The sequence below is a fragment of the Deinococcus maricopensis DSM 21211 genome, from assembly GCF_000186385.1.
Classification (GTDB): domain Bacteria; phylum Deinococcota; class Deinococci; order Deinococcales; family Deinococcaceae; genus Deinococcus_B; species Deinococcus_B maricopensis.
The window spans coordinates 1,448,822-1,558,046 of record NC_014958.1; the positions used below are offsets into that span (position 1 = coordinate 1,448,822).

Annotated in this window: 112 protein-coding genes and 1 pseudogene (2 of these 113 cut by a window edge); 49 read left to right on the forward strand and 64 right to left on the reverse strand. The window is 69.9% G+C overall.

Annotated features, from left to right (window positions below; all coding sequences use genetic code 11):
- A protein-coding gene (locus DEIMA_RS06795) for a hypothetical protein (protein ID WP_013556492.1) crosses the window boundary here: on the forward strand, positions 1–18 show its end. Its footprint begins 573 nt before the window's first position; the window shows 18 of its 591 coding nt (coding positions 574–591); the start codon falls outside the window, past its left edge; its stop codon occupies positions 16–18.
- 102 nt (positions 19–120) lie between these two features.
- A complete protein-coding gene (locus tag DEIMA_RS06800) occupies positions 121–495 on the forward strand; it encodes a hypothetical protein (RefSeq protein WP_013556493.1) in 375 nt (124 codons plus the stop codon).
- An 11-nt stretch (positions 496–506) separates the two neighbouring features.
- Here DEIMA_RS06800 and DEIMA_RS06805 read toward each other — a convergent pair whose 3' ends face one another.
- A complete protein-coding gene (locus DEIMA_RS06805; protein WP_013556494.1) occupies positions 507–941 on the reverse strand; it encodes a cobalamin B12-binding domain-containing protein in 435 nt (144 codons plus the stop codon).
- A gap of 96 nt (positions 942–1,037) precedes the next feature.
- Between DEIMA_RS06805 and DEIMA_RS06810 the strand changes: the two genes are divergently transcribed.
- The 3 genes from DEIMA_RS06810 to DEIMA_RS06820 all read left to right on the forward strand — a co-directional run bounded on the left by DEIMA_RS06810 (position 1,038) and on the right by DEIMA_RS06820 (position 4,162).
- The gene (locus tag DEIMA_RS06810; protein WP_013556495.1) at positions 1,038–2,297 is read left to right on the forward strand and encodes a D-alanyl-D-alanine carboxypeptidase/D-alanyl-D-alanine-endopeptidase; all 1,260 of its coding nucleotides are present in this window, start codon (positions 1,038–1,040) and stop codon (positions 2,295–2,297) included.
- A 61-nt stretch (positions 2,298–2,358) separates the two neighbouring features.
- Positions 2,359–3,348 carry a tryptophan--tRNA ligase gene (gene trpS, locus DEIMA_RS06815; protein WP_013556496.1) on the forward strand — a complete coding sequence of 330 codons (990 nt, stop codon included), beginning with the start codon at positions 2,359–2,361 and terminating at the stop codon, positions 3,346–3,348.
- Positions 3,349–3,382: 34 nt separating this feature from the next.
- A complete protein-coding gene (locus tag DEIMA_RS06820; RefSeq protein WP_013556497.1) occupies positions 3,383–4,162 on the forward strand; it encodes a hypothetical protein in 780 nt (259 codons plus the stop codon).
- 238 nt (positions 4,163–4,400) lie between these two features.
- Here DEIMA_RS06820 and DEIMA_RS06825 read toward each other — a convergent pair whose 3' ends face one another.
- On the reverse strand, positions 4,401–5,024 hold the full coding sequence (locus tag DEIMA_RS06825) for a CBS and ACT domain-containing protein (RefSeq protein WP_013556498.1): 624 nt from the start codon (positions 5,022–5,024) through the stop codon (positions 4,401–4,403).
- 156 nt (positions 5,025–5,180) lie between these two features.
- Here DEIMA_RS06825 and DEIMA_RS06830 point away from each other — a divergent pair, with 156 nt between their 5' ends.
- Both DEIMA_RS06830 and DEIMA_RS06835 read left to right on the forward strand, forming a co-directional pair.
- The gene (locus DEIMA_RS06830; RefSeq protein WP_013556499.1) at positions 5,181–5,672 is read left to right on the forward strand and encodes an OmpH family outer membrane protein; all 492 of its coding nucleotides are present in this window, start codon (positions 5,181–5,183) and stop codon (positions 5,670–5,672) included.
- A gap of 79 nt (positions 5,673–5,751) precedes the next feature.
- Positions 5,752–6,240: an OmpH family outer membrane protein gene (locus tag DEIMA_RS06835; protein ID WP_013556500.1), complete on the forward strand. Its 489-nt coding sequence runs from the start codon at positions 5,752–5,754 to the stop codon at positions 6,238–6,240.
- Between the two features lie 80 nt (positions 6,241–6,320).
- On the opposite strand, the gene DEIMA_RS06840 is transcribed toward DEIMA_RS06835, so the two are convergent.
- Positions 6,321–7,124, reverse strand: a complete 804-nt coding sequence (locus DEIMA_RS06840) for a [LysW]-aminoadipate kinase (protein WP_013556501.1) — start codon at positions 7,122–7,124, stop codon at positions 6,321–6,323.
- Between the two features lie 50 nt (positions 7,125–7,174).
- The gene (locus DEIMA_RS06845) at positions 7,175–8,257 is read right to left on the reverse strand and encodes an SGNH/GDSL hydrolase family protein (protein WP_013556502.1); all 1,083 of its coding nucleotides are present in this window, start codon (positions 8,255–8,257) and stop codon (positions 7,175–7,177) included.
- A 197-nt stretch (positions 8,258–8,454) separates the two neighbouring features.
- Here DEIMA_RS06845 and DEIMA_RS06850 point away from each other — a divergent pair, with 197 nt between their 5' ends.
- The gene (locus DEIMA_RS06850; protein WP_043817171.1) at positions 8,455–8,901 is read left to right on the forward strand and encodes a response regulator; all 447 of its coding nucleotides are present in this window, start codon (positions 8,455–8,457) and stop codon (positions 8,899–8,901) included.
- A 395-nt stretch (positions 8,902–9,296) separates the two neighbouring features.
- Here the strand turns inward: DEIMA_RS06850 and argC are convergent, their stop codons facing one another.
- The 10 genes from argC to lysS form a co-directional block, all read right to left on the reverse strand.
- On the reverse strand, positions 9,297–10,340 hold the full coding sequence (gene argC, locus DEIMA_RS06855; protein ID WP_013556504.1) for an N-acetyl-gamma-glutamyl-phosphate reductase: 1,044 nt from the start codon (positions 10,338–10,340) through the stop codon (positions 9,297–9,299).
- Entirely contained in the window at positions 10,337–11,185 is an 849-nt protein-coding gene (lysX, locus tag DEIMA_RS06860; RefSeq protein ID WP_013556505.1) for a lysine biosynthesis protein LysX, read from the reverse strand. The genes argC and lysX overlap by 4 nt, the downstream gene beginning before the upstream one ends.
- A 106-nt stretch (positions 11,186–11,291) precedes the next feature.
- Positions 11,292–11,465, reverse strand: coding sequence for a lysine biosynthesis protein LysW (lysW, locus tag DEIMA_RS06865; RefSeq protein WP_013556506.1), 174 nt, complete (start codon positions 11,463–11,465; stop codon positions 11,292–11,294).
- A gap of 47 nt (positions 11,466–11,512) precedes the next feature.
- Positions 11,513–11,806 carry a zinc-ribbon domain-containing protein gene (locus DEIMA_RS06870; protein ID WP_013556507.1) on the reverse strand — a complete coding sequence of 98 codons (294 nt, stop codon included), beginning with the start codon at positions 11,804–11,806 and terminating at the stop codon, positions 11,513–11,515.
- Between the two features lie 28 nt (positions 11,807–11,834).
- Positions 11,835–12,362, reverse strand: a complete 528-nt coding sequence (locus DEIMA_RS06875; protein WP_013556508.1) for a LeuD/DmdB family oxidoreductase small subunit — start codon at positions 12,360–12,362, stop codon at positions 11,835–11,837.
- Positions 12,362–12,658: a hypothetical protein gene (locus DEIMA_RS06880; RefSeq protein WP_013556509.1), complete on the reverse strand. Its 297-nt coding sequence runs from the start codon at positions 12,656–12,658 to the stop codon at positions 12,362–12,364. Before DEIMA_RS06880 ends, DEIMA_RS06875 begins: the two co-directional genes overlap by 1 nt.
- Positions 12,658–13,905: a 3-isopropylmalate dehydratase large subunit gene (locus DEIMA_RS06885; protein WP_013556510.1), complete on the reverse strand. Its 1,248-nt coding sequence runs from the start codon at positions 13,903–13,905 to the stop codon at positions 12,658–12,660. The genes DEIMA_RS06880 and DEIMA_RS06885 overlap by 1 nt, the downstream gene beginning before the upstream one ends.
- Positions 13,902–15,125: a benzoate/H(+) symporter BenE family transporter gene (locus tag DEIMA_RS06890; RefSeq protein ID WP_013556511.1), complete on the reverse strand. Its 1,224-nt coding sequence runs from the start codon at positions 15,123–15,125 to the stop codon at positions 13,902–13,904. Before DEIMA_RS06890 ends, DEIMA_RS06885 begins: the two co-directional genes overlap by 4 nt.
- Positions 15,122–16,006 carry a PhzF family phenazine biosynthesis protein gene (locus DEIMA_RS06895; protein ID WP_013556512.1) on the reverse strand — a complete coding sequence of 295 codons (885 nt, stop codon included), beginning with the start codon at positions 16,004–16,006 and terminating at the stop codon, positions 15,122–15,124. Before DEIMA_RS06895 ends, DEIMA_RS06890 begins: the two co-directional genes overlap by 4 nt.
- Before the next feature lie 14 nt (positions 16,007–16,020).
- Positions 16,021–17,172 carry a homocitrate synthase gene (gene lysS / locus DEIMA_RS06900; RefSeq protein WP_013556513.1) on the reverse strand — a complete coding sequence of 384 codons (1,152 nt, stop codon included), beginning with the start codon at positions 17,170–17,172 and terminating at the stop codon, positions 16,021–16,023.
- 184 nt (positions 17,173–17,356) lie between these two features.
- On the opposite strand from lysS, the gene DEIMA_RS06905 reads away from it, so the two are divergent.
- Together DEIMA_RS06905 and DEIMA_RS16860 are read left to right on the forward strand one after the other, a co-directional pair.
- Positions 17,357–18,343, forward strand: coding sequence for an aldo/keto reductase (locus DEIMA_RS06905; RefSeq protein ID WP_013556514.1), 987 nt, complete (start codon positions 17,357–17,359; stop codon positions 18,341–18,343).
- Between the two features lie 65 nt (positions 18,344–18,408).
- A complete protein-coding gene (locus tag DEIMA_RS16860; RefSeq protein WP_013556515.1) occupies positions 18,409–20,256 on the forward strand; it encodes a diguanylate cyclase in 1,848 nt (615 codons plus the stop codon).
- 66 nt (positions 20,257–20,322) lie between these two features.
- Here the strand turns inward: DEIMA_RS16860 and DEIMA_RS06915 are convergent, their stop codons facing one another.
- Complete coding sequence (locus tag DEIMA_RS06915) at positions 20,323–20,670, reverse strand: hypothetical protein (protein WP_013556516.1); 348 nt, start codon at positions 20,668–20,670, stop codon at positions 20,323–20,325.
- Positions 20,671–20,779: 109 nt separating this feature from the next.
- Between DEIMA_RS06915 and DEIMA_RS06920 the strand changes: the two genes are divergently transcribed.
- A complete protein-coding gene (locus tag DEIMA_RS06920; protein ID WP_052303291.1) occupies positions 20,780–21,916 on the forward strand; it encodes an MFS transporter in 1,137 nt (378 codons plus the stop codon).
- 14 nt (positions 21,917–21,930) lie between these two features.
- Here the strand turns inward: DEIMA_RS06920 and DEIMA_RS06925 are convergent, their stop codons facing one another.
- Entirely contained in the window at positions 21,931–22,452 is a 522-nt protein-coding gene (locus tag DEIMA_RS06925; protein WP_013556518.1) for a DinB family protein, read from the reverse strand.
- Positions 22,453–22,509: 57 nt separating this feature from the next.
- Between DEIMA_RS06925 and DEIMA_RS06930 the strand changes: the two genes are divergently transcribed.
- The 4 genes from DEIMA_RS06930 to DEIMA_RS06945 all read left to right on the forward strand — a co-directional run bounded on the left by DEIMA_RS06930 (position 22,510) and on the right by DEIMA_RS06945 (position 27,759).
- On the forward strand, positions 22,510–23,178 hold the full coding sequence (locus DEIMA_RS06930; RefSeq protein ID WP_013556519.1) for a GntR family transcriptional regulator: 669 nt from the start codon (positions 22,510–22,512) through the stop codon (positions 23,176–23,178).
- A complete protein-coding gene (locus tag DEIMA_RS06935) occupies positions 23,171–24,103 on the forward strand; it encodes a proline dehydrogenase family protein (RefSeq protein WP_013556520.1) in 933 nt (310 codons plus the stop codon). Before DEIMA_RS06930 ends, DEIMA_RS06935 begins: the two co-directional genes overlap by 8 nt.
- A gap of 11 nt (positions 24,104–24,114) precedes the next feature.
- On the forward strand, positions 24,115–25,674 hold the full coding sequence (gene pruA, locus DEIMA_RS06940) for an L-glutamate gamma-semialdehyde dehydrogenase (RefSeq protein ID WP_013556521.1): 1,560 nt from the start codon (positions 24,115–24,117) through the stop codon (positions 25,672–25,674).
- A gap of 354 nt (positions 25,675–26,028) precedes the next feature.
- Positions 26,029–27,759 (forward strand): S8 family serine peptidase, encoded by a 1,731-nt coding sequence (locus tag DEIMA_RS06945; RefSeq protein WP_013556522.1) that lies wholly within the window; start codon positions 26,029–26,031, stop codon positions 27,757–27,759.
- Positions 27,760–27,887: 128 nt separating this feature from the next.
- On the opposite strand, the gene hisIE is transcribed toward DEIMA_RS06945, so the two are convergent.
- Together hisIE and hisF are read right to left on the reverse strand one after the other, a co-directional pair.
- A complete protein-coding gene (hisIE, locus tag DEIMA_RS06950; protein ID WP_013556523.1) occupies positions 27,888–28,565 on the reverse strand; it encodes a bifunctional phosphoribosyl-AMP cyclohydrolase/phosphoribosyl-ATP diphosphatase HisIE in 678 nt (225 codons plus the stop codon).
- Entirely contained in the window at positions 28,562–29,344 is a 783-nt protein-coding gene (gene hisF / locus DEIMA_RS06955) for an imidazole glycerol phosphate synthase subunit HisF (RefSeq protein ID WP_013556524.1), read from the reverse strand. Before hisF ends, hisIE begins: the two co-directional genes overlap by 4 nt.
- A 63-nt stretch (positions 29,345–29,407) precedes the next feature.
- On the opposite strand from hisF, the gene pstS reads away from it, so the two are divergent.
- Positions 29,408–30,409, forward strand: coding sequence for a phosphate ABC transporter substrate-binding protein PstS (gene pstS, locus DEIMA_RS06960; RefSeq protein WP_013556525.1), 1,002 nt, complete (start codon positions 29,408–29,410; stop codon positions 30,407–30,409).
- Between the two features lie 3 nt (positions 30,410–30,412).
- Here pstS and DEIMA_RS06965 read toward each other — a convergent pair whose 3' ends face one another.
- The 3 genes from DEIMA_RS06965 to DEIMA_RS06975 are packed head-to-tail and all read right to left on the reverse strand — an operon-like array spanning position 30,413 to position 32,129.
- Entirely contained in the window at positions 30,413–31,072 is a 660-nt protein-coding gene (locus tag DEIMA_RS06965) for an LrgB family protein (RefSeq protein WP_013556526.1), read from the reverse strand.
- Positions 31,069–31,446, reverse strand: coding sequence for a CidA/LrgA family protein (locus DEIMA_RS06970; protein ID WP_013556527.1), 378 nt, complete (start codon positions 31,444–31,446; stop codon positions 31,069–31,071). The genes DEIMA_RS06965 and DEIMA_RS06970 overlap by 4 nt, the downstream gene beginning before the upstream one ends.
- Positions 31,443–32,129 carry a 5'-methylthioadenosine/adenosylhomocysteine nucleosidase gene (locus DEIMA_RS06975; RefSeq protein WP_013556528.1) on the reverse strand — a complete coding sequence of 229 codons (687 nt, stop codon included), beginning with the start codon at positions 32,127–32,129 and terminating at the stop codon, positions 31,443–31,445. The genes DEIMA_RS06970 and DEIMA_RS06975 overlap by 4 nt, the downstream gene beginning before the upstream one ends.
- Before the next feature lie 83 nt (positions 32,130–32,212).
- On the opposite strand from DEIMA_RS06975, the gene DEIMA_RS06980 reads away from it, so the two are divergent.
- Entirely contained in the window at positions 32,213–33,367 is a 1,155-nt protein-coding gene (locus DEIMA_RS06980) for a MalY/PatB family protein (RefSeq protein ID WP_013556529.1), read from the forward strand.
- A 27-nt stretch (positions 33,368–33,394) separates the two neighbouring features.
- On the opposite strand, the gene DEIMA_RS06985 is transcribed toward DEIMA_RS06980, so the two are convergent.
- Positions 33,395–34,579 (reverse strand): acyltransferase family protein, encoded by a 1,185-nt coding sequence (locus tag DEIMA_RS06985; protein ID WP_013556530.1) that lies wholly within the window; start codon positions 34,577–34,579, stop codon positions 33,395–33,397.
- 133 nt (positions 34,580–34,712) lie between these two features.
- On the reverse strand, positions 34,713–35,420 hold the full coding sequence (locus tag DEIMA_RS06990; RefSeq protein WP_013556531.1) for a phosphatase PAP2 family protein: 708 nt from the start codon (positions 35,418–35,420) through the stop codon (positions 34,713–34,715).
- 178 nt (positions 35,421–35,598) lie between these two features.
- Between DEIMA_RS06990 and DEIMA_RS06995 the strand changes: the two genes are divergently transcribed.
- On the forward strand, positions 35,599–35,907 hold the full coding sequence (locus DEIMA_RS06995; RefSeq protein ID WP_013556532.1) for a hypothetical protein: 309 nt from the start codon (positions 35,599–35,601) through the stop codon (positions 35,905–35,907).
- Between the two features lie 66 nt (positions 35,908–35,973).
- On the opposite strand, the gene cysK is transcribed toward DEIMA_RS06995, so the two are convergent.
- Positions 35,974–36,924 (reverse strand): cysteine synthase A, encoded by a 951-nt coding sequence (gene cysK, locus DEIMA_RS07000; protein WP_013556533.1) that lies wholly within the window; start codon positions 36,922–36,924, stop codon positions 35,974–35,976.
- A gap of 97 nt (positions 36,925–37,021) precedes the next feature.
- On the opposite strand from cysK, the gene DEIMA_RS07005 reads away from it, so the two are divergent.
- Complete coding sequence (locus DEIMA_RS07005; RefSeq protein ID WP_013556534.1) at positions 37,022–37,894, forward strand: metallophosphoesterase family protein; 873 nt, start codon at positions 37,022–37,024, stop codon at positions 37,892–37,894.
- 132 nt (positions 37,895–38,026) lie between these two features.
- Here the strand turns inward: DEIMA_RS07005 and galK are convergent, their stop codons facing one another.
- The 4 genes from galK to DEIMA_RS07025 form a co-directional block, all read right to left on the reverse strand.
- Positions 38,027–39,064, reverse strand: a complete 1,038-nt coding sequence (galK, locus tag DEIMA_RS07010; protein WP_013556535.1) for a galactokinase — start codon at positions 39,062–39,064, stop codon at positions 38,027–38,029.
- Positions 39,051–40,148, reverse strand: a complete 1,098-nt coding sequence (gene galT / locus DEIMA_RS07015) for a galactose-1-phosphate uridylyltransferase (protein ID WP_013556536.1) — start codon at positions 40,146–40,148, stop codon at positions 39,051–39,053. Before galT ends, galK begins: the two co-directional genes overlap by 14 nt.
- 360 nt (positions 40,149–40,508) lie before the next feature.
- Positions 40,509–42,227 (reverse strand): fasciclin domain-containing protein, encoded by a 1,719-nt coding sequence (locus DEIMA_RS07020; RefSeq protein WP_013556537.1) that lies wholly within the window; start codon positions 42,225–42,227, stop codon positions 40,509–40,511.
- A gap of 182 nt (positions 42,228–42,409) precedes the next feature.
- Positions 42,410–45,706 (reverse strand): FtsK/SpoIIIE family DNA translocase, encoded by a 3,297-nt coding sequence (locus DEIMA_RS07025; protein WP_013556538.1) that lies wholly within the window; start codon positions 45,704–45,706, stop codon positions 42,410–42,412.
- Between the two features lie 116 nt (positions 45,707–45,822).
- Between DEIMA_RS07025 and DEIMA_RS07030 the strand changes: the two genes are divergently transcribed.
- Positions 45,823–46,215: a M67 family metallopeptidase gene (locus tag DEIMA_RS07030; RefSeq protein ID WP_013556539.1), complete on the forward strand. Its 393-nt coding sequence runs from the start codon at positions 45,823–45,825 to the stop codon at positions 46,213–46,215.
- A gap of 9 nt (positions 46,216–46,224) precedes the next feature.
- Here DEIMA_RS07030 and DEIMA_RS07035 read toward each other — a convergent pair whose 3' ends face one another.
- On the reverse strand, positions 46,225–47,082 hold the full coding sequence (locus DEIMA_RS07035) for a C40 family peptidase (protein ID WP_013556540.1): 858 nt from the start codon (positions 47,080–47,082) through the stop codon (positions 46,225–46,227).
- Between the two features lie 300 nt (positions 47,083–47,382).
- Between DEIMA_RS07035 and DEIMA_RS07040 the strand changes: the two genes are divergently transcribed.
- Positions 47,383–48,846 carry a S8 family peptidase gene (locus DEIMA_RS07040; protein WP_013556541.1) on the forward strand — a complete coding sequence of 488 codons (1,464 nt, stop codon included), beginning with the start codon at positions 47,383–47,385 and terminating at the stop codon, positions 48,844–48,846.
- A 164-nt stretch (positions 48,847–49,010) separates the two neighbouring features.
- Here the strand turns inward: DEIMA_RS07040 and DEIMA_RS07045 are convergent, their stop codons facing one another.
- Together DEIMA_RS07045 and clpB are read right to left on the reverse strand one after the other, a co-directional pair.
- Positions 49,011–49,487 (reverse strand): hypothetical protein, encoded by a 477-nt coding sequence (locus tag DEIMA_RS07045; protein ID WP_013556542.1) that lies wholly within the window; start codon positions 49,485–49,487, stop codon positions 49,011–49,013.
- An 89-nt stretch (positions 49,488–49,576) separates the two neighbouring features.
- Positions 49,577–52,138 carry an ATP-dependent chaperone ClpB gene (gene clpB, locus DEIMA_RS07050; protein WP_013556543.1) on the reverse strand — a complete coding sequence of 854 codons (2,562 nt, stop codon included), beginning with the start codon at positions 52,136–52,138 and terminating at the stop codon, positions 49,577–49,579.
- A 202-nt stretch (positions 52,139–52,340) separates the two neighbouring features.
- Here clpB and DEIMA_RS07055 point away from each other — a divergent pair, with 202 nt between their 5' ends.
- On the forward strand, positions 52,341–52,811 hold the full coding sequence (locus tag DEIMA_RS07055) for an MgtC/SapB family protein (RefSeq protein WP_013556544.1): 471 nt from the start codon (positions 52,341–52,343) through the stop codon (positions 52,809–52,811).
- Between the two features lie 40 nt (positions 52,812–52,851).
- Positions 52,852–53,598 carry an MBL fold metallo-hydrolase gene (locus DEIMA_RS07060; protein ID WP_013556545.1) on the forward strand — a complete coding sequence of 249 codons (747 nt, stop codon included), beginning with the start codon at positions 52,852–52,854 and terminating at the stop codon, positions 53,596–53,598.
- A gap of 69 nt (positions 53,599–53,667) precedes the next feature.
- Here the strand turns inward: DEIMA_RS07060 and glpX are convergent, their stop codons facing one another.
- Together glpX and arsB are read right to left on the reverse strand one after the other, a co-directional pair.
- Complete coding sequence (glpX, locus tag DEIMA_RS07065; protein WP_013556546.1) at positions 53,668–54,678, reverse strand: class II fructose-bisphosphatase; 1,011 nt, start codon at positions 54,676–54,678, stop codon at positions 53,668–53,670.
- An 85-nt stretch (positions 54,679–54,763) separates the two neighbouring features.
- Positions 54,764–56,029, reverse strand: coding sequence for an arsenical efflux pump membrane protein ArsB (gene arsB, locus DEIMA_RS07070; protein WP_013556547.1), 1,266 nt, complete (start codon positions 56,027–56,029; stop codon positions 54,764–54,766).
- Between the two features lie 896 nt (positions 56,030–56,925).
- On the opposite strand from arsB, the gene pgm reads away from it, so the two are divergent.
- Together pgm and DEIMA_RS07080 are read left to right on the forward strand one after the other, a co-directional pair.
- Positions 56,926–58,566, forward strand: coding sequence for a phosphoglucomutase (alpha-D-glucose-1,6-bisphosphate-dependent) (gene pgm, locus DEIMA_RS07075; RefSeq protein ID WP_013556549.1), 1,641 nt, complete (start codon positions 56,926–56,928; stop codon positions 58,564–58,566).
- Entirely contained in the window at positions 58,563–58,964 is a 402-nt protein-coding gene (locus DEIMA_RS07080) for a hypothetical protein (RefSeq protein WP_013556550.1), read from the forward strand. The genes pgm and DEIMA_RS07080 overlap by 4 nt, the downstream gene beginning before the upstream one ends.
- 93 nt (positions 58,965–59,057) lie before the next feature.
- Here the strand turns inward: DEIMA_RS07080 and DEIMA_RS07085 are convergent, their stop codons facing one another.
- Positions 59,058–59,603 (reverse strand): HD-GYP domain-containing protein, encoded by a 546-nt coding sequence (locus DEIMA_RS07085; RefSeq protein WP_013556551.1) that lies wholly within the window; start codon positions 59,601–59,603, stop codon positions 59,058–59,060.
- Between the two features lie 71 nt (positions 59,604–59,674).
- Positions 59,675–60,145 carry a metallophosphoesterase family protein gene (locus tag DEIMA_RS07090; RefSeq protein WP_013556552.1) on the reverse strand — a complete coding sequence of 157 codons (471 nt, stop codon included), beginning with the start codon at positions 60,143–60,145 and terminating at the stop codon, positions 59,675–59,677.
- A 416-nt stretch (positions 60,146–60,561) separates the two neighbouring features.
- Here DEIMA_RS07090 and DEIMA_RS07100 point away from each other — a divergent pair, with 416 nt between their 5' ends.
- Positions 60,562–61,125 carry a P-loop NTPase family protein gene (locus DEIMA_RS07100; RefSeq protein WP_013556553.1) on the forward strand — a complete coding sequence of 188 codons (564 nt, stop codon included), beginning with the start codon at positions 60,562–60,564 and terminating at the stop codon, positions 61,123–61,125.
- Here DEIMA_RS07100 and DEIMA_RS07105 read toward each other — a convergent pair.
- Positions 61,112–62,923, reverse strand: a complete 1,812-nt coding sequence (locus DEIMA_RS07105) for an alpha-amylase family glycosyl hydrolase (RefSeq protein WP_013556554.1) — start codon at positions 62,921–62,923, stop codon at positions 61,112–61,114. The two genes, DEIMA_RS07100 and DEIMA_RS07105, sit on opposite strands and share 14 nt — an antisense overlap.
- A gap of 265 nt (positions 62,924–63,188) precedes the next feature.
- On the opposite strand from DEIMA_RS07105, the gene DEIMA_RS18845 reads away from it, so the two are divergent.
- The 3 genes from DEIMA_RS18845 to DEIMA_RS07115 all read left to right on the forward strand — a co-directional run bounded on the left by DEIMA_RS18845 (position 63,189) and on the right by DEIMA_RS07115 (position 64,477).
- Positions 63,189–63,314 (forward strand): hypothetical protein, encoded by a 126-nt coding sequence (locus tag DEIMA_RS18845; RefSeq protein WP_013556555.1) that lies wholly within the window; start codon positions 63,189–63,191, stop codon positions 63,312–63,314.
- 9 nt (positions 63,315–63,323) lie between these two features.
- The gene (locus tag DEIMA_RS07110; RefSeq protein WP_013556556.1) at positions 63,324–63,548 is read left to right on the forward strand and encodes a hypothetical protein; all 225 of its coding nucleotides are present in this window, start codon (positions 63,324–63,326) and stop codon (positions 63,546–63,548) included.
- Between the two features lie 503 nt (positions 63,549–64,051).
- Positions 64,052–64,477 carry a hypothetical protein gene (locus DEIMA_RS07115; RefSeq protein WP_013556557.1) on the forward strand — a complete coding sequence of 142 codons (426 nt, stop codon included), beginning with the start codon at positions 64,052–64,054 and terminating at the stop codon, positions 64,475–64,477.
- A gap of 14 nt (positions 64,478–64,491) precedes the next feature.
- Here the strand turns inward: DEIMA_RS07115 and DEIMA_RS17535 are convergent.
- From DEIMA_RS17535 to DEIMA_RS07135, 4 genes and pseudogenes are all read right to left on the reverse strand, one after another.
- Positions 64,492–65,284 (reverse strand): annotated as a pseudogene (locus tag DEIMA_RS17535) (IS5 family transposase).
- 198 nt (positions 65,285–65,482) lie between these two features.
- Complete coding sequence (locus DEIMA_RS07125) at positions 65,483–66,856, reverse strand: sugar ABC transporter permease (protein WP_013556558.1); 1,374 nt, start codon at positions 66,854–66,856, stop codon at positions 65,483–65,485.
- Complete coding sequence (locus DEIMA_RS07130; RefSeq protein ID WP_013556559.1) at positions 66,853–68,271, reverse strand: ABC transporter permease subunit; 1,419 nt, start codon at positions 68,269–68,271, stop codon at positions 66,853–66,855. The genes DEIMA_RS07125 and DEIMA_RS07130 overlap by 4 nt, the downstream gene beginning before the upstream one ends.
- Positions 68,272–68,423: 152 nt before the next feature.
- Positions 68,424–69,611 (reverse strand): sugar ABC transporter substrate-binding protein, encoded by a 1,188-nt coding sequence (locus tag DEIMA_RS07135; RefSeq protein WP_013556560.1) that lies wholly within the window; start codon positions 69,609–69,611, stop codon positions 68,424–68,426.
- Between the two features lie 308 nt (positions 69,612–69,919).
- Between DEIMA_RS07135 and DEIMA_RS07140 the strand changes: the two genes are divergently transcribed.
- Entirely contained in the window at positions 69,920–71,164 is a 1,245-nt protein-coding gene (locus DEIMA_RS07140; RefSeq protein WP_013556561.1) for an MFS transporter, read from the forward strand.
- A 46-nt stretch (positions 71,165–71,210) separates the two neighbouring features.
- On the opposite strand, the gene DEIMA_RS07145 is transcribed toward DEIMA_RS07140, so the two are convergent.
- The 3 genes from DEIMA_RS07145 to DEIMA_RS07155 form a co-directional block, all read right to left on the reverse strand.
- On the reverse strand, positions 71,211–72,185 hold the full coding sequence (locus DEIMA_RS07145; RefSeq protein ID WP_013556562.1) for an aldo/keto reductase: 975 nt from the start codon (positions 72,183–72,185) through the stop codon (positions 71,211–71,213).
- Positions 72,186–72,282: 97 nt separating this feature from the next.
- Entirely contained in the window at positions 72,283–72,618 is a 336-nt protein-coding gene (locus DEIMA_RS07150) for a metal-sulfur cluster assembly factor (RefSeq protein WP_013556563.1), read from the reverse strand.
- Positions 72,615–72,926, reverse strand: a complete 312-nt coding sequence (locus DEIMA_RS07155; protein WP_245528357.1) for a rhodanese-like domain-containing protein — start codon at positions 72,924–72,926, stop codon at positions 72,615–72,617. Before DEIMA_RS07155 ends, DEIMA_RS07150 begins: the two co-directional genes overlap by 4 nt.
- A 59-nt stretch (positions 72,927–72,985) precedes the next feature.
- On the opposite strand from DEIMA_RS07155, the gene DEIMA_RS07160 reads away from it, so the two are divergent.
- Together DEIMA_RS07160 and DEIMA_RS07165 are read left to right on the forward strand one after the other, a co-directional pair.
- Entirely contained in the window at positions 72,986–73,285 is a 300-nt protein-coding gene (locus DEIMA_RS07160; protein ID WP_013556565.1) for a rhodanese-like domain-containing protein, read from the forward strand.
- A 104-nt stretch (positions 73,286–73,389) separates the two neighbouring features.
- On the forward strand, positions 73,390–73,953 hold the full coding sequence (locus DEIMA_RS07165) for a GNAT family N-acetyltransferase (protein ID WP_013556566.1): 564 nt from the start codon (positions 73,390–73,392) through the stop codon (positions 73,951–73,953).
- Between the two features lie 3 nt (positions 73,954–73,956).
- On the opposite strand, the gene DEIMA_RS07170 is transcribed toward DEIMA_RS07165, so the two are convergent.
- On the reverse strand, positions 73,957–75,378 hold the full coding sequence (locus DEIMA_RS07170) for an alpha/beta fold hydrolase (protein ID WP_169311929.1): 1,422 nt from the start codon (positions 75,376–75,378) through the stop codon (positions 73,957–73,959).
- A gap of 148 nt (positions 75,379–75,526) precedes the next feature.
- On the opposite strand from DEIMA_RS07170, the gene DEIMA_RS07175 reads away from it, so the two are divergent.
- The 4 genes from DEIMA_RS07175 to DEIMA_RS07190 all read left to right on the forward strand — a co-directional run bounded on the left by DEIMA_RS07175 (position 75,527) and on the right by DEIMA_RS07190 (position 79,817).
- Positions 75,527–78,058, forward strand: a complete 2,532-nt coding sequence (locus DEIMA_RS07175) for a U32 family peptidase (protein ID WP_013556568.1) — start codon at positions 75,527–75,529, stop codon at positions 78,056–78,058.
- A gap of 74 nt (positions 78,059–78,132) precedes the next feature.
- Entirely contained in the window at positions 78,133–78,336 is a 204-nt protein-coding gene (locus tag DEIMA_RS07180) for a hypothetical protein (protein WP_013556569.1), read from the forward strand.
- Positions 78,337–78,393: 57 nt separating this feature from the next.
- On the forward strand, positions 78,394–79,137 hold the full coding sequence (locus DEIMA_RS07185) for a ZIP family metal transporter (RefSeq protein ID WP_013556570.1): 744 nt from the start codon (positions 78,394–78,396) through the stop codon (positions 79,135–79,137).
- Between the two features lie 164 nt (positions 79,138–79,301).
- On the forward strand, positions 79,302–79,817 hold the full coding sequence (locus DEIMA_RS07190; RefSeq protein ID WP_013556571.1) for a DUF402 domain-containing protein: 516 nt from the start codon (positions 79,302–79,304) through the stop codon (positions 79,815–79,817).
- 12 nt (positions 79,818–79,829) lie between these two features.
- Here DEIMA_RS07190 and DEIMA_RS07195 read toward each other — a convergent pair whose 3' ends face one another.
- Both DEIMA_RS07195 and DEIMA_RS18850 read right to left on the reverse strand, forming a co-directional pair.
- A complete protein-coding gene (locus DEIMA_RS07195; protein ID WP_013556572.1) occupies positions 79,830–80,477 on the reverse strand; it encodes a response regulator in 648 nt (215 codons plus the stop codon).
- A complete protein-coding gene (locus DEIMA_RS18850) occupies positions 80,474–82,078 on the reverse strand; it encodes an ATP-binding protein (protein ID WP_013556573.1) in 1,605 nt (534 codons plus the stop codon). The genes DEIMA_RS07195 and DEIMA_RS18850 overlap by 4 nt, the downstream gene beginning before the upstream one ends.
- Before the next feature lie 284 nt (positions 82,079–82,362).
- Here DEIMA_RS18850 and DEIMA_RS07205 point away from each other — a divergent pair, with 284 nt between their 5' ends.
- Complete coding sequence (locus DEIMA_RS07205) at positions 82,363–83,676, forward strand: dicarboxylate/amino acid:cation symporter (RefSeq protein WP_013556574.1); 1,314 nt, start codon at positions 82,363–82,365, stop codon at positions 83,674–83,676.
- A gap of 127 nt (positions 83,677–83,803) precedes the next feature.
- Positions 83,804–83,953, forward strand: coding sequence for a hypothetical protein (locus DEIMA_RS18225; RefSeq protein WP_013556575.1), 150 nt, complete (start codon positions 83,804–83,806; stop codon positions 83,951–83,953).
- A 47-nt stretch (positions 83,954–84,000) separates the two neighbouring features.
- Here DEIMA_RS18225 and DEIMA_RS07210 read toward each other — a convergent pair whose 3' ends face one another.
- Positions 84,001–84,510: a PaaI family thioesterase gene (locus tag DEIMA_RS07210; protein ID WP_013556576.1), complete on the reverse strand. Its 510-nt coding sequence runs from the start codon at positions 84,508–84,510 to the stop codon at positions 84,001–84,003.
- Between the two features lie 111 nt (positions 84,511–84,621).
- Between DEIMA_RS07210 and DEIMA_RS07215 the strand changes: the two genes are divergently transcribed.
- Positions 84,622–85,401, forward strand: a complete 780-nt coding sequence (locus DEIMA_RS07215) for an ABC transporter ATP-binding protein (RefSeq protein ID WP_013556577.1) — start codon at positions 84,622–84,624, stop codon at positions 85,399–85,401.
- On the forward strand, positions 85,398–87,062 hold the full coding sequence (locus DEIMA_RS07220) for a putative ABC transporter permease subunit (protein ID WP_013556578.1): 1,665 nt from the start codon (positions 85,398–85,400) through the stop codon (positions 87,060–87,062). Before DEIMA_RS07215 ends, DEIMA_RS07220 begins: the two co-directional genes overlap by 4 nt.
- 3 nt (positions 87,063–87,065) lie before the next feature.
- Here the strand turns inward: DEIMA_RS07220 and DEIMA_RS07225 are convergent, their stop codons facing one another.
- Positions 87,066–88,493: an MFS transporter gene (locus DEIMA_RS07225; protein WP_013556579.1), complete on the reverse strand. Its 1,428-nt coding sequence runs from the start codon at positions 88,491–88,493 to the stop codon at positions 87,066–87,068.
- 141 nt (positions 88,494–88,634) lie between these two features.
- Here DEIMA_RS07225 and DEIMA_RS07230 point away from each other — a divergent pair, with 141 nt between their 5' ends.
- Complete coding sequence (locus tag DEIMA_RS07230) at positions 88,635–89,534, forward strand: LysR family transcriptional regulator (protein WP_013556580.1); 900 nt, start codon at positions 88,635–88,637, stop codon at positions 89,532–89,534.
- Between the two features lie 35 nt (positions 89,535–89,569).
- On the opposite strand, the gene DEIMA_RS07235 is transcribed toward DEIMA_RS07230, so the two are convergent.
- Complete coding sequence (locus DEIMA_RS07235) at positions 89,570–89,929, reverse strand: cyclic-phosphate processing receiver domain-containing protein (RefSeq protein ID WP_013556581.1); 360 nt, start codon at positions 89,927–89,929, stop codon at positions 89,570–89,572.
- Positions 89,930–90,006: 77 nt separating this feature from the next.
- Between DEIMA_RS07235 and DEIMA_RS07240 the strand changes: the two genes are divergently transcribed.
- A complete protein-coding gene (locus DEIMA_RS07240; protein ID WP_013556582.1) occupies positions 90,007–90,426 on the forward strand; it encodes a hypothetical protein in 420 nt (139 codons plus the stop codon).
- A gap of 45 nt (positions 90,427–90,471) precedes the next feature.
- Here DEIMA_RS07240 and DEIMA_RS07245 read toward each other — a convergent pair whose 3' ends face one another.
- A complete protein-coding gene (locus DEIMA_RS07245) occupies positions 90,472–91,605 on the reverse strand; it encodes a type IV pilus twitching motility protein PilT (protein WP_013556583.1) in 1,134 nt (377 codons plus the stop codon).
- Positions 91,606–91,824: 219 nt separating this feature from the next.
- Between DEIMA_RS07245 and DEIMA_RS07250 the strand changes: the two genes are divergently transcribed.
- A complete protein-coding gene (locus DEIMA_RS07250) occupies positions 91,825–92,106 on the forward strand; it encodes a hypothetical protein (RefSeq protein ID WP_013556584.1) in 282 nt (93 codons plus the stop codon).
- Between the two features lie 30 nt (positions 92,107–92,136).
- Here DEIMA_RS07250 and DEIMA_RS07255 read toward each other — a convergent pair whose 3' ends face one another.
- On the reverse strand, positions 92,137–92,523 hold the full coding sequence (locus DEIMA_RS07255) for a hypothetical protein (RefSeq protein ID WP_013556585.1): 387 nt from the start codon (positions 92,521–92,523) through the stop codon (positions 92,137–92,139).
- A 79-nt stretch (positions 92,524–92,602) separates the two neighbouring features.
- Complete coding sequence (locus DEIMA_RS07260) at positions 92,603–93,121, reverse strand: DinB family protein (RefSeq protein ID WP_013556586.1); 519 nt, start codon at positions 93,119–93,121, stop codon at positions 92,603–92,605.
- 88 nt (positions 93,122–93,209) lie between these two features.
- Between DEIMA_RS07260 and DEIMA_RS07265 the strand changes: the two genes are divergently transcribed.
- Entirely contained in the window at positions 93,210–93,401 is a 192-nt protein-coding gene (locus DEIMA_RS07265) for a hypothetical protein (RefSeq protein ID WP_013556587.1), read from the forward strand.
- Between the two features lie 12 nt (positions 93,402–93,413).
- On the opposite strand, the gene ruvA is transcribed toward DEIMA_RS07265, so the two are convergent.
- Positions 93,414–94,007 (reverse strand): Holliday junction branch migration protein RuvA, encoded by a 594-nt coding sequence (ruvA, locus tag DEIMA_RS07270; protein WP_043816544.1) that lies wholly within the window; start codon positions 94,005–94,007, stop codon positions 93,414–93,416.
- 84 nt (positions 94,008–94,091) lie between these two features.
- Complete coding sequence (locus tag DEIMA_RS16865) at positions 94,092–96,089, reverse strand: ATP-binding protein (protein WP_013556589.1); 1,998 nt, start codon at positions 96,087–96,089, stop codon at positions 94,092–94,094.
- 232 nt (positions 96,090–96,321) lie between these two features.
- Here DEIMA_RS16865 and lepB point away from each other — a divergent pair, with 232 nt between their 5' ends.
- The 3 genes from lepB (at position 96,322) to DEIMA_RS17840 (ending at position 97,896) form a co-directional block, all read left to right on the forward strand.
- A complete protein-coding gene (lepB, locus tag DEIMA_RS07280; protein WP_013556590.1) occupies positions 96,322–96,921 on the forward strand; it encodes a signal peptidase I in 600 nt (199 codons plus the stop codon).
- 67 nt (positions 96,922–96,988) lie between these two features.
- Positions 96,989–97,501 carry a hypothetical protein gene (locus DEIMA_RS07285; protein WP_013556591.1) on the forward strand — a complete coding sequence of 171 codons (513 nt, stop codon included), beginning with the start codon at positions 96,989–96,991 and terminating at the stop codon, positions 97,499–97,501.
- Between the two features lie 188 nt (positions 97,502–97,689).
- Complete coding sequence (locus tag DEIMA_RS17840; protein WP_013556592.1) at positions 97,690–97,896, forward strand: hypothetical protein; 207 nt, start codon at positions 97,690–97,692, stop codon at positions 97,894–97,896.
- Positions 97,897–97,962: 66 nt separating this feature from the next.
- Here the strand turns inward: DEIMA_RS17840 and DEIMA_RS07290 are convergent, their stop codons facing one another.
- From DEIMA_RS07290 to msrB, 3 genes are all read right to left on the reverse strand, one after another.
- A complete protein-coding gene (locus DEIMA_RS07290) occupies positions 97,963–98,433 on the reverse strand; it encodes a helix-turn-helix transcriptional regulator (protein WP_013556593.1) in 471 nt (156 codons plus the stop codon).
- 154 nt (positions 98,434–98,587) lie between these two features.
- A complete protein-coding gene (polA, locus tag DEIMA_RS07295) occupies positions 98,588–101,161 on the reverse strand; it encodes a DNA polymerase I (protein WP_013556594.1) in 2,574 nt (857 codons plus the stop codon).
- A gap of 96 nt (positions 101,162–101,257) precedes the next feature.
- Positions 101,258–101,710 (reverse strand): peptide-methionine (R)-S-oxide reductase MsrB, encoded by a 453-nt coding sequence (gene msrB, locus DEIMA_RS07300; RefSeq protein WP_013556595.1) that lies wholly within the window; start codon positions 101,708–101,710, stop codon positions 101,258–101,260.
- 238 nt (positions 101,711–101,948) lie between these two features.
- On the opposite strand from msrB, the gene DEIMA_RS07305 reads away from it, so the two are divergent.
- Positions 101,949–102,410 (forward strand): PA2169 family four-helix-bundle protein, encoded by a 462-nt coding sequence (locus DEIMA_RS07305; protein WP_013556596.1) that lies wholly within the window; start codon positions 101,949–101,951, stop codon positions 102,408–102,410.
- A 54-nt stretch (positions 102,411–102,464) separates the two neighbouring features.
- Here DEIMA_RS07305 and DEIMA_RS07310 read toward each other — a convergent pair whose 3' ends face one another.
- From DEIMA_RS07310 to DEIMA_RS07330, 5 genes are all read right to left on the reverse strand, one after another.
- Positions 102,465–104,039 carry a HAMP domain-containing protein gene (locus DEIMA_RS07310; protein WP_013556597.1) on the reverse strand — a complete coding sequence of 525 codons (1,575 nt, stop codon included), beginning with the start codon at positions 104,037–104,039 and terminating at the stop codon, positions 102,465–102,467.
- Positions 104,036–104,461 carry a DUF8082 domain-containing protein gene (locus tag DEIMA_RS07315; RefSeq protein WP_013556598.1) on the reverse strand — a complete coding sequence of 142 codons (426 nt, stop codon included), beginning with the start codon at positions 104,459–104,461 and terminating at the stop codon, positions 104,036–104,038. The genes DEIMA_RS07310 and DEIMA_RS07315 overlap by 4 nt, the downstream gene beginning before the upstream one ends.
- Positions 104,458–105,270 carry a hypothetical protein gene (locus DEIMA_RS07320; protein ID WP_013556599.1) on the reverse strand — a complete coding sequence of 271 codons (813 nt, stop codon included), beginning with the start codon at positions 105,268–105,270 and terminating at the stop codon, positions 104,458–104,460. Before DEIMA_RS07320 ends, DEIMA_RS07315 begins: the two co-directional genes overlap by 4 nt.
- 319 nt (positions 105,271–105,589) lie before the next feature.
- Positions 105,590–106,213: a monothiol bacilliredoxin AbxC gene (gene abxC, locus DEIMA_RS07325; protein ID WP_013556600.1), complete on the reverse strand. Its 624-nt coding sequence runs from the start codon at positions 106,211–106,213 to the stop codon at positions 105,590–105,592.
- A gap of 52 nt (positions 106,214–106,265) precedes the next feature.
- Positions 106,266–107,231, reverse strand: a complete 966-nt coding sequence (locus tag DEIMA_RS07330) for a class I SAM-dependent rRNA methyltransferase (RefSeq protein ID WP_013556601.1) — start codon at positions 107,229–107,231, stop codon at positions 106,266–106,268.
- Positions 107,232–107,374: 143 nt separating this feature from the next.
- On the opposite strand from DEIMA_RS07330, the gene DEIMA_RS07335 reads away from it, so the two are divergent.
- Positions 107,375–107,818, forward strand: coding sequence for a hypothetical protein (locus DEIMA_RS07335; RefSeq protein WP_013556602.1), 444 nt, complete (start codon positions 107,375–107,377; stop codon positions 107,816–107,818).
- 39 nt (positions 107,819–107,857) lie between these two features.
- Here DEIMA_RS07335 and DEIMA_RS07340 read toward each other — a convergent pair whose 3' ends face one another.
- Positions 107,858–109,027 carry an acetyl-CoA C-acetyltransferase gene (locus DEIMA_RS07340; RefSeq protein ID WP_013556603.1) on the reverse strand — a complete coding sequence of 390 codons (1,170 nt, stop codon included), beginning with the start codon at positions 109,025–109,027 and terminating at the stop codon, positions 107,858–107,860.
- A 68-nt stretch (positions 109,028–109,095) separates the two neighbouring features.
- A protein-coding gene (locus DEIMA_RS07345; RefSeq protein ID WP_013556604.1) for a response regulator crosses the window boundary here: on the reverse strand, positions 109,096–109,225 show its 3' end. The gene runs 548 nt beyond the window's last position; only the last 130 of its 678 coding nucleotides appear in the window; its start codon lies off the right edge, out of view; it ends in the stop codon at positions 109,096–109,098.

Here is a 109,225-nt window from a genome sequence, read left to right on the forward strand (position 1 = left end):
GAACGCACCGTCCACTGACCCCGACGTCATGCGGCGGGCCGCCCCACCTCGGGGCGGCCCGCCGCAGTGTGCACCCGGCATGACGGTCTGCGCGGACGCGTGCGCTACGCTAACTGGCGTATGGCCCGACGTCCAGCCCGCCGCGAAGCCCCCCGACCGATCCGCGCGACCAGCATGTGGCGCGTGGACCAGGTGTTCCTCACGAACCGTGGCGCGCGCATCGAAGTGACTGCCAGCCTCGTGAACGACGACGGTGGCCTGCGGAACCTGAGCGTCGTCGCACCCACCAGCGATCCGCACGAGGCCGTGCAGCACGCCGCGCACTTCATCGCCGGAAAAGGCAACGTATACCGCGCGTTCGGCGCGCGCATCCGCTGGGCGCGCGAGCAGGCCGTCAGCGAACAGCACAACCTCGTGCGCGACGCCGCCCTCGAGGAAGCGTTCCTGGACGCCTTCGAGGACACCCTCGCGGAAATCCGCGACCGCATGCGCTGACGCGCGCCGCCTCAGTGCAGCCCGAGCTTCTCGCGGCGCGCCCGCACGGCGCCCTGCAGGTATGTCACGGCGTCCTCGGTGCTCGCGCCGGGCGTAAACACGCGCCCCACACCGAGCTCCTCCAGTTTCGGGAGGTCCTGGTCGGGGATGATGCCGCCGCCGAACACGATGATGTCCTCCGCGCCGCGCTCGCGGAGCAGGCCGACCACCTCGCGGAAGTAATGCATGTGCGCGCCGCTCAGGACGCTGAGGCCGATGGCGTCCACGTCCTCCTGGAGGGCGGCGTTCACGATCATCTCGCCGGTCTGGCGCAGGCCGGTGTAGATGACTTCCATGCCCGCGTCGCGCAGGGCGCGCGCGACGACTTTCGCGCCTCGGTCGTGGCCGTCCATGCCGGGCTTGGCGATCAGGACGCGGATGTGCGCTTCGGAGGACGTGCTGCTCATATACACCAGTCTAACGTGCGTTCGTTCGCGCGCGTGAATCCCGCCCCAGCAGCCCCACACCCACGCCCGCCACGCACGCCGTACCCTGAGCAGCGCATGCGCCCACCTCGCCCCGCCTCCATTGCGCTCGCCACCCTGCTGTTCCTCTGGCCCGCCGCCGCCGCACCCGGCGCGCCCACGCCCGCCTCGCTCGACACGCGCGCCCTGAACGCCGCCCTCGACCGCGCCAACGCCCACGCCGGCGCCCTCGTCCTCGATGCGGACACGGGAGAAACCCTGTACGAACGCGCGCCCGACGACGCCTTCACGCCCGCCAGCGTCCGCAAGCTCTTCAGCATGAGCGCCGTGCTGTACACCCTCGGCGCCGGGTACTGGTTCAGCACCGACGTGACCGGCCCCACCCCGGACGCGAACGGCCACGTCCCGCGCCTCACCCTGAGCGGCATCGGCGACCCCAGCCTCACCCCCGCCACCCTCGACGACCTCGCGCGGCAACTCCGGGCGCGCGGCGTCCGTACCGTCGGCGCCGTCACCGTCAACGACGCGGCCTTCACGCGCGGCGGCTGGACCCCCCCGGACGGCACCAGCGTCGCCCCCGTCACGCTCGAACGCGACGACAACGAAGGCTTCATGCCCACCACCGACGACGCCGCCCTCGCCGCCGGCCGCGCCTTCCGCCGCGCCCTGCAGGCCGCAGGCGTCCGCGTTACCGGCACGGTCGCGCGTGGCGCCGCCCGCCTCGGTCACGGCCTCGCCACCACCCGCAGCGCCCCCCTGCGCACCCTCGTCGCGCGCACCCTGCGCCCCAGCGACAACATCTACGCCGAGCAGCTCCTCGCGCGCCTCGGCATGAACGTCAACGCCAGCGCCCCCAGCAGCGCCCAGCGCGCCCTCGACTGGGAACGGCGTTTCCTGACCCGCGCGGGCGTGAACCTCACCGGCGTGCGCTTCGTGGACGCCAGCGGCCTCTCCGACGCGGACCGCGCCACCCCCCGCGCCGTCACGCAACTCCTGCAGTACACCTACGCCACCGCGCCCGGCGGCACCCCCGCCGGACGCCCCGCGTACCTGCGCGGCACGAACCCCTTCATCGAGGCGCTCCCCCGCGCCGGCACCGGCACCGCCACCCCCGAAGCGCAGGCGCGCGGCGGCACCCTCGCCACCCGCCTGCGCGGCCTGGACGTCCGCGCGAAAACCGGCACGCTCATCGGCGCGAGCGCTCTGGCGGGGTACGTCCGCACGCCGTCCGGCCGCATCCTCACCTTCGCGGTCATGATGGACCGCTCCCCAGGCCCCGCCCGCGACCTGCGGGACGTGCAGGACGCCTTCGTGCGCGCCCTCGCCAACACCCCCTGAAGCGCGCCCCGCCCGGCGACGGCGCGGCCAGCGCCGTCCTCACCGCGCTAGACTGGCGGTTATGCCGCGCGTGTTTAGTGGAATACAGCCGACCGGAGAACTGAGCATCGGGAACTACTTCGGGGCGATGCAGAACTACGTGAAGCTCGGCGAGCAGTACGGACGGGAAGCGATCTACTGCATCGTGGACCTGCATGCCTTCACGAACCCCGCCGCGTACGACAAGGACCTGCTCACGCAGCGCACCTTCGACGCGGCCCTCACCAACATGGCCGTCGGCCTCGACCCCGAAAAGGTCATCTTCTTCGTGCAATCGCACGTGCGCGAACACACCGAGCTCTCCTGGATCTTCACGACGCAGACGCCCCTGGGCGACCTCGAACGCATGACGCAGTTCAAGGACAAGGCCGGCGTGCTCGAAAGCATCCCCGCCGGGCTGCTCATGTACCCCGTGCTCATGGCCGCTGACATCCTGCTGTACAAGGCCGACACCATCCCCGTCGGCGAGGACCAGACGCAACACATTGAACTCACCCGCGAGATCGCGCGGCGTTTTAACCACACGTACGGCGACACCTTCCCCGAGCCGAAAGCCGTCTACGCACGCGACGCCCTGCGCGTGCCCGGCGTGGACGGCGCCGGCAAGATGAGCAAAAGCAAAGGCAACACCATCGCCATCCTCGAACCCCTCGACAGCATCTGGGCGAAACTCCGCCCCGCACCCACCGACCCCGCCCGCGTCCGCCGCACCGACCCCGGCAACCCCGACAAATGCCTGATCGGCGACTATCACAAACTCTTCAGCGACCTCGACACCCTCGACATGATCCGCACGGGCTGCACCACCGCCGGCATCGGCTGCGTCGACTGCAAGAAAGCCCTGATGCCCGGCATTGAACGCACGCTGGTGCCGTTCCAGGACCGCGCGGCCGAACTGCGCGCGCACCCCGACACCGTGCGCGACGCCCTCGCCCACGGCGCGCAGCAGGCCCGCGCCATCGCGCAGCCCATCATGCAGGAAGTCCGCGAGAAAACCGGCCTTTTCTTCTGACCTCACTCCCCCGCCGAACTGGACGCCCGCTGCCGTGACCCCTCCCGCCTCCCCCCCCGAAGTGTTCGTTGTGACGCTCCCCGCCTTCCAGGGGAGCCTCGCGGACCTCGCGCTCACCCTGCGCGCCGGGCGACTCCAGCCGACGGACGTGCCGCTGCTGGACCTCACGCGCCGCGTCCTCGCGTGGGCGAGCGCCTGGCAGGCCGCGCACCCCGAAGCGCACGCGGACCTGCTCCCCACCCTCGCGCAGGTCATCGCCCTTAAGGCGCGCCTGCTGCTCCCCCAGCCCGAACCGGACGCCCCCGCCGACGACTGGGCCGACGACGACCCACTGGACGACGTCACTGCCGGCGTGGAGGCCCTCGCGGACCTCGAAGCGCTCGTGCAGTTCCTCGCCGCGCGCCGCCGCGAACGCGAAGGCCTGATTCCCGCCCGCCCCCTCGACCTCGGCCTGCCCCGCCGGGAACGCCGCGCGAGCGGCCAGCGCGGCCTCGAGAAACTCCTGAAGGCCGCGCGCAGCGCCGTGCGCGACGTGCACGTGCCCCTGCTCAGCCGCGAACGCCTCACGCTCGCCGGCGCCCTCGGCGCCCTGCGGTCCTTCGCGGCACGCCTCACGCACTTCCAGTTCCACACGGTGCCCGTGCAGGACTGGGGCGAACGCACAACGTACTTCAGCGCCCTGCTCGAAGGCGTGAAGGGCGGCGAACTCGACGCGCAGCAGGAGGACGCGTACAGCACCATTCACGTGCAGCGCCTGCCTGGCCTGCGAAACACCGACGCGGACGACGCGCCCGAGCACGCCCGGTCCGCCTGACCTGCGCGGGCTGTCGGGCCCGACCCTGACGCTCACCCGCTCCCGGGTGCCCCAGCGGAGGCGAAAGTCACCCTGAGCTGCCCGGCGTGTAGGCCCCCGTGTCCTCCCTGGCGGTTCGGTAGGGCCTGGGCGGGCCGTCGTGGCGGTCGGCGCAGCGGAGGGGAGGGCAGAAGCCAGCCCGCGTGCACAACGGCAGAGGCGGCCCGCGCGTGCAGGCCGCCTCTGCCGTCGTGTGGGCTTACTCGACGACGTCCACGCCGGCGGTGCGCACGCGGTCCGCGGCGGTCTGCGCGCCCTCGCCGGTGAGGCGCATCACGAAGCGGCGGCGGCCCTCCGTGGACCCGAACGTGGCGACGCTGATGATGTTGCTGGGCTGCGCGGCCTGCGTGGCGCGCGCGAGGCTGCCGGGCACGTCCGGCATGTCGAGCGTGAGGCGCGTGCCGCCCTCGCGCAGACCCATGATGTCGATGAACGCGCGCAGCACGTCCGTGATCGTGATGATGCCCGTCATGCGGCCCGTCGTGTCGAGAACCGGGAGGCCGCCGACGTTGTGCTCCTGCATGCGCAGCGCGGCGTCCTCCATGTACTCACCTTCGTCGGCGGTGACGACCGGGCGGCTCATCATCTCGCCGACGGTGAGCTTGCTCAGCATGTAGTTGAGTTCCCAGACGCTCAGCGTCGTGGCTTTGCTGGGCATGGCGTCCTTGAGGTCCTTGCGGGTCACGATGCCCGCGAGTTTCGAACCGTCCATGACGGGGAGGCGGCGGAAACCGCGTTCCTTGAGGATGCGCAGGGCGTCCAGAACGGGCGTTTCGGGCGTGACGGTCATGGGACGCGTCGTCATCCAGTCGCGAACGAGCATGAATGCATTCTACGGTGCGACTCACCCGCGCGCGCGCGCGAACGGGAACGATGAGCACACAACCTGCACGACGGGCGAGGGGCGCTGACGCGCACCTGACGCCGGGCGCGTGCCGTTATCATCACGCTCAGGAAGGTGCGTGTTAGCGTTGCACCCATGAACGTGAAGCAGATGCTCCCCGTCGCGGTGGTTGCCGCATTCGCTGTCGGTACGCTCGCTCCGCACGCGCAGACCGCCCCGCAGAAGGTCGGGTTCGTGAACGTGCAGACCGTCCTGGAAGCGCACGCCGGCAACGCCGCCATCAACGACCTGCGCAAGAAGGCCGACACGGAACTCAAGCCGCTCGAAACGCAGCTGAACACCATCCAGCAGAAGGGCGCGAACGCCACGGCCGCCGAGAAGCAGCAGTTCAACACGCTGCTCGACACGTACAACGCCAAGGCGAAGACGTACCAAGACCAGATCAACGCGAAGGTCGCGCCCATCGAGAAGGACGTGGATGCCGCCGTGGCGACCGCCGCGAAGGCCAACGGCTTCGCCATCGTGATGGATCAGGCGACCGCCGCGCAGAGCGGTCTGGTCGTGTACGCCGACAACGGCGCGGACCTCACGACCGCCGTCGTGAACCAGGTCAAAGCCAAGAAGTAACCCCCCACCCTCGGGGCAATCCGGCGTGGCCCCCGCTCGTGCGGGGGCTTCGTCCACTCACGCCCGCTGAAGGAGTCCCATGAACGCAAAAACTGCTCTGCTCGCCCTGGGCGCCACCGCGGCGCTCGCCGCGCCCGCTTCCGCTCAGGCGGCCAGCACGAAAATCGGCATCGTGAATGTCGACACCGTCATTGCCGCGCTGCCCGGCGCGTCGAACTATGCGTCGCTGCGCAAGAAGGCCGACGCGGACCTCGCCGCGCAGGCCAAGAAGATCAGTGACCTGCAGGCGAAGGTCGCCAGCGGCAAGGCCACCAGCGCGGACCAAACGACACTGAAGAACGCCATCACGGCCTACAACACCAGCAACGCGAACTACCAGAAACAGATTCAGTCGCAGTTCTCGCCGCTCGCGAAAAAGGTGGACGCGGCCATCTCGGCCGTCGCGAAAGCGAATGGGTACGCGATGATCTTCGATTACGCCGTCGCGCAGCGCTCCGGCCTGGTCATCTACGCGAACACCGCCAGCACCGACATCACGTCGCTGGTCGTGAAACAGGTCAAGAAGTAAGGCGACCGAGCCCGCTGCTCGCAGCGCGAACGAGGCCTGGGAACTCCCCGGGCCTCGTTCGTACGTGTATGCTTCGGCGGTTACTCGACGACGGTGCCCTGTCCGGCGAGGGCGGCGCTGATCGGCTGGCCTGCGCGCGCGTCACCGAAGATGACGCGCCGCACACCACCAGCGACCGCTTCGGCGGCGCCGAGCACCTTTTTCTTCATGCGGTCCTGCGCGAACTCCAGGTAGGCTTCCACGTCGTGCGCGGGGATGCGGGGGATCAGGCTGCGTTCGTCCGGGTAGGCGCGGAGCAGGCCGGGGACATTGCTGAGGAGCAGCAGCGCGTCGGCGTGCAGGGCGGTGGCGAGCGCGGCAGCGGCGCGGTCGCCGTCGACGTTGATGGCGACGCCCTCGTAGCTGGCGGCGGGCGGCGTGAGCACGGGGAGGTAGCCGCTGTCCAGCAGGAGTTCGATCAGGTGCGTGTTGACGCGTTCGACGGTGCCGGTGTGGTCGCCGCGCAGAACCTTGACCTTGCCGTTCTCGACGGCGCGGACGCTGTCCTTGTGGCGACCTTCGAAGATGCGACCGTCGAGGCCGCTGAGGCCGACGGCGTTCACGCCGTGGCGTTGCAGGCGCTCGACGATGCCTTTGTTCATCTTGCCGCAGTAGACCATCTCGAAGATTTCGAGGGTCTGGCGGTCAGTGAAGCGGCTGGTGTAGCCGCTGGGGCTGGTGACGAAGCGGGGCGGGTGGCCGAGGGCTTCGGCGATGCGGTTGGTTTCGCCGCTGCCCCCGTGGACGAGCACGAAGCGTTCGCCGGCCTGGACGCGGGCGGCGAGGTCGGCGCAGACGGCGTCGTAGTCGATGCCGGCACTCCCGCCGACTTTTACAACGATCATACCCGCATGCTAACGAATGATAAACAAAAGTGTCAAACGGTTATCAAGTGTTAGGTAGTGGGAATGTCCGTCCCAAACTCCGCATTGATGAACCGCGCCAGCGCCAACGCCAGGCGCTCATGCGCCCGCCCCGACGGGTGAATACCGTCCATGCTGTAATCCAACCCGAACGGCGCCGCCGCCGACGGCACCACCGGCGACCCATTCATCGACCGCATGAACGGCGCCACATCGAACACCGCCACGTTCCGCCGACCCCGCGCCACCCGCTCAATCGCCGCGTTATACCCGTCCACCGCCGCCCGCGCCCGCGCCATCTGCGCCGCACTCAACGCGAATGGCCCCCGGCACGACACCGGCTTGTCCATCCCCTGCGCCCGGAACGCCAGCACACTGATCGTCAGGTCATCCCGACCATCGCACGACGCGTCCACCAACCGCGCCAGCCGCAACCACGGCACCGAAAAGAACCCCGGCACCGCCGTTATGTCCGGCACCGTCAACACCACCACCCGCGCGCCCGTACGCCCCAGCACGTCCAGCACCCGCCGGAACTCCACCTCGAACGCCGCCGGCGACGTCGCCCGCTCCGGCGCGCCGTACAGCGTCGCCGGCAACACGTCATTCGCGCCCACCCACAACGTCACGAACCGCGGCCGCGCCCGCACCGCCTGATCCAGCTGCGACCCACGGTTCCCCAGAATCAACCGGTACTCCCCCTCGTGATACAGCAGCGTGTACTCCGGCTGATCCTCCCGCGCGCGCGGCAACGTCAACGGCGTCGTGAACCGCAAATCCCGCACGCGCGCCCCCGGCACCGCGAAATTCTGCACCGCCCCGTTCGGATCGGCGCGCCCACAACTCGCCACCTGCACCTCAGCCGTCACCGGCGGCGGGCAGCCCGGCCCGCGCACGTACGGCATCGGCATCGCCACGCCCGCCCGCTCCGCCAGCAGCACCGGGAACGCCTCCGCCTGCGACTCGGCCGTCAGCCCCCCCGCCTGCATCCCCGCCGTCAGGCTATCCCCGACCGCCACGTACCGCGAGAACACCGTCTCCGGCACCTCCTCCCGGGGCGTCAGCAGCGAGCAGGACGACAACAACACCGTAAGCGACAACAGCAGCGAACGCATACGTGAGTCTCCGCCGCCGCCCCACACGCGTCCAGAGGCCCTCACTTCACCCGGCCCTCACCGCAGACGTTCGTTGCGTCACATTCTCAAGAACCCTCAAGTTCCCTTATGGACACCGTAAGCGCCACCACGGCGCGTTCATCATGTGCACCTGTCACACTGTGCCACAGGCCCAGGAGAAGGACCGGGCGACCACCATGACCCTCAACCACGAACCCATCGAAATCCTGCTGGTCGAGGACAACGAGCCCGACATCCTGCTCACGCAGGAAGCGTTCGAGGAAGCGCGCGTCCCCAACCGCCTGCACATCGCCCGCGACGGTGTCGAAGCCATGCAGTTCCTCCGGCGGGAAGCGGCCTTCGCAAACAAACCCCGCCCGGACGTCATCCTGCTCGACATCAACATGCCCCGCAAGAACGGCCTCGAAGTGCTCGAAGAACTCAAAGGCGACCCGGAACTCAAGACCATCCCAGTGGTCGTCCTCACGACCAGCCAGGCGGACGAGGACATCCTCCGCTCCTACCAGAGCCACGCCAGCAGCTACATCGTGAAACCCGTCGAGTTCGACAACTTCTACCAGGCCATCCAGGCCCTCGGACGGTACATGCTCAGCATCGTCCGCCTGCCCCCGCGCGCCCCCTGACCCCACAGGAGAGTACGCGGGGAGCTCGTCATGAGCAGATGAGCTCCCCGCGCGGCGCTTCAGACCGCCGGAAACGGCCACGCCCCGGCAGGCGGCGCCGGCCCCCAGGGGGACGCGGTGTGCACCGCCACGTCCATGAGCCGCCCACCCCGCCCGCGTCCAGGCGCTTCGCCGGAGCCGCCACCGGGGCCACGCCCCGCAGCCGCGCCGGACGGAACTCCACGTGCCAGGGCACCTCTGCAGCGTAAACCGCGCCCCCAGCACGTGCCGCGTCACCCCCGAACGTCAGGGCGTCCAACAGGTCCTCCGCCTCCACCCCTCAGCAAGCCCGCCGTCATCCCCGGCGAACAGGCAGGCGGCGGCCAGCCTCTGGCCGCCGCCCGCGCGTGGTGCCCTCAGGCGGGGTGCAGGCCCATGAACTCCAGGCCGAGCGTCTCCTCCCAGCCCTGCGCGATGTTCAGCGACTGCATGGCGTGCCCCGCCGTGCCCTTCACGAGGTTGTCGATGGCGCTCATAACCACCACGCGCCCCGTGTCCACGTCCATCTCGAAGCCGATGTCGCAGAAGTTCGTGCCGTCCAGCAGCTTCGGGTCCGGGTAGCGGTGAATGCCGCGCGCCGCCTTCACAATGCGGATGAACGGCTCCTCGCCGTACACTTCGCGGTACGCGCCCCACACGTCCCGCTCGCTGTACCCGTCCGGCACCCACACGCTCGCAGTCGTCAGGATGCCGCGCACGCGCGGCGTGCTGATCGCCGTCAGGTGCAGCGGGAAACGCCCCGGCAGCTCCTGCGCCGCTTCCGCCGCATGCCGGTGCCCGACCGGCTTATACACCCGCAGGCTGCCCTCGCGCTCCGGGTGGTGCGACGCCTCCGTCGCGCTCGCGCCCGCCGCCGACGACCCCACCAGGCCCGTCGCGACGATGTCGCGCCCCTCAATGACGCCCAGCTTGATCAGCGGGTACAACGCCAGAATCACGGACGTCGCGAAGCACCCCGCGCACGCGATGCGCGTCGCGCCCCGCAGGTCCGCGCGGCGCAACTCCGGGTTGCCGTACACCCACCTGCCCAGCTGCTCCGGCGCGGGGTGATCCTCGCCGTAGTACTTGCGGTACGCTTCCCCGTCACGCAGGCGGAAGTCCGCGGACAGGTCAACGATGATCCGCGCCTTGCCCTCAAACTCCGCGATGCGTTTCGCGGCGCTCCCGTGGGGCAGAGCCAGCACCAGCACGTCCACCGCCTCCAGGTCCGCGGCCTTGCGGAACTTCAGGCTGGTGCGGCCCCGTAGGTTCGGGTGCACCATGTGCACCGGCACGCCCGCGCTCCGCTCGGACGTCACCTGCGTCACGTCCAGGTGCGGGTGGCCCATCGCGAGGCGCAGGAACTCCCCGCCCGCATACCCGGACCCCCCTACGATGCCCACCGTCAGACGCTCACTCATGCGCGCACCTCCAGCTGACGAATGGCGAACTCGCCCATCAGGCGCGGGATGTTCACGCCGGTCGTCGCCACGCTGTTCTTGAACTCCATGGTGTGGTTGATCTCGATGACCAGCAGGCCCCGCTCCGGGTCCTCCACCAGGTCAATCGCGACGATCTGCCCCTCCACCGCCTGCGCCGCGCGCACCGCGAGGTCCGCGATCTCCGGCGTCACCTCGCACCGGCTGGCCTTCGCGCCGCGCGCCGTGTTCGTGATCCAGTGCTCCGACGTGCGGTAGATCGCGCCGATGCACACGCCGTCCACCACGAACGCGCGAATGTCCCGCTCGGGCTTTTTCACGAGCTCCTGCACGTAGAACACGCTGTGCTGCGGCCCACCCAGCACCTCCTTGTGCTCGATGATCGCCTCGGCGGCGTCCCGGTCGTTGATCTTGCTCACCATGCGACCCCAGGAGCCCACCGTGGGCTTCAGCACCACCGGGTAGCCCATCTCCTCGATGAGCTGCAGCGCCGCCTCCCCGTCGAACGCCACGCCCGTGCGCGGCGTCGGCAGGCCCGCACGCGCGAGGCGAGCGTTCGTGGCGAGCTTGTCGCCGCACAACTCGATCACGTGACTCGGGTTGATGACCCGCACGCCCAGCCCCTCCAGCGCGCGCGTCACCGCGTGCCCGCGCGACTGGCTCACGCAGCGTTCCAGCGCCACCCGCCACGGCACCGCCTGGTCGAATGTCACCCGCAGCTGCGGCGCGTACACCTTGTCGTACGGCACGCCCAGCTCATCGAGCGCCTCGAACAGCATCTTCTCGTCCGGACGAATCCGGTCATAAATAATCGCCAGTTCAGCCATGCACATCCCTCTCTCTACACCCGGGCGGGCAGCAAGGAGCGGCCGGTTTCCGGCGTGACCGCCGACCCCCGACCGCCCCGATCAACACACTTCGTCGCGCGGCGACTCACTCGCCCCAGTCTTCAGCTTCCTGCGGCGCCTGCTCCAGGCGCGGCGGGTCCACGCTCACCACCTCATACTCCACGCCCGTCTCGTCATCGATGACCAGTTCGCCCAGCTCGGGGTTGTTGAGTTCGATGGTCGCGCCAGTGTCCGGGTTCTCAAATTGAACAATTGCCATGATGGTCTCCTTTACGGCGCCGCACCGGGCGCCAGAGGGAAAGAGGGTTACTCGTCGTACTCCAGGGTGATTTCGGCGTGGCAGTGCGGGCATTCCACATGCGTGCCCGTCTCGTCGAGCATGTCGTCGGTGATGTCGAACTCCTCACCGCAGTTCGGGCAGGTCGTGAGGATGCCGAGCAGCTCCAGCTCGAAATCCTGCGCGTCGTTCACGGTGACTTCCATTTCCGCGTGGCAGTTGTCGCACACGATCGCGTCGCCCACCGTCAGCTCCGCGCGGTCCTCGTCCGTCAACTCCAGGACATCCCCGCACACGGGGCACTCTACTTCCAGAATCGCCATGCCCACAGTCTACGGATGTGACGGCGCGTCAAGGTTTCACGCCATCACCCCGCTCCTCATCCGGCGCCGCCTCGCCGGGGAACCGCTGGTACTTGCGGTAGTACGCCAGGATGCTCCCCTCGCGCAGCGCCTCCCGCAGGAACGCGGGCGGCGGCGTCAGCTGGAACGTCTCCGCGCCGCGCGTCAGCACGCCCGCGTCCACGTCCAGGGTCACCTCGTCACCGTCCTGCAGCGCGGTCGTCAGGTCCGCCTCGAACGCCGGAATGCCCAGGTTCAGGAGGTTGCGGTAATGAATGCGCGCGAAGCTCGGCGCGATGATGCCGCCCACCCGCAGCTTCTTGAGGGCCTGCGGGGCGTACTCGCGGCTGCTGCCCAGGCCCCAGTTGCGCCCGCCGATCAACACGTCACCGGGCTGCACCTGCGCCGCGAACTCCGGGCGGACGTAATGGAACGCGAACGTCTGGAACACGTCCTCGCCCGCCATGAACGGCGCGAACTTCCCCGGCAGGATGTCATCCGTGTTGACGCTGTCCCCGAATTTCCACACGCGCGGCATCAGTAGTCCTCCAGTCGGTACGTCGCGCAGGCGCGCGTGACCGCCTCCACAGCCCGCCCGAACCCGTGCGGGGCGTCCACCCGCAGGTGGACCTTGTTGTCGTCACCGCGCGCCACCGCGACCGTGAGCTTCCCGAGCGGACGCTCGAAGAACGCCTGCTCCCCGATGATGGTGCCGTTCAGGCCGTCCACGAACGCCGCGCGCGCTCCGTCATCCAGCTCGGTTTCGCCGACCTGCGCGAGCAGCTCCAGGCACGGCTCGAAGTTGAACATGTGAATCCATCCCTGGTGCGGCATCAGGCGACCGCCCCCTGGACGTCCTCGGGCAGCGCGATCACGCCGCGCACGGCGGTCGCGGCGGCCACGGCGGGACTCGCGAGGTAGATGCGCGCGTCCTTGTCGCCCATGCGCCCGATGAAGTTGCGGTTACTGGTGCTCACGCACACCTCGTCGGGCGCGAGGACACCCATATGGCGGCCCATGCACGGTCCGCAGCCGGGCGTGCCGAGGACCGCGCCCGCCTGGATGAGCGTGAGGAGCGTGCCGTCACGGGTGGCTTCCTCCATGACTTCGCTGCTCGCGGGAATCACGAGCAGGCGCGTGCCGGGCGCGACGCGCTGCCCGCGCAGGACGTCCGCGGCGGCGTGCAGGTCCTCGATGCGGCCGTTCGTGCAGGTGCCGATGAACACCTGATCGACCTTCAGGCCGCGCAGCGCCGCGACGTCGTGGACGTTGTCCACTTCGCTGGGGGCGCTCATGCGGGGGTTGAGGGCCGTGAGGTCCACGGTGATCTCGCGGACGTACGTGGCGCCCTCGTCCGGGTACACCCAGGCGGGCACGTCGTACAGCTCGAGAATCTCGCCGCCGGGCACGACGAGGCCCGCTTTCGCGCCGGCCTCCACGCACAGGTTCGCGAGGGTCATGCGTTCCCCGCGCGTGAAGCGGTCCCCGGCGTGGATTTCGATGCTCTGGTACGTGGCGCCGTCCGCGCCGAGCACGCGGATCATTTCGAGCGCGGCGTCCTTCGCGGTGACGCCGGGGCGCAACTCGCCCGTGAAGTTCACCATCACGCTCTCGGGCACGCGCAGCCACGTCTTGCCGCTCGCGGCGGCGAGGGCGATGTCGGTGGCGCCCATGCCGGTGCCGAACGCCGCGACGGCGCCGTAGGTGGTGCTGTGGCTGTCACTGCCGCACACGATCCAGCCGGGCTGCGCGAGGCGCTCCTCGATCAGCACCTGGTGGCAGATGCCGCGGCCCACGTCGAACAAGCGCACGCCGGTCTGCGCGGCGTACTCGCGCGCTTCCTTCTGCGCCTGCGCGACACTGACGGTGCTGGCGGGCGCCACGTGGTCCACAACGATGCTGACGCGCTCCGGGTATTTGGGCGTGGCGTTGAGGCCTTCGCGCATCACCTGAATGAAGCTCTGCGCGATGCTGTCGACGACCATCACCTGATCGACTTCGACGACGGCGAGGTCTCCGGCATACACGGCCTGGCCGCTGCGCTGGGAGAGGATTTTTTCAGCCATGGTTTGGGGGGTCATGAGGGCTCCGTAGGGGACTTGGGGCGGGCGGCGTTCAGGAGGGCGGCGCTGAGCCCGCCGAGGGCGAGGCCCCAGAAGGCGGCGCCGAGGCCGAGGAACGTGAGGCCGCTGGCGGTGACGACGACGGTGATCAGGGCGCTTTCGCGCCAGCGTTCGTCGGCGAGGGCGGCGTGCAGGCTGGACAGGACGGTGCCGAGCAGGGCGAGGCCCGCGAGGGCCGCGACGAGGGGTTTGGGAACGGCGGTGACGGCGGCAGCGACCGCGCCGGCGAACACGGCGAGCAGGAGGTAGAAGCACGCGGACGCGAGGCCCGCGACGTACCGGCGGCGCTCATCGGCGTGCGCTTCGGGGCCGGTGCAGATGGCGGCGGTGATGGCGGCGAGGTTCGTGGCGTGCGCGCCGAACGGCGCGCTGAGCAGCGACGCGAGGCCGGTGCCGGTAATGAGGGGGCTGGTGGGCACCCGGCTGTACCCGCTGGCGCGGAGAATGGCGGCGCCCGGCAGGTTCTGCGAGGCGAGCGTGAGGACGGTCATGGGCAGGGCGAGCACGAGGACCCCGGCGACCGTGAACGCGGGCCGCGTGAGCGTGAGCGCCCCGAACACGCTGCTTGTGACGCCGAAGTGCACCTGCCCGCTCAGGAGGGCGGCGGCCACGCCGGCCACGAGCGCCAGCAGGACCGCGTACCGCGCGGCGAACGCGCGCCCGATCAGGAACGCGAGCAGCATCGCGCCCACCGTGAGGGGTGCGCGCGGCAGGGCCGTGAACGCCCCCAGCACGAACGGAATGAGGATGCCGGCGAGCATCGCGGACGCGAGCGGCGCGGGAATGCGGCGCGTGACGCGCTCGAACAGGCCCGTGACGCCCAGCAGCGTGATGATCGCGGCGCTCACGAGGTACGCGCCGATGAACTCCGGGTACGTGAGCTGCCCGGCGTCCTGCGCGATCAGCGCGAGCGCGGGCGTGCTCCACGCGGTCACGACGGGCGCGCGGTACCGCCAGGAGAGCAGCGCGCCGCTGATGGCGATGGCGAGGTACACGGCGGTGAGCCAGCTGGTCGTCTGCGCCGCCGTGAGGTGCGCGCGGTCCGCCGCCTGGAACACGAGGCTGATGCTGCTCGTGAAGCCGACGAGCACCGCGATGAACCCGGCGAGGACGGTGGTGGGGGAGGCGTCGCGGACGACCTGTGCGGGCGTCGGGGGCGTGAGGGCGCTGACGGTCATGCGCGGACCTCGTGGGCGTGGGTGGGGTTCATGCCCGATGTTAACGGTGTGACCGCGCCGCCCGTGGCCACCGTGAAGGACCGGTCCCGGAGGTACACCTCGGCGCGCAGCCCGCCGGGCGCGTCGCTGCCGCTGGCCTGCGTGCCGGTGAGGGTGCGTGCGCCTTCGCCGTAGTGGCGGTGCGCCATGTACGCGCACAGCGTCGCGAACGTGAAGCACCCGGCGCGGTCCTCGGGCAGGCCCCGGGCGGGGGCGAAGAAGCGGTAGTCCACGTCGCGGCCCGGAGCATTGAAGGTGCAGGGGATGACGCCGCTCAGGCCCGCGCGGGTTTGCACTTCCGCGAGGGCGTCCGGTTGCGGCTGGAGGGCCGCGACGTCCGCCACGCCCGCGAGGGGCAGGACGGCGTTGCGTTTCGTGGCGGTGCCGCACTGCGCGGGCGGGCCAACCAGGTCAGTGGCGCGCAGGTTCAGGGCGCTCAGCAGGGCGTGCAGGTCCTCGTCCGCGAGGGGGGCTTCATGGCCGAGGGCGTCGTCCGGGGCGCCGAGCTGCGGGATCAGGCCGCCGTGTTCGTTCCCGCCCACGCGCATGATCCCGCCGGGCGACTGCACGCGCAGTCCGCCCCGGTACGCGCCGATGCGGGCGAGGTGCGCCGTGACCGCCAGCGCGCCGCTGTCACTGTCAGGCTTCTCCGCGCGCCCCTTGAAGTACCGCACGCGCGCCGTGTCGCCGGTCAGGTCGGTCACGCAGGCCAGCAGGGGCGCGCCGGTGAGCGCGGCGAGGTCCCGCAGGGCGTCCTCCTCCCAGCCGGGCGTGAGGGCGACCGCGATGGGCTTCCCGCCCTGGCCGTTCAGGGTGAGCGCGCGGTAGTGGGCGACGTTCATGGTTTCAGCCGTCCTCAGGCGCTGACCCACTCGCGCAGCACCCGTTCGAGGTGCGCGTCGTCGAGTTCGCCATGTTCGGCGAGGGCCTTGATGTGGTCGGTGACGCGCCGCAGGGCGTCCTCGCCGTAGTGCAGGCCGAGTTCACGGGCCTTGTACGCGATGGCGTGCTTGCCGGTGACCTTGCTGCCCGCCTGGATGCGGCGGCCCACGCCGAACACCTCGGGGGGGATGGCCTCGTACGCGCCGGGGTTGAGGTAGATGGCCTTGAGGTGCATGCCGGCCTTGTGGTTGTACGCGAACTCGCCGGTGAGGTAGTTGTTCCAGGGGATGGGCAGGTCGACCATGCGGGCGATCATGCGGTCGAGTTCCGGCAGCAGGTCGAGGTTGTACTTGTCGATCAGGCCCTGCGGGTCGAAGGTGAACATGCGCGCGAGGAACCCGCCAAGGGGCGTGATGCCGTTGCGTTCGCCGATGCCGAGGATGGTGGTGTCGATGTGGGTGGCGCCCGCCTCGATGGCTTCGTAGGCGTTGCTGACGGCGCAGCCGGTGTCGTTGTGCCCGTGGAATTCGATGTCGCAGCGCACGGCGCGGCGAACCTCGCGGACGAGGGCGTACACCTGCCGGGGGGTGGCGACGCCGACGGTGTCGGCGAGGCCGACGCGGTCCACGCCGATCTCGTCGACGGCGCGGTACACGCGCAGCAGGTCGTCTTCTTCGCTGCGGAAGGTGTCTTCGGCGCTGAAGCGGACCTGCACGCCCTGGCTTTTGACGAAGGTGATGACTTCGCGGGCCTGGTCGATGATCTGGTCGATGCTTTTGCCGTGGCTGAATTCGCGCAGGAAGCTGCTGGTGCCGAACAGCAGGTCGAGGCCGTGCACGCCGGTGTCGATGGCGCGGCGGGCGTCCTCCATGGCGCAGCGGACGTGCGTGATGATGCGGGCGTTCAGGCCGAGGTTCACGAGGTGCTGGGTGTCGCGGGCGGTCTGGGCGCTGACCATGGGCGTGGTGACCTCGATGAACTCCACGCCGAACGCGTCGAGCGCGCGGGCAATCTCGATTTTGTCGCTGCTGCTGAAGTTCGCGCGGGCGAACTGTTCGCCTTCGCGCAGCGTCGAGTCGATGATGGCCCAGCGCTTCGCGGGGATGGGTGGGGTGATGTCGGTCATCAGGCTCCTTGTCTCGCGGGTCAAGATAGGGGAAGGCGTATCAAATGTCAATGATTTTGTAGATGAAGTTACCAAACGTAAAGCCATGCCCTAGGCTTCTCGTTCTTATTCAACACCCGGACCCTGAACGTTCCCTGGCCCCGCCCACATTGAAAAACGATTCAGAGAAGCGTACGGTTGCGCCATGACCACCCCACACCAACGACCCCTCGGCCGCACCGGCCTCCACGTCACCGAAATCGGCTACGGCGCCTGGGGCATCGGCGCCGACATGTGGAAAGGCGCCCAGGACGACGAAAGCCTCCAGGCCCTGGGGCGCTACCTCGACCTCGGCGGCAACTTCATCGACACCGCCATGGGCTACGGCGACGGCCACAGCGAACGCCTCGTCGGCCAGGCCGCCCGCCAGCACCCCGGCACCCTGATCGCCACCAAAATCAGCCCCCAAAACATGCAGTGGCCCGCCGCGCCCACCACCCCGGCGCACGAAGCCTACCCCGCCGACTGGGTCATCCAGTGCACCGAAGCCAGCCTGGAACGCCTCGGCACCGGCAGCATCGACGTGCAGCAACTGCACGTCTGGAACGACAGCTGGCTCGGCGAAGGCGACTGGCATGACGCCGTCACGCAACTCAAACGCGACGGCAAGATCCGCCACTTCGGCATCAGCATCAACGACCACGAACCCCACAACGCCGTCCGCGCCGTCGAAACCGGCGTCGTCGAAACCGTGCAGGTCATCTACAACGTCTTCGATCAGACCCCCCAGGACCGCCTGCTCGACGCCTGCCACATGCACGGCGTCGGCGTGATCGTCCGCGTCGCCCTCGACGAAGGCAGCCTCACCGGCACCATCCGCGAGGACACGACCTTCCCCGAAGGCGACTGGCGCCACCGCTACTTCGGCGGCGCGCGCAAAGCCGAACTGCAACCCCACCTGCGCGCCATTGAGCAGGACCTCGGCATCACCACCCAGCAGCTCCCGGAAACCGCGCTGCGCTTCGTGCTCAGCCACCCCGCCGTCAGCACCGTCATCGTCGGCATGCGCAGCGTCCGCAACGTCGAACGCAACCTCACCCTCGCCGACGGCCACGGCCTGCCCGACGAGCAGGTCGCCAAACTGCACACGCACCGCTGGGACCGCAACTGGTACCTCCCCGCCCAGGAGTAACCGCCCCGCCCACCGCCCGGCCCGTCAGAATCCGGTGACGGGCCGGGCGGTACCGTGAACGCGGCATGCGTCTATCCACCTACATCCTCCGCACGCTCGCCCTGGTGTGGGGCGTCATCGGCCTGCTCGGCCTGAGCACCATGCTCGGCGTGCAGCGCGTGCAGCGGGACGTGCGCGTCGTCGAACACCTGCGCGCCCAGGACAAACAGGTGGAAATCCTGCTCAAACGCGTCGTGGACCTGGAAACCGGCGTGCGCGGCTACGTCATCACCGGCGACGCCAGCTTCCTCGAACCGTTCAACGCCGCGCGCGCCACCCTCCAGCAGGAGCTCCGCACCCTCGACGGGCTCCTCGCGGCCAGCGATCAGCCCGCGCCCATCCGCGCAGACGAACGCGCCGACGTGCAGCGCGCCGCCGCCGTCCTGCGCCGCTGGCTGGACGAATCCGCGCAGCCCGACATCAACGAACGCCGCCGCACCACCGGGCGCGTCGTGGGCCGCGCCGTGCTCGGCAAGCAGTACATCGACCAGGTCCGTGTGATCCTCGCGGACCTGCAAGACGAAATCCAGCGGGACCTCACCGTGCGTCAGGTCAGCATGGACGCCACCCTCGGCGCCGTCCGCACCGCCACCGTCATCGGCCTGCCCGTGGCAGTGCTGCTGTCCATTCTGATCGGCCTGATCCTCGCGCGCCGCCTCGCCATGACGTTCGGCACGCTCGAAACGGTCACGAACCGCCTCGCTGCCGGGCACCTCGACGAGCGCGTCCCCCAACTGCGCCTCCACGAAGCGCAGGCGCTCGCGCAGGACTTCAACCACATGGCCGACACCCTGCAGGCCACCCAGCGGGACCTGCACGAACGCAACGCCAGCCTCAGCACCCAGAACGCCCTGATCGAACGCGCCAACACCGACAGCGCCCACCTCGCCGCACTCAGCGACAACCTCCAGGCCTGCTACACCCTCGACGAAGGGTACGCCGTGCTGCAGCAGGCCATGCCGCACCTGTTCCCCGGCTGGAGCGGCGTGATCTCCGTCATCAGCGCCTCCCGGAACCTCATGGACGTCCGCGTATCGTGGGGCAACGACCAATGGCGCACGCACGACCCCGTCAGCTCCCCCGACCAGTGCTGGGCGCTGCGGCGCGGCGCGGCGTACACGCGCGAACACCCCATGAGCATGGCGTGCATCCAACAGGCGCCCGACCACCAGCACCCGTACCTGTGCCTGCCGCTCGTGGCGCAGGGTGACGCGGTCGGCATCCTGCGCCTCGGCAGCGACCACGCCGACCTGCCCGTCGATGAGCAGCGGCGCGTCCGCAGCTTCGCGGACGTTGTCGCGAAACAGGTGGCGCTCGCCATCGCGAACCTGCAGTTGCGGGACACGCTGCACAACCAGAGCATCCGCGACCCGCTCACGCGCCTGTTCAACCGCCGCTACCTCGAGGAGACCCTCGCACGTGAACTGCGCCGCAGCGAACGCAGCAGCGTCCCCGTGAGCGTCCTCGCCGTGGACATCGACCACTTCAAACGCTTCAACGACACCTTCGGGCACGACGGCGGCGACGCCACCCTCAAGGCCGTCGCGGACGCCATGACCGCGCATTTTCGCGCGGAAGACGTCGTGTGCCGGTACGGCGGCGAGGAATTCATGGTCGTGCTCCTCGACACGCCGCACGCCGACGCGCTGGCGCGCGCGGAGGGCCTGCGCCGCACCGTGCGTGAACTGCACGTCACGCACGCGGGCGCGTCCCTGGGCACCATCAGCGTGTCCGTGGGCGTCGCCACCAGCGAACGCGGCCAGGTGACGGGGCATCAGCTGGTCGCGCAAGCGGACGCCGCGCTGTACCAGGCGAAGCGGGCCGGGCGTGACCGCGTGGTGAGCGCCGCCCAGCCGCCCGAACAACCCAGCTGACCCTTCACGACCCGAGCAGCGGCGGCGCGCGGTCGTCGCCGCGCCCCGCCCACGCCACCGAGCGGGTCAGTCGCGGTCCGGGCCGCCGTCGAAACCGCCACTGCGGCGGCGACCGATGCCGCCGTGAATCTCGCCGCCCGCATCCCCCGCGGACGGGTCCGCGTAGTCCGAGCGCTCCTCGCCCTCGCTGCCGCCCAGGCGGCCATCATCGAACGCGGGCGCGTCGTTCGGGTTTTTTGCGTCTTCGCGGTTCTCCTCGCGGAAGAGGTCGTCCACCAGCATGGCGTCCTCGACGATTTCCGCCGGGGCGCCTTCATCCACGGGAATGCCGATGCGGCCGTTCTCCAGGTCGCGTTCAGCGTTGCCTTCCGGGCTTTCCTGCGCGGCGCGGTCGTTGCGTTCGTGCTCAGTCATGCGCGGAGCTTACGCCGCGCCGCGCCGCGCGCGCCTTGCGGGGCTCTTACAGCCTTTTTCATGACGCCCACCCAGTTGCGCGGTGCAGGGCACGGTATGCTGCAACGCCGTGACGCGCCCCCTCTCGCTCCTGTACGCCCTGGGTTTTGTGACCTTCCTTCTGCTCGGCATCATGCAGACCGCGTACGGGCCCGCCATGCCGCTCTTCCGCGCCCGCTACGGCCTCAGCACCGAAGTCGTGTCGCTGCTTGCCAGCCTGCACTTCCTGGGCGGCGCGGCCGGGACGCTGCTGAGCGCGTGGCTGCTGCCGTGGCTCGGCCTGAAACGCATGCTGCTCACGGCGGGCGGCACGCTCGTGGTGGGCGCCCTGACGCTCGCGTTCGCGCCCGTCTGGCCGCTCGCCATGGTTGGCGCGCTGGTGGGCGGCGTGGGGCTGGGGTTATTCAGCAGCGGCTTTAACCTCGCCTTCGCGAACCTCGGCGCGCGCGCGCCCCTGCTGCTGAATCTCCTGAACGCCGTGTACAGCGTCGGCGTGATTCTCGCGCCCATCGTCGTGTGGGCCCTCACGGGCGTACGCGGCGCAGTGTGGCCCTTCGCGCTGATCGGCGCCGCGCTGCTGCTCGTGACGCTCGCGCTCACGCGCGCCGAGGCGCCGCCCGCCGCGCCGCCGGTCCGCACGGCGGCGTCCCGCGCGGGCGTGCCGCTGTTCGCGCTGCTGTTCCTGCTGTACGTGGCCATGGAGGCGGGCGTCGCCACCTGGGTGACGGCGCACCTGCGCGCCACGCACACGGCGGCGCAGGCGGCGTTCCTGGCGAGCTTGTTCGGCGTGGGGTTCGCGGCGGGCCGTTTCGTGGGCGCGCCGGTGGCGGCGCGCCTGCCTGGGCGGACGCTCGTGCCGGCCGTGCTGGTCCTCGCGACGCTCACGCTGCTGGCCGCGCGCGTGCCGACGCTCGCGCCGTTCGCGTACCCGCTGGTGGGCCTGCTGATCGGGCCGGTGTTCCCGACGGCGCTCGCGTGGTTCGGGCAGCTGTACAGCACGCGCGCCGCGCCGTACCTGTTGACGGCGGGGAGTCTGGGTGGCGCGCTGATTCAGCCGGTGGTGGGGTGGTTCGTGGCGCGTGACGGCGCGGGCGTCATCCCGACGGTGCTGAGTGTGAATGCGCTGCTTGCCACGGCGGTGGTCGCGTGGATCTGGTGGGCGACGCGCCCGGCGACGCCGGGCGACGTGGCGGACCTGCGCGCCTGAGTCGGCGCGGGCGCTCAGCGCAGGCCGTAGCGTTCCTGCAGGCCGCGCACGTGGTGCAGTTCATGGCCGGCGATCATGTAGGCGAGGGCGCGGACGGTGACGTCCGCGCCGTTCGCGTGGGCGGCGCGGTCCCAGCCGGTCGGCGGAAGGTGACGCAGGAGCGCCAGGGTGCTGGCGCGCACGGCGCTGAATTCCTCGGAGAGGGCGCTGAGGGGCACGTGGGCGTCGTCGGCAGCGTTCATCCAGGCGTCCTGGTCGAAGCCGGGGAGGGGGGTACGGTCGTGGCGGGCGGCGCGCAGGGCGCGGGCGGCGAAGACGCGTTCGGTGTCGATGACGTGCCGGACGACCTGCCGGACGGTCCATTTGCCGGGGGCGTAGGTGTGGTCGGCCTGGTCGTCGGGTACGCGGCCCAGCAGGGCGCGGGTGCGGACGCCGCTGCTCTCCAGGGTGTGGAGGACCGGGTCGGGGCCGACGAGGCTGACGTACGTGTCGTAGAAGGGATGGTATTCGTGCGGTTGGGGGCGTTGGTGCGGCATGGGTGATCGTACCGTGCGCTTGCCCCGCGCGGCACAGATTGTATACAATATCCACGAATGTTTGAACGTCCCGCCCTGATCCGCGACGAGGTGTACGGCCACCTCCGCGACCTCATCGTGCGCGGAGAACTCACCCCCGGCGAGAAACTCGCCGAAATCGACCTGTGCGCCCGCCTCGGCGTCAGCCGCACCCCCATCCGCGAAGCCATCCAGCGCCTCGTGCAAGAAGGCCTCCTCGACGCCAGCGCCAACCGCGGCGTCCGCGTCCGCCGCGTCACCGCCCAGGAAGCCCGCGACGCCTACCGCGTCCGCGAGACTCTCGACGGCCTCGCCGCCGAACTCGCCGCGCACCACCACACCCCCGAGGACGCCCGCGACCTCCAGACCGCCCTCGGCACCCTCGACGCCGCCCCCGACGACTACCGCACGCAGACGCAACTCGACCTCGCGTACCACGCCGTCATCACCCGCGCCGCCCGCAACCCGGTCCTCGCGGACCTCGCCCGCACGCTCGAACACCGCGTCGCCCTGATCAAACACCAGACGCGCACCTACAACGCCCACCCTGACACGCGCACGCAACACCACGCCATCCTCGACGCCATCCTCGCCCGCGACGGCCAACGCGCTCGCGACGCCGCCCAAGCGCACGTGCGCACCTTCGCCGCCCTCGCCCTCCACGATCTCGAACACCCCGACGCCGCTCAGGAGACCCCCAATGTTTGACCAGATCTACCGCAAAGCCGTCCTCACCGTCGCCAACAACAAAAGCGTCGAAGGCCTCGTCCGCAAGCAGGCGTGGGGCGTCGCCCAGCGCTTCGTCGCCGGCGAAACCATCGACACCGCCATCGCCGCCGTGCAGGACCTCCACAAGCAGGGCATCCTCGGAAACCTCGACCTGCTCGGCGAATTCGTCGACACGCCCGAAAAGGCCAATGAGTTCGCCGAGCAGATTCTCGCGCTCCTGAACGCCGCCGAAGGCAAAGGCTTCCCGATCTACGCCAGCATCAAACTCAGCAGCGTCGGCCAGGGCCTCACCGTGAACGGCGAGGACCTCGGCCTCACCAACGCCCGCCGCATCCTGCGCCGCGCCAAGGCACTCGGCGGCTTCATCAACCTCGACATGGAAGACCACCCACGCGTCGACATCACCCTCGCGCAGTTCCGCACCCTCGTCGGCGAATTCGGCCACGACACCGTCGGCACGGTTCTCCAGAGCTACCTCTACCGCAGCGAGGCCGACCGCGACAGCCTCGACGACCTCAAACCCAACCTCCGCATCGTGAAGGGCGCGTACCTGGAGCCCGCCACCGTCGCCATGCCCAACAAAGCCGACGTGGACGCCGCCTACCGCAAACTCGTGTACGCGCACCTCAAGGCCGGCAACTACTGCAACGTCGCGACGCACGACGAAAGCATCATTCAGGACGTCAAACACTTCGCCATCGCGCACGGCATCCCCAAAAGCCAGTACGAATTCCAGATGCTGTACGGCATCCGCCGCGACCTCCAGAAGAGCCTCGCGGACGAGGGCTTCACCGTCCGCGCGTACATCCCGTACGGCCCGGACTGGTACGGCTACTTCAGCCGCCGCATCGCGGAACGCCCCGCCAACGTCCTGTTCGTCGTCAAAGGCATGCTCAAAGGTTAAGGAGACGCACCATGATCAAAGTTGAAACGTACCGCCCGCAGGACTTCGTTGACTTCAGCCAGCCGGAAAACGTGCAGGCGTACCAGGACGCCCTCACGTACGTCCGCGAACAGTACCTCGGCAAGACGTGGCCGCTCGTCATCAACGGCGAGCGCGTCCACACCGACGAGAAGCTCACCAGCCTGAACCCCTGCGACACGCAGGAGATCGTCGGGTACACCGCCAAGGCCACGGTTGAGCACGCCGAGCAGGCCTTGCAGGGCGCGTGGGCCGCGTGGGCCGAGTGGAAAACGTGGAGCATGGACGCCCGCGCGCGCGTGCTGCTGCGCGCCGCTGCGATGCTCAAACGCCGCCGCCACGAATTCAACGCCCTCATGACCCTCGAAGTCGGCAAGAACTACGCCGAAGCGGACGTGGAAACCGCCGAGTGCATCGACTTCCTGGAGTACTACGCGCGCCAGGCGATGAAGTACGCGCACTTCGGCGCGGCCGAAACCTTCCCGTACCCCGGTGAGGAGAACGGCCTGATGTACATCCCGCTGGGCGTGGGCGTGAGCATCAGCCCCTGGAACTTCCCGCTCGCGATCTTCGCTGGCATGCTCGCTGCGCCCATCGTCGCGGGCAACTGCGTGATCGCCAAGCCAGCCGAGGACAGCGGCTGCATCGCGGCGCTGTTCGTGGACCTGATGATCGAGGCGGGCATGCCGGCGGGCGTGCTGCAGTTCCTCACGGGCGTCGGCGAGGAGATCGGCGAGTACCTCGTGACGCACGCGCAGACGCGCTTCATCACGTTCACCGGCAGCCGCGCGGTGGGCCTGCACATCAACGAGGTGGCCGCGAAGGTCCAGAAGGGCCAGAAGTGGATCAAGCGCGTGATCATGGAACTCGGCGGCAAGGACGCCATGATCGTCGACGAGACCGCCGACCTGGACGTGGCCGTGACCGCTGCGGTGCAGGGCGCGTTCGGCTTCAACGGTCAGAAGTGCAGCGCGATGAGCCGCCTGATTGTCACGGACGAGGCGTACGACCGCGTGCTGAGCGCGTTTGTGGAGCGCGTGGGCGCCCTGAAGCAGGGGACCGGTGAGGAGAACGCGAACGTCACGGCGGTGGTGAACGAAGAGTCGTTCGAGAAGATCCAGAAGTACATCGAGATCGGCCGCAGCGAAGGCCGCATCGTGGCGGGCGGCGGCGTGGACGGTAGCAAGGGCTACTACGTGCAACCGACCATCATCGCGGACGTGGACGCGTACGCGCGCGTCGCGCAGGAGGAAATCTTCGGGCCGGTGGTGTCCGTGATTCGCGCGCGCGATTTCGATCACGCCATCGAGATTGCGAACAGCACCGAGTACGGCCTGACGGGCGGGGTGTGCAGCAAGAACCGCGCGCGTCTGGAGCAGGCCCGTGAGCAGTTCGAGGCGGGGAACTTGTACTTCAACCGCAAGATCACGGGCGCCATCGTGGGCGTGCAGCCGTTCGGTGGGTACAACATGAGCGGCACGGACAGCAAGGCAGGGGGCCCGGACTACCTGACGAACTTCATGCAGCTCAAGACGGTGACGGAACGCTTCTGAGCCGTTGAGGAAAGCAGGATGGGCGCGACGAGTAATCTCGTCGCGCCCATCCTGTTGTGTGGGCTCCTGAGGGAACACTGGACATGAGGAACTCCTGAGGGAGTGTGGCACGCGCTTCTGCTTCAGAGGCGCTGAGGTGCGTGGGGAGCCCAAAACGCCGACACAAAAAATTCGCAAATTTTTATCTTACGTTAAATGTTGCCGTCGAACGTCCTCAGCTGCCAGAAGTCGGCAAATTCTGTCTAGACAAAGCAGGTATTGAAACCTCACTGCACACTAAGATTCGGCATCTTCAAACCCAGCACACCGGCGCCCCACACGGCGTCATCCCCACGTGCACCCTCAGGAGGACGAATGAACCGTACCCGTTCCATCACCCTGCTCGGCCTGGCCCTCACCCTCGCCGCCTGCGGACAGCCCACCGCCACCACCCCGCAACCCACGGCCCCCACCGCCAGCGCCCCCACCAGCAAGGTCGAAACCACCGGACGGTACTTCGTCGGCTTCAAACAAGGCGAACTCAGCGCCCAGACGCTCACCAACCAGCGCGCCACCATCGAAGCGCTCGGCGGCACCATCCACCAGCAATGGGGCGACATCGCCGCCGCCGCCATCAGCATCCCCGAAAGCAAGCTCGACGCGCTCCGCCACGCCCCCGGCGTCGAATACGTCGAAGCCGAACCCGTCCGCCAGGCCCTCGGCTTCCGCAGCGTCACCAGCGACGCCCCCACCAAACCCACCCTCGCCGCGCAGACCCTGCACGCCCAGACCACCTACGCCGCCAGCGGCGAATACACCTGGGGTGACAGCGCCCTGCGCGTCCCCACCCTCCGCACGAACAACTACACCGGGGCCGGCGTGGCCGTGTGCGTCGGCGACACCGGCATCGACGCCAACCACCCCGAATTCCAGAAGAAACTCAAAGGCTTCAAGAACTTCGTGACCGGCGAAACGTACACCGACCCCTACCAGACCAACGATGTCAGCCACCACGGCACCCACGTCAGCGGCACCATCTTCGCGCAGTACGGCGCCGGCACCGGCGCCACCGGCACGCAGAGCGGCATGGACCCCAACGGCGTCGGCGGCGTCGCCCCCGGCGTGAACCTCTACATGGCCCGCGTGCTCGGCAACGACGGCAGCGGCAGCAGCAGCGGCATCATCAACGGCGTGAACTGGTGCGCCGCGCAACTCAAGAGCCAGGGCGGCACCGAAAACAAAGTCGTCATCAGCCTCTCGCTCGGCGGCGGCCGCGCCAGCCAGACCGAACAGCGCGCCTACACCAACGTCTACAACAAAGGCGCCCTGATCATCGCCGCGACCGGCAACGACGGCGCCGCCGTCAGCTACCCCGCCGCGTACACCAACGTCGTCGGCGTGGGCGCCATTGACGCGAACGAAGCCAAGGCGGACTTCAGCAACTTCGGCGCGCAGGTCGACCTCGTCGGCCCCGGCGTGCACGTCCTCAGCACCGTCCCGCTCGGCAAGGGCGAACGCGCCAGCGCCAGCGCCAGCGGCGTCCCCGCCTACGCCAGCGTCAGCGCCGCCGAATTCGCCGCGCAGGGCACCGTCAGCAACGTCGCCATCGCGCGGTCCACCACCGCCAACAACGAACTGTGCGGCGTCGGCACCACCGACGCGACCCTCAGCGGCAAAATCGCCCTGATCGCCCGCGGCACCTGCTCCTTCGAGGAGAAGGTCAACAACGCCGTCGCCAGCGGCGCCAAGGCCGTCATGATCTATAACAACGCCGCCGGCGAACTCGGCATGACCCTCAACACCCAGAAGACCGTCCCCGTCGTCGGCATCACGCAGGCGGACGGCCAGGCGACCCTCGCGGCGCTGCCCACCACCGGTACGGTCAGCATCGGCGCCGCCGACTACGAGTACTTCGACGGCACCAGCATGGCCACGCCGCACGTCAGCGCTGCCGCCGCCGTCGTCTGGGCCGCAAAGCCCACCCTCACCAACACCCAGCTGCTGAGCCTGCTCACCAGCACCGCCAAGGACCTCGGCGCCGCCGGCAAGGACGACAACTTCGGGTACGGCCTCGTCGACCCGTACAAAGCCATCACCGGCAACTGAACCACCCCCCGGAAAGCGGCCCCACGGGGCCGCCTTTCACCTGGCCGCGCTGGAACTCCAGCGCGGCCAGGCAGCGTCAACGATAGGGGCGGGGGCCCGGCCGCCCCCGCCCCGTCCGCGGCGGGCGCTCAGCCGACTTCTTTCGGGCCTTTCAGACCGCTCTTACCCTCGCGGCCCTCCAGCACGCGCGCCACGTCCCCGGGCGTCACGCCGACCTCCGCCATCGCAAACAGCGTATGGAAGAACAGGTCCGCGACCTCCGTGGCCAGCTCCGCGCCGTCACGGTTCTTCGCGGCGAGCAGCACCTCCCCGGACTCCTCCGCGACCTTTTTCAGCACGCGGTCCAGGCCGCCTGCATGCAGCCGCGCCACGTAACTGCCTTCCGGCAGCGTCCGCAGCCGCTCCGAGATGGTGCCGTACACGCGCCCCAGCACGCCGTCCAGCCCGCCCCCCTCGCCGGACTCCAGCAGCGGCGTGAAAAAGCAGCTCGTCTCACCCGTGTGGCACGCCGGGCCAGTCTGCTCCACGCGGTACAGGACGCTGTCGCCGTCGCAGTCCACGTGGACGCTCACGACGCGCTGCACGTGCCCGCTCGTCTTCCCCTTCACCCACAGCTCCTGGCGGGAACGGGAGTAGTACGTGCCCTCGCGGCTGATCAGCGTGTGCTCCAGCGCCTCGCGGCTCGCGTACGCCTGCATCAGCACCGCGCCCGTCAACGCGTCCTGCGTGACGACCGGCACCAGCCCGCGCTCATCGAACTGCACACGCGCCAGCAGCGCCTCTAACGTGTCTGGCAGGGCGCTCATCGCAGCACCGCCATCGTGGGGCGCACCGCGAGGCCGCGCTCCTTCAGGTACGCCTTCACCTGCGGGACCGTCAGCTCCCCGAAGTGGAACACGCTCGCCGCGAGCGCCGCGTCCGCCTTCCCGACTGTGAGGACGTCATAAAAGTCCTCCAGCTTCCCCGCGCCGCCCGACGCGATCACCGGCAGGTCCACGGCCTCCGCGACCGCGCGCGTCGCCTCCAGGTCGAAGCCCGCGCGCGTCCCGTCCGCGTCCATCACGTTCAGGCAGATCTCGCCCGCGCCGAGCCGCTGCCCCTGCTCCACCCACGCGAGCAGGTCCAGGCCCGTGTCCACGCGCCCGCCGCCCACGAACACGTTCCAACCGCGTCCGTCCGCGCGGCGTTTCGCGTCCACGCTCAGCACCACGCACTGCGCGCCGAAGTGGTCCGACGCCGCGCGAATCACGTCCGGCGTGCGCACCGCGCCGCTGTTCACGCTGATCTTGTCCGCACCGGCCATCAACAGCTGCCGGAAGTCGTCCACGGTGTTCACGCCGCCGCCCACCGTGAGCGGCATCATCACCTCGTCCGCCACGCGCCGCGCCACATCCAGCATCAGGCTGCGGCCCTCGTGCGTCGCGGTGATGTCGTAGAACACCAGCTCGTCCGCCTGCTGCGCCTCGTACGCCTGCGCGAGCGCCAGCGGATCCCCGGCATCCCGGTGGTTCTCGAAGAAGCGGACGTTCTTCACGACGCGGCCCGCCTGCACGTCCAGGCACGGAATGATGCGTTTGGTCAGCACGTGACCCTCACGAAAGCCTTGGTCTTCACGACGCCACTGTAAAGCCCACGCTACCCTGGAACCGTGAAACGTACAGCCGCCCTCGCGCTTGCCCTGCTCTCGACTGCGCACGCCGTCACGCTCACCGGCGCGGGCGCCAGCTTTCCGTACCCGCTGTACAGCCGGTACTTCTACGAGTACGCCAAACGCGAGGGCGTGCAGGTCAACTACCAGCCGCTCGGCAGCGGCCTCGGGCAGACGCAGTTCCTGCGCCGCACCGTCGACTTCGGCGCGAGCGACACGCCGCTGAGCGCCGCCGACGCCGCCCGCGCGCCCGGCCGGGTCCTGCAGGTGCCCGCCGCGCTCGGCGCCATCGTCGTCGCGTACAACCTGCCGGGCGTGACCGAACGCGTCAAACTCAGCGCCGACGTCCTCGCGGACATGTACCTGGGCCGCATCCGCACGTGGCGGGACCCGCGCATCACGGGCCTCAACGACGGCGTCACGTTCCCGAACCTGCCGGTCAGCGTCGTGCACCGCAGTGACGCGAGCGGCAGCACGCAGCTGTTCAGCACGTACCTCGCGCACGCCAGCGCGGACTGGCAGCGCGCCGCCGGCATCGCCACGCGCCTCAACTGGCCCGGCGGGACGCCCGCGCGCGGCAACGACGGCCTCGCCCGCATCGTGAACGACACGCCCGGCGCCATCGGGTACATGGAACTCGTGTACGCCGCGCGCCTGAAGCTGCCGTACGCGCAGCTCCGCAACCGCGCGGGCGCGTTCGTGAGCGCCACGCCCGCCACCATCGACGAAGCCGCGCGCACCGCCACGAATCCCGGCAGCGTCGTGGACGCCCCGCGCGGCTACCCGCTCACCAGCTACTCGTACCTGCTCGCGTACGCCGACCAGGGGTACGGCGCGCGCACCGAAGCGCAGGCGCGCGCCCTGAAAGGCCTGCTGAAGTGGATCCTCACGGACGCGCAGCGCCTGCGCGTGAACGGCTACCAGCCGCTGCCCGAAGGGGCCCTGCGGGACGCGCTGAGCGCCGTGGCCGGCATGACGTACAAGGGAAAGCCGCTGCCCTGAGCCTCAGCGGGCCGTGAACGCCACAGCCAGCGTCACCAGGATCGCCCCGAGCCCCATGCCGACGCTGCTCGCGGCGGCCGTCTCCTCGCCCTCCTCACGGGCGCGCGCCGTGCCGACGCCGTGCGCGACGCTCCCCAGCGCCACGCCGCGCGCCAGCGGGTGCCGCACGCCCAGCCGCGACAGCCACGCCGGCAGCAGCAGCGCCCCCATCAGGCCCGACAGGACTGCCAGGACCGCCGCGAGGGCGCCCGACCCGCCCAGCAGCGGCGCGAGCGCCACCGCCACCGGGCTGGTCGCCGCGTCCGTACGCAGCGCCAGCGCGGCCGTGCGGTCCACGCCGAGCGCCCACGCGCCCACGACGTTCACCAGCAGCGCCGTCAGGGTGCCGGCCGCGCCGCCCAGCAGCAGCGAGCGCCACGCGCGGCGCAGCAGCGCCCGCTGACGGTGCAGCGGCACCGCGAGCGCCACCACCGCCGGCGAGAGCAGCGCCGTGAGGCCGGACGTGTCCCGTGCGTACTGCGCGTACGGCGTGCCCGTCAGCAGCAGCACCGCGGCCAGCAGCACGGACGCCACCAGCGTCGGGTGCGCGAGCGGCGTGCGCCACCGCCCCTGCACGGTCACGCCCAGCGCGTACGCCAGCAGCGTCAGCGCCAGGAACGTCACGCGTCGTCCGCGCGGCGCGCGAGGGCCTGCGCGCTCAGGCCCGCCACGCCCCCACCCACCAGGGCGCCCGCCGTGAGGATCAGCAGCCACACCGGCCACGCCCACCCGGCCCCCAGAAACGCCACGACCCCCACCGTGGCCGGCACGAACAGCAGACTCAGCACGCCGAGCAGCCCGTCGGCAGTGTCCTCCACCCACGGGAGCCGCACCCACCCGGCGCTGAGCGCCCCCCACAGCAGCAGCAGCCCCACCACGCTGCCCGGCAACGGCAGCGGCAGGACGCCCGACACGACCTGCCCGAGCGCCGCGAACGCACACAGCGCCCCCAAGCCCCCCAGGAACCGCACCGCCGGGGGGCGCACCCCGGCGCTCACGCCAGGTGCGGCAGCATGCCGCGCACCACCTGCTTCGCGCGGCGCGCCACCAGCGGCATGAACTCCCGGTAGTCCACGTGCGCGCCCCCGTCGGCCGTGTCACTCACGCTGCGGATCACCACGAACGGTACCCCCGACTTCGCACACACCTGCGCGACCGCCGCGCCCTCCATCTCCGCGCACGCCGCGCCGAACGTCTCGCGCAGCCACGCCACGCGCTCCCGCGACGCCACGAACTGATCGCCGCTCGCCACGCGGCCCTCCACGACGTTCACCTCGCCGAGCGCGCGCGCCGCCTGCGTGGCCACTGCGCGCAGCGCGTCGTCCGCCGCCCATGCGGGCGCCTCGCCGGGAATCGTGCCGAGCGCGTAGTTCAGCGCGGTTACGTCCACGTCGTGCTGCACACAGTCGGTGCTCACGACGATGTCGCCCACGCGCAGGCTGGGGTGCACGCCCCCCGCGACGCCCGTGAACACCACCCGCGTCGCGCCGTGCGCAATCAGCGCCACGGTGGTCATCGCGGCGTTCACCTTGCCGATGCCGCCTTCCGTCACCAGCACGCGCACGCCGTCCAGCGTGCCGGCGTGCAGGCGCACGCCCGGCACCTCGTGAACGTCCGCGTCCTGCAGGTCCGCGAGCAGCAACTCGATCTCTTCGCGCATTGCGCCAATAATCCCAATCACGCCCGCATTCTAGAGGCGCGCCGCGCGGACGCTTGTGTAACGCGCGCCTGTGTGCGCCCACGCGGACCTCTTATGCTGCGCGCATGACGCACGCCCCCCTTGACGCCCTGACGCCCGACGACCTGCGCCACGCCGACAGCTACAAGTGGACGAAGTACCCCGAGGGCGTCCTGCCCCTGTGGGTCGCGGACATGGATTTCCCGGTCGCGCCGGGCATCACGCGCGCCCTCACGGAACGCCTCTCGCGCGGCCTCGGGTACCACCAGCTGCACGGGGACGCGCCGCTCATGGCGCGCCTGCACGCCAAACTGCGCGGGCAGGGCCTCACCGACCTGCCCGACGAGGGCTGGGTGCACTTCCTGCCGGGCGTCGTGCCGGGCCTGTACGCCGCCGTGCGCGCCCTGACGAGCGCCGGGGACGACGTGATCACCATGACGCCCATCTACCCACCGTTCCTGAGCGCCATCACCGACCAGGGCCGCACGGTCCGCGAGGCGCCGCTGCAGGTCACGGCGGACGGCTGGCGCATCGACTGGGCGGCGCTGGACGCGGCGGTCACGCCGGCCACGCGCCTGCTGATGCTCTGCAACCCGCACAACCCCACCGGGCGCGTCTGGACGGCAGACGAACTCACGCGCCTCGCGGATTTCGCCGCGCAGCACCGCCTGTGGGTCGTCACGGACGAGCTGCACGCGGACCTCACGCTCGACGGGACGTTCACGCCGTTCGCCGCCGTCCGCGACGACCTCCGTGAGCGCACCATCACCCTCACCGGGCCGTGCAAGGCGTACAACACCGCCGGGCTGGGCATCGGCGCGGCTGTGAGCCACAACCCGGCGCTGATCGCCCGGCTCGCGCGCGCCGGACAGGGCCTGATGGGTCACCCGAGCGCCCTGAGCGTCACCATGTGGCGCGCCGCCCTGGAAGAGGACGGCACCTGGCTCGCGGGCGTCCTCGCGTACCTGCGCGGCAACCGCGACTTCGTGGCGGACTTCCTGCGCGAACGCCTGCCGCAGGTGCACTTCCACGCGCCCGAAGCGACGTACCTTGCGTGGCTGGACCTGCGCGCGACCGGGCACGGCGCGGGCATCGCGGAGCACCTGCTGGCGTACGGCCTCGCCCTCAACGACGGCGCGACGTTCGGCGCCGCGTACGCCGGGTACGCGCGCCTGAACTTCGCCACGTCCCGCGCGATCCTCACGGAAGCGCTGACCCGCCTGGAACGCGCCCTGACCTGACCGCGCGCGGCGCAGGCCGACTGCCGGTCAGTCGGCCTGCGCCGCGTGGGCCGCGACGGCACCGTCCGCGCGGGCGGCGCGGCGGACCGGCGCGCGGCTCCAGCGGATCGCGGGCCGCTCCACCAGCAGGTACGCCAGCGCCGCAACCGGCAGCGTGGCCAGCAGCGCGCCCCCCAGGATCACTGGGAGCGGCGCGCGCCCGTGCAGGGCGAACACGAACGCCAGGAGGACCACCGCGTGGTACAGGTACAGGCTGTACGACACGCGGCCCAGGAACTGCAGCGGCGCGCTCCCCGCGAAGCGCGCGAGGCGCACCTCATGCGCGAACACGAGGACCGTCACGAACGCGCCTGGCAGGATCAGCAGGTCCCCAATGCGGGACGACACCCCCGCGTGCGCGAGGACCAGCCCGCCGTACGAGGAGCTCAGGAGTCCGGCGGTGAGGAGCGCGGTCTTGCGGGCGCGCGGCAGCGCCGCGTACCACGCGCCGAGCGCCGCGCTGTGCTGCGCCATGAGCGCGCCCACCGCGAAGAACAGCAGGTAATGCGCCGTGTTCAGCAGGGGAGACCACGCGAGCGCCAGCGGCGCGGACACGTGCGCGAGCGCCAGGGCCCCAGCGTTCGCGGCGACGCTCAGCGCCACGCCCGCGCCGACGATCACGGCGGGCCGCCAGCGGCGCAGCGCGAGGTACAGCAGCGGGAACAGCAGGCTGATCTGCAACTCCTGCACCAGGGACCACAGCACGAAGTTGTACGGCTCGGTGTTCGCGTTGCCGAGTGCGATCACGTGCCCGGCCAGGTCCGCGGCGGTGGGCGGGTGCGGCCACAGGCTGTTCACCCACGCGCCCATGTCCGGCAGGGCTCGGCCGCCCAGCGCGGCGGCGAGCGCCATGCTGACCAGCACGGCCGCGAGGTACGGCGGGTACAGGCGCAGCAGGCGCTTGCGGACGTACGCGCCGTACGTCATGGGCCGCCCGTGCAGCAGCAGGAACAGCACCAGGCCGCTCAACACGAAGAACACCAGCACCGATTCCTGCCCGGCGAACAGCGGATGCAGCGGCGTGAGACGCAGGACGCTCAGCACCTGCTGCGCCGCGTGGTCCTCCGGGCGCAGGCTCTGCTGGTACAGCAGGGCCGTGTGGAACAGCACGACCGACAACGCCGCGAGGCCGCGCAGGGCGTCGAGCGGCGCGACGTGCGGCCGGGACTTCACGGGGTGACCTCGGGACGCGGATGCACGTTCGGCATGGGAAGCCTCCTCCTGCGGGTGGGGGACCGCTGTGGGGCTTCAGCTTACGTTCATGCGCATGGTACGCGCCAATGAGTAACGGCTGCTCCGGCGCGTCTCAGGCGCCTTCGGGCGACGGTGCGGGCGCGCGCGGCGCGAGCACCCGGTGAATGCCTAGAATCTGACTCAGGCCGAACACCCACGCGACCGAAAACAGCGCCCCGCCGGTCACGTCGGTGGGGTAATGCACGCCGATGTACACGCGCGACCACATCATGAGCAGCACATAGAACACGCCGAGCAGCAGGGCCGGCAGGCGCCACCGGGTCGGCCACAGCACCGCCACGAGCATGGACGCCAACGCCGACGCGAACATCGCGTGCCCGCTCGGGAACGAGAAGTCCGGTTCGGGCATGAACGGCGTCCACAGCGCCGGGCGGGGCCGGTCGAAAATCTGCTTTAGCAGCGTGTTGATGAGCGCCACGCCGCCCAGCGTCAGCAGCGCGAAGTAGCCGAGACGCGCGCGCACGCGGTACAGCAGCACCGTGAGCAGCAGCGTGACCGGCAGCATGCCTTTCAGGCTGCCGAAAATCGACATGGCGCCCGCCACGTGATTCAGGCCGTCGGAGCTGCTGCGGTGGATGGCGAGCATCAGCGGCTCCTCGAAGTCGAACGGTTCTTTCTCGTACACGTCCTCGGCGATGGCCGCGAAGCCGAGCAGTGGCAGAACCAGCCCGGCGGCGAGCGCGAGCAGCGCCCGCCAGTACTTGGCGAGGAAGGCGAGGAGGCGGCGGACGTGGACATGGGCGGGGGCAGGAGCGGACATGCGTACGCCGTACCGTACACACTTCGCGGCGCGCGCGCTGCGCGGCCTTTCTTGGCGCACTTCACATCTCCCTGACCGATGTGGCCTCATCAGACGTTCATGCGTCATGAGTGTTTGCGCTATGAAAAACCTCGCGTCCGTAAGACCTGTGTCAGGGCCCCGTCGCTACATTGAACTCATGAACGGTCGGTCACCTATCGGATTGCGTGAGGACGAGCTGGACCTCATGCACCGACACTTCGGCCCGACCGTGTGGTACAGCGCCCGGGACCTGTTGTCCTTCGAGCACGCCACGGCCACCAGCGCCACCCTGTACGTCCTGCGCCCCAGCCCTGACGGCGCGTGGTACGTCACCGGCACGCTGGACGCCGCCCAGGACCTCGACGCGCAACCCGGCACCCGCGTGAAAACCTACCGCGTCAGGCACGGCCTGCGCACCGCGCACGTGCTGCTGCTGGACGACACGAACGCCTTCGCCGCCGACTGAGCACCCACGGGGGCGCGTGGCCTGAGCTGCGCGCCCCCGTGACAGAACCGTCAGAACCGGCGGACGTTACGCCGACTCGCGCGAGTACGGTCGGTACCCGGGCGGCGTCCCCTCATCCGACGCGTACAACATGGTCGTCAGATACCGCGCGCCCGTATCGCACGCGATGGTCGCCACGCGCCGCCCCGGCCCGAGCTGCCGCGCCACCTGCAGCGCCGCCCACAGGATCGCGCCGCTCGACATCCCCACGAACACGCCTTCCTCCCGCGCGAGCCGCCGCGCGAGCGGGAACGCGTCCTCCTCCCACACCTGCACCACCTCGTCAATCACGCGGCGGTCCAGGTTCTCCGGAATGAACCCCGGCCCCATCCCCTGGAAGCCGTGCTCACCGCGCGCGCCGCCCGACAAGACGTTGCTGCGCGCCGGCTCCACCGCCACGATGCGCACGTCCGGGTTCATGCGCCGCAGGTACCGCCCGACGCCCGTGATCGTCCCGCCCGTCCCGGACCCGTACACGAACGCGTCCACGCGCCCGTCCAGCTGCTGCCACAGCTCCGGGCCGGTCGTCGCCTCGTGCACCGCCGGGTTCGCAGGATTCGCGAACTGGTTCGGCATCCACGCGCCCGTCTCCCGCGCGATCCGCTCGGCCTCCTCGATCGCGGCGAGCATGCGCCGCTCCGGATCCGTGAGCACCAGCTCCGCGCCGTACGCTTTGAGCGTCCGCTTGCGCTCCTCACTCATCTGCGCCGGCATGCACAGAATCAGGCGGTACCCGCGCGCCGCCGCCACCTGCGCCAGCCCGATGCCGGTGTTCCCGCTGGTCGGCTCCACGATCGTCCCGCCGGGCTGCAGCAGCCCACGCCGCTCCGCGTCCTCCACCATGCCGAGCGCCGTGCGGTCCTTGATACTCCCGCCCGGATTCAGGCCCTCCAGCTTCACGAACACGTCCGCCATGCCGTCTTCCACGACACGCGTGAGCTGCACGACGGGCGTGTTCCCAATCAAGGCCTCCACCATGCTGCCCACTGTAGCGCGCCCACCCCGCGCCCCACGGCGGACGCATGAACGATTCCGTCACGGCGCGCCCCCCGGACGCCCGCTACACTGAGCCGCGATGCCCCGCGACGACGCCCCCCCCACGTACCGGGTGGCCGTCATGGCCGACGTGCACGGCAACCTCCAGGCCCTCCAGGCGGCCCTCGCGGACGCGCGCGCCCGCGGGTACGACGAGCTCGTCGTGAATGGCGACGTCGTGAACCGCGGCCCGGACAGCGTCGCCGCGCTGGAACGGCTGCTCGGCGCGGGCGTGACCTTCACGCTCGGCAACCACGACGACCTGATGGTCCTCTGGCAGGCGCGCAGCGACGCGCTGCCCGCCGAATGGTTCGACGACCCGTTCTGGCGCGCGACCGCCTGGAGCGCCGCGCAGCTTGACCAGGCGGGCCTGCTGCCGGAACTGCGGCGCTGGCCGATGACGCACCGCGTGGACCTGCCCGGCGCGCCCCGCGTCCTGATCGCGCACGGCACGCCCGACCATTACCGCGAGCCGCTCAGCGGCCACTTGGACGACGCCCGCCATGACGCGCTGCTCGACGCGCACGGCGCGGACGTGCTGGTCGGGTCGCACATCCACGTGCCGTACGACCGGCACGTCGGGCCGCGCCGCTGGCTCAACACCGGCGCGGTCGGGTCGCCATTCAACCGCGACCCGCGCGCGCAGTACCTCACGCTGGACCTGCACGGTGACGCGTGGACGCCGACCTTCCAGGCTGTTCCCTACGACCGGGACGCGGCGCTGCGCGCGTACGACACGAGCGGCCTCGCGCGCGAGGGCGGACTGAGCGCCGCGATCTTCCGCGAGGAGGTGCAGCTCGCGCGCAGCCTGTACACGCCTTTCTGGGACTGGACCGAGGCGCGCGCGCTGCGACGCGACGAGGCCGCGTGGGCGGAATTCCGCGCGTTGCACCCGGAACGCTTCGAACCCTGAACGCAGGAGCGGCGCCCACGTGGGCCCTGGGCACGCGCAGCCAGGCAAAGAAAAAGCGCCCTTTCGGGCGCTGATAACCTCACAATAGCGCGCTATGCACTCCGGGTCAAGGGGATGCAGCGGCTGGGACGCTCAGGGCACCACCCGGCGGCCCGGCCCGTCATACTGCGCGAGGACGTCCGCCGCGACTGCTTCGGCCGCGCCTTCCCGCACGAGCGCCACCAGCGCCCCGCCGAACCCCGCGCCGGTCATGCGCGCGCCGAACACGTCCGCGTGCGTCTGCAGCAACTCCACCAGTTCGTCCACCTTCGGGTGGCTCACCTCGTAGTCGTCGCGCAGGCTCGCGTGGCTCGCGTTCATGAGCTGCCCGAACGCGGCCGCGTCGGCGTTCACCGCCGCGAGCACCCGCGCGTTCTCCGTGACGACGTGTCGCGCGCGGCGGTTCAGCGGCTCCGGCAGCGTCTCCACGACCTGCACGTCCGTCACGTCACGCAGTTCGTGCACGCCCAACAGGCGGCTGGCTTCCTCCACTTCCGCGCGGCGCGTGTTGTACCCGCTCTCCGCGAGGCTGCGCGGCACGCCCGAATCGATCACCAGCACCTGCGCGCCGCCCGGCAGCGGCAGCGTCTCGCGTTCCAGCGTGCGCGTGTCGAGGCGCAGCATCCGCCGCGCGTCCGCGAGGCTGCTCGCCATCTGGTCCATGATGCCGCAGTTCACGCCCGCGAACTCGATCTCGGCGCGCTGCGCGATCTGCGCGACCCGCACGTCGTCGAGGTCCAGAGCGAACAGTTCGCGGGCGGCGCGCAGCGTCGAAACTTCCAGCGCGGCGCTGCTCGACAGGCCCGCGCCCATCGGGACGGTGGAGGTCACGTGCACGTCCACGCCCTCCTGCACGCCCGCGAGCGCCAGCGCGCCCGCGACGTACTGCGCGAAGTGTGGCTCGGCGTTCGCGCCCACCGGGAAGCGCGCGTGCCGCTCCAGGTCCGCGGCGTACACGCGGTGCTCCGCGGTGCCGTTGCGGCCCATGTGCACCGTCGTGTCCTGGGGGATGGCGGTGGGCAGCACGAACCCGCCCTGGTAATCGGTGTGCTCGCCGAGCAGGTTCACGCGGCCCGGCGCGCTGGCCGTCACGTCGGGCGCGCGCCCGAACACCTCATCAAACGTCTTCAAGGGTGACTCCTCTCAGTTCAGCAGCTTTCGCTTCGGGCAAGCTGTCGTTCGCGAAGACCCCGGCGCCCAGTTCGGTGCCCGCCAGGTACTTGAGTTTGTTCGGCGCGCGCAGCGCCGGGTAGATCTCGATGCGCAGCGGCCACTCGGGGTGCTCGCCATCGTTCACGGGCGCCTGCTGGACCGTCATGAGGTACGGCATGCGCCGCGCGAACAGCGCGTCGAGGCGGCGCAGGGCGTCCCGCAGGACGCGGGCGAGCGCGTCAAGCTCGTCGTCCGTGAGGTCCGAAAGGTGCGCGGCCGGACGGGTAGGCAGCACCCACGTCTCATAGCTGTAGCGCGCGAACGGCGGCACCAGGGACAGCGCGAGGCCGTCGTCACGCAGCAGGCGCAGTTGCGCGGCGCGTTCCTCCGCCACGAAGTCCGTCAGCCACGGTCGGCCGTGCTGCGTGAGGTGCGTGCGGAGGGTCTCGACGGCGCGGGCCTGCACGGGCGGCACGTGGTCGTAGGCGTAGATCTGCCCGTGCGGGTGGTGCAGGGTCACGCCGACCTCCACGCCGCGGTTCTCGAAGGGAAGCACGTGGCGGATGCGCGGGTCGAGGCGGAGGCGCTCCGTGCGGTCCGCCCAGACGCGCAGCAGCAGCGCCATGCGTTCGTCTCCGAGGTCCGTGAGGCTGGCGCTCGCGTCCTGCGTGAACACCACGACCTCGCACGCGCCGACGCCGGCGCGCGCCGCCACGCCCGGCACGGGGTCCGGGTCGGGCGCGCTCAGCGTGAGGCTCGGGAAGCGGTTCGCGAACACGGCCATGTCGTAGCGCCCCTGCGGCAGTTCGGTGGGGTGCTCGGGGTCAGTGGTGGGCGCGAGCGGGTTGAAGTCGGCGGGCGGCAGGAACGTGCGGTCCTGGCGGTGCGCGGCGTACGCGACCCATTCGCCGCGCACCGGGTGCCAGCGCAGCTGCGAGCGGGCGTCCACGGGGGTGGGACTGGGGGAGGGGATGGGGCCGTCAACGTGGATGTCGTGCAGGCCGTAGAGCGTCATGGGTCGCCCGTCGGGTTTGCGGACGTCGAGGAACTGAAAGTCTGCCATGGGGCCTCCTTGGGTGGTCGCGTGAGGTTCGGGCGGATGTGGACGCCACCGGGGATGAGGGCATCCTGACGGGCCGGTAGGGAACAGCGGGTGAAAATCCCCCTAAGGCGCGCGGGGGAGACGGAACGCACCGCCGTTCGATCATTGACGCCGATGATCGAGCAGTCTTACGTAATTTTCGCTCCCGATGACCGGGTCAACGAGAGTGCCGCATGAATTCCCGTGTTCAAGCGTGTTTACCCTTCCTCTATGCTTTCGTAAACAACGAAAGAACTGTACGGGCTGCAGCGAAGGCCCGTCAAGCGCAGCCAACAGAACAGCCGCCCAGATGGGCGGCTGTTCATGAATCTGAGGGGAAGCTCAGGGCTGGGCGGGGGGCATCAGGACCGTGTCGATGGCCTGGATGTACCCGTTGGTCGCCGGGAGGTCCGCGTCGATGACCGTCGCGGTGCCGAGCATGTAGTTGCCGCCCTCGCTGCGGAGCTGCAGCGGCGCGCCTGCGAGCGTCGCCTCGCCCGTCAGGCTGCTGGCGTCGCTCACCGTGTACTGGCCACTGATGATGTGGTAGCCGAGCACACGCTTGAGGAGTTCGGGGTTCGCGCGCAGTTCGCTCAGCTGCGTCGCCGTGAGTTTCGCGAACGCGTCGTTGGTGGGCGCGAAGATGGTGTACTCACCGGCCGCGGCGAGCTGCGTGCCCAGGCCGCTGGTGCCGAGCAGCTCGTTCAGGGTGCTGAAGCGCGGGTCGGCGGCGAGCACTTCGTTGAGGGTCATGAGCGCGGGCGCTTCGGCGCTGACGTCGCTGGAGGCCGCGTCGCCGTTCGCCGTGTCGGGCATCAGGACGGTGTCGATCACGTACACCATGCTGTTGCCGGCCATCATGCCGGTGCCTTCGATGGTGGCGTCGTTGACCATCAGCGTGCCGCCTTCGCTCATGACGTTCAGGTCGCCGCCAGCGAGGCTGGTGACGACGCCGAGCTCGCCCAGCATTGCGCTGTCCTGCGCGCCGTCAACGACGTGGTACAGCAAGACGTCCTTGAGCATATCCGGGTTGGCCTGCAGCGCGGCCACCTGGTCGGCGCTGAGCTTCGCGAACGCGTCGTTGGTGGGCGCGAAGATGGTGTACTCGCCGTCCAGGAGCGTCTGGGTCAGGCCGGCCTGGTCGAGCAGGCCCTTGAGCGTGCTGAAGCGCGCGTCGGCCAGGACCTGGTCGAGCGTCATGGTGCCCGTCGTGGTCGTGGTGGTGCCGGTCGTCGCGGTGGTCGTCCCGGTCGTTTCGGTGGTGGTCGCCGTCGTGTCGGTGCTGGTATCCGTCGTGGCGTCAGTGGTGGTGTCGGTCGTGGCCGTCGTGTCGGTGCTGGTGTCCGTCGTCGCGGTCGCGTCCGTGCTGGTCGTGGTGTCGGTGGTGGCCGTCGACGTGGTGGTCGTCGTGGTCGTGGTGCTGCTCACGGGCGTGGCGGGAATCACGACCGGCGTGCTGCTCACGGGCGCGGCGGTCGTGGTCGTCGCCGTCGTGGTCGTGTCGGTCATGCCGCCCATCATGTTCTGGGGCATCAGGACCGTGTCGATGACGTGCACGATGCCGTTACAGGCCATCACGTCAGCCTTCACGACGGTGGCGTCATTGATCATGACCTTGTTGCCGCTGGTCATGACCATGACGTTGCTGCCCTGCGCCGTGCGGGCCTGCTTGAGGCTCATGACCTGCTTGGCGTTCACCTTGCCGGGCACGACGTGGTACATCAGCAGGCTCTGCAGCATCGCGGGGTCGTTGAGGACCATGCTGAGCTGATCGCTGGGCAGCTTGTCGAACGCCGCGTTGGTGGGGGCGAACACCGTGTACGGGCCGCCGTTCTTGAGGGTGTTGGTGAGGCCGGCCGCTTCGACGGCCACGAGCAGCGTGCTGAACTGCGGGTCACGCGCGACAATGTCCGCGATGCTCATGCAGCTGCCGGGCAGGGCGGGTTTGGCGGTGGTGGGCTGCGCGGCGGGCGCGGTGACGGGCGCGCCGCTGCCGCCGGCCAGGGCCGCGTTGCCCAGCATCAGGCCAAGAGACATCATTCCGATCAGTTTCTTTTGCATGCAGTTCACCTCAGTGTGTGGTTTGGACCTCATCAACAGTAAGGCGCGTGTAGAGCGCCATTTGAGAGAATCCCAACAACTGTTCCCTACCGAACATTTACACCCGCATCATGAGATTTTCATAAACGCCGTGTGGGCGCGCGTTGGGAAACCTAGCCCAACGCGCGCCCACACGGCGTTTTTTACCGCCCAAAGTGATCCGGCAGATCCGCCACCGAGATGAGGACCTCACGCGGCTTGCTGCCCTGATGCTTACTCACAATCCCCATCGCCTCAAGCATGTCCATCAGCTTCCCGGCGCGCGCGTGCCCCACCGAAAGGCGCCGCTGCAGGCGCGACACGCTGCCTTGCCCCTCCTCGATGCAGATCTCCGCCGCCTGCCGCAGCAGCGGATCGCTGAAGTCCATGTTCCCCTTCGCGCCGCCACCGCCGCCCGACTCCACCGCCCCGTCGAAGTCACTGCCGTACGCCTCCACGAACCAGTCCTCGAACACCTGACGGCGCAGGAACTCCGTGATGCGTACGCTCTCCGTCTCGCTGATGTACGGCCCCTGCAGGCGCAGCGGCTTCACCAACCCCGGCTGGTAGAACAGCATGTCCCCCATGCCCGTCAGGCGCTCCGCGCCCACCGCGTCCAGAATCGTGCGCGAATCGTGACTGCTGCTCACCGCGAACGCAATGCGCGCCGGCACGTTCACCTTGATCAGGCTCGTCAGGATGTCCACGCTCGGCCGCTGCGTCGCCAGCACCAGGTGCATGCCGGTCGCGCGCGCCATCTGCGCGAGGCGCATGATCGCCGACTCGACCTCTTTCGGACTGGTGATCATCAAGTCCGCCAGCTCGTCGATGATGATCACCAGGTGCGGCAGTTCCGCCTCGCCCACCTGACGCATCTTCGCGTTGAATTGCTCCAGGTTCTTCGCGCCCGCCTGACTCATCATCTTGTACCGCCGCTCCATGTGCGCCACGGCGCCTAGCAGCACGCCCGCCGCGTCCATCGGGTTCGTGATGACGCCGCGCACCAGGTGCGGAATCCCGTCGTACGGCGTGAGCTCCACCATTTTTGGGTCGACCATCAGGAACCGCAGTTCCGTCGGCAGGTAGCGGTACAGCAGGCTGGTGATCAGCGTGTTCACGCACACCGACTTCCCGGAGCCGGTGCTGCCCGCGATCAGCAGGTGCGGCATCTTCGCGAGGTCCCCGACCATCATGTCCCCGTCGATGCTCTTTCCGAGGATGATCGGCAGTTTCGCGCGCGTCCCACGGAACGACGGGTTGATGGCCGCCGCGTGGAACGTCACCGGCTCACGCTCCGTGTTCGGCACTTCCAGGCCGATGACGCTCTTGCCGGGCACCGGGGCCTCCACGCGCACCCCCCCGACCGCGAGGGCGCGCGCGAGGTCGTTGCTGAGACTCGCGATGCGCGCGATCTTCTCGCCGGGCGCCGGCTCAATCTCGTAGCGCGTGACGGTCGGGCCGCGCGCGAAGTCCACCACGCGGCCCTGAATGCCGAAGTGCGACAGCGTCTGGTTGATCAGGTCCGCGCGCGTCCGGGCGGACGCGTCCAGCGCCGCCGTGTCCAGCGCGCTGTGCGGAATCGGATCGAGCAGCTCCAGGCCCGGCACCTCAATGTCGATGGCGCCCAGGCGTTCGCGCGGATCATCCTCCTCGGCCGCCCGCTTCAATGTCCCTGCCGGCTCGTCGTCCTCCTCCCAGGGGAGGCGTTCTTCCACGAGCAGGCGCGTCGCGCGCGGGGCCGGGGTCGGCGCCACAGGCGCCGCTGCGGGTGTGGTCCTCGCCACGGGGAACGGCATGTCCAGTTCGTCCTCGTCGTCCTCGCCGAGCGCGGCGAGGTCCACGTACCGGGCACTCGTCGGCGCGGGGGCCGGACTGACCGGTACGGGCGCCAGGGCAGGGGAGGGGGCCGGGGCCAGCTGTTCGGCGGATGACGCCTCCGCCGCAGGCGTGGTCACGGGCGCCGTCACCTTCTCGCGGGGCCGCTGGGGTGCGGGCGTGGCCGGCGCGGGCGGCGGGAACAGCGGCCCGCTCGTCGGGGCGGGCGGCAGCGCCACCGCCGGGGTGGGCGCCACGTCCGGCGCGTCGAAGGTCAGGTCCAGCAGCAGCGGCGCGGCCACGGCGGGCGCTGCCGGGCGGGGCGGCACGGCCGCCTCGGCTTCCGCTCGTTCCAGCAGCAGCCGTTCCAGCCGCGCTTCCCACGTGGGCCGCGCGCGCAGCGTCGCGTCCGGATCGATGGTGAGGTCCTGCGCGAACTGCGCCGCCAGCTCGGCCGGCGCGCGGTCCATGGCCTCCACCAGGTCCGGCCAGCCCGGGTACAACGCGGCCCGCGTCATCCAGTCCGTCACGCCGTCCGCAAGGTCCGCCCAGTCGCGCGTGCGGGTATCCATGGCCGGCAGCTCCCGCGCGAGCGCGCCGGCGTCCGCGCGCTCCAGCGCCTTTTCCGCGCGTTTGCGGTCGCGTTCCAGGCTGCCGGCGCGGTTCGCGAGGCGGTACGCGTCCATCACGAGGGCGCGGCGCACGCGCTCCAGCGCGCCGCTCGCCAGGGTGCTCGCCAGTTCGCCGCTCAGTTCGTGCTGACCCGAGCGGATCTCCTGGGCGCGCACCTCGATGTCCGCCGCGATGGTGGGCGCTTCGGCGGCCACGCGCGCGCGCAGGTCCTGCGCGGCGCCCGTCACGAACGTCTTCGTGACGTCCCGCCAGCCCTGCAGGTCCTTCTCGAGCGCCTTGAGGCCCGCTTCGTCCCGGTCGTGGAGGCTGCGCAGCGCGCCCTTCACTTCCCGTTGCCAGCCGTCCAGTTCGCGCGCGTCCGGGTACAGTTTCGCGAGGCCTTCAAGGTCGCGGGCGTGGACGCTCAGGGCGTTGCGCACCGCGACGCGCCGGCGCGTCTGCTCCAGGCCGACCTGCCGGGCCTCCACGAGGTCGCGCGCGCCCCCCGCGCCGGCCACGACGGCGAAACTCAGGCTGCGGAAAAAGCCCTTCATGAACGTGAACGCTTCGCGGCGCCCGAGCAGTTCCGCGCCGAGCGTCAGCGTCACCAGCGGCAGCAGTGCCGCCGCGTACCCGACCGCGCGCGTGAGCGGCGCCATCAGCAGCGTCACGGCCTGCCCGCCGCCGCTCCAGTCGGCGTTCGAAGCGTCGCCGGGCGTGAACACCGCCGACAGGGCCAGCAGGGACGCCATGACGACGAGGCCGCCGAGCACCAGGCGCGTGAAGGTCCGCACCTCGCGCCCCAGGAACACCAGCGCGCCGTAACCGAGCGGAATGACCGGCAGGGCGTACGCGCCCCAGGCGAGCCACGTGACGAGCAGCGTGTGCGCCTGCGCCATGAATCCCGTCCCGCCCGGTCGCACGAACACGGTCACGGCCAGGAAGATTCCCAGCGCGAACAGCACCAGGCCCAGCGCTTCGCCGTCAAAGCGGTTGGAGGTGGAAAGAGAACGTTTGGCACGGCGTTTGGCCATGAAAACAGTGTACCAGCCGCGCCGCGTACCCGCTCTCCACGCGCGCCAGGAGCGGCGCGAACCCTCAAGAAACGCCGCATTGCGCGTGCCCGCGCCGCACCGCACAATGCACGCAGATGCACCTGCCCGCCCCTCTCCGCGCCCGACTGATCGCGCACGCCCGTGCCGAGGTGCCGTGCGAGTGCGTGGGCCTGCTGGGGGGCCATGACCGCCCCGGCGTGGGCAGCGACGTGCGCGCCATGTACCCGCTGCGCAACGCCGCGCCGGACCCGCAGCGCACGTACATTGCCGACCCGGGGCACGTGCTGCGCGCCCTGAAAGCCATGCGTGCCGAGGGGCTCGACCTGGTCGGCATCTATCACAGCCACCCGCGCGGTCCGGCCGTGCCGAGCCGCACGGACGTGCAGCTCGCGGCGTACGGCGTGCCGTACCTGATCGTGGACGTGCAGCGCGAGGACGTCCGCGCGTACCGCCTTCCGGAACTCACGGAGGAGCCGCTGCTCAGCTGAGCGGGTGCGTTACAGGCCGCGCCGGGCGGTCAGGGGCGGCGTGAGGCGGCGCGCGCCGAGGTAGCGCGTGGCGAAGTACGTGCTGCTGAGCTTGTCGATGCTGACGCGGCCCAGGTAGGAGTTCGCGTTGATGAATTCGTCGTCACCGAGGTAGATGCCGACGTGCGTGACGTGCCCGCCGCCCTCCGTGTCGAAGAACACCAGGTCGCCCGGTTCGAGGGTGTCGCGGTCCACGCTGTCGCCGAGCGTGAACTGCTGCGCGCTCTGGTGCGGCAGCTTGACGCCGAGCTGCGCGTACAGCTCCATGGTCAGCCCACTGCAGTCCACCCCGGTGGTGCTGGCGCCGCCCCACACGTACGGCGCGCCCAGCCAGGGCGTGCCGAGCGCCCGCAGGTCCGCGCCGATGTCCCCGGTCGGCAGCGCCGTGACGCTCAGGGCACTCACGGGGGGGAGGGTGGGCGCGGCGGCCCGCAGGGGCGCCGGGGCAGACGAGGGTGTGAGCGGCGCAATGGCGACCGGCAGCGTGAGCACCTGCCCGAGGCGCAGGTCCGCGCTGCTCAGGTTGTTGAGGCTCAGCAGCGCGTCCACGCTGAGGTTCGCGCGGCGGGCAATGTTGTACGCCGTGTCGCCGGGCGCGACGGTGTACGTCACGCTGCTGGGGCTGGGCGCGCTGAGGGTGAGGTTCAGGACCTGTCCTGCCCGCAGGTTCGGGCTGGTCAGGGCATTGAGGGTGAGCAGCTGGTCGACGCTCAGGCCGGCGCGCCGCGCGACGCTGTACGCGGTGTCGCCCGCCTGGACGGTGTAGGCGTCGGCGAGGGCGGGCGTGAGCAGGGCAAGAGCCAGCGTGAGCAGGAGCGGGCGCGTCATCGAGCCTCCGGGAGTGGGTGAGCAGCAGGTGAACTTCAGGCGAAGTGTAACACGCAGGTCAAGGCCCGGTGATGACCGTCCTCATGGCGCATCACGGACGTGACCTTCCACACATGCGCCCTAGACGACTGATTACGCGAGTGTAAAAAACTTCACAGCGTGTGAATTCTCACGTCTCTTAAGGTTTGACCACCAACCCGGAATCTGGAACGAACCCCCTGACCGCACCCACGGTCAACCGCCACGTTCACCCCACCGCACCCCAGGGCGCGGCCCCTCCAGCATTCCCGAAAGGACCCCATGCGCAACCTCTGGATGCCCCTCGCCCTCGCCCTCAGCCTCGCCGCCTGCAGCACCACCACGCAGACCCCCAACGCCAGCAACGCCCCCCTCACCACCACCACCCGCACCGACACCACCGGCGTCCGCGTCGTCCCCGGCCAGGTCATCGTCAAACTCCGCGACGGCGTCAGCCCCCAGGCCCTCGGCACCCTCGGCGGCATGCACCTCCAGGCCCTGCGCACCCTCAGCGGCGGCGAAATCCTCGCCCAGTTCGCCGACACCGCCCTGAGCGCCCAAAGCGTCAGCGCCCAGGCCACCGCCCTCACCATCGCCCGCATCGACACCCTGCGCGCCAACGCCAGCAGCGCCACCGAATACGTCCAACCCAACTACCTCTACAGCGCCCAGCGCACCCCGAACGACCAGTACTACCCCTACCAGTGGCACTACGGCCGCATGAACCTCCCCGCCGCCTGGGACGTCACCACCGGCAGCGGCAGCCCCGTCGTCGCCGTCATCGACACCGGCAAAACCGCCCACCCCGACCTCAGCGGACGCTTCGTCGGCGGCTACGACTTCATCAGCGACACCTTCATGGCCAAAGACGGCAACGGGCGCGACAGCGACGCCACTGACCCCGGCGATGCCACCGCCGCCGGCGCCTGCGGCACCGACGCCAACGGCCAACCCGTCCCGCCCAGCGCCCAGGGCAGCAGCTTCCACGGCACCCACGTCGCCGGCACCATCGGCGCCAACACCAACAACACCACCGGCGTCGCCGGCGTCAACTGGAACGCCCGCATCCTCCCCGTGCGTGTCCTCGGCCGCTGCGGCGGCAGCACCGCCGACATCGTCGACAGCATCCGCTGGGCCGCCGGCATCACCGTCAGCGGCGCCCCCACCAACGCCTACCCCGCCAAAGTCATCAACATGAGCCTCGGCGGTGACCTCGGCGCCGGCAAAACCTGCGCCAGCGCCGACCCCGCCGAACAGGCCGCCATCAACGACGCCGTCGCCCGCGGCACCAGCGTCGTCGTCGCCGCCGGCAACAGCAACGACAACGCCAGCCACTACAGCCCCGCATCCTGCAACAACACCATCACCGTCGCCGCCACCGACTACCGCAACTACCGCGCACCGTACAGCAACTACGGCAGCTACGTCGACGTCGCCGCGCCCGGCGGCGACACCAGCGTCGACCGCAACGGCGACGGCTACGTCGACGGCGTCCTCAGCACCCTCAAGGACGACACCGGCGCGTACACCTACAGCTTCTACCAGGGCACCAGCATGGCCACCCCACACGTCGCCGGCCTCGTCAGCCTGATGTACGCCGTGAAACCCACCATCACGCCCGCGCAGGTGCTCACCACCCTCAAGAACAGCAGCACCGCCCTGAGCAGCACCGCCTGCTCCGTCGGCTGCGGCGCCGGCCTCATCGACGCGTACAAAGCCGTCAACAACGCCAAAGCCCTCCCCTGAACCTGAATCACAGACGCCAGAGACGGAGCCCACCTGAGAGCAGGTGGGCTCCGTCTCTGGCAACCGGGCGAGAGAGGACGCCCGCAAACAAGACCGCCACCACCGGACGAAAGGGCAAGCCCGGATTCGTGCGGGGGCGACCCCACCGGCACCCGTTGTCGCGCCTAGCGCGCACGCTGGAGCGTGCACGTCCCGGCAGTTTCTGGCGCCTGCTCACCACGTAATGAACCCTTCAAGTCCCGGAAATTCTGCATGTACACGCCGCTGAGTTTCGTCGTGCTGGCCTGCGCGCGTGGGTTGACGATGACGCAGGTGCGCGTCATCTGCGTAGACACCGATGATGTGACGGCCAGCGTCTCGCTGGCATACAGCACTGCCAGAAACTCCGGGTTCCCGTCGACCGGGTCGTGGGGGACACGGAACCGCTCGCAACGGGCCGTTTCGCCCTGGGTGGTCCGTTCCGTGTGAATGGCCGTGTCCGGGGCGTTTTCGTAGATCAGCGCACCACTCTGCTGCTGCGCTGGCGCGTCGGACAGCGTCAGCAGCGTTTCAGGCTGGACGTAGGGTGCCGGCGGGGTGCTCTGGGCGGATGCGGACGCAAGCCACGTCACCAACGTGGTCAGAACAGCGAACGGTCTCATCTTCCTCGGAGTCTGCCCTGCATAACTGGGCCGCTTCAGCAGAAACGAGCGTCCCCCACACACGGAGGGGACGCTCGTTTCTGCTGCGCTCAGTTGAGGGGGGCGCTGTCGAAGTGGATGCGGCCGTCGAGATAGTCAACCGTGAGGCTGCTGCCGTCCGCGACGCGGCCGGACAGGATCTCGCGGGCGAGCGGCGTTTCCACTTCGCGGGCGATGGCGCGCTTGAGGGGGCGCGCGCCGAAGTTCGGGTCGTACCCGACGCGCGCGAGGTGGTCCTTGGCGGTGTCCGTGAGGTGCACGGTGATGCGGCGTTCCGCGAGGCGTTTGACCAGGCCGCGCATCTGGATGTCCACGATGCGGTGGATGTCGGCGTTGGTGAGTGCATCGAAGACGATGATGTCGTCGATGCGGTTCAGGAATTCCGGGCGGAAGTTCCCCTGCAGGGCGCCCATGACGGCGTCGCGGATGGCGTCGGGGTCTTCGCCGCGCGCCTGCGCTTCGAGGATGAGCGGGGAGCCGATGTTGCTGGTCATGATGACGAGCGTGTTGCGGAAGTCCACGGTGCGGCCCTGGCCGTCCGTGAGGCGGCCGTCGTCGAGGACCTGCAGCAGGACGTTGAAGACGTCCGGGTGGGCCTTCTCGACTTCGTCGAGCAGGATGACGCTGTACGGGCGGCGGCGTACGGCCTCGGTGAGCTGACCGCCTTCTTCGTAGCCGACGTAGCCGGGAGGGGCGCCGATCAGGCGGGCGACGGTGTGTTTCTCCATGTACTCGCTCATGTCGAGGCGCACCATGGCGTCCGAGGAGTCGAACAGGAATTCCGCGAGGGCTTTGGCGAGCTCGGTTTTGCCGACGCCGGTGGGGCCGAGGAACATGAAGCTGCCGAGCGGGCGGTTCGGGTCGTTCAGGCCGGCGCGGGCGCGGCGGATGGCGTCGCTGACGCTGACGATGGCGCGGTCCTGCCCGATGACGCGTTCGTGCAGTTCCTCTTCGAGGCGCAGGAGCTTCTCGCGTTCGCCTTCCATGAGGCGGTTCACGGGAATGCCGGTCCAGCGGCTCACGACGGAGGCGATGTCCTCTTCGGTGACTTCCATGTGCGCGAACTCGGCGTCTTTCATTTTGCGTTCGAGGTCCTGCACTTCCCGTTCGAGTTGCGGGAGGGTGCCGTACTCGAGTTGCGCGGCGCGGCCGAGGTCGTAGTCGCGTTTGGCTTTTTCGATGTCGGTGCGGACCTGGTCGAGCTGTTCGCGTTTCTCGCGCAGAGCCTGCACTTCGGCGCGTTCGGCTTCCCAGCGGGCGCGAATGCTGCCGAGTTCGTCGGTGAGGGTGCGCAGCTGATCCTCGAGGTCGAGCAGGCGGTTCTGGCTGTCCTGGTCTTTTTCGCGTTTGAGGGCTTCGCGTTCGATTTCCAGCTGGAGTTTGCGGCGTTCGAGCGCGTCAATGCGCTCGGGGCTGCTTTCGAGGGCCATGCGGAGGCGCGCGGCGCTTTCGTCGATCAGGTCGATGGCCTTGTCGGGCAGCTGGCGGTCGCTGATGTAGCGGTGGCTGAGAGTCGCGGCGGCGACCAGGGCCGGGTCGGTGATTTCGACGTTGTGGTGCACCTGGTAGCGTTCCTTGATGCCGCGCAGGATGCTGATGGTGTCCTCGACGCTGGGTTCCTCGACGAAGACGGGTTGGAAGCGGCGCTCAAGGGCGGCGTCCTTTTCGATTTCGCGGTATTCGTTGAGGGTAGTGGCGCCGATCAGGTGCAGTTCGCCGCGTGCGAGGGCGGGTTTGAGCATGTTGCCGGCGTCGACGGCGCCTTCGGCTTTGCCGGCGCCGACGATGGTGTGGATCTCGTCGATGAACAGGATGACTTCGCCGGCGCTGTCGGTGACTTCCTGAATGACGCCTTTGAGGCGTTCCTCGAATTCGCCGCGGTACTTGGCGCCGGCGAGGAGGCTGCCCATCTGGAGGCTGACGATGCGTTTGCCTTTGAGGCCTTCCGGGACGTCGCCTTTGACGATGCGCTGCGCGAGGCCTTCGGCGACGGCGGTTTTGCCGACGCCGGGTTCGCCGATCAGGACGGGGTTGTTTTTGCTGCGGCGCAGGAGGATCTGCATGGTGCGGCGGATTTCCTCGTCGCGGCCGATGACCGGGTCGAGTTTACCTTCGGCGGCGCGGGCGGTGAGGTCGAGGCCGTACTTTTCGAGCGCCTCGAATTGTTGTTCAGCGGTTTTGCTGGTCACGGTTTTTCCTTTGCGTTGTTGTTGGATGGCGGCGCGCAGGGCGTCGGCGTTGGGGAGTGCGGCGCTGTGGATCTGTTCGCGCAGGGCGAGCATGAGGACGTCGACGGCGGTGAAGCTGTCGCCGAATTCGCGGGCGAGGGCTTCGGCGCGGCCAAAGGCGCGGCCGAGGGCGCCGTCGCCGTAGATCTGGTCGCCGCCACCCTGAACGCGGGGGAGTTTGGCGAGGTCCGCTTCGAGGGCGCTGCGGGCGGCCTTGAGGTCGCCGCCGGCGAGGGTGACGGCGCGCGCGGCGGGGCTGTCGGCGTCGAGCGTGGCGAGCAGGACGTGGGTGGGGGTGAGCGTCTGATGGCCGCGCCCGAGAGCGTCTTGTTGCGCCTGGGCGATGGCCTGGACGGCGGCTTCGGTGAGGTGTTCAGGGTTCATTGAGGGGGTTCCTCCGTGGTGGTTGGGGTAGGCCCTGAGGGTTCAGGGTGGACTTATCAGTACCTCCATTTTGAAACTTGAGTGTACTTATGTCAAGTTTATTGATCCTAGAGAAGCGTGCTTCTTGTCTGCATTGCAGCACACCCGCACCCCCACAGCACCCGCAAATCCGTCACCCATTCCCCTCTGTCATGCTCAGGTCATGGCCGACCCGCTCCAGGACCTCCTGCTCCTCGTGCGCCTCCTCGTCGCCGGCGCCCTCAGCGCCCTGATCGGCTGGGAACGCGAAACCAAGAACATGCCCGCCGGCCTGCGCACCCACCTGCTCGTCGGCATGAGCGCCGCCCTGTTCGTCGTCCTCGGCGAAACCCTGATCACCCGCTACGCCAACGACGCCCACAACGTCCGCTTCGACGTCATCGGCGTCCTCGGCGCCGTCGTCAGCGGCGTCAGCTTCCTCGGCGCCGGCGCCATCTTTTCCGCGCGCGGCAGCACCCACGGCCTCACCACCGCCGCCAGCCTCCTCGCCACCGCCGCCATCGGCGCCACCTGCGGCCTCACCCACTACGTCCTCGCCGGCGCCACCACCCTGCTGTTCCTGCTCACCCTGAACGTCCTCGCGACGCTCAAGACGCGCCTGCTGGGCCAGGCCGACCCCCGCAACCCCCGCTGAACCCACCCCCAGGCCCCCCAGAAGAGTGGTACGTTCAGCCATGCCCGCCCCCCAACCCCTCAGTGCCCACGTGTACGCCCTGCCGATCGCCGCTCAGCTCATGGGCGCCCCCAGCCTGATCCACCCCGCCCTGATCCTCGACGACACGCACGGCGCCACCCTCGTCGACGCCGGGCTGCCCGGCAGCGAGGGGGCCCTGCAGGACGCCCTCACCGCCCTCGGGCTCACCTGGGCGGACGTCCGCCGCGTGATCGTCACGCACCATGACCTCGACCATATCGGCGCGCTCCCCGCCGTCCTGGCCGCCAGCGGCGCCGACGTTCTCGCACTGGCCGACGAGGTGCCGTACGTGCAGGGCGAACGCCCCGGTCAGAAGCAACCCACCCCCGAAATGCTCGCCAGCATGCCGCCCGAGCAGGCCGAGCGCCTGCGCGCCGTGTTCGCCAACCCGCCGCGCGCGACCGTCACGCGCGCCCTGCACGACGGCGAACACCTCGACCTCGCCGGCGGCATTCGCGTCGTCGCCACGCCCGGCCACACCACCGGGCACCTCAGCCTGTTCGTTGAAGCGGACGGCGTCCTGATCACCGGCGACGCGCTCACCAGCGACCAGGGACAGCTGCGCGGACCCCTGCCGCGCGCCACGCCCGACCTGCCCGAAGCGGCCCGCAGCGTCCGCAAACTCGCCGGGCTGCCCGCGCGCACCATCCTCACGTACCACGGCGGCGCCGTCCACGAAGACGCCCCCACGCAACTCACGCGCGTGGCCGACGAACTCGGCGCCTGAACCTCCAGCCACGCACGAGCGGGGCCCCTCCGTTCCCTGAGGGGCCCCGCCACGTTCCACACGGCGTCCTTACACGCGCACCGTCACGCGCGCGCCGTCGTCCTCCAGGTGGATGCTGTCCATGAAGCGCACCACCCGCGTCGCGTGGCCCATCACGATGCTGTGCGTGCGCGCCCCACCGCCGAACGGGCGAACGCCGTGCAGGAGGTCCCCGTCCGTGATGCCCGTCGCCGCGAACACCAGCTGATGCCCCGGCGCCAGATCCTCGGTTTTGTAGATGCGGTTCGGGTCCACGCCCATGCCGATCATCCGCTCCCGCTGCGCGTCGTCCTCCGGAATGAACCGGCCCTGAATCTCACCGCCCAGGCACTTCATGGCCGCCGCCGTCAGCACGCCTTCCGGCGCGCCACCCCAGCCCATCAGCGCGTGCACGCCCGTACCGCGCACCGCCACCGCCAGCGACGCGATCACGTCGCCGTCCCCGATCAGCTTCACGCGCGCGCCCGCGCCCCGCACCCGGCGAATCAGGTCCGCGTGCCGCTCGCGGTCCAGGATGACCACCATCAGGTCCTCCACGTCGCGGTCCAGACTGGTCGCGATCGCGTGCAGATTCGCCTCCATCGGCCAGTCGAGGTTCACCTTCCCGGCGGCAGGCGGCGGCACCACCAGCTTGTCCATGTACATGTCCGGCGCGTGCACGAGGCCGCTCTCCTCACTGATCGCAATGACCGCCACGCCGTTCGGCAGGCCGCGCGCCGTGACGGTCGTGCCCTCCACCGGGTCCACGGCGATGTCCACCGGCAAGCCGCCCTGGCCGCTGCCGAGCTTCTCGCCGATATACAGCATCGGCGCCTCGTCCATCTCGCCCTCGCCGATCACGACGCGCCCGCGGATGTTCAGCTCGTTCAGGACGTTGCGCATCGCCTCGGTGCCCGCGCGGTCCACTTCGATCTTGTCGCCCTTGCCGACCCATTTGCTCGCGGCGAGCGCCGCCGCCTCGGTGACGCGCGCGATCTCCAGCACCAGTGCGCGCTCCAGGCCGCTGTCCTTCACGTTCTTCACTTGCCCTTTGACGGTCATGCGCGCAAGCTAACACGCACGCTCAAAAACGTCCGAGTGACACTCAGGCCGGGAGCGGTTCCAGGGATCGCACCTCAAGGTTCCCTCAAGCGTGCCCCCACGCCAGCGCCCTGAGCGCCACCAGCAGCACCGGCGGCGTCAGCACCAACCCCACCCGGAAGTACTCCGCCCACGACACCCGCACGTCCCGCCGCGCCAGCACATGCAACCACAACAGCGTCGCCAGGCTCCCCACCGGCGTGAGCTTCGGCCCGACGTCCGCCCCCACCACCGCCGCGAACGCCGCCAACGACCGCGCCGCCTCCGGCACATGCGCCCCCTGAATGCCCAGCACCCCGAACAACACCGCCGGCAGGTTGTTCATGAACGCCGACAACACCGCCACCGCGCCACCCACCCCGAACACCAGCGCCCCCGTCCCGTGCGCCGCCCCCCACTCCACCCACCGCGAGAACAACGCCGTGAAGTGCGCCTCCCGCAGCCCATACACCACCAGGTACATCCCCAGCGAGAACACCACCACGTCCCACGGCGCGGAGCGCACCACCGCCCGCGACGACAACGCCCGCGACCGCCCCGCCGCCACCCACAACGCCCCCGCCGCGCTCAACGTCACCACGCACAGTGGCACGTGCAGCGGCTCCGCGAGGAAATACCCCACCAGCAGCACCGGCAGCAGCGCCGCCCCCAGCCTCGCCGTCCCCCTTGAGCGCAGCGCCGACGCGGGGAGCGGCAGGGCCTGCACGTCGTACCGGCGCGGCACCACCCGCGCGTACAACCACCACAACGCCAGCAGCGTCGCCGCGACCGTCGCGACGTTCACCGGCAGCATCACGCGCGCGTACGGCGCGAACCCGATCCCGAACGCGTCCGCCACGACGATGTTCACGAGGTTCGACACCGTCAGCGGCAGGCTGCTCACATCCACCACGAACCCCACCGCCAGCGCGAACGCCACCGTCGCCGCGCGCTCCAGCCGCAACGCCCGCGCCAGCTCCAGCACAATCGGCGTGAGAATCAGCACGCCACCGTCATTCGCGTACAGCGCCGTCACGACCGCGCTGAACAGGATCAGCAGCACGAACAGCCGCGCCCCGCGCCCCCCACCCCAACGGGCCACGTGCAGCGCCAGCCACCGGAAGAACCCCGCCTCATCCAGCAGCAGGCTCACCAGAATCAACCCCACCAGCGTCAACGTCGCGTTCCACGTGGCGTTCCACACCGTCAGCACGTCCTGCACGGGCACCACCCCCAGCACCAGTGCCAGCACCGCCCCCACCGTCGCCGCCACCGCCGGCGTCACCCGACCCGGCTGCCAGATCACGAACGCCACCGTTCCCAGAAACACCATCAACGCGAGCACGGCTTACCATAAGGCCGCCGGGCCGCCCGGGCCTATGGGCGGCCTCGGCGCAGCGCACGTGCGGACACTCAGAGGTCACCTCTACGCTGAACCCATCACCTCCGCCTGACCCTGGCCACCGGCGCCCTGCTGGGCGGGACCCTCGCGGGCGCGGGCGGCCGTACCGCGCACGGCGAACCTCGCCGAAGCCCGCCGTCAGGCCGTCCTCGCCATCAATCAGGCGCGGGCGACCCTGCCGCCCTGCAGTGTGCGCCGCCTCGCTGGGCAGGGGAACCCCACGCGTTTCGCGTTCCCGCCCGGCGAAGCGCAGCGCGTGGACGCCGAGCGGTACGGCCGGCTGGAGCTGTACGACTTGCCCACCGGGAAGGTCCGCCGCGGTGTGAGAGGTTGGCCTCGGAACGGCGTGCAGCCTCCCCGCCACGAACGCCTTCAGCCGCTTCGATGCGCGCACGCGGCAGACCCAGGTTGATTTCGAGTACGGAACGCAACCAAGAGACACGCAGGCGCGGACGATGTTCGAGGTGGCCACGCCCCCGGCACCACGTCCGCAGGGGCCCTCAGCGCCAACGGCGTCTTCAGCGTCGACGTCACGCAGGCCTTCGAGACCCGCACGCCCCCACTGCCCGGCGGGCAGAGCCGCCAGGCACGCGCTCCGGCACACGGCCGTTACTTCAGGATGCCGACCCAGAGCAGCAGCAGGTACAGAACGACCGGCACCGCCAGCGACAGCACGATCAGCTTCAGCAGCCGCCACCAGTCATTGAAAAACTCCTTCACCTCCTCAGCGTAGCAAGGGCGACCGGCGGCAAACGTCCTCCACGGAACCTTCATTTTTGGTTGCGCGATGCGTCCCAGCGGGCAGCGCGGAAGGTACGCTGGTGCGCATGAGTGTGCATCCCCTCGCCGGGCACGTCGCCCCACAATCCCTCCTGACGAACATCCCGCGCCTCGTGGCGCACTACTACGTCACGCAGCCCGACTCACGCGACCCCGCGCAGGCCGTGAGCTTCGGCACCAGCGGCCACCGCGGCACCAGCCTCAACGGCACCTTCAACGAGCAGCACATCCTCGCGATCACGCAGGCCGTGTGCGAGTACCGCGAGGACGCCGGCATCACCGGCCCGCTGTACATCGGCGTTGACACGCACGCCCTCAGCGAGAGCGCGTTCATCACGGCGCTGCGCGTCCTCGTCGCGAACGGCGTGCGCGTCCGCGCGCAACCCGGCCACTACACGCCCACGCCGCTCGTCAGCCACGCCATCCTGAACTTCAACCGCGCGAGCGCCAACGGCGAGCAGGCCGACGGCATTGTCATCACGCCCAGCCACAACCCCCCCGGCGACGGCGGCTTCAAGTACAACCCGCCCAGCGGCGGCCCCGCCGACACCGACGTCACCCGCGTCATCCAGGCGCGCGCGAACGACCTGCTCGCCACCGGCCTGCGCAGCGTCCGCGCCGTCAGCTACGAGGACGCCCTCGCCCGCACGGAGGTGTTCGACTTCATCACGCCGTACGTGCAGGAACTCCCGGACGTCATCGACCTCGACGCGATCAAACGCGCCCGCGTCCGCATCGGCGTGGACCCCCTGGGCGGCAGCAGCCTCGAGGTGTGGACCGCCATCCGCGACACGCACGGTCTCGACATCACCGTCGTGAACGACCGCGTCGACCCGGCGTTCGCGTTCATGACCGTCGACAAGGACGGCAAGATCCGCATGGACTGCAGCAGCCCGTACGCCATGGCGAGCCTGCTCGCCCTCAAAGGCGACTTCGACGTCGCTATCGGCAACGACCCGGACGCGGACCGGCACGGCATCGTCACGCCCGACGGCCTCCTGAACCCCAACCATTACCTCGCCGTGTGCGTCGACTACCTCTTCCAGCACCGCCCGCAGTGGCCCGCGAGTGCTGGCGTCGGCAAGACCCTCGTGAGCAGCAGCCTCATCGACCGCGTCGCGGCCGGCGTCGGCCGCCCACTCGTGGAGGTGCCCGTGGGCTTCAAGTACTTCGTGGACGGCCTGCTGAGCGGCACGCTCGGCTTCGGCGGCGAGGAGAGCGCCGGCGCGAGCTTCCTGCGCCGCGACGGTCGTCCCTGGAGCACCGACAAGGACGGCGTCATCCTCGGCCTGCTCGCCGCCGAGATCAAAGCCGTGACCGGCCAGTCCCCCAGCGAGCGGTACGCCGCACTCAGCGAAACGTACGGCGTTACCGCGTACGACCGCCAGGACGCGCCCGCCACGACCGCGCAGAAGAAGATCCTGTCGAACCTCAGCCCCGAGCAGGTCACCGCGCAGACCCTTGCTGGCGACCCCATCACCGCGCGCCTCACGAACGCGCCCGGCAACGGCGAACGCATCGGCGGCCTCAAGGTCACCACGCAGGACGCCTGGTTCGCCGCGCGTCCCAGCGGCACCGAGGACGTGTACAAAATCTACGCGGAGAGCTTCAAAGGGCCCGAGCACCTCGCGCAGGTCATGCGGGAAGCGCGCGACGTCGTGAACGCCGCGTTCGAGGCGCAACCTTGACGCCCGTCGACCGCGCCGAACTGCCCGGCATGGAGTTCGACTGGGTGGCCGCCGACGCGCGCGGCCACCTCGCGCAGATGCAGACCGGCGGGTACGGCGGCGTGCCGGACGCCGCGCTGAGCAGCGAGGAACTGCTGTTCGAGCTGCACCTCCTGCTCGACGAGATGCCCGTTCGCGAGGACCTGAGCATCCCGGAGGGCACCTTCGACGCGATGCTCGCCGACGCGCAGCGCCGCGGCCTGTACGTGTACGACGCGAACGAGGACGGCACGTACCGCCGCGTGGCCGCGCCCACACAACCCCTCACCCTGCACGACGTTCCCGAACGGCTGCGGGGCATCATTCCCGTCCTGCCCGGCGTGTTCGTGGAGCGCGAACACCTGAGCGTCAACACCTGAGCAGCGGACGCTACGCCCTCAGGGGGCCCGGACGTGCGTCCGGGCCCCTGACCCGCCACCGCCAGGGCATCTGCGCCCTGTGAGGGCTCGCCGTCAGGCCGGGTCGAGCGTGGGCAGCACGAGATTCAGGAAGGCGTCCGCGACACGCGGATCGAACTGCCGCCCACGCTCCGCGCGGATCACCCGCGCCGCGTGCGCTGGCGGGCTCGCCGCGCGGTACGCGCGCGCACTCGTAAGCGCATCGAACGTATCAGCGACCGCCACGACGCGCGCGCCGAGAGGAATCGCCTCACCGCAAAGCCCATGCGGGTACCCCTCGCCGTCCCAGCGTTCATGGTGATGCAGGACGATGTCCACTTCCTCCGGGTGAGCGCCCGCCTCGAACAGCAGATGCGCGCCCAGCTGCGGGTGCTCCCGCATGGTCGTCCACTCGTCGGGCGTGAGCGGGCCGGGCTTCTCCCGAATCGCGCGCGGGATGGCGCCCTTACCGGTGTCGTGCAGGCGCGCGCCCGCCTCGACCACCCCCAGGTCCCACTCGTTCAGGCCCAACGCCACGCCGATCTGCAGGGCGAGGCCCGCCACACGGGACTGGTGGTTTCGTTCGTCGGGGGATAGCGCTGGCGCGCGGCCCGTCAGCATGTGCGCTCCACAGCGCCCACGCGGCGCAGAAGTGAGGCGAAAATAAAGAATTTCATGATGACACGACGAGTTTAAAGGTCAAATGTGTGTTCTTCAACATGAAGTCCGTCATCCCCTACCCGGAGACGTGCCGCCGCCACCGGCAACCGGAACCGGCGAGGCCCACAGGACCCCGGGTTCAGGAACAGGACCTCGCCGCGCCACACCGCACGCGGCACATGCGAATGCCCACTCACGACCACCCGAAACCCCGCCACTTCCGGCACCAGGTCCAGGTCGTTGAGGTCATGCAGCATGTATATCCACACGCCCCCCGGCAGTTCGTGGGCGACGGTGAGCGGCAGCGTCCGCACCCCCTCACTGCGGTCCACGTTCCCACGCACAGCCAACGTCGGCGCAAGAGCGTTCAGGCGCGTCAGGAGATCCGCGCGGCCCACATCGCCTGCGTGCAGAATCAAGTCGACGCCCGCAAGGAACGCCTCCACCTCCGGGCGCAGCAACCCGTGCGTGTCGCTGATCACCCCGACCGTGTAGTTCTCCACACGCTGTTCTACCGCACCGACGGGGCTCGATGGTCAGGCACGGATGCCTGATGCCACTCTATACATGCAGAGCTGCATAGTATACATCGCCGGCTGGAAGCGCGGGCCGGCAGCGTCACGGAACAGCCCCAGTGGGAAAGAGGCCCCCTGCGCGTCCCGGAAAGCCAGGCCCACAATCATGTCCGCAACAGTCACCTCGACGGCCTCGGACCCCAGCACGCCCTGAGCATCACGGCCTCCAGCGGGCATGTCGGGCCGCCCCTCGACCTCCACACCCCCAGCGCTTACAGGTGCGGCAGCGACCCGCTGTGCACGCCCGAACGTAAACCAATCATGTCCGCACGCCCCGCGCCCCACCCACCTAGGCTGCCTGGCCGATGACACCGCGCCCGCATATTCGGCACGCTGGTGGGCCTATGCGCAAAATCGTGGTGATCGGCACGACCGGCAGCGGCAAAACCACTCTCGCCAGCGCCCTCGCGGGCGCCCTGAACGTCCCGCACGCGGAACAGGACGCCTGGAACCACGAGCCGGACTGGCAAGAAGCGCCGCTGGAACGCTTCCGCGCGCGCGTGGACGCATTCACGGCGCAGCCCGCGTGGGTGATGGACGGCAACTACGGCAAGGCGCGAGACCTGGGCTGGCCGCGTGCGGACACGCTCGTATGGCTGGACTACCCCGGCCCGGTGGTGTTCTGGCGCCTGCTGCGCCGCACCCTGTGGCGTGGCCTGACCCGCGAGGAGCTGTGGAACGGGAACCGCGAGCGGCTCGGCATGAACCTCGTTTCCCGGAACGGCATTCTCGCGTGGTTCTTCCGCACGCACGCGCGGCGGCGCCAGGAGACGCCCGCGCTGCTGGCGCGGTACGCGCACCTGCGCGTGGTGCGCCTCCGGCATCCCCGCGAAGCGGACGCGTGGCTGCGCGCCGTGCAGGCCGGGCGGCCACGCCCGGGGAGGAGCGGCGCCCTCAGCTCTGAATGAGGAGTCGGCCGCCGGCCGCTTCAAGCGCCACGATGCCGTGCAGGACCTCGCCGCTCCGCGCGTCGCACCATGCGCCGTCCGGCAGTCTGAGCGTGAGGGTGTGCGCCTCCAGCCTGGACGCGATGACCACCGCGCGCTCCGCGCGCCCATCGGCGTGCGTGAGGGTCCGCGTGAACGCGACCGCGTCCGATTCCACGTGCAGGAAACGCAGCGCGCCGCGCTGGAGGGCGGGCGTGTCGCGGCGTATCCGTACGAGGGCCTGCACGTCTGCGCGCAGCGCCGTATCCCACTGCGACTCGTCCCACGGCATCGGCTCGCGGCACCACGGCATCGCGCCCTCGCACGACTGGCTGAGGCCCACTTCGGTGCCGTAGTACATGCACGGCACGCCCGCGTACCCCATCAGGAGTGTCAGCGCCGCGCGGAGCTTCACGGTGCTGCCGCCCAGGCGGTACAGCGCGCGTGGCGTGTCGTGGCTGTCGAGCAGATTGAACTGGTTGAGCGCCACTTCCGGCGGGAGGACGTGGTACGCGTCCCACAGGATCTCCACGAGCTCATGGCCGTCCATGCGGCTCGGCAGGAACTTCAGGCTGCGTCCGCTCAGCCACTGCATCACGGGCAGCCCGAACCCGTGGTAGTTCATGGCGGCGTCCTCGCCGTCGCCACGCAGCGCTTCCTCGGCGTCGAAGAAACGCTCGCCGAACACGTAGGCGTCCGCGCGTTCCTCGCGCGCGGCCCGCTTCAGGCGGCGGTGCAGTTCGAGGTTCCCTTCGTCGGTGCCGCCCGCGCCGAGCATCTGCGCGACGTCCAGGCGCCACCCGTCGATGCCGCGCCTCAGCCACGTGCGCACGACGCTGTCCGGGCCGTCCAGGAATTCCCGCGCGGCGGCTTCGCTCGCGTAGTCGAGTTTTGGGAGGGTGGGCACGTCGAAGAACGCGTGGTACGGCACGGGATGGTTCGGGCGCCACGTGAACAGTGCACGCTCGGCCGCGTGCACGTCCGCGAAGGCCTTGCGGAACAGGTCGTTCTCGCTGCCGACGTGATTGAACACGCCGTCCAGCACGACGCGCACGCCCTGCGCGTGCGCGTCGTGCAGCAGTTCGTCGAATGCGGCGTCCCCGCCGAGGTGCGGGTCCACGCGGCGGTAGTCGCTGATGTCGTAGCGGTGGTTGCTGGGCGACACGAAGATCGGCGTGAGCCACAGCGCGTTTACGCCGAGGTCCGTGAGGTAGGGGAGTGCGGCGCGGACGCCCGGGAGGTCCCCGCCGTAGTGCGCGTGAATGTCGCCTTCGCGGGTGATGGGTTGGGTCCAGACTTCCTGGTAGACGGGCGCGCCGGCGTACTCGTATTCGCCATTTCGGACGCTGACGCTCGGGTCGCCGTTGCGGAAGCGGTCCGGGAAGATCTGGTAGAAGACGCTCGACCACGTCCAGGTGGGCGCCGCGTAGCCGCTCAGGTACACGAACCAGTCGCGGTACGCGCGGCGCGTGTGGTGCAGGCCGGACATGGTGAGGTTCAGGTGATCGTCTGCGGTGATGAGTGACCAGGCGTAGCGGACGCGGTCGGCGATGAGAGGCAGTTCGAACGCGAACCAGCGGCCTTCGCCGTCGAGGGGGGGGATTTCGGTGGTGGGGTATTCGCTGATCTCACCGTGTTCGAGAAGTTTCAGTTGAACCTGCGTGACGGGCAGGGTGGTTTTGAGTCGGAGGGTGACCGTGTCGCCGCGGGCGGCGCCGAGACGGGCCGTGTAGGCGGGGGCGTGGTCGTGACGGGCCGGAAGCGTTTCCAATACGGTCATAGGTCTCCAGGGGCACAGCAAAAACGGCACGACCTCCAAATGGACTGGTGGTCGTGCCGAATGATTCAGCAAGCGTTGCCTTCGAGTTGTGCGCGCCCCATTCCAGCGCACCCGCGCACCGCATGTCAAGATGTGCCGCGCATGAGGTCACCAGACGCTACCCTGCACTCGTGCGCTTCCTCGTCCTTGCGGCCCTCCTGATGACCTCCGTGTTGGCCGCTGCCCGTGACTCAGCCCTGCCCTCCTGAACTACGTTCGCGCCCAGGTGCCCGTCACCACCGAAGGGGACATCTCCCTTGGCGTGCGCCTGCGCCTCTGGGACAACACCCCTGACCTTCCCATGAGCGGCGCCGCCATGCTGTACGCCTACGCGAAAGGCACCACCTCCTGAGTGTTCATCATGGTCAACCCTCGGGAGCGGGCCGCCACGTTCATCGGCACGGACCAGTTGCGCAGCCTCGGCAAGATCGGCAAGCACAACACGAGCGCCTACCAGATCGGCGCCGTCCCCTTCAAAGGCCTCTACCTGCTGGACACCCGCGACAAGGACACCAAGATCCTGGCGCTGATGACCCCACAGCTCGCCTTCACCGACCCGGACCTCTGGATGCAGCTGCAACGCTGAAGTGTAGAGCAGGCTTCACCTCCGAAAATGATTATGTGGTTTGGTTATTATTATTAAGTGTGTCGTGTATCTATTTATGATCCGGTCGGCTTAGTTTTGATAGATAAACTATGGGCAATTCGATTTGCGTAATTATAGTTTAGACAAACTATGAATCGGACTTGAAACTTTTAGTTATGCTGGGAGCATATTATCTGTTTGAAAGTCTCAGGACAATCACAATGTTTCCAGGATGCAAGAAAACTTTTGGGGTGCCTCCTGCTCCTTACAGGTCAGGTTTCGGCTCATGTCGAGTTCAGGCTTTTAGGGACGATTGATCGCCAGTCGGCCCTACCTCCTGGCATCACGTTTGAGGACTGCCTCTCCTGGGCATACACAAGTCATCCCAACAATCGCATCCATCAAGCTTTCGGGCTGCTCCCGCTTCCCGGAGCTGCGCCGACTGACCTGACATAGATCACCAAGCCGATGCACCCCGGTTCAACAGACGCCATGCTGGGCACGTGCCCCGGGTCAAAACACTGCCTCTCACGACGCTGCTCCTCGATCGAGCCAAGCTGCCCCTGCGAGCTGACGACCGCCTCGAACACCTCCTCGAGCGCTTCCGCGTTGTCTTTATGGCGGCGCGGGTGAGGCAGGGCCTCGCTCAGCTCCAACGAGGCAACTTGGTGCTTTGGGTCAGAGACGGCCTGTTGGAGAGTCTCGAACTCACGAGCTCGCTCCACCATGAAGTATCAGACCTCGTGAACTGGGGCGACTTCGACATACACACGGACGACATCCTGGCCTGGTGTGCGCAGCAGGGAATTCCGCTTCGCGTGTTGCATGAGGAAGACACCTCGCAGATCTACCAAACGCCTTCTGGCGCGCTGATTGCGCTCCAAGACCAGCGGCTGTGGAATATCACCCTCAGTGTGTCCGTCATCTGAATGCCGGTAAAGGTTCAGTAACCCGGGTGGCGAGGCCGGCTCAGCGCACGGCTCAGGATGACCATAACCGCCAGATGCACCATGCCGAGGAAGTTTTCAGCGTGCCATTCCCAGCGCACGACCAGCCGGCGGAAGTGGTGCAGCCACGCGAAGAACCGCTCGACGTTCCAGCGACGCCGAGAGCGTCGGGGTGGGCGTCCATCCTGGGTTTTTCGGCGGTTGCGGCGATTTGGCGCAATCATCTCAAGACCCAGCCGTGCGAGATCTGCATCCAGACCATCACTGTCATAGGCACGGTCGCCGATCAGGCGTTTGGGATGATCGAAGCCAAACGAGGCCTCCAAGGTGTCGTGCACGAGTGTGACTTCATGCGGCGAGGCACTGGCCAGGTGTACGGCGATCGGCAAGCCCGAAGCGTCGGTGATGGCCATGATTTTGGTGCCTTTGCCGCGTTTGGTCTTGCCGACGTCGAGCCCCCCTTTTTCGCACCCACGAAGGTGGCGTCAATGAAGCACTCGCGCAAATCCAGCCGCTCCTGATCGGAAAGCACCTCGTACAGGGCTTCGAGCGCGCGGGCCAGGACCCCCGTACGCACCCAGGTCTGGAACCGGCGATGGCAGGTGGACCGAGGCGGGAAGCGTTCGGGCAGATCTCTCCAGGGTGCACCCGTCGCAGAATCCACAGCACGCCTTCCAGAATGGGCCGCACAGGGGTGCCCGGTCGACCACGACCGTCCTTACGACGAGGCGGCACAGGAAAGTAGGGCTCGACAATGTGCCACTGGGGATCGCTCAATTCCACGGCCATAGCGTGCCTGTTTGGCATGAGGAACAGGCACGCTATGGCTCGCTCAGCCATTTATGGGATGGCTTGGAGCCTCCTCAAAAACACTGCGGTGATAAGGAAAAAAGACCAGCTTGAAATCTATTCGATGAATATCAAAAAATAACCACAAGGGGCAGAGCGTGATGACTCATCACGCTCTGCCCCTCTGGGTATTGCGGATTATTCCTTCACGCCGCCTGCCACGGCCCCGCCCACGAAGTAGCGTTGGAAGCCATAGAACAGCGCCACGATGGGCAGCGCGCCCAGCACGGCTGCAGCCGCGAAGATTCCCCATTTGGTGCTGAACTGCCCCTGGCTGAAGCTCTGGAGCATGATGCCGACCGTCCAGTTCTCCACGCCCGTGAGCACCTGCGACGCGATGATGTACTCCGCGTACGTGCCGATGAACTGGTTCAGGAAGATGAAGATCAGCATGCTGCCGCTCAGGGGCAGCACGACGCGCCAGAACGCCTGCCAGCGCGTCGCGCCGTCCACCATGGCCGCTTCTTCCAGGCTTTCGGGGAGGCTTTCCACGTACCCCTTGTAGATCCAGGTGTTGAACGCGATGGCGCCGCCGCTGTACGCGAGGATCAGTCCCGTGAAGGTGTTGTCGAGCCCGAGCGTGAACAACATGAACTTGATGGCGACCAGGCCGAGGAACACCGGGAACATCTGAATGAAGATGAAGAACAGTAGCGTCTGGAAGCGGCCGGGGAAGCGGAGGCGCGCCATGGCGTACCCGGCGGTGGTGCTGAGCAGCAGCGCGATCAGGCCCGTGACGCCCGCGATGATGATGGTGTTCCGCACGGACAGCAGGAATTTGCTTTCGTTGCTGCCGCCCGTGAACTGCGCGGGGCTCATGAACACGACCAGTACCGCGAGGGCCGCGACGAGCGCGCGGATCACCCACGCGCGGCTGCTGGCGAGCCGGGCGCTGTCGGGCGCGGCGCGGCCGAGCAGCGCGAGGATCAGCAGGGCCGCGAGAGCCGCGCCGATGATGACGGCGGCGATGACCTGCCACACAGGAATGGTGAAGCCCTCGAACAGGGTGGCGTAGTTGCTCCAGTTGAGTTTCGAGAGGTCTGGCATCAGCCCGGCGCGTTGCAGGAGGTTGCCGGTGTCGGTGGGGAAGATGGTGATGGTGTTGCGCGGGTCGAGGGACGTGAAGACCACGAACACCAGCGGGTACAGCGCCGCGATGATGACCAGCCACAGGAACAGGTGCGTGAGCTGGTCGCCGAGTACGGCGAGGTACGAGATGCGCCGTCCGGTGCGGGCCTGGCCGACGCGCTGGCCGATCAGGCTGGTGAGGGCCATGACGCCGGCGATCAGGGCGACGATGCCGAGCGCGCGGACCCAGCCGCTCTTGATGAACAGCACGCCGACGCCGGGCGCGCGGCGGTCGAGGCTGTGCCCGAGGGCGCGGATCAGGAAGAACGCGCCGATGAGGAGCGCGGCGCCGATCAGCCACGGCACGGCGCGTTGCAGGAGGTTGGGTTCGCGGTGAACGTAGACGTCGGGGTCGCTGGGGGTGCGGGAGGGGACGGCGCTCACTTGCGGGCCTCCTGGAAGACGCCGGCGGCGCGGAAGTTCACGAGGCTGATGGCGATGGTCAGGAAGAACACGATCATGGCGATGGCGCTGGCGAGCGCGTAGTTGCTGCCGCCCTGCGCGCCGAACGCGGTCTTGTAGCCCCAGCTGATGAGGATGTCGGACGCGCCGGCGGTGGAGCTGCTGCCTTCGACGGTGGGGCCGCCAGCGCCGCCGGGCGCGGTGAGCGTGAGCAGGTAGATGATGCCGAAGTTGTTGAAGTTGAACGCGAACCCGGACAGCAGGATGGGCGTGAAGCTGCTGCGCAGCAGCGGCAGCGTGATGTAGCGGATCTGGTGCCAGCGGCTGGCGCCGTCAATTTCGGCCGCTTCGTACAGGTCGTCGCTGATGGTGGACAGGGCGCTGATGGTGGCGGTCATCATGTACGGGAAGCCCAACCAGAGGTTCACGAGCAGCACGCCGATCTTCACCCACAGCGGGTCGGTGAGCCAGGGGATGCTGGTGGCGCCGAGCAGGCCGAGCATCTTGTTGATGGCGCCGAACTGCTGGTTGAACAGGCCGCCCCACACCTGCACGCTGATGACGGTGGGGATGGCCCACGGGAGGAACAGCAGGGTGCGGTAGAAGTTGCGGAACTTGAGGCGTTTGTTGAACAGCAGGATGCCGAGGATCAGGCCGAGCAGGCTGTTCAGGATGATGGTCGAGAACGCGAACACGACCGTCCAGGCGAACACGGGCCACAGTTCGGTGCTGGCGCGCGCGAAGATGTCCTGGAAGTTGCGCAGGCCGATGCGGCTGATCTTGTTGAGGCGCGTCGCGGCGACGGGTTTGAAGGTCGTGGCGAGCGGCGCGGTGAGCGTGACGGTGAGGCCCTGGACGCGGTCGACGGTGCGGGTGATGGGGGTGTCGCCTGCTTCGTCGTACAGCACGATGGCTTCGCCGGCGCAGGTGGGCTGCGCGCACGCGAAGCTGGTGGCGACGCTTTCGCTGGCGTTGCCGCTGGGCGGGGCGGTGAACGTGAAGCTGCGGCGGTCGGCGCTGAGCTTGATGTCGGTTTTGTAGCTGGTGTCGGGGTAGCCGCTGTTCTGCGCGCTGTAGTTCGTGAACGCGAAGTTCACGGTCATGATGATGGGCACGATCGTGAAGGCCATCAGGACGACGATGGCGGGCACGAGGTAGTACCAGTTCATCATCCAGGGGAACGCGCGGGAGACGAGCCACATGGCGGGCGCCAGGATGACCGCGAGGAACACCAGGATCAGGTACGGCGGTGCTGTGGGAACGATTCCAGCGACGGCGTTCGAGGCGGCCCAGGCGAGCAGGGCGCTGCCGCCGAGCAGCAGAATCAGGACGACGAGCGCGATCAGGAAACCGCGCGCGCCCTCCGGCGGACGTGAGGAACGCAAGGCAAGCGTCATGGCTGAGCACAACCTCCGGGCACAGGGGAGAAGCGGGTGGCAGCGTCATGCACGGCGCAGCGAGGCCGTGCACACATAAAGGCGAACGGGTTGCCCCGTCCGCCACCGGTCAGAACGTGAGCATGGACGGGCGGCGCGCCCGTCCAGTGACCTCACTTGATGTTCTTGTTGATTTCGCTGACGGCCGCGTCGTTGATCTTGCCGACGTCCGCGCCCTTCTTGCTGACGCTCTGCGCGACCGCGTTGCTCCACGGCTGCCACACGGCGCCCATTTCGGGGATGTTCGGCATGGGCGTGCCCACACTGATGCTCTTGCTGAAGCCGGCCACGACCGGGTCCTTCTTGAGCTTGGTGCGCGCCGCGAGGCTCACGGGGATACGCCCGCCGGCCTTGTTGAAGCTGATCTGCGCGTCGGCGCTGACCAGCTGCTTCGCGAACTGCGCCGCGATGGTCTTCTGCTTGCTGTAGGCGTTCATCATGATGCCCTGCACGCCGACGAACGGGCTCCACTTGCCGCTCGCGCCGGGAGGGGTGGGGAACGTCGCGATGCCGTAGTCGATGCCGGCCTTCTTGATGTCGCCCATGTCCCAGGGACCCGTGAGGAGCATCGCGAGGCGGCCTTCGGTAAAGGCGCTCTTGGCGGCGCCGCCGTCCACGCCTTCAGGCACGAGGTTGTACTTGTAGCGCAGGTCGTTCAGGAAGCCCATGGCCTTGTCGGCGCCGGCGTTCGCGAGGCCGATGTCCTTGGTGTTCAGGGTGCCGCTGTTGTTCTTGAAGACGTACCCGCCGTACGCGCTGATGACGCCGTAGTTCATGTAGGCGTTCGTGAGGTCGACCAGGAAGCCGAACTTGCCGTTGCCGGTGTTCGCCTGGGCGGTCTTCAGGAAGGCGTCCCAGCTGGTGGGGACGCTGGGGACGAGCTTTTTGTTGTACACAACGGCGACCGCTTCGGCGAACATGGGCAGGCCGAAGAGTTTTCCGCGGTACGTCATGGCGCTCACGGCGGTCTTGTCGAGGTCGCTCTTGCTGACGACGTACTTGTCCATCGGCTCGACGACGCCGGCCGCGGCGAGTTGGCCGAGGCGGTCGTGGGCCTGCGTGACCATTAGGTCAGCGGATTGCCCTTTGGGGGCGCCCTGAATGAACTTGTCGACCATGGTGTCGAAGGGGACACTGACGATCTGCACGTCGTTGCCGGTCTTCTGCTTGAAGGTCGCGGCCTGCTGTTTCAGCCACGCGAGTTCCGTGGTGCCGAAGTGCGTCCAGACTTGAATCTGCGCGGCGGAAGCGCTTCCCATCAGCGCAAGCGAAAGAACAGAAAGACCCAGGGCTTTTTTCATGACAACACTCCTTGAAGTGAAGAACAACATGTCCGCGCGTCAGAGCAGCGCACGCCAGGGGCGTACGAAGGCTGACTGTGGCCGAGCACGAACAGTCAGGTGATGGGCTGTATGCTCGGCACGCATTATAGGAGCGCTTCCATCGCCTGACAAGAAACAGACTTACACTGCGCGCGGCCAGAACGAAGCGCAGCCCACCACCTGCCTGACGGCGCACGCGGCCTGACCGATCGGTCAGGCCGCGTGGTACGATGCGCCGGCACCGCCCCGCCCGGTCCACCCCCACCCGGCAGGCCCAGGAGGTCCCCTTGACGCGCCCCACACCCTCACCCCGCGCCGCCAACACCCGACGCGCTCAGCTCACGCTGTTCCTGACCATCTTCGTCGCCATGCTCGGCCTGAGCATCCTGTTCCCCATCATCGCCCCGCTCAGCCGCGAACTCGGCCTCACCGAAACGCAAACCGGCCTGTTCAGCGTCGCCTACAGCCTCATGCAGTTCCTCTGCTCCCCCTTGTGGGGCGCCCGCAGCGAACGCGCCGGCCGTAAACCCGTCCTCCTGACCGGCCTGCTCGGCTTCACCGCCAGCTTCGCGCTGTTCGCGTTCATCGCCGACCTCGGCCTGCGCGGCGCCCTGCGCGGCACCGGCCTGTTCGCGCTGCTCATCGGCGCGCGCCTGCTCGGCGGCGGCCTGTCCAGCGCCACCCTCCCCACCGCGCAGGCCATGATGGCCGACCTCAGCGACAAACAGCACCGCGCCGCCGCCATGGGGCTCATCGGCGCGGCGTTCGGCCTCGGCGTCGTGTTCGGCCCGGGCCTCGGCGCGCTCCTCAGTCGCTACGGCCTCACCGTTCCCGTGTACGCCAGCGCCGCCCTCGGCCTACTCACCGCCCTGTTCGCCGCCACCACCCTCCGCGAAACCCGCACGCCCGGCCAGCCGGACGCGCGCCCCACCCGCGGCCTGGAGTTGCTGCGCCGCGGCCCCGTACGCCTCGCGCTCGCCATCAGCGCCCTGTACACCCTCGCGTCCGTCGGCATGGAGCAGACCATCGGCTTCTACGTGCAGGACACCCTGAACCTCACGCCCGCGCGGACCGCCGTCACGGTCGGCGGCATGCTCGCCATCTTCGGGTTCCTCGCCGCGTTCGTGCAGGGCGGCGCCATCCGCCCCCTCAGCAAACGCCTCCCGCCCCGCCCGCTCATCCTCACGGGCCTGCTCATCATGGGCGCCGGCATGCTGCTCATCCCCGCCGCGCACACGTACTGGACCATCACGGGTGCCCTCGCGCTCGTCGGCGTCGGCAGCGCCATCCTGGGGCCCACCCTCAGCGCCGCCCTCAGCCTGAACGTCACCGAGGACGAACAGGGCCGCATTGCCGGCCTGAACAGCAGCGCCCTCGCTCTCGGCCGACTCGGCGGGCCGCTCGTCGCCACCAGCCTGTACCAGTACGTCAGCAGCAGCGGCCCGTACCTGCTGAGCGGCGCCGTACTGCTGCTGCTCCTGCTCGTCGCCGCCGCCCTCTGGCGGCCCACGCCGCCGCCCGCCACCACCTGAACCCCCAAAAGCTGAGGGGCAGCCCGCACCGGCTGCCCCTCTCGCCTCACATGCCCAGGATCGGGTGCGGCTCGTACGGCTCCGCGAGCGCCGCGAGGTCCTCCGCGCTCAAGCGCACGTCCAGCGCCGCCACCGCGTCCTCCAGGTGCGGCATCTTGCTCGCCCCGATGATCGGCGCCGTCACGCCCGGCTGCTGCAGCAACCACGCCGTCGCCACCTGCGCCGCCGACACACCCAGCCGCCCCGCCACCTCCTGCACGCGCGCCTGCACCGCGTAATCCCCGGGCGTGCGGTACAGGCTCTCCCCGAACTTGTCACTGCGCGCCCGCGTCGTCTGCGCCTCGCCGCCCCGCCGGTTCCCCGCCAGGAACCCGCGCGCCAGCGGACTCCACGGGATCACGCCCACGCCGTCCTCGAGGCACAGCGGCAGCATCTCGCGCTCCTCCTCGCGGTACACGAGGTTGTAATGGTTCTGCATGCTCACGAACCGCGTCAGCCCCTGCAGGTCCGCGACGTGCTGCATCTTCGCGAACTGATACGCCAGCATGCTGCTCGCCCCGATGTACCGCACCATGCCCATCCGCACGAGGTCATGCAGCGCCGTCATCGTCTCCTCGATGGGCGTGTCCGCGTCGAACCGGTGAATCTGGTACAGGTCGATGTAATCCGTGCCCAGGCGCCGCAGGCTCGCCTGCACGGCGTCCATGATGTGCTTGCGTGACAGGCCACGGTCATTCGGCCCGGACCCCATCGCGTTGTACACCTTCGTGGCGATGATCACCTGATCCCGCCGCGCGAAATCCCGCAGCGCCCGCCCCAGCACCTCCTCGCTGCGGCCCAGACTGTACATGTCCGCCGTGTCGAAGAAGTTGATGCCCAGCTCCAGCGCCCGCTGAATAAACGGCCGACTCGCCGATTCATCCAGCACCCAGTCCCGCCAGCCCGGATCCCCGTACGTCATGGTGCCCAGCGAAATCCGCGAAACCTTCAGACCACTCCGCCCCAACCGAACGTAATCCATGCGCGGACCGTACCCCGCCCGCCCCCCCGCGGAACGTGACGCATTCAACACAACAGGGCGGCACCCCGGGTGCCGCCCTCCGCTCACGCGCTCGGCGTCAGACGTTGAAGCCGAACATGCGCATCTGACGCTTGCCGTCCTCGCTCATCTTCTCCGGGCTCCATGGCGGCGTCCACACGAACTCCACGTTCACGCCCGACACGCCGTCCACGCCCATCACGGCCATCTCCGCGTCGCTGCGGATCAGGTCCTGCACCGGGCACCCCACGGACGTCAGCGTCATCGTGATGTCCACCATGCCCTCATCCGTGATGTCCACGCCGTACACCAGGCCGAGGTCCACGACGTTCACCGGAATTTCCGGGTCCTTCACGACCTTCAGCGCCTCGCGGACCTGCGCCTCGGTGGGGGTACTGACCGGCGCGTCGCTCATTGCGCGTCTCCCGTCGGAAGGCCGGCGTCCATCCACGCCAGCGTGCCGCCCGTCAGGTTCGACACGTTCCCGTACCCCTGGCTCGCCAGGAACTCCGTCGCGCGGCCGCTGCGCGCGCCACTGCGGCAGATCAGGACGATCTCCGCGTCCTTCGGGAGGTCCGTGTACGTCTGCTGGAAGGTGCTGAGCGGCATCAGGCGCGCGCCGCGCGCGTGAACGTCCGCGTACTCCTCGTTCTCGCGGACGTCCACGAGCAGCGCGCCGGCCTGCACGCGCTCGTAAGCCTGTTGTGGGGTGAGTTCGTTCATGCCCCACAGCATACCCAAGTCCCGCACTCGGATTGTGCGCGTGAGCGTACCCTACGGGCATGACCACGGCCCGCCCGGACCCCAGCACGCTCATCATCGACCTGCGCGCGCAGGAGCTGCGCTTCCGCGACCCGCTCGAACGGCTGCTCCCCAACCCCGTGCGCGCCGTTTCCCTCGACCGCATCGAGGCGGGCGAGCACGGCCTGAACGCCGACCTCGGCCCGCTCCTGATCGTCTGCGATCACGGGCCGCGCAGCAGCCTCGCCGCGCAGTACCTCCGCGCGGACGGCCTGGACGCCCGCGCGTACCCCGGCGGCCTCAGTGCCCTGAAACGCGCCCTGCAGACGCCCGCCCCCTAACGGTCCGCGCAGGGTGACGCTTCACGACGCAGCGCGGTTCGTCCTCAAGCGCTTAGGCGCTTCGGCGCATGCCGCCCTGCGCCGCGGCCTGATACAACGCCCGCATGACTGCGCCCGTTACGGCGGCCCTCACCCCGCCCGCCACCCTCACCACCGACCGTCTGCGCCTCGTACCGCTCGGCCCTGAGCACCTCGACGACGTCATGGCCGCGCTGCAGCACGAAGAGTTCCAGCGGCTGACCGGCACGCACGCGCACTTCAGGCGCGCCGACGTGGAACGCCACCTCGCGCGCGTCGCCGCCGCGGACGACCGCGCGGACTGGGCGATCCTGCGCGCCGACGACAGCGCGTACCTCGGCGAGGTCGTCCTGAACAGCCTGGACGCCCCGAACCGCAGCATGAATTTCCGCATTGCCCTGAGCGGCCCGGACGTCGTCGGCCGCGGGTACGGCACGGAGGCGACGCGCGCGGTCGTGCAGTACGCGTTTGACGTGGTGCGCCTGCACCGCCTCAGCCTCGGCGTGTACGCCTTCAACCCGCGCGCGCGCCGCACCTACGAGAACTGCGGGTTCGTGCACGAGGGCACCGAACGGCACGCGCTGCACTGGGAGGGCGCCTGGGTGGATCAGCACCTCATGGGGATGCTGGCCACCGACCCGCGCGCCTGAGCCTCACCGGAAGTTCAGCTTCCCGGTGCTCGCCGCGGGCACCGTCAGTTTCGCGGTGGGGTTCAGGAAGAACTTCACGACGGCCTCGTACCCGGCGGCGCTCGTGAGGCCCGAGCCGTGCCCGGCGCCGCGCACCACGAGCGTCTGCGCGGCCTGAAGGCCGCGCGCCGCCTCGGGCAGCCACGCGGCGGGCGTCACCGGGTCGAACTCCCCGGCGAGCAGCAGCGTCGGCACGCTCGACACGACCGCGTCGTTCTCGCCGGGCGCGGGCTTCGCGAGGCCCCACGCGCGGCACACGTCGAAGATGCTTTCGCTGCTGATGCCAGGACCGCTGTTCAGCGCGCCCGCGAACTCCGGCGCGGCCTTCAGCGCGGCGCGCAGCCGTTCCGGCGTGCTGTACGCCACCTCGCCCGCGCACTCGTTCGAGAAGAACGCCCCCCACGTCAGCGTGTCCACGACAGTTTCGAGGAACTGCACCGAGAACGACGCCTGAATGCGCGCGGCGTCCCCGTCGCGCGCCGCGACGATCAGGGCCGGGAGCTCCTCCAGGCCAGGCGTGAAGTACATCGAGCCGAGCAGCAGCGCCTGGAAGCCCTGCGCGTCCAGCGGGCCGTCCTCGCCCTTGACCCTGAGCGTCAGAGGGCGGGCGTCCAGCTGCTTCAGGACGGCGCGGTACGTGCCCTCCAAGTTCGGGTACTTCGCGGCGCAGGCGGCGTCCGCGGCGCACGCCGCGAACACGCGCGACAGGGCCGCCTGGATGCTCTCGGCGCTGCGCGCCACGCGGTCCAGCGTCGTCGGGATGACGCTGTCGAGCACGGCGGCGCGCACCGCGCCGGGTGCGCGCCGCAGCACCTCCTGCCCCAGACGCGTCCCGTACGACGCGCCGTACAGGTTCACCGGGCCGTACCCGAGCGCGCGCCGCACGGTGTCCACGTCCTGCGCGGCCTGCGTGGTGTTGAACGCCTCCAGGCGAATGCCGCTGGCGCGCAGGCGCGCACCGCACGCCTTGAGGGTCGCCGTGAACTGCGCGTTCGTGGCCTCACTCGACTGCACGCCCCCGCCGGAGGCGTTCATCAGGGTGTTCACTTCCGGGCACGCGAGAGACGGCGTGCTGTGCCCCACGCCCCGCTGATCGATGCCGACCACGTCGAACGCCGGGAACACCTGCCCGAGCGGCCCGACAGAAAGGCTGCTGGGCGCGCCCGGACCGCCCTCCAGGTAGAACAGCGGCGCGTTGCGGCCCGCCGACTGCGTCCCCCGCTTCACGGCGACGAACACGTCGAGTGTCCGCCCATTCCCGGGCTGCGCGTGATCCTCGGGAACGCGCACGAACCCACAACGGTCCGCGCGCACGTCCGCCGGGCACGGCACCGTCCGGAACGTCGGGGTGGGCGCCGCCGCGAGGGCGCTGGTCAGCGTCGTCACGCCCAGGGCACCCATGAGCACAAACGGACGGCGTGAACGACGAAGGTCAACCATGCCACCCCGTACGCGGCCCGCGCCGCCCGGGTTCCGCCGCTTGTGTTGCGCGCGTCACGACGCCACCCGCCCGCGCCCTCTAGACTGGCTTGTTATGGCGCGTGAACGAGTGAAACCTGAAGTCATGAGTCCGGTCGGCGGCTGGCCGCAACTGCGAGCGGCGGTGGAAGCCGGCGCGGACGCCGTGTTCTTCGGCCTCGACGCTTTCCACGCCCGCGCGAAGGTCGGCTTCTCCACCGAAGAACTCCCCGACATCATGCGGGCCCTGCACGAACGCGGCGTGATGGGCTTCGTGACCTTCAACGTCCTGATCTTCGACCGCGAACTCCGCGACGCGGAACGGCAGATCATCCGCATGGCCGAAGCGGGCGTGGACGCCCTGATCGTGCAGGACGCCGGCGTCGCGAAACTCGCGCATGAGATCTGCCCGGACCTGCACATCCACGGCAGCACCCAGATGAGCATCACCAGTGCCGAAGGGGCGGAACTCGCGCGGCGCTTCGGCGCGAACCGTGTCGTGCTCGGCCGCGAACTGAGCCTGCGCGACATCGAACGCATCGCGAACACCACCGACATGGAGCTCGAAACGTTCGTGCACGGCGCGCTGTGCGTCAGCTACAGCGGGCAGTGCTTCAGCAGCGAGGCGTGGGGCGGGCGCAGCGCGAACCGCGGGCAGTGCGCGCAGGCCTGCCGCCTCCCGTACGACCTGCTGGTGGACGGCGTGCACCGCGACCTCGGCGACGCCCGCTACCTGCTGTCCCCCGGCGACCTGTACGCCCTGCACCAGGTGCCGGACCTCGTGCGCATCGGCGTGAACTGCCTCAAGATCGAGGGCCGCTACAAGGACGCCGAGTTCGTGGGTCTCACCACGCAGGCGTACCGCAAGGCCGTCGATGAGGCGTGGGCGGACCAGCCGCTCAGCGTCACCCCCAGCGAGGAGCGCGACCTGGAGCAGGCGTACTCGCGCGGGCTCGGGCCGCACTTCATGAGCGGCACGAACCACCAGACCGTCGTGCGCGGCCGCGCGCCCCGCCACCGCGGCGTGCGCGTCGGCACGGTCACCGAGGTGACCCGCCAGGGCGTGAAGGTGGACCTCGCCGGCATTCCCGTGAAGCCCGGTGACGGCCTCGTGTTCGACGCTGCCGACTGGCGCAGCCCCGGCGAAAAAGAAGAGGGCGGGTTCCTGTACGAGGTGTTCACCCCGGGCGGCAAGGTTGAGGAGGCCGCGAGCGGCACGGTTGAGTTGCGCTTCGGGCGCGGCGCCGTGAACGGCAGTCGCATCCGCCCCGGCGACTGGGTGTGGCGCACGCACGACCCTACCCTCGCCGCGCGCGTGAAACCCCTCGTGGACGCCGCCGACCCCATCTACACGCGCCCCATCCAGATGCACTTCACGGGCGCGGTAGGGGAGAACCCCACCCTCAGCGTGCAGGACGAACACTGGAACACCGTCATCATCACCGGCGCGGTGCCCGTGCAGAGCGCCCGCAACCGCGCCATGGACGAAGCGAGCCTGCGCGACCAGCTCGGCAAGCTCGGCGGCACCCCCTATCACCTCGAGGACTTCACCGCCGACCTGACCGGCGCCGGCTTCCTGCCGCTCGGCGAACTGAACGCCCTGCGCCGCGAGGCCGTCCGGCAGCTCACCGAGGCGCGCGGGCAGGCCCCGGAGCGCCGCATCCACCCCAAACTCGACGAGGCCCTGCGCGCCCAGGCCACGCCCGCTCCCGCCGCGACCACGGACGCCCCCCGCCTGCACCTGCTCGTCCGCACGCCCGAACAGCTGGACGCCGCCATCGAGGCGCGCCCGGCCAGCATCACCCTCGACTACCTCGAACTGTACGGCCTGAAACCCAGCGTCGAGCGCGTCCGCGAGGCGGGCATTCCCGTGCGCGTCGCCAGCCCGCGCATCCTGAAACCCACCGAGCAGAACCTCAAGAAGTTCCTGCTCGGCCTGAACGCCAGCATCCTCGTGCGCAGCGGCGGCCTGCTCGAAGACCTGCAGAAAGCCGGCAACCGCCCGGAGCTCACCGGCGACTTCAGCCTGAACACCGCCAACGTCCTCACCGCCCGCGAACTGCTCCACCTCGGCCTGAACCGCGTGACCCCCACCCACGACCTGAACGCCGCGCAGGTCGAGGAACTCGCCGGGCTGGTCGGCGCGGACCGCCTGGAAGTCATCGCGTACCAGCACCTCCCGGTGTTCCACACCGAGCACTGCGTGTTCTGCCGCTTCCTGTCCGACGGCACCGACTACACCACCTGCGGGCACCCCTGCGAAAGCCACCGCGTGCAACTCCGCGACGAAAAAGGTCGCGCGCATCCCGTCATGGCCGACGTCGGCTGCCGCAACACCGTGTTCGAGGGGCGCGCGCAGACTGCCACGCGGCACCTCGACGCGTGGCTCACCGCGGGCCTGCGCGACCTGCGCCTCGAATTCGTGCACGAAAGTGCGGACGATGTGCGCGCCGTAGTCGCCGCCTTCCGCGCGTTCCTGAACACCGACATCGGCATGCCGGAACTCGACGCGCGCCTCGCCGCCGTCAACGACGCGCAGGGCGTCACCGAAGGCAGCCTGTTCGTGCCCGCCGACTTCGACACCCTCCCGCAGCTCACCATCGCCTGACCGGGCGCGGCGTGGGGCGTGGGCATATTCGCCCACGCCCCACGCCCCACGCCGTTTGACCGTACAGTCCACGCATGCCGTACCGCCCCACCCTGCACCGCGCCCTGTGGACCGCCGCTGCCGGCGCGTGCCTGCTCGCCATGTTCGGCGTGGCGCTGTGGACGTACCTGATCTTCAACAGCGGGCAGGCCGTCCCGCTGCCCGGCATCGCCGCCGAACTGCTGCTCACGGCCCTCCTGACCGGCTGCAACCGCGCGCTGCGCCGCAGTGTCCGCTAGACGCAACGTCAACGCTCTCCCAAGGCGCGCGCCGCGCCCGGTGCCTAGCATGACGGCATGCCAGGATTCCTGAACGCCGGCCTGTGGGGCCTGCTGGGCGGCGCGGCCCTTATCCTCGGCGCGCTCGCGGGCCTGTACCTGAAGCTCAGCAAACGCGTGATCTCCTCGGTCATGGCGGTCGGCGCGGGCGTCTTGGTGTCCGCCGTCGCGTTCGACCTGATGGACGAGGCCTTCCACGAGGGCGGCTTCGACGCGGCCGCCATCGGTCTCACGCTCGGCGCGGTCGTGTACTTCGTCGCGGACCTCCTCGTGAACCGCGCGGGCGCTCACCACCGCAAACGCTCCCAGGACCAGCAGGACACCAGCGCGGAGGGCGGCTCCGCCATCTTCCTCGGGGCGCTCCTGGACGGCATTCCTGAATCGCTCGCCATCGGCGTGAGCCTGCTGGGCGGCGCGGGCGTCAGCTGGGTGTTCGTGGCCGCCGTGTTCCTCAGCAACGTCCCCGAGGGCCTCAGCGGCGCGGCCGGGATGCGCCGCGCCGGACGCTCGACCCGCTACGTCCTGGGACTGTGGATCGCCGTGATGATCGCGTCCGGCGTGGCCGCCGCCCTCGGGTACGTGCTGCTGCGCGGCGTGGACCCTGACATCATCGCGGGCATTCAGGCGTTCGCGGCGGGCGCCGTGCTCGCCATGCTGGCGAGCACCATGATGCCCGAGGCGTACGAGGAGGGCGGCCCGCTGGTCGGGCTGCTCACGGCCCTCGGGTTCCTGCTGGCATTCGTGCTCGGCAAGCTCGATTGAAGCCCGCCGTACACTCCCGCCCTGACAAACCTCAGGTGCTGACACGGCGCAAACCACAGGCACCCCGATCAGGAGCGGCAATCCCGTCAAGTCACTGCAGACCGCATGAGACGGGCTGCGGAATTGCTCACCGCACACCCACAACGGCCACTTTATGCTTGAGCATGGCGGCCCACCCCGTGAAAACCGAGCGGCACGACACGGTCCGGTACGAACACCACACCAACACCGGCACCCGCCGCGTGAGCATCTACCGTGAAACGCCCGGCGGCCTGTACGTCGCCCGGCCGTTCATGAACCACCCCCGCATCCGGCACTGGCAGGCGCACCTGCTGCCCGACCTGGGCGTTCAGGTGTGCCGCTACGACTTCCACGGCGAACGCGAACACGACTACTACCTGGACGTCGCCACCATCACCCGCGACGGGCACGTCTGGACCGTCCGCGACTACTACCTCGACATCACCGTCTGGGACGGCCTGGCCGCCAACATCCTCGACACCGACGAACTGAACGCCGCGCACGACGAAGGGCTCCTGGGCGCGCGCGAGTACGCGCAGGCGGTCGGCAGCGCCCACCGCACCCTCAACGCTCTCGCCGCGCACGGCTACCGCGTGAACGACTGGCTCGCCGGGCACGGCCTGACCCTCCACTGGGACGCCGAAACCGCCAACGCCTGAGGGTGCCGGAGCTCAGGCCCGGCGGTAACGTTTCGTGGGGCGCCCCACGGGGGCCCGCTCCGTGTCCATGACCAGCTCCCCACCCTCCACGAGGTGCTCCAGGTAGCGCCACGCCGTCACGCGGCTGAGCTGCACGGCCGCGCCCACCTCCGCGGCCGTGCGCGCCGCGCCGTCCATGAGGGCCGCGCGGACGCGCGCGAGCGTCTCAGCGTCCAGGCCCGGCGGGGCGGACGGCGGCGCGCCGAACAGCGCGTCCAGCCGCGCCTGCCCCAGTGTCGCCTGACGCCGCGCGTCCGCCCGTTCCCGCGCCCGCCCGAGCGCCACCTGCAGCCGCGCCGGTTCCACCGGTTTCACGAGGTAATCCACCGCGCCCGCCGCGAGCGCGTCCTGCACGTTTCCCAGGTCGTTCGCGGCTGTCACCAGGATGCTGTCCACGTGGCTGCCCCGCGCCCGCAGCGCGCGCAGCACGTCCAGGCCCCGACCATCCGGCAGGTACACGTCCAGCAGCAGCAGGTCCGGGTGCAGCGCCGTCACCATCGCCTCCGCCACGGCGACGCTCTCCGCGCGCCCCACCACCTTGAAGCCCGGCGTGCGTTCCACGAACGCCCAGTGCAGCCGCGCGATGTCCGCGTCGTCCTCCACGATCAGCACACGAATCATGCGTCCTCCCGGAATGGCAGCGTCAGCGTGAACACCGTCATCCCTGCACGCCGGTCGTACGCGAGCGTCCCCCCGAGCGCCGCCGCGCGGTCCCGCACGAGCGCGAGCCCCACGCCCCGCCCGGCGCCCTTGCTGCTGACCCCCCGCGTCCCCAGGTGCGCCTGCACGGTCGGCGGAACGCCCGGGCCGTTGTCCTGCACCTCCACCTGCACGCCTTCCGGGTCCGCCGCGACAAGCAGGCGCACCCGCGCGCCGTGCACGCCCAGCGTCGCATCGAACGCGTTCTGCACGAGGTTCCCGACGGCCAGCTCCACGGCGTCCAGCGTCGCGGCGTCCACGCCCTCCGGCAGCGCCGACAGCGGATCGAGCGTGAGCGTCACGCCCAGCTCCTCGGCCCGCTCGAACTTCCCGAGCAGCAGCGCCATCAGGTGCAGGTGCCGGAGCGGCACCACCGCGTCGCGTCGCGCAGACTGCCGCCGCTCCCGCTCGTAGATCAGGCTCAGGGCCGCGTCCACCTCCCCGAGGTGCAGCAGGCCCGCGAGGGTATGCAGGCGGTTCGTGAACTCGTGCGTCTGCGCGCGCAGCAGTTCCGCGTACCGCTGCGCCTGCGTCAGCTCATCCGCGAGCGCCCGCACGCGCGCGTGGTCCCGCAGCGTCACCACGCGCGCGCCGTCCGGCGCGACGCGCACGTTCGCGAGGACCGGCACGCCCCGCACGCTCAGCGGCACGTTGTCGTGCGCGCCGTGCCGCCACGCGCGCACGTCCACGTCCGGCAACAGCGCCGCGAGCGGCACCGGCAGCGCCCCCGGCGGGCCGCCCACCAGCTGCGCCGCTTGCGGGTTCAGGTAATGCACCATGTCGCCGCGCAGCACCACCACGCCCTCCTCCAGCGCGTGCAGGACGGTGCGGTACTGCACGGCGACGCTGGCGATCTGCTCCGGTTCCAGCCCGAACATCTCGCGGCGCACTCCCAGGCTCAGCGCGTGCGCGCCCAGCAGCGCCAGCACCATGATGCCCGCGTACCACGGCGCGCCCGCCCGCACGACGTCCCAGAACACGTCCCGCAGCCGCGGCAGCAGGAACCCCACGCTCGCCAGGCCCACGACGCGTCCGTCCGCGCTCCACACCGGCACCTTCGCGCGCACGGACATGCCGAGCGTGCCGAGGACCGTCTCGGTCACGCTGCGGCCCGCGCGGAAGCTCGTGAAGTCCCCGCCCACCATGCGTTCCCCGAGGCGGTCCGCTTCCGGGTGCGCGACCCGCACGCCCCGCACGTCCGTGACGACCACGTAGTCCGCGCCGAGCTGCGTGCGGAGCGCGTTCGCGAGCGGGTTCACGCGCGCGACCACGTGCACGCCGTCCGTGAGGGCCGCGCGCACGACCGCCTGCGCTGCCACCACCTGCGACTCCCGCAGCGCCCGCTCCGCGTACCCCCGGTGGATGCTCGCCTGCAGCGTCGCGCTCGCCACCCACGCGAGCGGCGCGGCCGCCGCCACGAAGAACGCCAGCAGCCACGCGAATGCGCGCGTCTGCACGCGCCAGCGCCGCGCGGGCGCGGGCAGCACCACTTCCGACGCGAACGGACGCCGACTGGGGGACATCCACCCAGTAAAGCAGATGCGCGCCCACCCCGGGTTTCGTGCGCGCCACGAACGAAACCCCACCCTGGGCTGCCGCGCACGAAGCCGCTTTTTTCGCGTGTGGTACGCGCGGGGCGGGCGGAGGGCGCGGCGCGCGTGCCGGGGGCTCTGGCGGGTCCCGCCGGCCCTTGCCATGCTGGGCCTCACCACCGAACACCCGTTCGACCACGCGCGCGCCGGCCACACGCCCCGCGTGAAAACGCGCCGTGCCTCTTCCCGCCGCTCCCTTCCCGAAAGGACCGCCCATGCCCCGACTCTTCCGCAGCTTGTACGTTCAGGTGCTGATCGCCATCGCGCTCGGCATTCTGCTCGGGCACTTCGCTCCGAAACTTGGCGAGGGCCTCAAACCCCTCGGCGACGGGTTCATCAAGCTGATCAAGATGCTGATCAGCCCCATTATCTTCGCGACGGTCGTCAGCGGCATCGCGCACATGCGCGACACGAAAAAGATCGGCCGGGTCGGCGGCAAGGCCCTGATCTATTTCGAGGTGGTCACCACCGCCGCGCTGCTCATCGGTCTGCTCGTCGTGAACGTCCTGCAGCCCGGGCGCGGCATGAACATCGACCCAGCGTCGCTCGACACCAGCGGCATCACCAAGTACACCGAGGCCGCCGGCGAGCAGAGCGTCGCGGACTTCGTGCTGCACGTCATCCCGGACACGTTCGTCAGCGCGTTCACGTCCGGGGACCTGCTGCAGGTCCTGCTGGTCGCCATCCTGTTCGGGTTCGCGCTCACGCGCCTCGGCGAGCTCGGTGAACGCCTCCTGCGCGGCATCGACGCCATCAACACGGCGGTCTTCACGGTCCTCGGGTTCGTGATGCGTCTCGCGCCCATCGGCGCGTTCGGCGCGATGGCCTTCACCATCGGGAAGTACGGCGTGGGGTCGTTGCAGCAGCTCGCGGCGCTGATGATCGCCTTCTACCTCACGTGCGTGCTGTTCATCGTGGTGGTGCTCGGCAGCATCGCGCGCGCCGCCGGGTTCAACCTGTTCCGGTTCATCCGCTACATCAAGGAAGAATTGCTGCTGGTGCTCGGCACCAGCAGCAGCGAGAGCGCCCTGCCGCGTCTCATCACGAAGCTCGAGGACGCCGGCGCCGCCCGGCCCGTCGTGGGCCTCGTCGTGCCCGCCGGGTATTCCTTCAACCTGGACGGCACCAGCATCTACCTCACTATGGCGGCGGTGTTCATCGCGCAGGCCACGAACACGCCCCTGACGCTCAGCCACCAGCTGGGCCTGATCCTGATTCTGCTGCTCACCAGCAAGGGCGCCGCGGGCGTCACGGGCAGCGGCTTCATCACGCTCGCGGCGACGCTCGCGGCGGTCGGCACGGTGCCCGTGGCGGGCCTCGCGCTGATTCTCGGGATCGACCGGTTCATGAGCGAGGCGCGCGCCCTGACGAACTTCATCGGGAACGGCGTGGCCGCGCTCGTCATCGCCCGCAGCGAGGGCGCCCTGGACGACGCGCGCCTGCAGGCCGCGCTGAGCGGCCACCCGCAGCCCGGCCGCCTGAGCGCCGCCGAGCAGGCCGGTGAGGACCGCGCGCTGTCCGCCGACTGAACAGTACCCGGGCCGGTCGCCGCACTCTGTGGTGCAGCGACCGGCCCTCTTGGCGGCGCGGGCGTACCTGAACCCTTCCCCAATGGAGCCTCAGCGTCCCGCGCATGTGGGTGCGTACAGTGACCGTATGACTCAATATGATGACGCCGGAAGCGCCGAGGCGCGCAGCGAAATCGTCCTGAGCGACACCGACGAGAATGAGACGCCCACCGATCACGAGATGCGCCTCGCGGAGCACGACCCGCCCCGCCCCGAACCCGAGGACGAAGACGCCTGACCCACGCGCGAGCGGCCCCACTGCAGGGGCCGCTCGCGCGCTGCCGGTCAGGCGCGGTCCGGGCGCAGGATCAGGCAGGTGGTGGTGGCGTGCGCGTACAGCTTGCCGCGCTCGTCCACGAGGCGCGCCTCGGCGGTGGCGACCTGCCGGGACACGCTGATCACCTCCGCGACCGCCATGACCTGCGGCGTGCCGACCAGCAGGGGCCGCAGGTACTTCACGGCGAGGTCGACGGTGGTGTAGCCGACGCCCGCGTGGAGTTTGGTGTGGATGGCGCAGCCGAGCGCGGAGTCGAGCAGGGTGGCGTACACGCCGCCGTGGACGCTGCCGATGGGGTTGTAGTGGTACTCCTGGGGCGTCATGCGGAACGTGACGCGGCCGTCCTGGATGTCGTCCTCGGTCAGGAGGCTGAAGTCGAGGGCGCGGGCGATGGGTGGGGGTGGGTAGTCGCCTCGGGCCATGCCGCGCAGGTAGTCGAGGCCGCTGAGGTGACGTGCGGCGGTCGCGCCGATGGTGGGGTCGTCCCAGGTGAAGGTGCGGGTGCGTTCGGTGGTCATGTGGAGCCTCCCTGGCAAAATCATAGACCGAGTTCAAAAATTACGGGGAGTGGCGTTCTGTGCAATCCCGTAAGTCCAGGGCCACACCCGCCCCCCTACACTGACCGCATCGTGATCGAGGTCCAGCACTACCACAAGCAGTTCGGCCGCCACACCGCCGTGCGCGACCTCAGCTTCACCGTCCGCCCCGGCGAACTGTTCGGCCTGCTCGGCCCCAACGGCGCCGGCAAGACCACCACCATCCGCGCCATCGTCGGCCTCACCCGCCCCACCAGCGGCACCGTCCGCGTCGCCGGGCACGACGTCTGGCGCGACCCGGAGCGCGCCAAACGCAGCTTCGGGTACATCCCCGACCGCCCCTACCTGTACGGCAAACTCACTGGCCGTGAACTCCTGCGCTTCATCGCCGACCTGCACCGCCTCGACCCCGCCCAGGCCGACCGCGACATCGAACGCTGGCTGGACTTCTTCGCCCTCGAGCACTTCGGCAACGAACTCACCGAAACGTACTCGCACGGCATGCGCCAGAAACTCACCATCATCACCGCTCTGCTGCCCGAACCCCCCGTCCTGATCGTCGACGAACCCATGGTCGGCCTTGACCCCAAAGCCGCGAAGCAGGTCCGCGAACTCTTCCAGGACTACGCCGACCGCGGCCGGACCGTCCTGCTCACCACCCACAGCCTCCCCCTCGCCGAAGCCGTCGCCGGGCGCATCTGCGTGCTCGACCGAGGCCGCGTCCTCGGCCTCGGCACCCTCGACGAACTCCGCAACCAGACCGGCACGCACGCCGGCGGCGTCGACGGCGACAGCCTGGAACGCATCTTCTTCCGCCTCGTGGAGGAGGAAGCCGCCGAGCGCGAACGCGCGCGCGCCGAGGCGGACACGTGACCCGGAACGCCAGCATCCTCGGCCTCAAGCTCCGCGCGCTGCGCAACACCCTCGTGCGCGGCCCGAAAATCGCGTACGCCCTGCTGGCCCTGCTCGGCGCGCTCCTCGTGTGCGCCGAGGTGTACGGCACGTGGCGCGCCCTGAACTTCCTTGGCGGGTTCGGCAGCATCGGCGTGAGCGTCTTCCAGCGCGTCCTGGAAACGGGCCTGATCGTCCTCACGAGCGGCGTCACGTTCACCGCCACCACCACCGCCATTAACACCCTGTACCTCAGCGACGACCTAAACTTCCTGCTCACGCAGCCGCTCCCCGCGCGCCGCGTATTCGCCGTGAAGGTCACCGAGACGTTCCTGAACGCCGCCGCCGTGCCGTTCGCGCTCACCATTCCGATCCTGCTCACGCTCGGCGCGTGGCTGCACGCGCCCGCCTGGTTCTACCCGCTCGCGCTGCTGTGCGCACTCCTCGTGTACGCCCTGCCCGTCGGCCTCGGCGCGATCCTCGCGGTGGTCCTCATGCGCGTCGCGCCGCTCGGCCGCGTCCGCGAGGTCGCCACCGCCCTCGGCGTCATCATCAGCGCCGCCCTCGTGTACGTCATCCGGGCCGCCCGGCCGGAACAGTTCCTCGCGCAACTCCAGAATCCCGAACAGTTCGAGCGGCTCCTGCAGCAGTTCGCCAGCCCCACCAACCCCCTGCTGCCGCCCGCGTGGGCCGCGCAGGTCGTGTGGGCCGGCGCGAACGGCCACGCCAGCGGCGCTCTGCTGCCCCTCGCGGCGCTCGCCGCGCTGCTGCTCGGCGTGGCCACGCTGCTCGCCACGCACGCGTACCAGGCCGGGTGGGCGCGCGGCCTGGAAAGCAGCCGCGTCCGCCCGGGCGGCCCACCCCGGACTGCCAGCCGCCTGGAACGCCTGTACGCCCGCCTCGGCCCCGGCGGCACCCTCGCGTACAAGGACCTGCGCACCACCCTGCGCGACCCGACGCAGTGGTCGCAGCTCCTGATTCTCGTGGCGCTTGCCGGCGTGTACCTCGTCAGCATCCGCTCCGTACCGCTGCCGCCCGTCCCGCAATTCCAGAACATCGTCGGGTACGTGCAGCTCGCCTTCCAGGGGTTCGTGATCGCCGGCGTCGGCGTGCGCCTCGCGTTTCCCGCCGTCAGCCAGGAGGGCCGCGGGTACTGGCTACTGCGCACCAACGCCCTGAGCGCCCGTACGGTCGTGCTCAGCAAGTTCCTTGGGGTACTGCCAGTCACGCTGCTGCTCGCCCTCGTCCTCGCGGTGCTCAGCGCGGGCTTCCTGGCGCTCTCGCCGGTCGTGATGTTCGCGTCCGTGCTGGTGGCCGTCAGCAACGCGCTCGCCATGACCGCCCTCGGGGTGGGCCTGGGCGCCGCCGCGCCACGCTTCACCGCCGACAACCCCAGCGAGATCGGCCTGAGCCCCAGCGGCCTCGCGTACATGGGCCTGAGCCTCGTGTACAGCGTCGTCCTGCTGCTGATCCTCGCGCGGCCGACGTACCTGTCCATCAGCTTCCCTGACCAGTACCCGGGCCTCGCGTACCTCGCCACGCTCCCAGGCGCGCTCGCGCTGGCGCTGCTGCTGACCGTCACGGTCGGGGTCACGTGGGGGGCGCTCGCGTACGGCTGGCGCAACCTCGACCGGCACGAGTGACGCTCAGCGCCGCGGACGCTTCGCGGCGCTGGCGCCCTCTGCCGCGGCTGCGCGCGCCGCACCGCCCCCGCTGAGCACCGCCACGCCCAGCGCCACGAGCGCCAGCCCCGCCGCCACCCCGAACGTGACCCGCAGGCCCTGCGCGACCTGACCTGCAGTAGCGCCCCCCGCGGACGCCCACGCGAACACTGCGCCCATCACAGCCGCGCCCGTCATCAACCCCAGGTTCCTCGCTAGGTTCAGCACGCCGGACGTCACGCCCCGCTGCGCCGCGGGCACGCCGGTCATGACCGCCGTATTGTTGCCCACCTGGAACAGCGCGTACCCGGCCGTCAGCAGCACGAGCGGCGCCGCGTACCCCACGACACCCAGGTTCATGGGGAGGGCCAGCAGAACGCACCCACCCAGCACGCCCAGCAGGCCACGCCGCGACGCGCGCGCCGCCCCGAGGCGCTCCACGGTACGCCCGGCCGGAAGGCCCATCAGGGCCGCCGTGATCGGCCCGCACGACAGCACCAGCCCGGCGCGAGCGGCGTCGAGCGCGAGGGCGCCGGACAGGTAGAACGGGCCGACCACCAGCGTCGCCATCAGGACCGTCGTGACGAGGGCGCTCATGAGCACGCCCGCGCTCAGTGACCCGCTGCGGAACAGCGCCAGCGGCACGAGCGGGGCGGGCGCGCGCGCCTCCACACGCACGAACACCCCCACGCCGACCCCCGCCGCGAACAGGAGGCCCACCTTCACGCCGAGCGGAGTGCCCGTCGTTACGGCCAGCGCGTACGCCGCAAGGGTGGCGGCCAACACGGCCGCCCCCAGGACATCCGGCGCCGCCCGGCCCGGCTGACCCCCCGCGCTGCGCGGCAGGAACCGGAACGCGAGCAGCAGGGTGAGCAGGCCCAGCGGGACATTCACGAGGAACACCGCGCGCCACCCGGCCGCGGCGATCAGCGCGCCGCCCAGCGCGGGACCGAGCGCCGTCCCGACCGCCGACATGGTGCCGAGCAGCCCCATGGCCCGCCCGGTCCGCGCTGCAGGGACGACCTCGCTTACCAGCGCCAGCGTGAGCGCCGTCATGATGGCCGCGCCCACCCCCTGCGCCGCCCGGCTGACGATCAGCGCGCCGAGCGTGCCCGACGCCCCGCACAGCCCCGAAGCGGCCGTGAACCCGGCAACGCCCACGAGAAACGAGAACCGTCGGCCCACCCGGTCCGCCACGCGGCCCGCCACGACGACGAGCGCCGTCACGGCCAGCAGGTACGCCAGCACGACCCACTGCACGTGCGCGAACGGCGCGCCGAACGCGCGGCTGAGCGCGGGAAGGGCCATGGTCGCGCTGCTGGTCCCCAGCGAGGACAGCAGCGTGGCCAGCGCGAGCGCCCCCAGCGCCAGGGGCGCCGGCGACCGGGAGGGCAGGGCAGGGGAGAACGTCATAGGAACCTCCGAACCGGGGGATGAAATGGCGCCGGCGCCAGCGCCCCTGAAGCGTACGCCGCCCGCTGATCGGGCGGAAGACGCACGAATTGCACAGCATCTGTGCACGTGACGCCCTATACCGCGCGGTAGGGTCTGCGCATGGCCACGCCCGACCTCAACCTGCTGCTCACGCTGGACGCCGTCCTCACCGAAGGCAGCGTGACGCGCGCCGCCGAGCGGCTGCACCTCAGCCCGTCCGCCATGAGCCGCGCGCTCGCGCGGCTACGTGACACCACCGGCGACCCGCTGCTCGTCCGGGCGGGACGCGGCCTGGTGCCCACACCCCGCGCCCTCGAACTGCGCGAACGCGTCACGCGACTCGTGCAGGAGGCCGAGGACGTCCTGCGCCCGTCGTCAGCCCTCGACCTGCCGACCCTCGCACGAACATTCACGGTCCGCGCCCGTACGGGCTTCGTGGAGAACTTCGGCGCGGCGCTGCTCGCCCGCGTCCGCGCACAGGCGCCCGGCGTGCGGCTCCGCTTCGTGCCGAAAGAGAACCGGGCGAGCACGGCGCTGCGCGACGCCACCGCCGACGTGGAGGTCGGCGTGGTGGGGCACAGCACCAGCCCGGAAGTGCGCGTCCACGCGCTGTTCCGCGACCGGTTCGTGGGCGTCGTGCGCGCCGGGCACGCCCTCAGTCACGGCGAGGTCACCCCGGCCCGGTACGTGCACGGGGCGCACGTCAGCGTGTCCCGGCGCGGCCAGGAGCGCGGGCCCATCGACGACGCCCTGGCGGCGCTCGGGCTGGACCGGGAGGTCGCCGTGGTGGTCAGCGAGTTCTCCACGGCGCTCGCGCTGACGCGCGCCACCGACCTGATCGCCACCGTGCCGGAACGGCAGACCGGGCACCTGCGCGCCGGCCTGCACAGCTTCGCCGTACCGCACCTCACGCCGGAGGTGACGGTGTCGCTGCTGTGGCACCCCCGCATGGACGCCGACCCGGCCCACCGCTGGTTCCGCCAGCTGATCGGGCAGGTCTGCGCGCCCCCGGCGTCCTGACGGACCGCGGCCCGCAGGGGCCGCGCCGCCGGTGGTCAGGGTCGGCGTTTGAACGCGACGTACCCGTCCAGCACACCCCGGATGTTCGCCGCGCCCACCGGGTTCCGGGAATGCACCTGATACCGCAGCTGCAGGAGGTCCACGGCGCCGTCTAGGTCCTGTTCCACCAGCCACCGGGCGAGGCCGTGCCCGTCACCGCACTCTGGCGGGCCGTAATCGTGATCGAAGCTGATCACGTCCGGCAGGCCGCGCGCCCGGATCAGCGCCTCCGCTGCCGACTGCGTGCGCGCCACCACCCACGGGCCGTCCGCGTCCACCCGTTCGCCCGCCGCGCGCAGGTGCACGAGGAACGCCGGGTCCCGCTCGTCATCCACGAACAACTTCCAGCCACTCACCCCCCGAGTCTGGCACGGTGAAGACCCCTGAAGCGAAACCGCACGGACGGCCCGCGCAGCCCTGCTGCACTGACCTCATGCCACTGACGCACTGGTCGACCGTGACGCTGACCGCAGCGGTGCTGGGCGTCGGCACCGCTGGCGCCCTGATCGGGACGCTGCGGGCTGTGCTGCTGGACGGCCCGGGCCGATGGTCCATGCTCACGTGGACGCCGTACGTCCTGATGCCGCTGCTGCTCCTGACCGGCCTGTCGTTCCTGCTGGGCCGCGCCGTGCCGAGCGTGCGGCGCGCGTCCACGTTCGCGCTGCTCGGGTCGGCCGTGCTGGGTGCCGCGTACACCGTCGTGGGCCTCGACCCCCGCTACAACGAGGACGCGAACATCGGTCTGGGCCTGTACACGCTGCTTGGGTGGCTGTTCCCGCTTGGCCCGGCGTACCTGCTGGCGCTCGGCGGGGCGCTGCTGCTGCCGGGCGTCCGCACACCCGCCCTGAAATAAGTGCAGGCGGGCGCCACGCGCCCGCCTCGTGGGGGTGCCGGCGCGTCAGGCGGTGGCGGTGCCTTCGGCGGCGTTCTCCTCGGCCTCGTCCCGCGCGAGCAGCTCGCGTTCGCTCAGGCCGGCGCGCATCAGCAGCGTCCTCAGGTCGGTGGGGCTGGTCGCGGCGAGCAGCGCGTCCTGGTAGCGGATGGTGTCCGCCTCCACCAGTTTCACGAGGTGCTGCTCGAAGGTCTGCATGCCGACCGCGCTGCCTTCGATCATCGCCTCGCGGATGAGGGGGGTTTTCTCCTCCTCTTTGAGCTGGTCGCGCACGAGGGGCGTCCCGATCAGGATCTCCAGGCCCGCCACGCGCCCGCCGTCCTTGCGGGGCAGCAGCCGCTGACTCATGATGCCCACGAGACTCTCCGCGAGGCCCAGGCGAATCTGGTCACGCTCGTGCGGCTGGAAGAAGTCGATGACGCGGTTCACGGTGCGCACGGCGTCTTGCGTGTGCAGCGTGCTGAGCACCAGGTGGCCGGTCTGCGCGGCGCTGAGGGCCGCCTCGACGGTTTCCTTGTCGCGCATCTCGCCGATCAGGATCACGTCCGGGTCCTGACGCAGGGCGGCGCGCAGCGCCTTCGCGAACGTCTTGGTGTCCGCGCCGAGCTCCCGCTGCGCGATGAGGCTGCGCTTGTTCGGGTGCAGGATCTCGATGGGGTCCTCGATGGTGATGATGTTCAGGTCGTCGTGCCCGTTGATGTAGTCGATCAGACTGGCGAGCGTGGTGGTCTTGCCGCTGCCGGTCGGGCCGGTCACGAGGATCAGGCCGCGCTCCTGCGCCGCGAAGTACTCCATGACCTGCTCCGGCAACCCGAGCACGCGGAAATCCGGGATGTTGTTCTTGATGACGCGCAGCACCAGCGCCGCACTGCCACGCTGGAAGAACGCGTTCACGCGGAACCGCGCAACGTGATCGATGGCGTACGCGAAGTCCGCCTCGAGTTCCTGCTCGAAGTCCTCCATGCTGATGGTGCCGGGCAGCATTTCCGCGAGGATGTCGCGGACGTTCATGCGGGTGAGCGGCGGGGAGTCCATGCGGACGATGCGGCCACCCTGGCGGTAGCAGGGCGGGCTGCCCACGCGAATGTGAATGTCGGAGGCGCCTTCTCGCACCAGCATTGTCAGCAGTTCCTGAACCATGTGCCGTGATCTTAGCGGGGGGGACGTGTGCGATTCTGTGCGGTTTGCGTGACGGACGCGCAGTACAGTGAAGGAAACCTCAACTTTGGCTTCACGTGCGTGCTGCGTGAGCGTTGTTCACGCCCGGGTCATCTGCCTCAGGTGCTTCGCCGTACCGTAAGGGCACCCACCCCGCTCACACGGGCCCCTCTTCATACGCCCCCTCAGGAGGCCGTCGTCATGCGCCTAATCAAACCCAGCAGCCTCGTCGAGTACCGCGACCCGCAAGGCCGCGACTTCGATTGCCTCGCCGAAGTGTGGCGCTCCAGCGACGAACGCCGCGCCATCGTGGTCCTGCGGGACCTGCCGGGCGCGGGCACCAGTGAGCACGCGAAGCTCGCGCTGGCGCGCCTGCAGGAGGCGTGGCTGCCGTTCATCGCGCCGCACGCGCACGTACAGGTCCTGATGATGCGCCCCGGGCACGGACGCGGCAAAGTCCGCGCACGTGTCCTCGCCGCCTGAGCGGTCACGCCCTACCCCCCAGGGCGGGCTTCACTCCAGGACGTACCGAACGCCCGACTCGAACTGCACGCCGTCCACGTCCGTGCGGGCCAGAACAACGTTCCGGCGCCACGGCACCCAGTCGGTCACGCCGTCGGCGCTGCGCAGGAACCCGCGCAGCCCCACTTCCGCGTACCGCAGCGTGCCGCCCTCCAGGCCGGCGCGGAGCAGCGCGCGCGTCGCGTCCGCGTCGAGCGGGCCGGTCACGCGCGCGCTCCGCACCGTCTCCCCGCCGTACAGGTCTATGCGGCCCGTCCAGCCGCGCAGCGCGTGCCTCGCCTGCTCGGGCGTGAGCGTCCCCGTGAACGCGAGGTGCGCGTCCAGCTCGAACCCGCGCGTGCCTTTGACGGTGCTGCTTCCGGTCGGTTCACTGTTCATGCGCTCAGGCTAATACGGAATGCGTCCGCCGGACGGCGGCCCGGACACGCACCGTTCCGGCGCCCTGCCCGGGCGGTGCTCAGGCGCCGAACGCGCCCTCCAGCTGCTTGCGGTGATGACGCGTGTGGAACGCCGCCATGCGCAGCCACCCGAGCGCGTCCAGCTGCCCGAACGCCGGGTGCGGGAATGTGCGCGCGGGGTCCGTGGTGTCCACGCTCCCCACTGCGCCGTGCAGCTGCTCGTTCGCAGCGGCCCAGCGCGCCTCCAGTTCAACGGCGGGAAGGTTCTCGCCGGGCTGCAGGGGCGCCGGCGCCTGTACCCGGCCGTCCACGACGGCGGCCGGCGTGTCCGGGTAGGCACTCAGGTCCCGGTCGGACGCGAGCAGCCGCAGCACCCGCGCGACGCTCGCGTTCACGAGCGCTACGTGTTCCGTGAGCTGCGCGGCGCTCCATGGGCGGCCCGGCAGGGGCTCGTCGAGCGGGCGGGCATGCGCCGCGAGTGCCGCCTGGTACGCCGTGAGTTCGTGTTGCAGGCGCGCGCGCGCGAGGTCGGGCGTGGCGCCGAAGGCCACCAGAAACGCCGGGTCGTGAAGAGGCATGCCTGAGGGTACCGTCCTGGCGGACTTTCTGAGTGGGCCTTTACGCGAAGCGCAGGCTTCTCGCGCGCGTCCCCCCTAGCATGCCCGCATGACCGGATCGCCCCCCCCTGACCCCACCGAACGGCGCGCGTGGCTGATCGATTCGGCCCTCGCCGCGGTCTTCACGGGCGTGACGTGGCGGCTGGCGTGGCGCACGACCGTGACCTGGCCGCTGGACCTCGCGCTGAGCGTCCTGACGTTCGTGGCGGTGCTGCTGCTCCTGCGGGCCCTGCGCACCTGATGGGCGCGCTGGTCAGCGCAGACGCCCGAGGCTCTTGCGGATCAGCTGGTCTGCCGTGGCGTTCGGGTCGGCGCTCAGCAGTTCGCTGATGACCGCGCGCACCTGCGCTTCCCGGAACCCCAGCGCCAGCAGCGCCTCGACGGCGTCCTGCCCGACTGTGCTGTTCACGACCGGGGCGGTGGTCCGCCCGCTGGCCGCGGCGAGGTGCTCCGGCACCTTGTTCTGCAGTTCCAGCACCAGCCGCTCCGCGGTCTTCTTGCCGACGCCGCTGACGCTCGCGAGCAGTTTGCTGTCCGACCCCAGAATGCCCCCCGCGATGACGTGCGGTGGCATGGCGCTCAGCAGGGCGAGGCCCAGTTTCGGGCCGACGCCGGTGACGCTGGTGAGCAGGTCGAACAGGCGGATGCTGTCCTGGTCCTGGAATCCGTACAGCGTCCAGGCGTCCTCGCGGACGACCATGCGGGTGTGCAGTTCGGCGGTGTCGTTCACGCGGAGTTTCGCGAGGGTCGGGGCGGGGCACAGCACCTCGTACCCGACACCGCCCGCGACAATCACCGCGGACGTGTCGCGCACGTCTCGGACAGTTCCGGTCAGGTAGGCGATCACGCCCGGCATTGTAGCAACCCCACCCCCGCGCGATCTGTCATGGACAGAACGAGTGGGGGTGGTGGGCCCCCGCCGGCTGAACGCTCAGGCGGGCAGGCTGAACCAGAAGGTTGCGCCCTCACCCAGGCGCCCCTCCGCCCCCGTGCGCCCCTCATGACGCGCCACGACGCGCCGCACGTTCGCCAGGCCCACCCCCACACCCTCGAACTCATCCTCGCGGTGCAGGCGCTGGAACGCCCCGAACAGGCGGTCCGCGTACTGCGGATCGAAGCCCACGCCGTTATCCCGCACGCTGACCGTCCACATGCCCGCGTCCAGCTCCGCGCGCACCTCAATGCGCGCCTCCTCACGGGTCCGCGTGTACTTGAGGGCGTTCGACAGCAGGTTCACGAACACCTGACGCAGCATCGCCTGATCACCCTGGACGGTCGGCAGGGAGCCCACCGTCCAGTGCACCGTCCGCCCCTGCTGCTCCGGCGCGAGGTTCGCGCGGACCTCCTCCACGAGCTGTCCGAGCGGCACCGCCTGCCGCTGCATGGTCGCCCGCGACGCCCGCGCGAACGCCAGCAGTTCCTCGATCAGCGTGTTCATGCGCGCCGCGCTGCTCTCGATCACGTCGAGGTGCGTGGCCGCCCGCGGGCTCAGCGTGTCGCTCAGCTGCCGGCGCAGCAGCCCCACGAACCCCTGAATGTGGCGCAGCGGCGTGCGCAGGTCATGCGATACGCTGTAACTGAACGCCTCCAGTTCCTGATTGGCGTCCTGCAGCGCGCGCGCTGCCGCTTCCAGCTCGTGCGTCCGGGCGCGCACGCGCGCCTCCAGCTCCTCATTCAGGTCGCGCAGGGCCGCTTCCGCCTCGTGGCGGGCAGTGACGTCCACGCCCGTCACGACCGCGAACGCCGGCGTGCCGTCCACGTCATGAATCAGCGCGGACGAATAGCTGACGTACCCGCGCGTGCCGTCGCCGCGCAGCATCTCGACTTCCTCGTTCTCCACCGTCTGGCCGGTCGTGACGGTGCGCGCCAGCGGCCAGTCCAGCCCCTCGTACCGCCGCCCGTCCGGGTGGAAGCCCATGTACTCGCTGTACTCGTCGATGCCGCCGGCCGGCAGGAAGTCGCGGCGCAGGATGCGCCCGATCGCGTCGTTTCCGGTGATGAGGCGCCCGCTCGGCACCTCCGCCACCCAGATCGCCACGGGCATCTGCGCGAGAATCAACGCCAGTCGCTCCCGCTCCACCTTCAGGGCCGCGAGGGTCGCCTCGCGCTCGTCACTGAGCTGCGCGCGCGCGAGGGCCTGCGCGAGCTGCCCCGCGAGTGACGCCGCGAAGTCCCGTTCAGCCTCGTTGAAGGTGCGGTCCGTGCTGAACTGCAGCAGCAGCACCCCCAGCGTCTGGGCGTTCACGACCAGCGGCAGCGCCGCCACCGCCCGCGCGCCCTCCAGTTCCGGGTCCAGCGCGTTCAGGTCCGCGGCGCGCAGGAACACGGGCGCGCCCGCACGGAACGCCCGCGTGGCGGGCGCGAGCGTCTCGGGAGGCAGGGCGGCGTCCTCGCCCACGGCCGCACCGAGACTGTGCAGCACGGTCAGCGAGTCGGCGCCGGGCACCAGCACCGCGCCGCCGCTCGCTTCCAGGGCGGGCAGGCCCGTGCGGAGCGCCGCCTCGGCCACCGCCCAGGTGCTCGGCGCGCCCGCGAGCGCCCGCGTCACGTCCAGCAGCCGCTCACGCCGCTCGTCCGCCAGGCGGCGCTCCGTGATGTCCCGGAAGTGCACGGCAATGCCGTCGTCGTGCGGAAAGGCGCGGACCTCCACCCACACGCCCAGCGCGGGGTAGTGCGCGTCGAACTCCGCCACCTCGCGGGTGTTCATGACGGCGTGATAGTGCGGGTGCAGCGCGGTGCTGAGCGCCTCCGGGAAACATTCCCAGAGCACGCGGCCCAGCAAGACCGGCGGGGTGGTGCCCATGATGGCGGCGGCATGATGATTGACGAACGTGAAGCGCCAGTGGGCGTCCACGGCGAAAAACGGGTCCAGGAGGCCGTCCAGCAGGGCGTAGAGGTTGGCGGTTCGGGGGGAAAGGTCAGTGGTCACAGCGCAACTCGTCGGAACAACGTCTTCAGCGTACGGGTCCGTCTCACCATAACCTTCAACATCGCAACAATCTGAACGGACGCTCAACGTTCCCCTCACTCACCCGGCGGCCCGCAGCGCTCCCGCCCGGGGTACAGAACCCACGAGCACGCCCTCAGCCCCCTGCTCGGGCCGCCGCCGACCCGGACAGCGGCCCCGCGCGCAGAGCCGTCCGGCGCACTAACATGACCGCGTGCCCCACCCCGCTCACTCGCCGCCCGCCCGCAGCACGCTCCGGCGCGTCTGGCGCGAATGGGTCCTGGGCGCCATCCTGCCAGTCTGGTTGGTGACGACCTTCCTGTTCACGTTCGCGCGCGTGGACGGCGCCAGCATGCAGCCCACCCTCCACACGGGCGAGGTGCTGCTGCTCCTCAAGTACCCCCGCTGGGCGCGCGCCTGGCACCTCAGCGGCGCGTTTCCCCGGCGCGGCGACATCATCGTGTTCAAAGGGCCCGCCGACAGCCCGTACAGCACCGAACCCGGACCGTTCGGGCGTCCGCACCGCCCCTACCTCGTGAAACGCGTCGTGGGCCTCCCCGGCGACACCGTGGACGTCGAGGACGGCACCGTCCACGTCAACGGCCACGCGCTCCGTGAACCGTACGCGAGCGGCCCGACCGAGCAGGACCACGCGCCCGTGCGGGTGCCCGCCGGCCACGTGTACGTCCTCGGGGACAACCGCATCATCGGCGAGAGCGTCGACTCGCGGCTGTTCGGCCCCGTGGACCTGCGTGACGTTGCCGGGCCTGTGCCGCTGCGCCTGTGGCCGCCCGCACGCCTGACCACCCGCTGACGCGCAGCGCACCCGAATTCACGCTCGATGAGCGCGCCGCTCATGCGCGTACGGTAGCGTGCCGGGCATGAAACACGCCCTCACCCTGGCCGCCCTGACCTTCGCCGCCGCTCCTGCGCTCGCCCAGGCGCAAGGCTACGTCCGCGTGCAGGACGCGAAACTGCCGTTCAGCGTCGACCTGCCTAAGGGCTGGGTCGGCCTGAAAACCAATGACGGCCTCGCCGGCATCACCGCCGCGAGCGCCGCGAAACCGCCCGCCGCGATGATCCGCCTGATCTTCATTCCCAAGAACGGCAAGACCGTGAACCTGCCCGTGGAACTCGCCGCGTTCGAGAAGTCCGTGCAGGCCGACGGCACCAAGCTCAGCCGCCTGACCGAGAAGTCCGTCGCTTACGGCGGCGTGAGCGGCATCGAACGCACGTACAACATGACCATCAAAGGCCAGGCGTACAAAATGCGCCTGTGGTTCGGGAACGGCGCGAAGAACTTCTACAGCTTCCAGCACATCAACACGACCGCCGGGTATGCCAAGACCGACCCGGCCTTCACGCGCGCCCTCACCAGCCTCAAGTTCAGGTGAATCCCGCAGCTGGAACCGGCGGGGCGGCCCGCCGGTTCTGTGCTGACGCGGGGTGCCGCGCCTCCGGGGTGCATCACACCCCCATCATGAGTGTGCGGCATACTGAGGAAGATTGACCGGCGCGCGGCGCGGCTACGGGGGAGTGCCCCTCGGGCGACACGCTCCCGCCGGGTCACGGGAAAGTCATCATGACGACAGCTTCACATGCCCTCAGCGTCCGCTGGGTGCCCGGCACCATGAACGAGGTCCAGTTCATGCTCGGGCAGGCGCTTCACCGCATTCACCTCAGCGCCCTGCACCGCACCTTCGGCGCGCGCAGCAGCGACCGCCTGTACCTGCAGGGCCACATGACCGTGCAGGTCTCCAGCAGTGAACTGCGCACCTTGTTGCGCTAAACGCCCCACGCAAAGCGGCGCGCCGCTTTGCGCGCCTAATCAGTGCGGGTCCGCCTCCCCGCCCGCTCAAGAGGACAGGGTTGCCGTGGGCATCGCCATACTCCGGGTGCGCTGGTAGATTGCCAGCATGCCGACGTACCGGACGTGCACCAGACCCCGGCTGTTCAGGTGACTGAGGCTCTGGTTCGTCGCGGGCAGCGTGAGGTTCAGCAGCCGCCCCAGGTGCGAGGCCGAATCCGGCTTCTGGTCCAGCGCGTGCAGCACCCGCAGATCCTGCATGCTCAGCGGCGCGCCGTCCGCGCGTTCCGCCGGGTCGTGCGAGGGCGCGCGGACGAACAAGGACTGCCCGTACACGGTGGCGTACGTCTGCAGCACGTGATGTTCCCGCACCAGGGTCGCGAGGGCCTCGCGCACCAGCGTGCGGTGCAGGTGCGTCTCCTGCATGACGCGGCTCTCGGTCCACTGCGGCGTGTGGCTGAACAGGGCGTGGATGCTGCGAACGGCGCGGGCCAGATGGGTCGGATCGTGGAAGGTCATGGTGCTCCTGACGAGCGTGCAATGAGAGACGGCGCGCGCCCCGCTCAACTCATCGGAAGAGCGGGGCGCGGGGACGGACTGAGCCTCATCACCTTACCGGCCCATCAGGCCGGGCGGGGTTCAGTTAGATGGGCGGGTCTTCATGCAGCGCGGGTCACTTCGTGTCGTACCAGTTCGGGCCGGTGCCGATCTCCACGCGCAGCGGCACCTTCAACGTCACGACGCCCTCCATCACGCGCCGCGTGAGCGCCGCGACCTCGTCCGCGCGGTCCGACGGCGCCTCGATCAGCAGTTCGTCGTGCACCTGCAGCAGCAGGCGCGCGCCGAGTGCGCTGAGCTGCTCGTCCAGTTCGACCATCGCGATCTTGATGATGTCCGCGGCGGTGCCCTGAATGGGCATGTTGTACGCCACGCGCTCCCCGGCCTCACGCATGGTGCGGTTGGCGCTGCGCAGCTCCGGCACGAGGCGGCGGCGGCCGTACATCGTCTCCACGTACCCGTGCTCCCGCCCGAATGCGAGGGTCGCGTCGATGTACTCGCGGATGCGCGGGTACGTCGCGAAGTACCGCTCGATGAAGCGGCTCGCCTCCGCGAACGAGATGCCCAGGTCGTTGCTGAGGCGGTGCGCGCTCATGCCGTACAGCACCCCGAAGTTCACGGTCTTCGCGGCGCGGCGCTGATTTGGCGTGACGAGGTCCTCCATCACGCCCAGCACCTGCGCGGCCGTGCGGCGGTGAATGTCCGCGCCGCCCACGAACGCCTCCTGCATGAGCGCGTCGTCCGCGATGTGCGCGAGCAGCCGCAGCTCGATCTGACTGTAGTCGGCGCTGATCAGGCAGAAGCCGTCGTCCGCGATGAAGCCCTTGCGGATCTCGCGGCCCGTCTCGCTGCGGATGGGGATGTTCTGCAGGTTCGGGTTCAGGCTGCTCAGGCGTCCGGTCGCCACGGCCGTCTGCGCGAACGTCGTGTGCAGGCGCCCCGTGAGGGGGTTCACGAGGTTCGGGAGGGGGTCGAGGTACGTGCCCTTGAGTTTCGTCAGCTCGCGGTACTCCAGCAGCAGCGGGATGATGGGGTGCTCGTCCCGCAGGGGTTCGAGGGCGCTCACGGCGGTGCTGCGCTTCCCGGTGAGTTTCGTCTTCTTGCCGCTGGCGAGGCCCAGCTCGTCGTACAGGACGCTTTCGAGCTGGTCGCGGGAGTTGACGCTGAACGGGTGCCCGGCGAGCTCCTGAATGCGCGCGTCGAGTTCCTGCGCGCGCGCGCCCAGGCTGTCGCTCAGGCCGCGCAGGTACGCGCTGTCGAGGCGCACGCCGCGCACCTCCATGCGCGCGAGGACGTGCGCGAGGGGCCGCTCCACGTCCTTGTACAGCTGCGCGCGCTTCTCGTCGAGTTGCGGACGCAGGGCCGTGAGGAGTTGCGCGGTGGCGAGCGCGCGGGTGGGCGCGTCGTCCGGCCAGGGCGCGCCGAGGTGCGCCTGCGCGAGCAGGCTGGCGTTCGTGACGGTGTTGTCCAGCAGGTACGCGATCAGCAGCGGGTCCTCGCCGGGCTCGACGCTCACGCCGCGGACCTGCAGGTGCGTGGCGAGCGCCTTGGCGTTCACGGCGTTCACGACGCGCACCCCCTCGAAGGCGCTCAGGTCGACGCTGGGCGTGGCGCCCTCCTCGGCCGACGCGTGCGGCGCGACGCGCGCGACCTCCGCGCCGAAGGTGGCGGCGTCGAGCAGGTGCGCGCTCAGCTCGTCCTCGCGGCTCAGGCGGTAGCCCCAGGCGGCGTCCTCGGTGGGCGTCGTCCACGCTTCGGTGGCTGGGGCGCCCAGCGCGAGGGTCGCGGGGGCGCTGGCGACGTCCCCGGCGGCCTGCGCGCTCATCAGGGCGTCCACGTCCTTCAGGAGGCTGTTGAGCTCCAGTTCGCGCAGGATCGCCAGGGCCGCGTCCCGGTCGCCGTGCCCGCGCAGTGCGCCGAGCTCCACGTCGAGCGGCAGGTCCGTGACCATGCACGACAGCTCACGGCTGAACAGCACGTCCTGCACGCTCGCGGCGATCTTCTCCTGCGTGCCCTTGGGCTTCAGCGCGCCCGCTTCGGCGGCCTGCAGGACCGCGTCGAGGCTGCCGTGCTCCTGCAGGAGCTTCGCGGCCGTTTTCGGCCCGATGCCCTTCGCGCCGGGAATGTTGTCGCTGGCGTCCCCGGTGAGTGCGCGGTAATCCACCCACTGGCCGACCGTCACGCCGTACTTCTCGAGCACCTCGTCCGGGCCGAGCAGCTTGAAGTCGCTGGTGAGCACCTTCACGCGCTCGGACAGCAGCTGGTACGCGTCGCGGTCCGACGTGACGATGCGGACGTTCAGGCCCTGCGCCTCCGCACGTTTCGCGAGCGTGCCGATCACGTCGTCCGCCTCGTACCCGGGCACTTCCAGGCGAGGGAGGCCCATGGCGTCCACGAGCGAACGGATGCGGTTGATCTGCTTCGGCAGGTCCTCAGGCGTCTGCGCGCGCCCCGCCTTGTACCCCTCGAACTGCTCATGCCGGAAGGTCTTCACGGGCGGGTCGAAGACCACGATGACCTGATTGCTGACCTGCTTCTCAAGGCGCAGCGTGAGACGCAGGAACCCCAGGATGGCGTTGGTGCTTTCACCCGCGCTGTTCGTGAGCGGCGGAATCGCGAAGTACGAGCGGTACGCGAGCGCGTGCCCATCAATAAGAACCACAGTGTCCGGCGCCGTCATGCCGCGCATTCTACCCTGAGCAGAATGAACCGCTCCGGCGCCCCGCCCGGCCTTCACGGCAGGGACATGCCCGCGCGCGGGCATGCCCTATGCGGAAGTGGCCGCTCAGCCGCCGACGAACAGCCGCTGGTACTCCCCGTACCCTTCGGCTTCCAGCTGCTCCACCGGAATGAACCGCAGCGCCGCCGAGTTGATGCAGTACCGCAGCCCGCCGTGCTCGCGCGGGCCGTCGTCGAAGACGTGCCCGAGGTGCGAGTCGGCCTGCGTGGAGCGGACTTCCGTGCGCACCATCCCGTACTGCCGGTCCACGCGCTCCGTGATGCCGTGGTCCGTGATGGGCCGCGTGAAGCTCGGCCAGCCGCACCCGGCGTCGTACTTGTCGGTGCTGCTGAACAGCGGCTCGCCGGACACGACGTCCACGTAAATGCCGGGCTCCTCGTGATCCCAGAATTCGCCGGTGAAGGCGCGTTCGGTCGCTTCGTGCTGCGTGACGGCGTACTGCTGCGGCGTGAGGCGCTCGCGGAGTTCCGCGTCCGTCGGTTTCACGTACTCACTCATGAAGGTTCCTCCTGCAATGAAGTGCGCCGAGCGTACCGCGCGCCGCGCGCGCGAACTGCCAGCGAACGCCCTTTTCGTCGGGCTCTCCGTAAGATTCCCCGCCATCTAGCGCACCGTGAAGCCCGCCCGAAGAGCCCCTGAACCGCCCTGAACCTCCGTCACACGGGTCGCCACGCCGCGCGGCGTACGTTGACAGCAGTGAGCCGGGCCGCGCCTCGCGGCCCTACAGGAGGTCACCATGCTGACGAACGAACAAACCCTCGACAAACTCCAGTACATCCTCGGCACCCTCAAAGATGGCGAAGTCGGGTACAAGGACGCCGCTGAGCACACCACCGACCCCAGCATCCGCACCCTGATGCTCGAAGGGCACCAGCAGCGCTCGCAGCTGGTCGGCGAGATCGAGCAGCACATCGCGCGTCTCGGTGGCGCGCCCCAGGAACGCAGCAGCGTCGGCGCGGCCCTGCACCGCACGTGGCTGAACGTCCGTGACGCCCTAACCGGCAAGGACGACTACGCCGTCGTCGCCGAAGCGGAACGCGGCGAGGACGCCGCCGTCGAGAACTACCAGGACGTCCTCAAGGAAGAGGGCCTGCCGGCCGACGTGCGCAGCGTCATCGAGTCGCAGTACACGCAGGTCAAGGGCATGCATGACCGCGTCCGCGACCTTAAGCACACCCTGGAAGCCAACAAGGCCTGAACGCCACACAAGGAAGCGCCCACGGACAACCGTGGGCGCTTCCTTGTGTGAGGGTTAGTTGCGGCTGCGGCGCTTGCGGAGGCGTTCCATCGCCGCTTCCAGCGACAGGCGCATGCGCTCCAGGGCCTGGGCGAGGTCGCCGACCTCGTCGTTCTGGTTCACGCGCACGGGCGTGTTCAGCTGGCCGAGGGAGATCGCGTCGGCGCTCTTCACGAGCTGCTCGATCGGCTGCACGATGCGGCGGGCGGTGCGCGCGGCGAAGTACGCGGCGAGCGCGAACGCGAGCAGCGACAGCGCGAAGATGATCGCCAGGGTGCGCGTCACGAGCGCGAACGATTCGTTGCCGGGCACGCCGATGGCAATGCGGTACAGCGGCTGCTGGCCCTTGAGGGTGGTGGGGGGGCCGGCGACGCGCTGGTCACCCTTCTGGTACACGCCGATGCGGTTCAGCAGGTAACGGGTCGAGACGACCTTGTTGCTGGCGGGGTCCGCGATGCGCTGCTTCAGCGAGGCCACTTCGGGGTTGTCGGTCGCGCCGACCGCTTCGAGCTGCGCGAGCTGCTCTTTGAGGCGCGCCACGGGGTTGTCCTTGTCAAGGAACTCGCTGCTGCTGGGGTTCTTCTGCACCCACTGGGTGACGCGTTCCTGCAGGAACGGGTCGGCGTCGACGTTCTTGCTGCGGAAGAAGTTCGTGCCGTCCGGCAGCTCCACCTGCACGAACCCGACCGACGACTGCTGAAGCAGCGCGTCGAGCTGGTTGTACACGGTGTCCTGGTTGGTGGTGTCGAGGTTCGTTCCCACGGCCGTCGCGACCGCCTGAGCGCCCTGGTAGATCAGCTGACGCTGCGAGGAGGGCAGCACGAACGCCAGCAGCGCCAGCGTCGTGAGGGCCGTTACGGCGAGCGGCAGCAGCGCCGTGAGGGAGATGCGGCGGGCCAAGCTGGTGCGGCGCGGGCGCGGCCCGGCCGTTTCCGTCGATTCCGCGTCGAAGGACGTGGCAAGCACCGACGCCGTCTGTTTCGGCGCGGGCGTGGCTTCTTCGGTGCGGGTGCCGGGCAGCGTCAGCGACCCGGTGAAATCCGACCACACGTCGTCGGCCGCGGCCGGCACGCCGGTCGGGGCGGGCGCCGCGTCTTCCACGACCGCCACAGCGGCGGGGGCGGGAGGGGCGACCACGGCCGTGGCCGTGCCGGGCGCGTCCGCCATGAAGGCGTCGGGCGCGGCGGCGGCGCTCATGGCGGGCGCTGCCGGGGACGGCGTCGTCACGAGCAGCGTCTCGGAGGTGGTGTACGCGGAAGGCAACGCGTCGCTGCTGGCGTCCTTGGTGAGGGTGGACCCAGCCGGGGCGGCGGGCACCGGCGGCGTCGGCATGGCGGGCATGGCGAGCGGCGCGTCGGCGGCGTCATCGGCGACTTCTTCCAGCGACACGTTCGCGCCGTTGGTGCGGAACATGTTCAGCAGCAGTTCCGCGCGGGCGCGGCTGGTGGGCTTCATCAGGCGGCCGGCACGGCGACCCGCGAGCTTCTCGGCCTGCGCGAGCGGTAGGCCAAAGCGCTCACCGAGCACGGTCACAAGTTCCGCACGGCGGTCATCCGGAACGGGTTGGCGAATCACGACGGTGTACTTCATGCGAGTCCTTTCGAGCGCAGACGCTGCGCGAACGCGGCGCGGGCCGGCGGCTGGAGGCTCCCCGCCAGCTCATTGAGGAATTCCGACAGGGTTCCGTTGTCCCCCACGTTGTCGAGAGCTTCGTCCACCAGCAGCTCACCCATGGGGCCGACAGTGGCCACCAGGCAGGCAGACACTTCTTCGATCAGTTCGTCGGTGAGGCGGGCGTTGGCGTTGTTGGCAGTGGCGTTCGCGGCGGTGGCGAGCTGAATGGCGCGCGCGATCAGGTCGCGGACCTGCGGGACGCTCATGGCGACGGACCGCGCGATGGTGTCCATGCTGCGCTTGCCGTTCATCTGGTCGATGACGCGCCACATGGCGAAGGGCAGGGCGGTGTCGTCGGTCACGCCGTCGGGCATGTTCGGGTAGTCAGTCAGGGTCACGGGATATCACCTATTCCGGAGAGACTCCATTCGGGCCGCAGACGCAGTTCGCCGAGGGGGAGGTTGACGACGCGGACGCCGGAGCGGCGCATCATGTCGGCGAACGCGTCACGCAGCGCCGGGTTCAGCTCGTCGGTGGGCACGTCGTCCGCGACGATCAGGGTCGCGCCGTCGAGCGTCACTTCGCGCGCGAACGGGTCGAGGCAGGGGTGATCGTCGGCCAGTTCAACGGTGGTCGACTGCCAGAGCTGCCCGAGCGGCACGACCTGCGAGACGTGGCTGAGCACGGCGTTCCAGAAGCCCACCATGTCCTGCACGCCCACGTCAGGGGTGACGGTGATGGTGGCGGGCGTGTCGTGCGCGGCGGGCAGAACGCCGCCGAGGGCGCGTCCGGCCTGCCAGAAGCTGGCGCGGTCACCGGCGAGGACGATGCCGCTGAACCGCGTCGATTCAAGCTGCGGGCGGGCGTCGCTCCACGCGGCCTGCCCAGGCTGGGGCGCGGCGGTGCGGTGCGTCCAGGTCATTTCGGCGACGGTCGCGTCGAGCAGGTACAGGCTGACCTGCGCGCGGGGGAAGGTGCGGGCGATGGTGGCGAGGTCGGCGTCTTGAGTGCCGATGTGGCCACCGAGGCCGTCACCGCCCACCCAGACGAATCGGCCACGCTGTCCACCCGCCGTGACGTCAAGGACGCCACTCAGGAACGAGCGAGCCCGTAAATCCGCGAAGACTTCGGGCCACGGGTAATGGTCCGTAGAGAGATCCGCATAAGCAGTGCGGTCTCGGGGAACCTCAAGCCAGACATGAGCCATGATTCCGTAAAAGCTTAGCGGTTCCTGAAGGGCCGGGAAAGGGGGCGGACAGAAGTGAATGCCGTCATGGGCCAAGCGTACCCCAGCGAATGTCACTGAAGTCTTTCCAAACTCGCAGGGCCGCGCCAGGCCGAAAAAAACTCGTCTGGATGGAGATTTATCATGTGCGCAGGCCAGGGCGTTGCACGTGCCGTCCCCCGGCGCGCCCGGAATGTGCGCTCCAGCGTCAGGGCGCGCTGCCCTCAACGCGGCCTGTCATTCGCCAAGTCCAACATGAAGGCAGGGCGAGGTGCCCGGCACCCCGCCCTGCCCCGGTCGTTCAGAGTTGCGCGAGCAGTTCCTGAACGCGGCCGCGCAGGTCCCCACGCTCCGCCGGCGCGCCCAGCTGATGCAGCCCACCGTGGTACGCGTCCGGGTCGCCGAACAGGCGCGACAGCAGCTCGAACTCCGCCTGGCTGCGCAGGCTCGCGTCATCGCGGAACATCGTCACGTACTGATCCTGGAACGCCCACTCGTTCAGGCGACCATCCAGGAAGTCCTGCATCAGGCGCTTGTACGGCTCGACGTTCCCCTGCGTCCGCACCTGCCCCTCGGCGGCGCGCGCCGGCACGAACTCGTCGAACACCGGCGTGAGCGCACCCGGCGTGATGTCCCAGTTGTCCACGTCGAACACCGGCTGCCCCTCGCGGAACAGGATGAACTGCGGGCTGTGGTGCACGATGCCGGTACGCTCCGCCACGTGGTTGCTCGCGGGACGCCAGTCCACCACGCGGATGAACCCAATCGGCAGTTCGTGGCCCTTCAGGAACGTCTCCAGCACGCCGAAGCCCTGCATGGTCTTGTGGCACGTGCCCGCCTTGAACACAGCGGCCAGCGGGTGCTCCGCGAGGAAGGTATCGACCTCTTCGGGGGTGGTCAGCGGAACGAGAACCTGTTCACTCATGCCGTCATCTTACCGCCCACTTTGGAAAGCGAAGTGACGCGCGTTACGGCGCTCACGCGAGCCGCAACGCCAGCACCTTCAGGTGCGCCGCGCCCGGGTAGTCCTCGCCCGCCCCGAGCCGCGCCTCCACATGCCCGCGCCGCCCCGCGCCGCGCACGCCCGCCAGCGCCTCCCGCGCGAACAGGTCCTCGGGCACCCCCGCATGATTCGTCATGGCGAGTAGCGCCCCGCCGGGCGCCACCACCCGCGCCGCCGCCGCCGCCAGCGTCCCGTAGTCGCGTTCCGCGCGCCACGTCCCGGATTTCCCGCGCGCGAAACTCGGCGGGTCCAGCACCACCACGTCGAACGCCCGCTCCTGCCGCGCGAACCGCGCCAGCCAATCGAACACGTCCCCGTAAATGAAGTCCTCGTCGGGCGCCTCCACCCCGGACAGCGCGTAATTCTCCTGCCCCCACGACAGCACCTTCCGGCTCGCATCGAGGTTCTTCACGACCTCGGCGCCCCCGAGGCGCGCCATCAACCCGAACCCGCACGTGTACGCGAACGTATTGAGCACGCGCGCTCCAGCGTGATCGCGCACCCACGCGCGCGCGGGCCGCGCGTCCGTGAACAGCCCCACGCTCAGGTCAGCTCCCGGACGAATCAGGAACGGCACGCCGCCCTCCAGCGCCACCACCTCCGGCGCCGCCTCGCCGATCACCGGGTCCGGCGGGGACAGCAGCGCGCGCGCCGTGTTCGCCACGTGCTTCGCCTCCACCGGGCGGCGCTTCAGGTACACGCTCCGCGCGCCCGTCACCTCGGCCACGCGTTCCGCCAGCGTCAGCTCCGGCCCAGACGGGAACGCGCGGTACGTGCTCAGCACGGCCACGTCCCCCGCGACGTCCACGGTGAACGCCCCCTCCGTTTCGGTCAGGTGCGCCGCGCGGTACACCGTGGTGCCCTGGCCGGGCAGGTGCGCGCGCCGCGCACACGCGCGCGCCAGGCGGTCACGAAGGTCAGCGGGCAGAGGAGACGACATCACCGCGAAGTCTACCGCCTCACGCCCACAGCGCCCCCAGGCGGCCACGGCGCACCAGCCCAGTCACCACGGCGCGGCGCAACCGGCGCTGTCAAGCGCAAAGCGGACGCGCTCACCCTCAGCGGTGTGCGTACGCTGGGGGCATGAGCCTGCTCACCTCACCCACCGTCCGCCTCCTCGGCTACCTGGAAGGCCGCACGCGACTGGAAATTGCCCCGAACCTCGACCCGCGCGACCACGCCATCGTGGACCGCTGGGCCCGCGACCTGCGGTCCGACACCAGCCCCCTGCAACGCCTGCTCGGCACACTGCGCCGCGAGCCGCGCGAAGGGCGCCCGGACGTCCGCACGCGCGCGGGCGAACTGCGCGTCCGCGCCCTCATTCACGAGGAAATGGCCCGTTGGCGCATGGACGCCGCCCACACCGCCGCGGAAAACAACGCCCATACGCCCGACACCGGGATCTGGTTCACGGAAGCCTCGCACCTCCGCGACCTTGCCGTGTCCGACACGGTCGACGCGGACGTGCTGCCCACGCACCACGCGGCGGCCGGGCACCTCGACCTCGGCGTGCGTCTGCAGGAGTGAGGGGGCGCACTCGCTGCGCGCCCCCTCACTCCTGTGGCGTTACTGCGCTTCGAGGATCATGGCGATCCCCATGCCCCCACCGATGCACAGGCTCGCCCCACCGAGCGCCTTGCCCTCGCGCCGCAGCGCGTGCACCAACGTGACGAGCACGCGCGCGCCCGACGCGCCAATCGGGTGCCCGAGCGCAATCGCGCCGCCCGTCACGTTTACGCGCGCGGCGTCCACGCCCAGGTCCCGCACGACCGCGAGGGACTGCGACGCGAACGCCTCGTTCAGCTCCCACAGGTCCACGTCGCCGGCCGCTACGCCCGCGCGGTCCAGCGCCTTCGGCACGGCTGCCGCCGGCCCGATCCCCATGAACGCCGGGTCCACACCGACCGCCGCGTACGCGCGGATGCGGGCGAGCACCGGCAGGCCGTGCGCGCGCGCGTAGTCGCCGGTCGTCACGGCGAGCATGGCCGCGCCGTCGTTGAGGCCGGACGCATTCCCGGCCGTGACCGTCCCGTCCTTCTTGAACGCGGGCTTGAGCTTCGCGAGCGCTTCGAGGCTGGTGGCGCGCGGGTACTCGTCCGCGTCGAACGTCACCTCGCCCTTGCGGCTTTTCACGGTCACGGGCGTGATCTCGTCGCGGAACGCGCCGGTCGCCATGGCGCGCGCCGCCCGCGTCTGGCTTTCCAGCGCGAACGCGTCCTGGTCCTCACGCGTGATGCCGTATTTCTCGGCGACGTTCTCCGCCGTGATGCCCATGTGGTAGTTGTGGAACGCGTCCGTCAGGCCGTCGTGGATCAGGTGGTCGAGGGCTTCGGCGTGCCCCAGGCGGTACCCTTCGCGCGCGCGCGGCAGCAGGTACGGTGCGCGACTCATGCTTTCCGTGCCGCCGGCGAGGTAGAGGTGCCCGTCGCCGGACTTCAGGCCCTGCGCGGCACTCACGACCGCCTGCAGGCCGCTGCCGCACACGCGGTTCACGGTGAGGCCCGGCACGTCGTGCGGCAGGCCGGAGCCGATGGCGATCTGCCGCGCGACGTTCATGCCCTGTCCCGCCTGCAGGACGTTCCCGACGATTACGTCCGCGATGTCCTCCTGAGGGAGGCCGTCCGCGACGGCGCGCGTGACCGCCACGCCGAGGTCCACGGCGTTCACGCCCGCGAGGCTGCCCATGAAACTGCCGATGGCGGTGCGTTGCGCCGCCACAATCACGATGTCCGTCATGCCGCGAGTGTACCAAACGTTCGTTCGTTGTCCCGCCGTCGGGCACACCTACTGGTTATGCGCTCGGCTCAGACGTCCAGCAGCCCCGCCTCGCGCGCGACCCGCACGGCGTCGAGGCGGTCCGTCGCGCCGAGCTTCCCGAGGATGTTACTCACGTGCACCTTCACGGTGCCTTCCGTCAGCGTCAGCGCCTGCGCG

Bases quoted from the DNA above. Each gene is read 5' to 3' on its own strand.
- DEIMA_RS07085 (WP_013556551.1), bottom strand. From the start codon at position 59,603: ATGCTGACGGGCCGCGCGCCAGCGCTATCCCCCGACGAACGAAACCAC.
- pruA (WP_013556521.1), top strand. From the start codon at position 24,115: ATGATCAAAGTTGAAACGTACCGCCCGCAGGACTTCGTTGACTTCAGC.
- DEIMA_RS07330 (WP_013556601.1), bottom strand. From the start codon at position 107,231: ATGTCGTCTCCTCTGCCCGCTGACCTTCGTGACCGCCTGGCGCGCGCG.
- pgm (WP_013556549.1), top strand. From the start codon at position 56,926: ATGAGTGTGCATCCCCTCGCCGGGCACGTCGCCCCACAATCCCTCCTG.
- DEIMA_RS07180 (WP_013556569.1), top strand. From the start codon at position 78,133: ATGCCGTACCGCCCCACCCTGCACCGCGCCCTGTGGACCGCCGCTGCC.
- arsB (WP_013556547.1), bottom strand. From the start codon at position 56,029: ATGGTGTTTCTGGGAACGGTGGCGTTCGTGATCTGGCAGCCGGGTCGG.
- DEIMA_RS06935 (WP_013556520.1), top strand. From the start codon at position 23,171: ATGTTTGACCAGATCTACCGCAAAGCCGTCCTCACCGTCGCCAACAAC.
- lysS (WP_013556513.1), bottom strand. From the start codon at position 17,172: ATGACCGACATCACCCCACCCATCCCCGCGAAGCGCTGGGCCATCATC.
- DEIMA_RS06840 (WP_013556501.1), bottom strand. From the start codon at position 7,124: ATGATCGTTGTAAAAGTCGGCGGGAGTGCCGGCATCGACTACGACGCC.
- DEIMA_RS07155 (WP_245528357.1), bottom strand. From the start codon at position 72,926: ATGAACGAACTCACCCCACAACAGGCTTACGAGCGCGTGCAGGCCGGC.
- DEIMA_RS06875 (WP_013556508.1), bottom strand. From the start codon at position 12,362: ATGCCGCGCGTGTGGAAATTCGGGGACAGCGTCAACACGGATGACATC.
- DEIMA_RS07055 (WP_013556544.1), top strand. From the start codon at position 52,341: ATGGCCGACCCGCTCCAGGACCTCCTGCTCCTCGTGCGCCTCCTCGTC.
- DEIMA_RS16860 (WP_013556515.1), top strand. From the start codon at position 18,409: ATGCGTCTATCCACCTACATCCTCCGCACGCTCGCCCTGGTGTGGGGC.
- DEIMA_RS06835 (WP_013556500.1), top strand. From the start codon at position 5,752: ATGAACGCAAAAACTGCTCTGCTCGCCCTGGGCGCCACCGCGGCGCTC.
- DEIMA_RS06845 (WP_013556502.1), bottom strand. From the start codon at position 8,257: ATGCGTTCGCTGCTGTTGTCGCTTACGGTGTTGTTGTCGTCCTGCTCG.
- msrB (WP_013556595.1), bottom strand. From the start codon at position 101,710: ATGAGTGAGTACGTGAAACCGACGGACGCGGAACTCCGCGAGCGCCTC.
- DEIMA_RS06995 (WP_013556532.1), top strand. From the start codon at position 35,599: ATGAACGGTCGGTCACCTATCGGATTGCGTGAGGACGAGCTGGACCTC.
- DEIMA_RS06925 (WP_013556518.1), bottom strand. From the start codon at position 22,452: ATGCCGCACCAACGCCCCCAACCGCACGAATACCATCCCTTCTACGAC.
- DEIMA_RS07240 (WP_013556582.1), top strand. From the start codon at position 90,007: ATGCCACTGACGCACTGGTCGACCGTGACGCTGACCGCAGCGGTGCTG.
- DEIMA_RS07030 (WP_013556539.1), top strand. From the start codon at position 45,823: ATGCACCTGCCCGCCCCTCTCCGCGCCCGACTGATCGCGCACGCCCGT.
- argC (WP_013556504.1), bottom strand. From the start codon at position 10,340: ATGAGTGAGCGTCTGACGGTGGGCATCGTAGGGGGGTCCGGGTATGCG.
- DEIMA_RS06990 (WP_013556531.1), bottom strand. From the start codon at position 35,420: ATGTCCGCTCCTGCCCCCGCCCATGTCCACGTCCGCCGCCTCCTCGCC.
- galT (WP_013556536.1), bottom strand. From the start codon at position 40,148: ATGGCAGACTTTCAGTTCCTCGACGTCCGCAAACCCGACGGGCGACCC.
- DEIMA_RS07190 (WP_013556571.1), top strand. From the start codon at position 79,302: ATGGCGGCCCACCCCGTGAAAACCGAGCGGCACGACACGGTCCGGTAC.
- DEIMA_RS07245 (WP_013556583.1), bottom strand. From the start codon at position 91,605: ATGGTTCAGGAACTGCTGACAATGCTGGTGCGAGAAGGCGCCTCCGAC.
- lysW (WP_013556506.1), bottom strand. From the start codon at position 11,465: ATGGCAATTGTTCAATTTGAGAACCCGGACACTGGCGCGACCATCGAA.
- DEIMA_RS07100 (WP_013556553.1), top strand. From the start codon at position 60,562: ATGCGCAAAATCGTGGTGATCGGCACGACCGGCAGCGGCAAAACCACT.
- DEIMA_RS07040 (WP_013556541.1), top strand. From the start codon at position 47,383: ATGCGCAACCTCTGGATGCCCCTCGCCCTCGCCCTCAGCCTCGCCGCC.
- DEIMA_RS07175 (WP_013556568.1), top strand. From the start codon at position 75,527: ATGGCGCGTGAACGAGTGAAACCTGAAGTCATGAGTCCGGTCGGCGGC.
- DEIMA_RS06915 (WP_013556516.1), bottom strand. From the start codon at position 20,670: ATGACTGAGCACGAACGCAACGACCGCGCCGCGCAGGAAAGCCCGGAA.
- lysX (WP_013556505.1), bottom strand. From the start codon at position 11,185: ATGGCTGAACTGGCGATTATTTATGACCGGATTCGTCCGGACGAGAAG.
- DEIMA_RS06885 (WP_013556510.1), bottom strand. From the start codon at position 13,905: ATGACCCCCCAAACCATGGCTGAAAAAATCCTCTCCCAGCGCAGCGGC.
- DEIMA_RS06890 (WP_013556511.1), bottom strand. From the start codon at position 15,125: ATGACCGTCAGCGCCCTCACGCCCCCGACGCCCGCACAGGTCGTCCGC.
- DEIMA_RS07130 (WP_013556559.1), bottom strand. From the start codon at position 68,271: ATGACGCTTGCCTTGCGTTCCTCACGTCCGCCGGAGGGCGCGCGCGGT.
- DEIMA_RS07290 (WP_013556593.1), bottom strand. From the start codon at position 98,433: ATGACCTTCCACGATCCGACCCATCTGGCCCGCGCCGTTCGCAGCATC.
- DEIMA_RS07145 (WP_013556562.1), bottom strand. From the start codon at position 72,185: ATGGATTACGTTCGGTTGGGGCGGAGTGGTCTGAAGGTTTCGCGGATT.
- hisIE (WP_013556523.1), bottom strand. From the start codon at position 28,565: ATGAGCGCCCTGCCAGACACGTTAGAGGCGCTGCTGGCGCGTGTGCAG.
- DEIMA_RS06980 (WP_013556529.1), top strand. From the start codon at position 32,213: ATGACGCACGCCCCCCTTGACGCCCTGACGCCCGACGACCTGCGCCAC.
- DEIMA_RS07255 (WP_013556585.1), bottom strand. From the start codon at position 92,523: ATGAACAGTGAACCGACCGGAAGCAGCACCGTCAAAGGCACGCGCGGG.
- DEIMA_RS06895 (WP_013556512.1), bottom strand. From the start codon at position 16,006: ATGAACGTCGCCCACTACCGCGCGCTCACCCTGAACGGCCAGGGCGGG.
- DEIMA_RS06930 (WP_013556519.1), top strand. From the start codon at position 22,510: ATGTTTGAACGTCCCGCCCTGATCCGCGACGAGGTGTACGGCCACCTC.
- DEIMA_RS06870 (WP_013556507.1), bottom strand. From the start codon at position 11,806: ATGGCGATTCTGGAAGTAGAGTGCCCCGTGTGCGGGGATGTCCTGGAG.
- DEIMA_RS06825 (WP_013556498.1), bottom strand. From the start codon at position 5,024: ATGCTCGTTCGCGACTGGATGACGACGCGTCCCATGACCGTCACGCCC.
- DEIMA_RS07160 (WP_013556565.1), top strand. From the start codon at position 72,986: ATGACCACGGCCCGCCCGGACCCCAGCACGCTCATCATCGACCTGCGC.
- clpB (WP_013556543.1), bottom strand. From the start codon at position 52,138: ATGAACCCTGAACACCTCACCGAAGCCGCCGTCCAGGCCATCGCCCAG.
- DEIMA_RS07335 (WP_013556602.1), top strand. From the start codon at position 107,375: ATGAGCCTGCTCACCTCACCCACCGTCCGCCTCCTCGGCTACCTGGAA.
- DEIMA_RS07340 (WP_013556603.1), bottom strand. From the start codon at position 109,027: ATGACGGACATCGTGATTGTGGCGGCGCAACGCACCGCCATCGGCAGT.
- DEIMA_RS18225 (WP_013556575.1), top strand. From the start codon at position 83,804: ATGACTCAATATGATGACGCCGGAAGCGCCGAGGCGCGCAGCGAAATC.
- trpS (WP_013556496.1), top strand. From the start codon at position 2,359: ATGCCGCGCGTGTTTAGTGGAATACAGCCGACCGGAGAACTGAGCATC.
- DEIMA_RS07150 (WP_013556563.1), bottom strand. From the start codon at position 72,618: ATGAGCGACGCGCCGGTCAGTACCCCCACCGAGGCGCAGGTCCGCGAG.
- DEIMA_RS07035 (WP_013556540.1), bottom strand. From the start codon at position 47,082: ATGACGCGCCCGCTCCTGCTCACGCTGGCTCTTGCCCTGCTCACGCCC.
- DEIMA_RS06800 (WP_013556493.1), top strand. From the start codon at position 121: ATGGCCCGACGTCCAGCCCGCCGCGAAGCCCCCCGACCGATCCGCGCG.
- DEIMA_RS07230 (WP_013556580.1), top strand. From the start codon at position 88,635: ATGGCCACGCCCGACCTCAACCTGCTGCTCACGCTGGACGCCGTCCTC.
- DEIMA_RS07250 (WP_013556584.1), top strand. From the start codon at position 91,825: ATGCGCCTAATCAAACCCAGCAGCCTCGTCGAGTACCGCGACCCGCAA.
- DEIMA_RS06850 (WP_043817171.1), top strand. From the start codon at position 8,455: ATGACCCTCAACCACGAACCCATCGAAATCCTGCTGGTCGAGGACAAC.
- DEIMA_RS07110 (WP_013556556.1), top strand. From the start codon at position 63,324: ATGGTCAACCCTCGGGAGCGGGCCGCCACGTTCATCGGCACGGACCAG.
- DEIMA_RS07260 (WP_013556586.1), bottom strand. From the start codon at position 93,121: ATGCCTCTTCACGACCCGGCGTTTCTGGTGGCCTTCGGCGCCACGCCC.
- DEIMA_RS07210 (WP_013556576.1), bottom strand. From the start codon at position 84,510: ATGACCACCGAACGCACCCGCACCTTCACCTGGGACGACCCCACCATC.
- DEIMA_RS07225 (WP_013556579.1), bottom strand. From the start codon at position 88,493: ATGACGTTCTCCCCTGCCCTGCCCTCCCGGTCGCCGGCGCCCCTGGCG.
- DEIMA_RS07060 (WP_013556545.1), top strand. From the start codon at position 52,852: ATGCCCGCCCCCCAACCCCTCAGTGCCCACGTGTACGCCCTGCCGATC.
- DEIMA_RS07195 (WP_013556572.1), bottom strand. From the start codon at position 80,477: ATGATTCGTGTGCTGATCGTGGAGGACGACGCGGACATCGCGCGGCTG.
- DEIMA_RS18850 (WP_013556573.1), bottom strand. From the start codon at position 82,078: ATGTCCCCCAGTCGGCGTCCGTTCGCGTCGGAAGTGGTGCTGCCCGCG.
- DEIMA_RS07045 (WP_013556542.1), bottom strand. From the start codon at position 49,487: ATGAGACCGTTCGCTGTTCTGACCACGTTGGTGACGTGGCTTGCGTCC.
- DEIMA_RS07005 (WP_013556534.1), top strand. From the start codon at position 37,022: ATGCCCCGCGACGACGCCCCCCCCACGTACCGGGTGGCCGTCATGGCC.
- DEIMA_RS07285 (WP_013556591.1), top strand. From the start codon at position 96,989: ATGAAACACGCCCTCACCCTGGCCGCCCTGACCTTCGCCGCCGCTCCT.
- abxC (WP_013556600.1), bottom strand. From the start codon at position 106,213: ATGAGTGAACAGGTTCTCGTTCCGCTGACCACCCCCGAAGAGGTCGAT.
- DEIMA_RS06945 (WP_013556522.1), top strand. From the start codon at position 26,029: ATGAACCGTACCCGTTCCATCACCCTGCTCGGCCTGGCCCTCACCCTC.
- DEIMA_RS07025 (WP_013556538.1), bottom strand. From the start codon at position 45,706: ATGGCCAAACGCCGTGCCAAACGTTCTCTTTCCACCTCCAACCGCTTT.
- DEIMA_RS07205 (WP_013556574.1), top strand. From the start codon at position 82,363: ATGCCCCGACTCTTCCGCAGCTTGTACGTTCAGGTGCTGATCGCCATC.
- DEIMA_RS06810 (WP_013556495.1), top strand. From the start codon at position 1,038: ATGCGCCCACCTCGCCCCGCCTCCATTGCGCTCGCCACCCTGCTGTTC.
- DEIMA_RS07310 (WP_013556597.1), bottom strand. From the start codon at position 104,039: ATGAAGTACACCGTCGTGATTCGCCAACCCGTTCCGGATGACCGCCGT.
- DEIMA_RS07020 (WP_013556537.1), bottom strand. From the start codon at position 42,227: ATGCAAAAGAAACTGATCGGAATGATGTCTCTTGGCCTGATGCTGGGC.
- DEIMA_RS06805 (WP_013556494.1), bottom strand. From the start codon at position 941: ATGAGCAGCACGTCCTCCGAAGCGCACATCCGCGTCCTGATCGCCAAG.
- DEIMA_RS07265 (WP_013556587.1), top strand. From the start codon at position 93,210: ATGACCGGATCGCCCCCCCCTGACCCCACCGAACGGCGCGCGTGGCTG.
- DEIMA_RS07305 (WP_013556596.1), top strand. From the start codon at position 101,949: ATGCTGACGAACGAACAAACCCTCGACAAACTCCAGTACATCCTCGGC.
- DEIMA_RS06905 (WP_013556514.1), top strand. From the start codon at position 17,357: ATGACCACCCCACACCAACGACCCCTCGGCCGCACCGGCCTCCACGTC.
- DEIMA_RS07165 (WP_013556566.1), top strand. From the start codon at position 73,390: ATGACTGCGCCCGTTACGGCGGCCCTCACCCCGCCCGCCACCCTCACC.
- DEIMA_RS17840 (WP_013556592.1), top strand. From the start codon at position 97,690: ATGACGACAGCTTCACATGCCCTCAGCGTCCGCTGGGTGCCCGGCACC.
- cysK (WP_013556533.1), bottom strand. From the start codon at position 36,924: ATGGTGGAGGCCTTGATTGGGAACACGCCCGTCGTGCAGCTCACGCGT.
- DEIMA_RS07105 (WP_013556554.1), bottom strand. From the start codon at position 62,923: ATGACCGTATTGGAAACGCTTCCGGCCCGTCACGACCACGCCCCCGCC.
- DEIMA_RS07185 (WP_013556570.1), top strand. From the start codon at position 78,394: ATGCCAGGATTCCTGAACGCCGGCCTGTGGGGCCTGCTGGGCGGCGCG.
- DEIMA_RS06830 (WP_013556499.1), top strand. From the start codon at position 5,181: ATGAACGTGAAGCAGATGCTCCCCGTCGCGGTGGTTGCCGCATTCGCT.
- DEIMA_RS07320 (WP_013556599.1), bottom strand. From the start codon at position 105,270: ATGGCTCATGTCTGGCTTGAGGTTCCCCGAGACCGCACTGCTTATGCG.
- polA (WP_013556594.1), bottom strand. From the start codon at position 101,161: ATGCGCGGCATGACGGCGCCGGACACTGTGGTTCTTATTGATGGGCAC.
- DEIMA_RS07135 (WP_013556560.1), bottom strand. From the start codon at position 69,611: ATGAAAAAAGCCCTGGGTCTTTCTGTTCTTTCGCTTGCGCTGATGGGA.
- glpX (WP_013556546.1), bottom strand. From the start codon at position 54,678: ATGACCGTCAAAGGGCAAGTGAAGAACGTGAAGGACAGCGGCCTGGAG.
- DEIMA_RS06880 (WP_013556509.1), bottom strand. From the start codon at position 12,658: ATGCCGCACCAGGGATGGATTCACATGTTCAACTTCGAGCCGTGCCTG.